General features: G+C 70.2%; 107 protein-coding genes, 2 tRNA genes and 11 pseudogenes (1 of these 120 running past the window's edge). 59 read left to right on the top strand and 61 right to left on the bottom strand.

Annotation, left to right across the window (positions count from 1 at the left end; translation table 11 throughout):
* Window positions 1–70, top strand: partial view of a hypothetical protein gene (locus AB0D48_RS00600; protein WP_362389400.1) — the 3' portion only. Its footprint begins 734 nt before the window's first position; the window shows 70 of its 804 coding nt (coding positions 735–804); its start codon lies beyond the left edge, outside the window; its stop codon occupies window positions 68–70.
* Between the two features lie 28 nt (window positions 71–98).
* A complete protein-coding gene (locus AB0D48_RS00595) occupies window positions 99–626 on the top strand; it encodes a DUF4240 domain-containing protein (protein WP_362389399.1) in 528 nt (175 codons plus the stop codon).
* On the opposite strand, the gene AB0D48_RS00590 is transcribed toward AB0D48_RS00595, so the two are convergent.
* Entirely contained in the window at window positions 617–1282 is a 666-nt protein-coding gene (locus AB0D48_RS00590; protein ID WP_362389398.1) for an MSMEG_1061 family FMN-dependent PPOX-type flavoprotein, read from the bottom strand. The two genes, AB0D48_RS00595 and AB0D48_RS00590, sit on opposite strands and share 10 nt — an antisense overlap.
* Window positions 1283–1311: 29 nt before the next feature.
* A pseudogene (locus AB0D48_RS00585) lies at window positions 1312–1881 on the bottom strand (Uma2 family endonuclease).
* Between the two features lie 102 nt (window positions 1882–1983).
* Here AB0D48_RS00585 and AB0D48_RS00580 point away from each other — a divergent pair.
* Window positions 1984–3822: an NHL domain-containing thioredoxin family protein gene (locus tag AB0D48_RS00580; protein WP_362389397.1), complete on the top strand. Its 1839-nt coding sequence runs from the start codon at window positions 1984–1986 to the stop codon at window positions 3820–3822.
* 66 nt (window positions 3823–3888) lie between these two features.
* Here AB0D48_RS00580 and AB0D48_RS00575 read toward each other — a convergent pair whose 3' ends face one another.
* The 7 genes from AB0D48_RS00575 to AB0D48_RS00545 form a co-directional block, all read right to left on the bottom strand.
* Window positions 3889–6141 (bottom strand): hypothetical protein, encoded by a 2253-nt coding sequence (locus tag AB0D48_RS00575; protein ID WP_362389396.1) that lies wholly within the window; start codon window positions 6139–6141, stop codon window positions 3889–3891.
* Between the two features lie 87 nt (window positions 6142–6228).
* A complete protein-coding gene (locus tag AB0D48_RS00570) occupies window positions 6229–6975 on the bottom strand; it encodes a hypothetical protein (RefSeq protein WP_362389395.1) in 747 nt (248 codons plus the stop codon).
* Window positions 6976–7140: 165 nt separating this feature from the next.
* Complete coding sequence (locus AB0D48_RS00565; RefSeq protein ID WP_362389394.1) at window positions 7141–7482, bottom strand: hypothetical protein; 342 nt, start codon at window positions 7480–7482, stop codon at window positions 7141–7143.
* A gap of 137 nt (window positions 7483–7619) precedes the next feature.
* Entirely contained in the window at window positions 7620–8912 is a 1293-nt protein-coding gene (locus tag AB0D48_RS00560) for a M18 family aminopeptidase (RefSeq protein WP_362389393.1), read from the bottom strand.
* 100 nt (window positions 8913–9012) lie between these two features.
* Window positions 9013–9741 carry a hypothetical protein gene (locus AB0D48_RS00555; protein ID WP_362389392.1) on the bottom strand — a complete coding sequence of 243 codons (729 nt, stop codon included), beginning with the start codon at window positions 9739–9741 and terminating at the stop codon, window positions 9013–9015.
* Window positions 9742–9871: 130 nt separating this feature from the next.
* Window positions 9872–11698, bottom strand: coding sequence for an acyl-CoA dehydrogenase (locus AB0D48_RS00550; protein WP_362389391.1), 1827 nt, complete (start codon window positions 11696–11698; stop codon window positions 9872–9874).
* Between the two features lie 365 nt (window positions 11699–12063).
* Window positions 12064–12708, bottom strand: coding sequence for an NAD(P)-binding domain-containing protein (locus AB0D48_RS00545; RefSeq protein WP_362389390.1), 645 nt, complete (start codon window positions 12706–12708; stop codon window positions 12064–12066).
* A gap of 105 nt (window positions 12709–12813) precedes the next feature.
* Here AB0D48_RS00545 and AB0D48_RS00540 point away from each other — a divergent pair, with 105 nt between their 5' ends.
* Entirely contained in the window at window positions 12814–13200 is a 387-nt protein-coding gene (locus tag AB0D48_RS00540; RefSeq protein ID WP_362389389.1) for a helix-turn-helix domain-containing protein, read from the top strand.
* Window positions 13201–13664: 464 nt separating this feature from the next.
* Window positions 13665–14132 (top strand): SseB family protein, encoded by a 468-nt coding sequence (locus AB0D48_RS00535; RefSeq protein WP_362389388.1) that lies wholly within the window; start codon window positions 13665–13667, stop codon window positions 14130–14132.
* A gap of 65 nt (window positions 14133–14197) precedes the next feature.
* Here AB0D48_RS00535 and AB0D48_RS00530 read toward each other — a convergent pair whose 3' ends face one another.
* Entirely contained in the window at window positions 14198–14404 is a 207-nt protein-coding gene (locus AB0D48_RS00530) for a hypothetical protein (protein WP_362389387.1), read from the bottom strand.
* A gap of 222 nt (window positions 14405–14626) precedes the next feature.
* Between AB0D48_RS00530 and AB0D48_RS00525 the strand changes: the two genes are divergently transcribed.
* On the top strand, window positions 14627–15622 hold the full coding sequence (locus AB0D48_RS00525; RefSeq protein ID WP_362389386.1) for a pirin family protein: 996 nt from the start codon (window positions 14627–14629) through the stop codon (window positions 15620–15622).
* Window positions 15623–15684: 62 nt separating this feature from the next.
* Here AB0D48_RS00525 and AB0D48_RS00520 read toward each other — a convergent pair whose 3' ends face one another.
* Entirely contained in the window at window positions 15685–16776 is a 1092-nt protein-coding gene (locus AB0D48_RS00520; RefSeq protein ID WP_362389385.1) for an AI-2E family transporter, read from the bottom strand.
* A 39-nt stretch (window positions 16777–16815) separates the two neighbouring features.
* A complete protein-coding gene (locus AB0D48_RS00515; RefSeq protein WP_362389384.1) occupies window positions 16816–19011 on the bottom strand; it encodes a SpoIIE family protein phosphatase in 2196 nt (731 codons plus the stop codon).
* A 159-nt stretch (window positions 19012–19170) separates the two neighbouring features.
* On the opposite strand from AB0D48_RS00515, the gene aspS reads away from it, so the two are divergent.
* The gene (gene aspS / locus AB0D48_RS00510) at window positions 19171–20988 is read left to right on the top strand and encodes an aspartate--tRNA ligase (RefSeq protein WP_362389383.1); all 1818 of its coding nucleotides are present in this window, start codon (window positions 19171–19173) and stop codon (window positions 20986–20988) included.
* Window positions 20989–21090: 102 nt separating this feature from the next.
* Here aspS and AB0D48_RS00505 read toward each other — a convergent pair whose 3' ends face one another.
* The gene (locus AB0D48_RS00505; protein WP_362389382.1) at window positions 21091–22653 is read right to left on the bottom strand and encodes a VWA domain-containing protein; all 1563 of its coding nucleotides are present in this window, start codon (window positions 22651–22653) and stop codon (window positions 21091–21093) included.
* 294 nt (window positions 22654–22947) lie between these two features.
* Here AB0D48_RS00505 and AB0D48_RS00500 point away from each other — a divergent pair, with 294 nt between their 5' ends.
* The gene (locus tag AB0D48_RS00500) at window positions 22948–25035 is read left to right on the top strand and encodes a PhoX family phosphatase (protein ID WP_362389381.1); all 2088 of its coding nucleotides are present in this window, start codon (window positions 22948–22950) and stop codon (window positions 25033–25035) included.
* Window positions 25036–25106: 71 nt separating this feature from the next.
* On the opposite strand, the gene AB0D48_RS00495 is transcribed toward AB0D48_RS00500, so the two are convergent.
* The 4 genes from AB0D48_RS00495 to AB0D48_RS00480 all read right to left on the bottom strand — a co-directional run bounded on the left by AB0D48_RS00495 (window position 25107) and on the right by AB0D48_RS00480 (window position 30078).
* On the bottom strand, window positions 25107–26390 hold the full coding sequence (locus tag AB0D48_RS00495) for a HAMP domain-containing sensor histidine kinase (protein WP_362389380.1): 1284 nt from the start codon (window positions 26388–26390) through the stop codon (window positions 25107–25109).
* The gene (locus tag AB0D48_RS00490; protein WP_362389379.1) at window positions 26378–27094 is read right to left on the bottom strand and encodes a hypothetical protein; all 717 of its coding nucleotides are present in this window, start codon (window positions 27092–27094) and stop codon (window positions 26378–26380) included. Before AB0D48_RS00490 ends, AB0D48_RS00495 begins: the two co-directional genes overlap by 13 nt.
* A 95-nt stretch (window positions 27095–27189) precedes the next feature.
* Window positions 27190–29169, bottom strand: a complete 1980-nt coding sequence (locus tag AB0D48_RS00485) for an FUSC family protein (RefSeq protein WP_362389378.1) — start codon at window positions 29167–29169, stop codon at window positions 27190–27192.
* A gap of 81 nt (window positions 29170–29250) precedes the next feature.
* Complete coding sequence (locus AB0D48_RS00480) at window positions 29251–30078, bottom strand: hypothetical protein (RefSeq protein ID WP_362389377.1); 828 nt, start codon at window positions 30076–30078, stop codon at window positions 29251–29253.
* Between the two features lie 112 nt (window positions 30079–30190).
* Between AB0D48_RS00480 and AB0D48_RS00475 the strand changes: the two genes are divergently transcribed.
* The 3 genes from AB0D48_RS00475 to AB0D48_RS00465 all read left to right on the top strand — a co-directional run bounded on the left by AB0D48_RS00475 (window position 30191) and on the right by AB0D48_RS00465 (window position 31590).
* Entirely contained in the window at window positions 30191–30673 is a 483-nt protein-coding gene (locus AB0D48_RS00475) for an Rrf2 family transcriptional regulator (protein WP_362389748.1), read from the top strand.
* 38 nt (window positions 30674–30711) lie between these two features.
* Window positions 30712–31110 (top strand): RidA family protein, encoded by a 399-nt coding sequence (locus tag AB0D48_RS00470; RefSeq protein WP_362389376.1) that lies wholly within the window; start codon window positions 30712–30714, stop codon window positions 31108–31110.
* A gap of 69 nt (window positions 31111–31179) precedes the next feature.
* The gene (locus AB0D48_RS00465) at window positions 31180–31590 is read left to right on the top strand and encodes a hypothetical protein (protein ID WP_362389375.1); all 411 of its coding nucleotides are present in this window, start codon (window positions 31180–31182) and stop codon (window positions 31588–31590) included.
* Between the two features lie 138 nt (window positions 31591–31728).
* Here the strand turns inward: AB0D48_RS00465 and AB0D48_RS00460 are convergent, their stop codons facing one another.
* From AB0D48_RS00460 to AB0D48_RS00435, 6 genes are all read right to left on the bottom strand, one after another.
* Window positions 31729–31908: a hypothetical protein gene (locus tag AB0D48_RS00460; protein ID WP_362389374.1), complete on the bottom strand. Its 180-nt coding sequence runs from the start codon at window positions 31906–31908 to the stop codon at window positions 31729–31731.
* 95 nt (window positions 31909–32003) lie between these two features.
* Window positions 32004–32360, bottom strand: coding sequence for a hypothetical protein (locus AB0D48_RS00455; RefSeq protein WP_362389373.1), 357 nt, complete (start codon window positions 32358–32360; stop codon window positions 32004–32006).
* 106 nt (window positions 32361–32466) lie between these two features.
* A complete protein-coding gene (locus AB0D48_RS00450) occupies window positions 32467–33093 on the bottom strand; it encodes a class F sortase (RefSeq protein ID WP_362389372.1) in 627 nt (208 codons plus the stop codon).
* 346 nt (window positions 33094–33439) lie between these two features.
* A complete protein-coding gene (locus tag AB0D48_RS00445; RefSeq protein ID WP_362389371.1) occupies window positions 33440–33697 on the bottom strand; it encodes a hypothetical protein in 258 nt (85 codons plus the stop codon).
* A 21-nt stretch (window positions 33698–33718) separates the two neighbouring features.
* The gene (locus AB0D48_RS00440; RefSeq protein WP_362389370.1) at window positions 33719–34480 is read right to left on the bottom strand and encodes a CbtA family protein; all 762 of its coding nucleotides are present in this window, start codon (window positions 34478–34480) and stop codon (window positions 33719–33721) included.
* Between the two features lie 60 nt (window positions 34481–34540).
* Window positions 34541–34756: a CbtB-domain containing protein gene (locus AB0D48_RS00435; protein ID WP_362389369.1), complete on the bottom strand. Its 216-nt coding sequence runs from the start codon at window positions 34754–34756 to the stop codon at window positions 34541–34543.
* A 189-nt stretch (window positions 34757–34945) separates the two neighbouring features.
* Between AB0D48_RS00435 and AB0D48_RS00430 the strand changes: the two genes are divergently transcribed.
* A complete protein-coding gene (locus tag AB0D48_RS00430; protein ID WP_362389368.1) occupies window positions 34946–35383 on the top strand; it encodes a histidine phosphatase family protein in 438 nt (145 codons plus the stop codon).
* A 56-nt stretch (window positions 35384–35439) separates the two neighbouring features.
* On the opposite strand, the gene pucL is transcribed toward AB0D48_RS00430, so the two are convergent.
* Window positions 35440–36357: a factor-independent urate hydroxylase gene (pucL, locus tag AB0D48_RS00425; protein WP_362389367.1), complete on the bottom strand. Its 918-nt coding sequence runs from the start codon at window positions 36355–36357 to the stop codon at window positions 35440–35442.
* Window positions 36358–36586: 229 nt separating this feature from the next.
* Window positions 36587–37948 carry an aspartate aminotransferase family protein gene (locus tag AB0D48_RS00420; protein WP_362389366.1) on the bottom strand — a complete coding sequence of 454 codons (1362 nt, stop codon included), beginning with the start codon at window positions 37946–37948 and terminating at the stop codon, window positions 36587–36589.
* Between the two features lie 360 nt (window positions 37949–38308).
* Here AB0D48_RS00420 and AB0D48_RS00415 point away from each other — a divergent pair, with 360 nt between their 5' ends.
* Window positions 38309–38731, top strand: coding sequence for an ATP-binding protein (locus AB0D48_RS00415; protein ID WP_362389365.1), 423 nt, complete (start codon window positions 38309–38311; stop codon window positions 38729–38731).
* Between the two features lie 61 nt (window positions 38732–38792).
* On the opposite strand, the gene AB0D48_RS00410 is transcribed toward AB0D48_RS00415, so the two are convergent.
* The 6 genes from AB0D48_RS00410 to AB0D48_RS00385 form a co-directional block, all read right to left on the bottom strand.
* Window positions 38793–39644, bottom strand: a complete 852-nt coding sequence (locus AB0D48_RS00410) for a SigB/SigF/SigG family RNA polymerase sigma factor (RefSeq protein ID WP_362389364.1) — start codon at window positions 39642–39644, stop codon at window positions 38793–38795.
* 316 nt (window positions 39645–39960) lie between these two features.
* Window positions 39961–40338, bottom strand: a complete 378-nt coding sequence (locus tag AB0D48_RS00405; protein ID WP_362389363.1) for a hypothetical protein — start codon at window positions 40336–40338, stop codon at window positions 39961–39963.
* 22 nt (window positions 40339–40360) lie between these two features.
* Window positions 40361–40669 (bottom strand): SCO5918 family protein, encoded by a 309-nt coding sequence (locus AB0D48_RS00400; protein WP_362389362.1) that lies wholly within the window; start codon window positions 40667–40669, stop codon window positions 40361–40363.
* Between the two features lie 76 nt (window positions 40670–40745).
* Window positions 40746–42230: a DEAD/DEAH box helicase gene (locus tag AB0D48_RS00395; protein WP_362389361.1), complete on the bottom strand. Its 1485-nt coding sequence runs from the start codon at window positions 42228–42230 to the stop codon at window positions 40746–40748.
* A gap of 370 nt (window positions 42231–42600) precedes the next feature.
* Complete coding sequence (locus AB0D48_RS00390; protein WP_030011983.1) at window positions 42601–42804, bottom strand: cold-shock protein; 204 nt, start codon at window positions 42802–42804, stop codon at window positions 42601–42603.
* A gap of 314 nt (window positions 42805–43118) precedes the next feature.
* Window positions 43119–43382 carry a MerR family transcriptional regulator gene (locus AB0D48_RS00385; RefSeq protein ID WP_362389746.1) on the bottom strand — a complete coding sequence of 88 codons (264 nt, stop codon included), beginning with the start codon at window positions 43380–43382 and terminating at the stop codon, window positions 43119–43121.
* 472 nt (window positions 43383–43854) lie between these two features.
* Here AB0D48_RS00385 and AB0D48_RS00380 point away from each other — a divergent pair, with 472 nt between their 5' ends.
* A complete protein-coding gene (locus AB0D48_RS00380) occupies window positions 43855–45549 on the top strand; it encodes a hypothetical protein (protein ID WP_362389360.1) in 1695 nt (564 codons plus the stop codon).
* 72 nt (window positions 45550–45621) lie between these two features.
* Here AB0D48_RS00380 and AB0D48_RS00375 read toward each other — a convergent pair whose 3' ends face one another.
* A complete protein-coding gene (locus AB0D48_RS00375; RefSeq protein ID WP_362389359.1) occupies window positions 45622–48639 on the bottom strand; it encodes a serine protease in 3018 nt (1005 codons plus the stop codon).
* Between the two features lie 99 nt (window positions 48640–48738).
* Window positions 48739–49050 (bottom strand): trypco2 family protein, encoded by a 312-nt coding sequence (locus tag AB0D48_RS00370; protein WP_362389358.1) that lies wholly within the window; start codon window positions 49048–49050, stop codon window positions 48739–48741.
* Window positions 49051–49283: 233 nt separating this feature from the next.
* Here AB0D48_RS00370 and AB0D48_RS00365 point away from each other — a divergent pair, with 233 nt between their 5' ends.
* A complete protein-coding gene (locus AB0D48_RS00365; RefSeq protein WP_362389357.1) occupies window positions 49284–49712 on the top strand; it encodes a hypothetical protein in 429 nt (142 codons plus the stop codon).
* 15 nt (window positions 49713–49727) lie between these two features.
* Here AB0D48_RS00365 and AB0D48_RS00360 read toward each other — a convergent pair whose 3' ends face one another.
* The 3 genes from AB0D48_RS00360 to AB0D48_RS00350 are packed head-to-tail and all read right to left on the bottom strand — an operon-like array spanning window position 49728 to window position 52415.
* On the bottom strand, window positions 49728–51065 hold the full coding sequence (locus tag AB0D48_RS00360; RefSeq protein WP_362389356.1) for a chloride channel protein: 1338 nt from the start codon (window positions 51063–51065) through the stop codon (window positions 49728–49730).
* Entirely contained in the window at window positions 51062–51682 is a 621-nt protein-coding gene (locus AB0D48_RS00355; RefSeq protein WP_362389355.1) for a potassium channel family protein, read from the bottom strand. The genes AB0D48_RS00360 and AB0D48_RS00355 overlap by 4 nt, the downstream gene beginning before the upstream one ends.
* A gap of 58 nt (window positions 51683–51740) precedes the next feature.
* Window positions 51741–52415: a GAP family protein gene (locus tag AB0D48_RS00350; RefSeq protein ID WP_362389354.1), complete on the bottom strand. Its 675-nt coding sequence runs from the start codon at window positions 52413–52415 to the stop codon at window positions 51741–51743.
* Window positions 52416–52530: 115 nt separating this feature from the next.
* On the opposite strand from AB0D48_RS00350, the gene AB0D48_RS00345 reads away from it, so the two are divergent.
* Window positions 52531–52920: an SHOCT domain-containing protein gene (locus AB0D48_RS00345; protein WP_362389353.1), complete on the top strand. Its 390-nt coding sequence runs from the start codon at window positions 52531–52533 to the stop codon at window positions 52918–52920.
* Between the two features lie 66 nt (window positions 52921–52986).
* On the opposite strand, the gene AB0D48_RS00340 is transcribed toward AB0D48_RS00345, so the two are convergent.
* The 4 genes from AB0D48_RS00340 to AB0D48_RS00325 all read right to left on the bottom strand — a co-directional run bounded on the left by AB0D48_RS00340 (window position 52987) and on the right by AB0D48_RS00325 (window position 54410).
* Window positions 52987–53256 (bottom strand): hypothetical protein, encoded by a 270-nt coding sequence (locus AB0D48_RS00340; RefSeq protein WP_362389352.1) that lies wholly within the window; start codon window positions 53254–53256, stop codon window positions 52987–52989.
* Between the two features lie 14 nt (window positions 53257–53270).
* Window positions 53271–53537: a hypothetical protein gene (locus tag AB0D48_RS00335; protein WP_362389351.1), complete on the bottom strand. Its 267-nt coding sequence runs from the start codon at window positions 53535–53537 to the stop codon at window positions 53271–53273.
* A 105-nt stretch (window positions 53538–53642) separates the two neighbouring features.
* Entirely contained in the window at window positions 53643–53831 is a 189-nt protein-coding gene (locus tag AB0D48_RS00330; protein WP_362389350.1) for a hypothetical protein, read from the bottom strand.
* Between the two features lie 3 nt (window positions 53832–53834).
* Window positions 53835–54410: a DUF5994 family protein gene (locus AB0D48_RS00325; protein WP_362389349.1), complete on the bottom strand. Its 576-nt coding sequence runs from the start codon at window positions 54408–54410 to the stop codon at window positions 53835–53837.
* 776 nt (window positions 54411–55186) lie between these two features.
* On the opposite strand from AB0D48_RS00325, the gene AB0D48_RS00320 reads away from it, so the two are divergent.
* Window positions 55187–56089, top strand: a complete 903-nt coding sequence (locus AB0D48_RS00320) for a helix-turn-helix transcriptional regulator (RefSeq protein ID WP_362389348.1) — start codon at window positions 55187–55189, stop codon at window positions 56087–56089.
* A gap of 128 nt (window positions 56090–56217) precedes the next feature.
* Here the strand turns inward: AB0D48_RS00320 and AB0D48_RS00315 are convergent, their stop codons facing one another.
* Both AB0D48_RS00315 and AB0D48_RS00310 read right to left on the bottom strand, forming a co-directional pair.
* Complete coding sequence (locus AB0D48_RS00315) at window positions 56218–57918, bottom strand: ice-binding family protein (protein ID WP_362389347.1); 1701 nt, start codon at window positions 57916–57918, stop codon at window positions 56218–56220.
* Between the two features lie 305 nt (window positions 57919–58223).
* A complete protein-coding gene (locus AB0D48_RS00310) occupies window positions 58224–58964 on the bottom strand; it encodes a PP2C family serine/threonine-protein phosphatase (protein WP_362389744.1) in 741 nt (246 codons plus the stop codon).
* A gap of 136 nt (window positions 58965–59100) precedes the next feature.
* Between AB0D48_RS00310 and AB0D48_RS00305 the strand changes: the two genes are divergently transcribed.
* The gene (locus AB0D48_RS00305) at window positions 59101–59400 is read left to right on the top strand and encodes a hypothetical protein (RefSeq protein WP_362389346.1); all 300 of its coding nucleotides are present in this window, start codon (window positions 59101–59103) and stop codon (window positions 59398–59400) included.
* Window positions 59401–59430: 30 nt separating this feature from the next.
* Here AB0D48_RS00305 and AB0D48_RS00300 read toward each other — a convergent pair whose 3' ends face one another.
* Window positions 59431–60033: a TetR/AcrR family transcriptional regulator gene (locus AB0D48_RS00300; protein ID WP_362389345.1), complete on the bottom strand. Its 603-nt coding sequence runs from the start codon at window positions 60031–60033 to the stop codon at window positions 59431–59433.
* Window positions 60034–60112: 79 nt separating this feature from the next.
* Between AB0D48_RS00300 and AB0D48_RS00295 the strand changes: the two genes are divergently transcribed.
* The 5 genes and pseudogenes from AB0D48_RS00295 to AB0D48_RS00275 form a co-directional block, all read left to right on the top strand.
* Window positions 60113–60958, top strand: a complete 846-nt coding sequence (locus AB0D48_RS00295) for an NAD(P)H-binding protein (protein WP_362389344.1) — start codon at window positions 60113–60115, stop codon at window positions 60956–60958.
* A gap of 71 nt (window positions 60959–61029) precedes the next feature.
* Window positions 61030–61440, top strand: coding sequence for a VOC family protein (locus AB0D48_RS00290; protein WP_362389343.1), 411 nt, complete (start codon window positions 61030–61032; stop codon window positions 61438–61440).
* A gap of 57 nt (window positions 61441–61497) precedes the next feature.
* On the top strand, window positions 61498–61962 hold the full coding sequence (locus AB0D48_RS00285; protein WP_362389342.1) for a helix-turn-helix transcriptional regulator: 465 nt from the start codon (window positions 61498–61500) through the stop codon (window positions 61960–61962).
* Window positions 61963–62029: 67 nt separating this feature from the next.
* A complete protein-coding gene (locus AB0D48_RS00280) occupies window positions 62030–62482 on the top strand; it encodes a pyridoxamine 5'-phosphate oxidase family protein (protein WP_362389341.1) in 453 nt (150 codons plus the stop codon).
* Between the two features lie 23 nt (window positions 62483–62505).
* A pseudogene (locus AB0D48_RS00275) lies at window positions 62506–62790 on the top strand (hypothetical protein); the annotation flags it as partial.
* Window positions 62791–62895: 105 nt separating this feature from the next.
* Here AB0D48_RS00275 and AB0D48_RS00270 read toward each other — a convergent pair.
* Window positions 62896–62962 (bottom strand) — tRNA-Glu (locus tag AB0D48_RS00270).
* Here AB0D48_RS00270 and AB0D48_RS00265 point away from each other — a divergent pair.
* The 8 genes and pseudogenes from AB0D48_RS00265 (at window position 62944) to AB0D48_RS00230 (ending at window position 71256) form a co-directional block, all read left to right on the top strand.
* Entirely contained in the window at window positions 62944–63963 is a 1020-nt protein-coding gene (locus tag AB0D48_RS00265; protein ID WP_362389340.1) for a hypothetical protein, read from the top strand. The two genes, AB0D48_RS00270 and AB0D48_RS00265, sit on opposite strands and share 19 nt — an antisense overlap.
* A gap of 89 nt (window positions 63964–64052) precedes the next feature.
* On the top strand, window positions 64053–65000 hold the full coding sequence (locus AB0D48_RS00260) for a hypothetical protein (protein WP_362389339.1): 948 nt from the start codon (window positions 64053–64055) through the stop codon (window positions 64998–65000).
* Window positions 65001–65297: 297 nt separating this feature from the next.
* Window positions 65298–66344, top strand: a complete 1047-nt coding sequence (locus tag AB0D48_RS00255; RefSeq protein WP_362389338.1) for an FAD-dependent oxidoreductase — start codon at window positions 65298–65300, stop codon at window positions 66342–66344.
* Window positions 66345–66399: 55 nt separating this feature from the next.
* Window positions 66400–68181, top strand: coding sequence for a carbamoyltransferase C-terminal domain-containing protein (locus AB0D48_RS00250; protein ID WP_362389337.1), 1782 nt, complete (start codon window positions 66400–66402; stop codon window positions 68179–68181).
* 156 nt (window positions 68182–68337) lie between these two features.
* Window positions 68338–68817 (top strand): SRPBCC family protein, encoded by a 480-nt coding sequence (locus AB0D48_RS00245; RefSeq protein ID WP_362389336.1) that lies wholly within the window; start codon window positions 68338–68340, stop codon window positions 68815–68817.
* Window positions 68818–68828: 11 nt separating this feature from the next.
* Window positions 68829–69440: pseudogene (locus AB0D48_RS00240) on the top strand (histidine phosphatase family protein); the annotation flags it as partial.
* Between the two features lie 294 nt (window positions 69441–69734).
* Window positions 69735–70204 (top strand): annotated as a pseudogene (locus tag AB0D48_RS00235) (hypothetical protein); the annotation flags it as partial.
* A 266-nt stretch (window positions 70205–70470) separates the two neighbouring features.
* Complete coding sequence (locus AB0D48_RS00230) at window positions 70471–71256, top strand: hemolysin III family protein (protein ID WP_362389335.1); 786 nt, start codon at window positions 70471–70473, stop codon at window positions 71254–71256.
* A 211-nt stretch (window positions 71257–71467) separates the two neighbouring features.
* Here AB0D48_RS00230 and AB0D48_RS00225 read toward each other — a convergent pair whose 3' ends face one another.
* Window positions 71468–71806, bottom strand: coding sequence for a MerR family transcriptional regulator (locus AB0D48_RS00225; RefSeq protein WP_362389334.1), 339 nt, complete (start codon window positions 71804–71806; stop codon window positions 71468–71470).
* A 1005-nt stretch (window positions 71807–72811) separates the two neighbouring features.
* Here AB0D48_RS00225 and AB0D48_RS00220 point away from each other — a divergent pair.
* Together AB0D48_RS00220 and AB0D48_RS00215 are read left to right on the top strand one after the other, a co-directional pair.
* Window positions 72812–73203, top strand: a pseudogene (locus AB0D48_RS00220) (ATP-binding protein).
* 48 nt (window positions 73204–73251) lie between these two features.
* The gene (locus AB0D48_RS00215; RefSeq protein WP_053687739.1) at window positions 73252–73611 is read left to right on the top strand and encodes a hypothetical protein; all 360 of its coding nucleotides are present in this window, start codon (window positions 73252–73254) and stop codon (window positions 73609–73611) included.
* Between the two features lie 107 nt (window positions 73612–73718).
* On the opposite strand, the gene AB0D48_RS00210 is transcribed toward AB0D48_RS00215, so the two are convergent.
* From AB0D48_RS00210 to AB0D48_RS00190, 5 genes are all read right to left on the bottom strand, one after another.
* A complete protein-coding gene (locus AB0D48_RS00210; protein WP_362389333.1) occupies window positions 73719–74030 on the bottom strand; it encodes an SCO5918 family protein in 312 nt (103 codons plus the stop codon).
* Between the two features lie 47 nt (window positions 74031–74077).
* Window positions 74078–74482 carry a CBS domain-containing protein gene (locus tag AB0D48_RS00205; protein ID WP_362389332.1) on the bottom strand — a complete coding sequence of 135 codons (405 nt, stop codon included), beginning with the start codon at window positions 74480–74482 and terminating at the stop codon, window positions 74078–74080.
* A 46-nt stretch (window positions 74483–74528) separates the two neighbouring features.
* The gene (locus AB0D48_RS00200; protein WP_362389331.1) at window positions 74529–76043 is read right to left on the bottom strand and encodes a DEAD/DEAH box helicase; all 1515 of its coding nucleotides are present in this window, start codon (window positions 76041–76043) and stop codon (window positions 74529–74531) included.
* Between the two features lie 310 nt (window positions 76044–76353).
* Window positions 76354–76557: a cold-shock protein gene (locus tag AB0D48_RS00195; RefSeq protein WP_361312641.1), complete on the bottom strand. Its 204-nt coding sequence runs from the start codon at window positions 76555–76557 to the stop codon at window positions 76354–76356.
* A 698-nt stretch (window positions 76558–77255) separates the two neighbouring features.
* A complete protein-coding gene (locus AB0D48_RS00190) occupies window positions 77256–78194 on the bottom strand; it encodes an alpha/beta hydrolase (RefSeq protein WP_362389330.1) in 939 nt (312 codons plus the stop codon).
* 127 nt (window positions 78195–78321) lie between these two features.
* Here AB0D48_RS00190 and AB0D48_RS00185 point away from each other — a divergent pair, with 127 nt between their 5' ends.
* From AB0D48_RS00185 to AB0D48_RS00170, 4 genes are all read left to right on the top strand, one after another.
* Window positions 78322–78957: a TetR/AcrR family transcriptional regulator gene (locus AB0D48_RS00185; protein WP_362389329.1), complete on the top strand. Its 636-nt coding sequence runs from the start codon at window positions 78322–78324 to the stop codon at window positions 78955–78957.
* 708 nt (window positions 78958–79665) lie between these two features.
* Window positions 79666–80142 (top strand): cupin domain-containing protein, encoded by a 477-nt coding sequence (locus tag AB0D48_RS00180; RefSeq protein WP_362389328.1) that lies wholly within the window; start codon window positions 79666–79668, stop codon window positions 80140–80142.
* Between the two features lie 272 nt (window positions 80143–80414).
* Complete coding sequence (locus AB0D48_RS00175) at window positions 80415–80828, top strand: hypothetical protein (RefSeq protein ID WP_362389327.1); 414 nt, start codon at window positions 80415–80417, stop codon at window positions 80826–80828.
* A 458-nt stretch (window positions 80829–81286) separates the two neighbouring features.
* Window positions 81287–81736: a hypothetical protein gene (locus AB0D48_RS00170; RefSeq protein ID WP_362389326.1), complete on the top strand. Its 450-nt coding sequence runs from the start codon at window positions 81287–81289 to the stop codon at window positions 81734–81736.
* Window positions 81737–82318: 582 nt separating this feature from the next.
* Here the strand turns inward: AB0D48_RS00170 and AB0D48_RS00165 are convergent.
* The gene (locus AB0D48_RS00165) at window positions 82319–82711 is read right to left on the bottom strand and encodes a DUF6188 family protein (RefSeq protein ID WP_362389325.1); all 393 of its coding nucleotides are present in this window, start codon (window positions 82709–82711) and stop codon (window positions 82319–82321) included.
* Entirely contained in the window at window positions 82708–83217 is a 510-nt protein-coding gene (locus tag AB0D48_RS00160; protein WP_362389324.1) for a hypothetical protein, read from the bottom strand. Before AB0D48_RS00160 ends, AB0D48_RS00165 begins: the two co-directional genes overlap by 4 nt.
* A 1811-nt stretch (window positions 83218–85028) precedes the next feature.
* On the opposite strand from AB0D48_RS00160, the gene AB0D48_RS00155 reads away from it, so the two are divergent.
* Together AB0D48_RS00155 and AB0D48_RS00150 are read left to right on the top strand one after the other, a co-directional pair.
* Window positions 85029–85442, top strand: a complete 414-nt coding sequence (locus tag AB0D48_RS00155; RefSeq protein WP_362389323.1) for a response regulator — start codon at window positions 85029–85031, stop codon at window positions 85440–85442.
* A 402-nt stretch (window positions 85443–85844) separates the two neighbouring features.
* On the top strand, window positions 85845–86291 hold the full coding sequence (locus AB0D48_RS00150; protein WP_362389322.1) for a hypothetical protein: 447 nt from the start codon (window positions 85845–85847) through the stop codon (window positions 86289–86291).
* A gap of 200 nt (window positions 86292–86491) precedes the next feature.
* Here the strand turns inward: AB0D48_RS00150 and AB0D48_RS00145 are convergent.
* Window positions 86492–86572 (bottom strand): annotated as a pseudogene (locus AB0D48_RS00145) (DNA-binding response regulator); the annotation flags it as partial.
* 57 nt (window positions 86573–86629) lie between these two features.
* Between AB0D48_RS00145 and AB0D48_RS00140 the strand changes: the two are divergent.
* Window positions 86630–87228, top strand: a pseudogene (locus AB0D48_RS00140) (IS5 family transposase); the annotation flags it as partial.
* A 20-nt stretch (window positions 87229–87248) separates the two neighbouring features.
* Here the strand turns inward: AB0D48_RS00140 and AB0D48_RS00135 are convergent.
* Window positions 87249–87689: pseudogene (locus AB0D48_RS00135) on the bottom strand (transposase); the annotation flags it as partial.
* Between the two features lie 372 nt (window positions 87690–88061).
* Here AB0D48_RS00135 and AB0D48_RS00130 point away from each other — a divergent pair.
* Window positions 88062–88341, top strand: a pseudogene (locus tag AB0D48_RS00130) (transposase); the annotation flags it as partial.
* A 15-nt stretch (window positions 88342–88356) separates the two neighbouring features.
* On the opposite strand, the gene AB0D48_RS00125 reads toward AB0D48_RS00130, so the two are convergent.
* The 3 genes and pseudogenes from AB0D48_RS00125 to AB0D48_RS00115 form a co-directional block, all read right to left on the bottom strand.
* On the bottom strand, window positions 88357–88707 hold the full coding sequence (locus AB0D48_RS00125; protein ID WP_136215304.1) for a hypothetical protein: 351 nt from the start codon (window positions 88705–88707) through the stop codon (window positions 88357–88359).
* Window positions 88708–88758: 51 nt separating this feature from the next.
* Window positions 88759–88827: pseudogene (locus tag AB0D48_RS00120) on the bottom strand (DNA-binding response regulator); the annotation flags it as partial.
* 438 nt (window positions 88828–89265) lie between these two features.
* A complete protein-coding gene (locus AB0D48_RS00115; RefSeq protein WP_362389321.1) occupies window positions 89266–90471 on the bottom strand; it encodes a histidine kinase in 1206 nt (401 codons plus the stop codon).
* A 530-nt stretch (window positions 90472–91001) separates the two neighbouring features.
* Here AB0D48_RS00115 and AB0D48_RS00110 point away from each other — a divergent pair.
* The 12 genes and pseudogenes from AB0D48_RS00110 to AB0D48_RS00055 all read left to right on the top strand — a co-directional run bounded on the left by AB0D48_RS00110 (window position 91002) and on the right by AB0D48_RS00055 (window position 105168).
* Window positions 91002–91795: pseudogene (locus AB0D48_RS00110) on the top strand (IS5 family transposase).
* A gap of 754 nt (window positions 91796–92549) precedes the next feature.
* Window positions 92550–93278, top strand: a complete 729-nt coding sequence (locus AB0D48_RS00105; protein WP_362389320.1) for a hypothetical protein — start codon at window positions 92550–92552, stop codon at window positions 93276–93278.
* Window positions 93275–93958, top strand: coding sequence for a response regulator transcription factor (locus AB0D48_RS00100; protein ID WP_362389319.1), 684 nt, complete (start codon window positions 93275–93277; stop codon window positions 93956–93958). Before AB0D48_RS00105 ends, AB0D48_RS00100 begins: the two co-directional genes overlap by 4 nt.
* A gap of 556 nt (window positions 93959–94514) precedes the next feature.
* Window positions 94515–95570, top strand: coding sequence for a class V lanthionine synthetase subunit LxmK (lxmK, locus tag AB0D48_RS00095; RefSeq protein WP_362389318.1), 1056 nt, complete (start codon window positions 94515–94517; stop codon window positions 95568–95570).
* A complete protein-coding gene (locus AB0D48_RS00090) occupies window positions 95567–96529 on the top strand; it encodes a T3SS effector HopA1 family protein (protein WP_362389317.1) in 963 nt (320 codons plus the stop codon). The genes lxmK and AB0D48_RS00090 overlap by 4 nt, the downstream gene beginning before the upstream one ends.
* An 84-nt stretch (window positions 96530–96613) precedes the next feature.
* A complete protein-coding gene (locus tag AB0D48_RS00085; protein WP_362389316.1) occupies window positions 96614–96829 on the top strand; it encodes an LxmA leader domain family RiPP in 216 nt (71 codons plus the stop codon).
* Between the two features lie 85 nt (window positions 96830–96914).
* Window positions 96915–97100 (top strand): LxmA leader domain family RiPP, encoded by a 186-nt coding sequence (locus AB0D48_RS00080; RefSeq protein ID WP_362389315.1) that lies wholly within the window; start codon window positions 96915–96917, stop codon window positions 97098–97100.
* A gap of 125 nt (window positions 97101–97225) precedes the next feature.
* On the top strand, window positions 97226–98233 hold the full coding sequence (locus AB0D48_RS00075; RefSeq protein ID WP_362389314.1) for a methyltransferase: 1008 nt from the start codon (window positions 97226–97228) through the stop codon (window positions 98231–98233).
* Between the two features lie 12 nt (window positions 98234–98245).
* A complete protein-coding gene (locus AB0D48_RS00070) occupies window positions 98246–100042 on the top strand; it encodes an ABC transporter ATP-binding protein (protein WP_362389313.1) in 1797 nt (598 codons plus the stop codon).
* The gene (locus tag AB0D48_RS00065; RefSeq protein ID WP_362389312.1) at window positions 100039–101001 is read left to right on the top strand and encodes an LLM class flavin-dependent oxidoreductase; all 963 of its coding nucleotides are present in this window, start codon (window positions 100039–100041) and stop codon (window positions 100999–101001) included. The genes AB0D48_RS00070 and AB0D48_RS00065 overlap by 4 nt, the downstream gene beginning before the upstream one ends.
* Window positions 100998–102545: a flavoprotein gene (locus AB0D48_RS00060; protein WP_362389311.1), complete on the top strand. Its 1548-nt coding sequence runs from the start codon at window positions 100998–101000 to the stop codon at window positions 102543–102545. The genes AB0D48_RS00065 and AB0D48_RS00060 overlap by 4 nt, the downstream gene beginning before the upstream one ends.
* Window positions 102526–105168 (top strand): insulinase family protein, encoded by a 2643-nt coding sequence (locus AB0D48_RS00055; RefSeq protein WP_362389310.1) that lies wholly within the window; start codon window positions 102526–102528, stop codon window positions 105166–105168. The genes AB0D48_RS00060 and AB0D48_RS00055 overlap by 20 nt, the downstream gene beginning before the upstream one ends.
* Before the next feature lie 87 nt (window positions 105169–105255).
* Here AB0D48_RS00055 and AB0D48_RS00050 read toward each other — a convergent pair whose 3' ends face one another.
* Both AB0D48_RS00050 and AB0D48_RS00045 read right to left on the bottom strand, forming a co-directional pair.
* Complete coding sequence (locus tag AB0D48_RS00050; protein WP_362389309.1) at window positions 105256–105582, bottom strand: transcriptional regulator; 327 nt, start codon at window positions 105580–105582, stop codon at window positions 105256–105258.
* Window positions 105579–106049 carry a hypothetical protein gene (locus AB0D48_RS00045; RefSeq protein ID WP_362389308.1) on the bottom strand — a complete coding sequence of 157 codons (471 nt, stop codon included), beginning with the start codon at window positions 106047–106049 and terminating at the stop codon, window positions 105579–105581. The genes AB0D48_RS00050 and AB0D48_RS00045 overlap by 4 nt, the downstream gene beginning before the upstream one ends.
* 842 nt (window positions 106050–106891) lie before the next feature.
* Here AB0D48_RS00045 and AB0D48_RS00040 point away from each other — a divergent pair.
* The 3 genes from AB0D48_RS00040 to AB0D48_RS00030 all read left to right on the top strand — a co-directional run bounded on the left by AB0D48_RS00040 (window position 106892) and on the right by AB0D48_RS00030 (window position 108298).
* On the top strand, window positions 106892–107176 hold the full coding sequence (locus tag AB0D48_RS00040) for an SDR family oxidoreductase (RefSeq protein ID WP_362389307.1): 285 nt from the start codon (window positions 106892–106894) through the stop codon (window positions 107174–107176).
* A 30-nt stretch (window positions 107177–107206) separates the two neighbouring features.
* Window positions 107207–107644, top strand: a complete 438-nt coding sequence (locus AB0D48_RS00035; RefSeq protein WP_362389306.1) for an NUDIX domain-containing protein — start codon at window positions 107207–107209, stop codon at window positions 107642–107644.
* Between the two features lie 192 nt (window positions 107645–107836).
* Window positions 107837–108298, top strand: coding sequence for a hypothetical protein (locus AB0D48_RS00030; RefSeq protein WP_362389305.1), 462 nt, complete (start codon window positions 107837–107839; stop codon window positions 108296–108298).
* Window positions 108299–108848: 550 nt separating this feature from the next.
* Here the strand turns inward: AB0D48_RS00030 and AB0D48_RS00025 are convergent.
* Window positions 108849–110159: a relaxase/mobilization nuclease domain-containing protein gene (locus tag AB0D48_RS00025; RefSeq protein ID WP_362389304.1), complete on the bottom strand. Its 1311-nt coding sequence runs from the start codon at window positions 110157–110159 to the stop codon at window positions 108849–108851.
* Between the two features lie 419 nt (window positions 110160–110578).
* Window positions 110579–110649 (bottom strand) — tRNA-Gly (locus AB0D48_RS00020).
* A gap of 178 nt (window positions 110650–110827) precedes the next feature.
* Here AB0D48_RS00020 and AB0D48_RS00015 point away from each other — a divergent pair.
* The 3 genes from AB0D48_RS00015 to AB0D48_RS00005 all read left to right on the top strand — a co-directional run bounded on the left by AB0D48_RS00015 (window position 110828) and on the right by AB0D48_RS00005 (window position 112191).
* On the top strand, window positions 110828–111040 hold the full coding sequence (locus tag AB0D48_RS00015) for a hypothetical protein (RefSeq protein ID WP_362389303.1): 213 nt from the start codon (window positions 110828–110830) through the stop codon (window positions 111038–111040).
* A 66-nt stretch (window positions 111041–111106) separates the two neighbouring features.
* The gene (dcd, locus tag AB0D48_RS00010) at window positions 111107–111694 is read left to right on the top strand and encodes a dCTP deaminase (RefSeq protein ID WP_362389302.1); all 588 of its coding nucleotides are present in this window, start codon (window positions 111107–111109) and stop codon (window positions 111692–111694) included.
* A complete protein-coding gene (locus AB0D48_RS00005; protein WP_356873565.1) occupies window positions 111691–112191 on the top strand; it encodes a phosphoribosyltransferase in 501 nt (166 codons plus the stop codon). Before dcd ends, AB0D48_RS00005 begins: the two co-directional genes overlap by 4 nt.
* Window positions 112192–112301: the final 110 nt, after the last annotated feature.

Raw genomic sequence — 112301 nt, 5'->3', positions numbered from 1 at the left:
GGTCCCTTCCGAGGTCCAGGACACCTTCATCACATCGCTCACGGGATCTCTCCACTCCTTCCTCACCTGATGTCAGAGCCGGGTGCGAGGCTCTGTCCATGGACAAGCAGACCTTCTGGAAGCTGATCGAGACGGCCCGCGCGGAGACGGCGGACGACCAGGTGGCGGAGCACGCGGCGGCGCTGCTCGCCCGCCTCCCGGAGGCCGAGATAGCCGCTGCCCAGCAGGTGCTGTGGGACCTGCTGGCGGAGTCCTACCGCAGCCCGCTCTGGGCCGCGGCCTACGTGATCAACGGCGGCTGCTCGGACGACGGCTTCGACTACTTCCGGGGCTGGCTGCTGACCCAGGGGGAGGCGGCCTTCGAGGCGGCCCTGGCCGATCCGGACTCCCTCGCCGTCCACCCCGCGGTCCTGGAGGCCGCGCTGGAAGGCCTGGAACTGTGGGACGAGGAGGCCCTGTCGATCGCCTGGAGCGCCTACGAGACCGCCACGGGCCGCGAACTCCCGGCGGACTCCTTCACGATCAGCTACCCGCCGCTGGACCCCGCCTGGGACTTCGACTTCGGCGACACCGAGGAAACCACCGCCCGCCTGCCCCGCCTGAGCGCCCTCTTCGACTACTCGTAGCGGTACTGCAGCGATTCGCGCTCCTGCTGCCGGATGTCCTCGATGGTCAGACCGGGCAGGTTCAGGTGGGAGAGGGTGACCTCGGCGGAGCTGGGGACGGCGTCCTCGGCGAGCCACTGCCCGGGCTTCCACGCGTTGCCGCGCAGGAACGCCTTCGGGCAGTGCTGGTAGGCCTCCTCGACATCCACCACGATCGCGCTGCGCGGCGGCTTGCCGACGGAGGTCAGCTGCTCCAGCAGACGCGGGTCGGCGGAGACGCACGCGCGTCCGTTCACGCGCAGGGTGGTGGCCCGGCCGGGAATGACGAAGACCAGCCCGGCCCGGCCCGTCTCCACGATGTTGTGGGCGGTGTCGAGCCGCTTGTTGCCGGTGGCGTCGGGCACGGCGAGGGTGAACTCGTCCAGAACGGCGACGAAGCCCGGCGGCCCGCCCCGGGGAGTCACGTCGCAGCTCCCGTCGGCGCCCGCGCTGGCGACGAACACCAACGACGACCGCCCGATGACCGCGCGCGCGGCGTCGTGGATCCGGTCCACGGCCTTGCGGCGGGCCATCTCACCGGGCTGTTCGTAGAGCTCGCGCAACTGGGCCGTGCTCCGGACGGCGGTGGCGTTCACGGCATCGAATATGCGCCCGCTCGGCGGCGTGGTGGCTGTCACGTCCAGGCACGCTACCGGGTTACCGCGATCTAGAGCCCGCTGGTGTCGAGGTCGATCCCGAACGGCTCCGGCAGCCGAACCGTCGTCCCGAAGGAGTGCGGCCCGTCGACCTTCGCGTAACCGAGCCGCCCGGGCTGCGCGAAGAGCGTGACGGTCTTGTCCAGTCGGTCGACGAGAAGGTACAGCGGTGCGCCGTACTCGGCGTACCGCTTCCGCTTGACGACGCGGTCGGTCTCGGCGTTGGACTCCGAGGTCACCTCGACGACGAGCCGGGTCTGGCCGGGCTCCAGTGTGTCGCCGCCCTTGGCAAGATCCGCGGGAACGACGGCGATGTCCGGAACGTATCAGTTCGCGGACCGGGGAAGATCCAGGTTGCCGGACCCGGTGGCGCACCCGAGCTCCCGGACTCGGCGGTAGATCTGATACCGGACCTGCTCCGCGGCATGCTCGTGGTCCCATGTCGGTGTCACGGCGTCCCCGCGCCCCTGGATCACGCCTTCGACGATCTCGACACGGTCACCCTGCATGTACTGGATGGCGTATTTCAACGCACGCTCGGGGTCGATGCCCTCGCCGTAGTCGCGCGCTGTGTTCGTCATGTCTGACGCCTCCTCCGCTGCCTTCCGCCAGACTCCCACGGGCCTCCGGGGCCTGTCGTCACCCCAGCGGGTGCACATGTCCGAGGGTGGCACCCTTGTCCCATGAACGATGCCGCCCCGGCGCCCACCCCCGCGCCCGCGCCCCGCCGTGCCCGTGTCCGTGCCCCCGAGCTGATCGGCAAGGGCGGCTGGCTCAACACCGGGGGCAAAGAGCTCACCCTCGCCGACCTGCGAGGTAAGTGCGTTGTTGTCGATTTTTGGACGTTTTGTTGCATCAACTGCCTGCACGTCCTCGACGAGCTGCGGGAGCTGGAGGAGAAGCACCGCGACACCGTCGTGATCATCGGCGTGCACTCGCCGAAGTTCGCGCACGAGGCCGAGCACGCCGCCGTCGTCGACGCCGTCGAGCGGTACGAGGTGCACCACCCCGTGCTGGACGACCCGGAGCTCGCGACCTGGAAGCAGTACGCCGTGCGCGCCTGGCCCACGCTCGTCGTGATCGACCCCGAGGGGTACATCGTCGCGCAGCACGCCGGTGAGGGGCACGCGCACGCCATCGAGCGGCTCGTCGAGGAGCTCGAGGCCGCGCACGAGGCCAAGGGGACCCTGCGGCGCGGCGACGGCCCGTACGTGGCGCCCGAGCCGGTGGCGACCGACCTGCGGTTCCCCGGGAAGGCGCTGCTGCTGCCCTCCGGGAACTTCCTCGTGTCGGACTCGACGCGGCACCAGCTCGTGGAACTGGCCGCCGACGGGGAGAGCGTCGTACGGCGCGTCGGCAGCGGGAAGCGCGGCTTCACCGCCGACAGCTTCAGCGAGCCGCAGGGGCTGGCGCTGCTGCCCGACGGGACCGTCGTCGTCGCCGACACCGTCAACCACGCGCTGCGCCGCTTCGACCCGGCCACCGGGGCCGTCGAGACGGTCGCCGGTACCGGCCGGCAGTGGTGGCAGGGCTCGCCCACCTCCGGGCCCGCGCTGGAGGTGGACCTGTCCTCGCCGTGGGACGTGGCCTGGTGGCAGGGCCGGGTGTGGATCGCCATGGCCGGCGTCCACCAGCTGTGGACCTGGGACCCGGAGACCGGGACGGTCGAGGTCGCGGCCGGGACGACCAACGAGGGCCTGCTGGACGGGCCGGCATCCGAAGCCTGGTTCGCCCAGCCCTCCGGGCTCGCGGCCGCCGGAGACCGGCTGTGGATCGCCGACTCCGAGACCAGCGCGCTCAGGTACGTCCACCCCACCGACGCCGGCTACGCCGTCACGTCCGCCGTCGGCACCGGGCTCTTCGACTTCGGGCACCGGGACGGCGACGCGGGCCAGGCCCTGCTCCAGCACCCGCTCGGCGTGACCGCCCTGCCCGACGGCTCGGTCGCGGTGTGCGACACGTACAACCACGCGCTGCGCCGGTACGACCCCGCCACCGGCGAGGTCTCGACGCTCGCGACCGATCTGCGGGAGCCGAGCGACGCCGTGCTGGTCGGCGGCGACATCGTGGTCGTCGAGTCCGCCCGGCACCGGCTGACCCGGCTGCGGCTCCCGGAGGAGGCGGTACGGGTGGACGCGGTCGCCCACCGCACACAGCGCGCCGCCACCGAGGTGGCCCCCGGTACGCTCCGCCTCGACGTGGTCTTCCAGGCCCCGAGCGGACAGAAGCTCGACACCCGCTACGGGCCCTCGACGCGCCTGCTGGTCTCCTCGACCCCGCCCGAGTTCCTCGTCGGCGGCGATGGCGCCGGGACGGACCTGTTCCGGGAGCTCGCGCTGAACCCGGAGGTCTCCGAGGGCGTGCTGCACGTCTCGGCGATGGCGGCGTCCTGCGACGACGACCCCGCCAACGAGTACCCGGCCTGCCACGTCCACCAGCAGGACTGGGGGGTCCCGGTCGTGGTCACCGCCGCGGGCGCCGCCCGCCTTCCCCTCGTCCTCGCGGGGATGGACGCCGAATAGCGCGGATGCGAGCGGGGCCCGTACCGGCGTGCGCCGGTGCGGGCCCCGCTGTTCCTCAGTACCGGGTCACCGGAGGTCCTCGTCCTCCAGGCCGGCTTCCTCGACCGGTGTGAACTTCCGGCGCAGGTTCTCGATGTCCGTCTGGAGGCCGATCAGCGACTTGAGCAGGTCGTCGAGGACGTCGTGCGGGACGATGGGGGTGTGGCCGCCCACCTCCGGTTCGAGCAGGTGGAGCCGGTCCAGGGCGTCGCGGGCGGTGGCAACGCCCTGACGCAGGACGTACCTCTGCTCGGCGGCCTTCTGGCTGGCGGGCCGTGCATCCGCCGACCCGTCGGCGTCGGCGCCGCCGGTGTCCGTGTCGGTGTCGAGCAGGCCGGTTCCGGGCTCGCCTTCCTGCTGACCCCCAGGCTCGCTCCCGGACGGGTCGGACGGCCCGGGCAGCGGATCCGGGTGGGCCTTGCGGGCCCGCTCCGGGTTGGAAGCCCAGACCACGTCCCATTGGAGCAGGGGCTCCGGCACTCCGTCCGCGTCGCGAGCGACCTTGTCGGCCTGTCCGAGGTCGGTTCGGAAGTGGATGTAGGCGTCACCGGTGCCGCCGGGGGACTTCTCCTTCTGGATGAGCTGGCGCATGGTCACCGCGTTGGTGGGCAGCGCGTCGCTGCGGAAACCGTTCGCGACGAGCGCGAGGGTCCACAGGCCGAGTTCGTTGTCCTGCTGCGACAGGTCCTCGATGACCTGGTTGACGTCGGCGCGGAAGGGGACGCCGCCGTTCGCCTTGGCGGCCATCAGTGCCGAACCGACGTTCCGCGTCAGCAGCTTGTCGGCGATGAGCGCGACACCGCCCGCGACGGCCAGCGTGCAGCGGGCATTCTTGTCACCGGCCAGCGCGGGCGCGACGAGGGTGGTGAAGTCGTCCGTGGGAACGGGGTCCCAGTCCTTGGTGACATCCGCGGTGAGCACACCGCCGTTGTTCCAGGCGTTGCGGGCCTGCGTCGTCACCAGCTTCTTGTGGCTGCGCCAGGGCACGTCGATGAGCGGGCCCAGGAGTTCGGCGAACCCCTTCAGCCCCATGCGCTTGCCTCCCTTGATGGCCTTGGCCTGGTCCTTCAGCCGCTCCAGCAGCTCGGGCCGGGTCAGGGCGTGTACCAGGTAGACGCTGCGCCACAGCGCGGTGCCGGGGGGTGTGCCGGGAAAGATGGCGGTGATGTCCTCTGCCGCTATCCGGCCCACGGCCAGCCCGTAGACGGCCTGGAGATCGTCCTGCGACACGAGGGAATCGCCCTGCTGGATCACCCGCTTGAGCGCACGGGTGGCGACTTCCATGTTCTGGGCGGCCGCGTCCCACTGCTTGAACTCGACGTGCACGGAGGCCAGGACCGACCGGATCGCGTCGTCGAAGATGTCCTCGGCGGCCAGCAGCCGGCCGGGGTGGCCTTCCACACCGACCGCGATCTGCGCGGGCACCACGTAGGTCTGGGCGATCTGGGCCGCGCGGGGCCCCGGCTCCATCGCGGCCATCTCCCGGGCGAATTCATCCCGGAGCGACAGGCGCCACCGCTCCCGGGCCGTGGCGAGCCGGTCCCCCAGCGAACCGCCGGGCGCCGTGGCCGGCACCTTGGCGAACAGCGCGTCCACCGCGGTGGACGCCGCCTTGGCGGCGTCGGCCTCGGGACCGGCGAGTACGGCCCACGCGCTGGCCAGCCGGGTGATGCCGTCGCGCACGACGACGGTGTGGAAGGACTCGGTGCCGTCCTCGAAGGTGATCTCGACCGGGTGCGTGATCAGGTTGCGCGTGACCTTGCGGGCCAGGATGGAGGGTGAGTAGCTGTTGAGCGACAGCGTGCCGTGGATCGTCTGCCACACGTGGTTGCGTAGGTGGGCGAGGTCCCGGTACCGGTAGCGCACCATCGAGCAGGGGCGGCCTCCGTCCGTGATCCCCTGCACCAGGGGGTCGGGGATCTCCATCACCTCCATTCCGGTCCTGGGCTGGATGCCGGGCAGCAGCTCGCTCAGGTGGACCCGGGTGACGACCGACCGCAGGGTCGCGCCTTCGACGTTCTCCTCCATCAGCAGCCCGGCGGACTTCTGCGTGTTCGTCTGGAGTTGCACGGCGAGGCTGTCGGGCCCGGTGGTCGTGCGCGCCACCGCTTCCCAGGCAGCTTCGGGCAGCAGGGTCGCCGGGTTGGCGGTCCCGGCCGCGACGGCCCTGGCGTGGTCGGCTTCCTCGGCCTGCCCGGGAAGGTCGTGCTCGATGTTGGAGACGAGGACGGTGTCGGACCCCCAGCGGACCGTGAGGGTCCGGGGTGAGTGCAGGGGCATGGGCGAAGACCTCCGTGGTGAGGGCGGGCAAGAGGTGCGGCCCAGCCGGGCCGGGCCCGGAGGCCCGGCCCGGCTGGTGTGTGCGTGTCAGAGCGCGACGGGGGGAACGGCCTCCGGGAGGTGGCGCGAGAGCAGGACGGAGGCGTTGCGGTGCTGCTTCTCGTGCAGGAACGCGGCGTACGCGGGGAACTGGGTGGCCTCCAGGAGGAGTCCGACGGGGGAGGCGTCCGGGAACAGCGCCGCCATGAGGGCGGAGTCCTCCTCCACGCGCGCGGCGTTGGCTTTGGACCACGAGGGCCGTACGACCTTGGCGGGCACGACCACGACGGCGGGGGTGCCGGCCTGGGCGTGCGCGGCGACGAGGCGGTCGAGGTACAGCTCGGTCATCTGGGCCGACGGGGTGTTGCGGCGGAAAGCGGTACGGGGCGTGGTGCCGGGCATCGTGGCGACGGCGTCGAGCCCGCGGCGGAACACGCCCCGGTACGCGCGCTTCTCGGACCGGGAGAGGCAGCGACGCGTCGTGAGGCGCGGCCGCCCGCGCCCGCTCGCCCGCTTGCTGGCGTCGAGCAGGTCGGTGGGCAGGAAGCTCACGGTCGGATCCGCGCACAGCTCGCGCCGGAACTCCAGCCAGGTGTCGGCGGCCTCTGCTACGTGGTCGGACTCCATGGCCAGGGACCCGACGGTGCCGATGGTGCCGTCTCCCGAAGGGACCACGAAACGGGTTGTCTCGGGCGGGAGGCCGAGGGGACCGAGACGGAGAAGGGCGAAGCGGGTGTCGCCGAAGGGGAGCTCGCCGCCGGCGGCGAGGGCATGAGGGGGCGTCGACGTGGACATTTCACTCCAGTTAGCGATGTGAACGTACTGGAGCCTCGCCTGTGGTAGCTCGGGCCGCGGGTCACGGCTCGAACGCCCTTCCCTGCCAGGCCTACGCTAAACCCAACTGGGCGGTCGTACAAGTGGATTGATCACGTCAGCTGACGAACTGTCAGTCTGCGCAGGTCAGGGGATGTAGTCCCCCATGGCGGGATAGTTGTCGGGGCCGAGGGCGGGGAAGGGGTTTACGCCCATCTTTTCCAGTTGGGCAACGGATGAGGAAATGGATACGGCTTGTCCGATTGAACTGTTTTTCTCGATGACGAAGACGAACTTGTCCTCCGAAGTCGGCAGGCGCCTCGGCAGCGTGATAAGTCCCCGCTCCGCCAGCGCCGCCGTGATCTGCTCGCACAGCTCGCTGCTCAAGCGGGCCCGATCCGGTGCGGCGTATTTCTTGATGAAGCGCATCGACAGCCGTTTGATTCCGTGGTCTACCTCGACGGCGTGCGCGATAACGGTGAAGTCCATATCTAAGTACATTACTCAGTTAACTGCCCAGCTATCAAGGCAAATTGTTCGTGCCTACCCCTGACCTGCGGCTATATGCGAAAACCCCGCTCCGGACAGCAAGTCCGGAGCGGGGTGCGGGATGCGCGTGCGGGGCTTCAGCCCTCCAGGAAGGCCAGCAGGGCGTTCGCCAGAAGGAACGGGTCGTCCGCGCCGCACAGTTCGCGAGCGCTGTGCATCGACAGGATCGCGACGCCGATGTCGACGGTCTGGATGCCGTGGCGGGCGGCCGTGATCGGGCCGATCGTCGTGCCGCACGGCATCGAGTTGTTGGAGACGAACGTCTGCCACGGCACCCCGGCCCGCTCGCAGGCGCTCGCGAACACCGCGCGCCCGCTGCCGTCCGTCGCGTACCGCTGGTTGACGTTGACCTTCAGGATCGGTCCGCCGTTGGCCCGCGGGTGGTGCGAGGGGTCGTGCCGCTCCGCGTAGTTGGGGTGGACGGCGTGGCCGGTGTCGGAGGACAGGCAGATGGTGCCCGCGAAGGCACGTGCCCGGTCCTCGTACGAGCCGCCGCGCGCGAAGACTGAACGTTCCAGCACGTTCCCCAGCAGCGGCCCGTCCGCGCCGGTGTCCGACTGGGAGCCGTTCTCCTCGTGGTCGAACGCGGCCAGCACCGGGATGTGGTCGAGCTTCCCGGCGGTGGACGCGGCCGCCAGCGCCGCCACGCCCGCGTGCACCGACAGCAGGTTGTCCATCCGGGGACCGGCGAGCAGTTCGCGGTCGCGGCCGAGGTACGCGGGGGGCTCGATCGAGTGGACCATCAGGTCCCAGCCGGCCACCGAGCCCTGTTCCAGACCCTCTTCCTCCTCCAGGAACGCGATCAGGTCGCCCTCCTGGACCTCGCCCAGACCCCAGATGGGCTGCATGTGCCGCTGCTTGTCGAGCTTGAGCCCGTCCGTGTTCACCGACCGGTCCAGGTGCACGGCCAGCTGGGGCACGCGCAGCAGTGCGCGGTCCACGTTCACCAGGCGTTCGGAGCCGTCCCGCAGGGTCAGCCGTCCGGCCAGGCCCAGGTCGCGGTCCAGCCAGGTGTTGAGCAGCGTCCCGCCGTAGATCTCGACGGCGATCTGCCGCCAGCCCTGTGAGCCCGTGTCAGGCAGCGGCTTGACCCGCAGGTTGGGCGAGTCGGTGTGGGCGCCGACGATCCGGAACGGGGTGTGCGCGGCCGCGCCCTCCGGGACGAACCAGGCGATGAGCGCGCCGCCGCGGAGCACGAACTTGCCCCCGGTGCCCGCATCCCAGGCGTCCGTTTCCGACAACTGCCTGAAGCCTGCCTTTTCCAGCCGCTCGGCCGCATTGGCCACGGCGTGGTACGGCGACGGACTGGCCGTCAGGAAGGTCATCAGATCGTCGGTGTGGCCGCGGTCGAAGCGGGCGGGAGAGCTCATGTGGTTCACCTTAACGACGGTCGTGTTCGCCAGGGCCGGACTGCGGCGGTTAGCCGAGAGGTCGGAACCGCGGGGTGTGTGATCTGCGGTCCGTCGATGCTCAGCCCGGCGGGCGCTCGAATCTGCGGTGCAGTTGTCTGCGCTCGCCCCGGCGGATGCGCGGGAGCATCTCCGGGGTCTGCGCGGAGCGCTGCGCGCGTCTCTTGCGTCCGGCGCAGAAGATACAGGCCTCGCCGGGCGGCGCGTCGGGATCGATGGGAGCGCCGGGGTGCTCGGAGCAGCCCGAGGCGTTGCGCGGCCGGGACAGTTCGCGGGCGACGATGAAGGCGCGGTGCAGGTCGTCGGCGATGCGGACGAAGTCCTCGGCGGGCGAGGCCAGGCTCAGGTGGAAGCGCTGGTCCTCGACCGTACGCAGGCACGCGCGCAGCGCCTGGAGCGTGTACGGGCCCTCCGGCACGGGGTAGCCGAGGCGCCGCTGCTCCCCGGCGGGGCCGGCGGCCCGGCCGCCCTGCAGCCGCCGCCCGAGGCGCCGGCGGTCGTTGCAGATGAGGCAGCGGCCCCAGCCTTCGGGCGCTTCGGGGTCGAGGGCGCCGTTGGGGTGTTCGGGGCAGCCGGTGTAGCTCTTGGCGGGTGCCAGCCCGGCGGCGGTCTGGAAGGCCACGTAGAGGGCGTCGGCGATCCCGTCGTACTCGGCGGGGTGCGAGCCGTCGTACAGCTCGCGCAGGTGGTCGCCGAGGCTGCCCAGGCTCGCCTGCAGCTCCTTGAGGGCGTACGGCCGCCCGGTGGGGACGGAGTACCCCCTGCTGCCGTGCTGATCCTGTGGACTCATGCGTACGAGCGTCCCATGAACGACCGACAACGGGGAAAGCCGCAGGACACAGGCCTGTGGCTGGGTACGGCAGCGGCCGGGCCCCCGTGCGGGAGGGCCCGGCCGCTGGACGTTCAGCGCGCGCTGAGGCCTAGAACGCGGCCTCGTCGAGCTCCATGAGGGAGTTGTCGACGACCTCGGCCAGCTGGCGCTGGACCGAGACGCCCGGGAGGACCTCCGCGGCGAAGAACTTCGCGGCGGCGATCTTGCCGGTGTAGAACGGCACGTCCTTGGGGGAGGCGGTGGCGAGCTTCTCGGCGGCCACGGCCGCGCCCTTGAGCAGCAGGTATCCGACGACCACGTCGCCGGAGGCCATCAGCAGGCGGGTGGTGTTCTGGCCGACCTTGTAGATGTTCTTGACGTCCTCGCCGGTGGCGGTGAGGTCGACGATCATCTGACCGACGATGGCCTCCAGGTCCACGGCGGCCTTGGCGAGCGCGTCGCGGGCGCCGGCCAGCTCCTCGCCGCCGACGGCCTCGGCCAGGAACTTCTTGATCGTCTCGGAGAGGACGTTCAGGGAGGCGCCCTGGTCACGGACGATCTTCCGGAAGAAGAAGTCCTGGCCCTGGATGGCCGTGGTGCCCTCGTAGAGGGTGTCGATCTTGGCGTCGCGGATGTACTGCTCGATCGGGTACTCCTGCAGGTAACCGGAGCCACCGAAGGTCTGCAGGGACTGCGCGAGCTGCTCGTACGACTTCTCCGAGCCGTAGCCCTTCACGATCGGCAGGAGCAGGTCGTTCAGACCGACGAGGGAGGAGGCGTCCTCGCCCGCGGCCTGCTTGAGCTGGATCTCGTCCTGGACGGAGGCGGTGTACAGGACGAGGGCGCGCATGCCCTCGGCGTACGCCTTCTGCGTCATGAGCGAGCGGCGCACGTCGGGGTGGTGCGTGATGGTGACCTTGGGCGCGGTCTTGTCCATGAAGTTCGCCAGGTCCGGGCCCTGCACGCGCTCCTTGGCGTACTCCAGCGCGTTGAGGTAGCCGGTGGAGAGGGTGGCGATGGCCTTCGTGCCGACCATCATCCGGGCGAACTCGATGATCATGAACATCTGGCGGATGCCGTCGTGCTTGTCACCGATCAGCCAGCCCTTGGCGGGGTGCTGGTCGCCGAAGGTCATCTCGCACGTGTTGGAGGCCTTGAGGCCCATCTTGTGCTCGACGTTCGTCGCGTAGACGCCGTTGCGCTCGCCCAGCTCGCCGGTCTCCCAGTCGAAGTGGAACTTCGGGACGAGGAAGAGGGACAGGCCCTTGGTGCCCGGGCCGTGGCCCTCGGGACGGGCGAGGACGTAGTGGAGGATGTTCTCCTCCATGTCGTGCTCACCGGAGGTGATGAAGCGCTTCACGCCCTCGATGTGCCAGGAGCCGTCGGCCTGCTGGATCGCCTTGGTGCGGCCGGCGCCGACGTCCGAGCCGGCATCCGGCTCGGTGAGGACCATGGTGGAGCCCCAGCGCTTCTCGACGGCGATCTGGGCGATCTTCTTCTGCGCCTCGTTGCCCTCTTCGAAGAGGACGCCGGCGAACGCCGGGCCGGAGGAGTACATCCAGACGGCCGGGTTCGAGCCGAGCAGCAGCTCCGCGTAGGCCCAGATGAGGGAACGGGGCGAGGTGGTGCCGCCGATCTCCTCGGGCAGGCCCAGGCGCCAGTACTCCGAGTCCATGAAGGCTTCGTAGCTCTTCTTGAAGGAGGCCGGGACCGGCGCGGTGTTGGTGGCCGGGTCGAAGACCGGCGGGTTGCGGTCGGCGTCCGCGAAGGACTCGGCCAGCTCGTTCTCGGCGAGGCGGGTGAGCTCGGAGAGGACGCTCTTGGCGGTGTCGGTGTCCATCTCCTCGAACGCACCGGTGCCGTACAGCTTGTCGCGTCCGAGCACCTCGAAGAGGTTGAACTCGATGTCGCGGAGATTCGACTTGTAGTGCCCCATGGCGACGGCTCCGTTAAGGCTCGGGGAGACAGGTTCCTCGTACATACCAATCGGTAACGTAATGATGCTACCCACCGGTAATAAGACGCAACCCCTGGCGCGCGACTGTGACGGGTGTCAAGTCCCGGCGGCCGGAGCGAGCGCGGCGGGGCGACCTGGCCAGAGCGACCGCGAGCGGCAGGGAGTCCGCCCCGCACCGGCCGGGAGCCCGCCCCGGCCGGGAGCCCGCCCCGCACCGGCCGGGGCTCCCCAGCCCGGCCGGGACGGAAGTCCGCCCCGCGCGGGCTCCGCGCGCTTCAGGCGGCGGCCCGCGCGCGGTTCCGGCCGCCGCCTCCGCGCGGTTCAGGCGGACGTCTGCGCGCGGTTCAGGCGGACGGGTGCGCGGGCTCCGGGAAGGCCAGGCGCGGCGAGCCGCCCGCCCACCACACGCCGATCACGAACGCGGCCGTGGCCTCCACGTACACCGCCCGGTCCAGTCCGCCGGCCGGCATCGGGCTCCAGCCCATCGCGGTGATCAAGCCCGCGACGCGCTCGGCCGCATGCGCGTCGTCGGCGCAGAACGGCACCGCCGGAGGGGTCTCGCCGAACGCCCCGGCCGGCAGGTCCCACACGCTCGCGTGGACCAGGTTGAAGGCCTTCACCACGTGCGCGCCGGGCGCCGCCGCCTGGATCCGGCCGGCCACGCTCTCCCCGGCTCGGGTCGTCAGCATCACCCCGTCCGGGCCCGGGGCCAGCGGGTTCGTGCAGTCCACGACCGTCCGCCCGGCCAGCGCCGCCGCGTGTTCCTCCGCCAGCGCCGGAGCCGCCCCGGCCGGTACGGCGAGCAGCGCCACCTCCCCGTACTCCGCCGCCCGCGCCGGGGTTCCGTGCCCGGCCCCCCCGATCCGCCGTGCGAGCGCCTCGGCCGCCGCCCCGTCGCGCCCGCCGACGAACACCTCGTGCCCGGCCCGCGCCCAGGCGCCACCCAGGGCCGCCGCCATGCCTCCCGTACCCAGTACACCGATCCGCATCGTTGCCCGCCCCTCTCGTTCCGCTCGTCCGGTCAGTTCGGTGGCTGACGCTACGAACGCCGACGCACACCGTCCGGTGTCCATCGGCGGGGGCAGGATGGCGGCATGGAGAAGCTGTCCGATCCGGCTGCGGGCCTGCCGGAGCTCACGTACACGGCGGACTGCCGGGCGCGCGTCGCCTTCGAAGTGCTGGCGAACCGCTGGGACAGCGTCGTGGTCTTCACGCTCGGCGTGACGGGTCCGATGCGGCCGCGGGCGCTGGTCGCGCGGATCGGGGGGATCAGCCCGAAGGTCCTGAACGAGGCGCTGCGGCGGCTGGAGTACAACGGCCTGGTCGAGCGCCGCCCGTACGCGGAGGCGCCGCCGCGCGTCGACTACGCCCTGACCGAGGCCGGTACGGCACTGCTCACGCCTATGCGGGCGATGGGCGCCTGGGCCACCCGGTACGCGGACGCCGTGCTCGACGCGCAGGACCGGTACGAGGCGCGCTGAGCCGGCCGCCCATGGGTGCGGCGGTCGGTCGTGCGCGTGACGGCGAGGGTCACGGGGGCCCCCTCGCCGACGTGCACGAGCGATCACGTCGGCGATGAGTCCACGGATGCAGAGCCGGAGATCGGGACGGGGCCGGTCCCGTGCGCCCGTACGGCCCGCCGCAGCGCGCGGACGGAAATGGCAAGCACCCCCTTTGACTTGGCCTCCGCATGCCCGCGGGAGGGCAGTTGCGGCAAGGGCAGCGGCGGTGATCGCCCCGGGCCGGCCGACGGGTACGCCGGAGGCGTACCCGTCCCCGTCCGGGCCGAGCGGGCCGACGGTCCCGCCCGCGCCGTCGCGGGCAGCGGATGGGGCTCTGTTCCTACGCGCCCTGAAGGCCGGTGAGCCGGCCGGCTGATGCCCCTCCGGGCAGCGGTGGCCGGTACCGGCCGGTACGGCCGCAGTCGCTCGGTAGTCTGTGCCGCATGTACGGCTACGACCAGACTCCGGGCGCCCAGCAGCAGTACGCTCCGCCGCAGCCCCCGCCGCAGCAGGGCTACGCGCAGCAGCAGCCGCCGCTGTACCCCGAGCCGTCGCCGCCGTCGCTCGCGGACGCGGTGCGCGCCTTCACGACCGGTCAGCTCGCCGCCGAGGACTTCCAGCAGATCTTCGCCGGCTCGAAGGTCTACTGCCCCCGCGGCGAGACCCCGGGCTTTCTGGCGCTGCACAACACGCAGCAGCCGGTCATCCCGATGTTCACCACGCTCAAGGAGCTGCGCCGGTACGCCGGCAAGGAGTCCAAGTACTTCGTGATCACCGGCGCGGAGGTGATCGACCTGCTGCCCACCGGGTACGGCTTCGTCCTCGACATGGAGGGCGACCACCGGATGGTCTTCGACGCGAAGGCCGTCGAGCAGATGGTCGACTTCGCGATGCGCCGCATGTACGGCTGACGCCTTCCCGGAGGCGGCCGTCACGGCGGCGGCCTTCCCGGAGGCGGCCGTTACCGCCTCGGCTGTTACGGCGTCGGGGCCGGCAGCGCCGTGACCCCGACCATCCCGTCGGCCCCGACCGGCGACGTCGTGTCGTCGAGGTGCCGTACGCCCGTCACGTGCCGGGGGGCCGGGAGGCGGCCCGTGCCGGCAGGGGCCCACACGACGGCCGGCTCGGTGCCGTCGCGGTCGAACCGGCACTGCCGGACCCCGTCCGGCAGCCCCGCGGCCACGCCGTTCCCGCAGGAGTGGATCCGGGGGCGTGACGTGCGGTCACGGCGCACACCACGGCGAATCAACGAGGAAGACACGGTGGTCGTCGAGCCGTAACCGGCCGAAGGTCCGTACGGCCTCTCGCACCCGCCCGGGAATGACCCGGGCGGGTGCTCTGTTCTGTCGGGTGTGGCAGAAAGTTCGAGTTTCAACTAAACTCGACGCAGAAGGAGGTTCCGACCATGCCTGCAGTGACTGTGGAGAACCCGTTGACGCTCCCCCGTGTCGCGGAGCCCGCCCCGGAGACCGCCGCCCGCAAGGTGCTGGCCGTCACGACCGCCCCGGGCGGCTTCGAGGGTGAGGGATTCCCGGTGCGCCGCGCGTTCGCGGGGATCAACTACCAGTACCTCGACCCGTTCATCATGATGGACCAGATGGGTGAGGTGGAGTACGCGCCGGGCGAGCCCAAGGGCACCCCGTGGCACCCGCACCGCGGCTTCGAGACCGTCACCTACCTGATCGACGGAACCTTCGTCCACCAGGACAGCAACGGTGGCGGCGGCGTCATCAACGGCGGCGACACGCAGTGGATGACCGCCGGATCGGGCCTGCTGCACATCGAGGCCCCGCCGGAGTCCCTCGTCGTGTCCGGCGGGCTCTTCCACGGCCTGCAGCTGTGGGTGAACCTCCCCGCCAGCGACAAGATGATGCCCCCGCGCTACCAGGACATCGGCGGAGGCCAGGTGCAGCTGCTGTCCACCCCGGACGGCGGCGCGCTGCTCCGCGTGATCGCCGGTGAGATCGGCGGCCACCAGGGCCCCGGCATCACCCACACCCCGATCACGATGATCCACGCGACCGTCACCCCGGGCGCGCAGATCACCCTGCCGTGGCGCGAGGACTTCAACGCCCTGGCGTACGTCCTGGGCGGGCGCGGGTCGGTCGGCGAGGACCGCAGGCCGGTCCACACCGGGCAGACGGCCGTCTTCGGCGAGGGCGGCTCGCTCACGGTGCGGGCGGACGAGTCGCAGGATTCCAACGCCCCGGACCTGGAGGTCGTCCTCCTCGGCGGCCGTCCGATCCGGGAGCCGATGGCGCACTACGGTCCGTTCGTCATGAACAACAAGCACGAACTCCAGCAGGCCTTCGACGACTTCCAGGCCGGCCGGCTGGGGCGCATCCCCACCACCGCGCGCACGGGCCTCGGCCACCGCGGCGCCGGCGAGGCGGACGACTGACAGGGCCGCGGGACTGAACGCCGTACACAGCGGAACGGGCTCCCGGGCGGGAGCCCGTTCCGCTATGCGGGGCCGGCAGGCCCGGCCTCCGTACCGGAGCCGGCAGTCCCGGGCGCCGTGCCGGCGCCGTACCGCGTGCGCAGCTCCGAGACCACCCCGAAGGCGGCCGCGGTCAGCGGCACGGCGAGGAGCATCCCGAGGATCCCGGCGACGCTCGCCCCGGCCGTGATGGCCAGCATGACCACGGCCGGGTGCATCTGCACCGTGCGGCTCTGCACCACGGGCTGGAGCACGTACCCCTCGATCATCTGGACCACCAGCACCAGGCCGAGCGCCCACAGGCCGATGGCCCAGCCCCGGTCGACGAGGGCGACGAGGACCGCCACGGCGCCCGAGAGGAACGCGCCGAGGTAGGGGATGTAGGCGGTGACGAACACCAGGGCGGCCAGGCCCAGCGCGCCCGGCACCCGCAGCACCAGCAGACCCGCCCCGATCAGCACGGCGTCGACGAGCGCGACGAAGCTGGTCCCGCGCATGAAGCCCTCGACGGCCTCGAAGGCGCGCCGCCCCATCGCCTCCATGAGGTCCCCCGAACGGCTGGGCACCAGTGCGCGCAGCGTTCCCGCCGCCCGGTCGGAGTCGCGGAGGAAGAAGAAGATCAGCACCAGCGCCAGCAGGGCCGTCGCGATCACCGTCCCCACCACGCTGAGTCCGGCCACCACGCCGGAGGCGGCCGTCCCGCCGAACTTCGCGAGCAGGTCCTTGGAGTTCTTCGCGACGTCCTCCAGCGAGGTGCCGAGCGCCCCGAAGTGCTCAGCGAGGACCTCGCCGGCCCGCCGGAGCGAGTCGACGATCTGGTCGCCGGTCTCGATGAGCGCGAGGACGACGATGTACGACGCCCCGCCGACGACGGCGACCACGGCGAGGCAGGTGAGGGCCGCGGCCAGCGAGCGGTTGACCTTCATGCGGACCAGCCGCCGGTGCATCGGCCCGAGCAGGGCCGTGCCCAGAACGGCGAGCAGCACGGGCGTCACGACCGTCCGGAAGACGGCGCACAGCCAGACGACGACGGCGAGCACGGCGGTGACGAGGAGGGCGACGGCGCACCAGGCGGCGAGTCGCCTCACGGGCTCGGGCAGCAGGGGAGTCGGCACGGCTGTATCCAAACACGGCCGCTGTCCGCCGTCCGGGGGTCAGTCCAGCGGGTCGGAATCGGGTTTCGACTGCTCGTGGACCTCGAACCAGATGGACTTGCCCTCGCCGCGCGGGTCCACCCCCCAGGCATCGGCCAGCATCTCCATCAGCAGTACGCCGCGGCCGCTGGAGGCCATCTCGCCGGGGTGCCGCTTGTGCGGGAGCTCGTCGCTGGAGTCCGCAACCTCGACGCGCAGCCGGCGTCCGCCCAGCTCGCCCACCGCCTCCGCGACCAGGAGCGCGTCGCCGTCGGTGTGCACCAGTACGTTCGTCACCATCTCGGAGACCATCAGCACCGCCGAGTCCACCTGCTCGGGGTCGGCCCAGTCGTGCAGCAGCTCGCGGATCTGGCGGCGGGCGCCCGCGATCCGCTCCGGTTCGGCCTGGGCCACGGTGAGTATCGTGCGGCGGGCCGGGCGGCCGGGGTGCAGCTGCGGGGAACCGCAGCCGCAGCCGCCGCCCTCGCGGCAGAGCAGCACCACGGCTATGTCGTCCTCGCGGCGGTCGGCCAGCGGGCCGGTGGTGTGGTGCGAGGAGGGCCCGTGGACGGCTTGGACCAGCAGGTCGGCCAGCCTTTCGAGGTGCCCGTCGAGGTGTCCGCCGTCGGCGGGCGTCTCGGCCTCCAGGATCGCGCGCAGCCGGGCCCAGCCGGTGTCCAGGTCGTGGCCGCCGGTCTCGATGAGCCCGTCGGTGCACAGCATCATCGTCTCGCCGGGTTCCAGGGTGAACCGGGTGGTGGGGTAGTCGGTGTCCGGGACGATCCCGAGGGGGAGGCCGCCGGCTGTGGGGCGCATCAGGACGGTGCCGTCCGTCATCCGGATCGCGGGGTCGGGGTGGCCGGCGCGGGCCACCTCCAGCAGCCCGGTCCGCGGGTCGCACTCCACGTACAGGCAGGTTGCGAAGCGCGGGCTCTGGAAGTCCGGGTCGGCGTCGCGGCCGGAGTCCGGGTCCTCGGGGGAGTCGGACTCCTGCGAGGAGCACAGCCCGGCCAGGAAGCGGGAGGCGCGGGAGAGCACCGCGTCCGGGCGGTGGCCCTCCGACGCGTACGCCCGCACCGCGATCCGCAGCTGGCCCATCAGCCCGGCCGCGCGCACGTCGTGGCCCTGCACGTCACCGATGACCAGCGCGAACCGTCCCGAGGGCAGCGGGATCATGTCGTACCAGTCCCCGCCGACCTGGAGCCCGCCGCCGGTCGGGACGTACCGGGCGGCGATCTGCATGCCGGGGATCTCGGGGCCGAGCTGCGGCATCATCGACCGCTGCAGGCCCGTGGTGAGTTCCCGTTCGGATTCGGCCACCCCGGCGCGCTGGAGGGCCTGCGCGAGCATCCGGGCCACGGTGGTCAGCACGGACCGCTCGTCGGGCGAGAAGGACACCGGGTGCTTGAAGGCGGCCATCCAGGCGCCCATGGTCCGTCCGGCCACGATCAGCGGCAGGAAGGCCCAGGAGACCCGGCCGAAGCGCTGGGCGAGCGGCCACGTGGCCGGGAAGCGCCGTTTGTAGTCCTCAGGACTGGGCAGGTAGATCGCCCGGCCGGTACGGACGACCTCCGCGGCCGGGTAGTCCGTCTCCAGGGTCATGTCCGCGAAGGGGCCTTCGTCCCCCTGGCCGTGCCCGTGGTGCCCGATGATCGACAGCCTGTCCCCGGCCACGCCGAAGACGGCCAGGCCGTCCGGACTGAAACCGGGCATGGACAGCGAGGCCGCGACCCGCAGCACCTCCGCCGTGGAGCGGGCCTCCGCCAGCGCCCGGCCCGCGTCCAGCAGGAAGGCCTCGCGGGAGCGCCGCCAGTCTCCGGTGATCGGCGTGTGGATGGCGGTGGTGCCGGGCTGCGGCTCGGCGATCTCCTGGATGGTGCCGATCAGCTCGTAGTCGACGCTGCCGTCGGGGCCGCGGTTCTCCAGCGGCTTGGAGCGGCTGCGTACGGTCCGCAGGACCCGTCCGTCCTCGTCCATGATCCGCAGCCTGGCCTCGGCGAGCGTGCCCTCGGCGACGGCCAGGTTCACGATGCCGTTGATCTCGTTCCAGTCCACCGGGTGGAAGCGCGACCGTACGGCGACCTCCGGCAGCACCACGGGCTCGGCGGGCAGCCCGAGGAGCCGGGCGGCCTCGGTGTCGAGGGTGACCGTCCCGGAGGCGTTGTCCCATCTCCACAGACCGGTCGCGATGGCGGCCAGGACGTCCTCGGTGCGCACCCGGTCATCTTTACAGGTCGTCGCACTCACGTGCCTGTTCTCCGGCCCCGGCGGGCACGTTCGGGCAGGCCCGGCGGGCGTGCCCGACCCGCCCCCCGCCCGGACGGTAACCTTGTGAGGGTTGAATCCACCCTGGTATCGCGAAGAACTGGATGACTGATGCATCGGTACAGGTCCCACACCTGCGGCGAGCTCCGCGCCTCTGACGTCAACGCCGACGTCCGGCTGAGCGGCTGGCTGCACAACCGTCGAGACCTGGGCGGCATCCTCTTCATCGATCTGCGTGACCACTACGGCATCACGCAGCTCGTGGCCCGTCCCGGCACCGCTGCCGCCGCCGTCCTGGACAAGCTCTCCAAGGAGACCGTGGTCCGGGTCGACGGCAAGGTGGTCTCGCGCGGCGCCGAGAACATCAACCCCGAGCTGCCGACCGGCGAGATCGAGATCGAGGCCGCCGAGGTCGAGGTGCTCGGCGCGGCCGCCCCGCTGCCCTTCACGATCAACACCGACGACGGTGTGAACGAGGAGCGGCGCCTGGAGTACCGCTTCCTCGACCTGCGCCGCGAGCGCATGCACCGCAACATCATGCTGCGCTCGGCCGTCATCGCGGCCATCCGGCACAAGATGGTCGCCCTCGGCTTCAACGAGATGGCGACCCCGATCCTCACCGCGACCTCCCCCGAGGGCGCCCGTGACTTCGTGGTGCCGTCCCGCCTGAACCCGGGCAAGTTCTACGCCCTGCCGCAGGCCCCGCAGCAGTTCAAGCAGCTGCTGATGATCTCCGGCTTCGACCGGTACTTCCAGATCGCGCCCTGCTTCCGCGACGAGGACGCCCGCGCCGACCGCTCGCCGGGCGAGTTCTACCAGCTCGACGTGGAGATGTCCTTCGTCGAGCAGGAGGACGTCTTCCAGCCGATCGAGCGCCTGATGACCGAGCTCTTCACCGAGTTCGGCAACGGTCGCGAGGTCACCTCCCCCTTCCCGCGGATCCCGTTCCGCGAGTCGATGCTGAAGTACGGCAACGACAAGCCCGACCTGCGCGCCAAGCTGGAGCTCGTCGACATCACCGACGTGTTCGAGGCCTCGGAGTTCAAGGCCTTCGCCGGGAAGCACGTGCGCGCCCTGGCCGTCCCGGACACCGCCGGGCAGCCGCGCAAGTTCTTCGACGGCCTCGGCGAGTACGCGATCTCGCTGGGCGCCAAGGGCCTCGCCTGGGTCCGCGTCGGCGAGGACGGTGCCCTGACCGGCCCGATCGCCAAGTTCCTCACCGAGGAGAACGTCAAGGTCCTCACCGAGCGCCTGGGTCTGGTCCCCGGCCACGCCGTGTTCTTCGGCGCGGGTGACTTCGACGAGGTCTCCAAGATCATGTCCGGCGTTCGCGTCGAGGCGGCCAAGCGCGCGGGCCAGTTCGAGGAGAACGTCTTCCGCTTCTGCTGGATCGTCGACTTCCCGATGTACGAGAAGGACGAGGAGACCGGCAAGATCGACTTCTCCCACAACCCCTTCTCCATGCCGCAGGGCGGGATGAAGGACCTGGAGGAGAAGGACCCCCTCGACATCCTGGCGTGGCAGTACGACATCGTCTGCAACGGCATCGAGCTGTCCTCCGGCGCCATCCGCAACCACGAGCCCGAGGTCATGCTGAAGGCCTTCGAGATCGCGGGCTACGAGGCCGAGACCGTCGAGCGCGAGTTCGCCGGCATGCTGCGCGCCTTCCGCCTCGGCGCCCCGCCGCACGGCGGCATCGCCCCGGGCGTGGACCGCATCGTGATGCTGCTGGCCGACGAGCCGAACATCCGCGAGACCATCGCCTTCCCGCTGAACGGCAACGCGCAGGACCTGATGATGGGTGCGCCCACCGTCCTGGAGGAGTCCCGCCTGCGCGAGCTGAACATCGCGCTGCGCAAGCCGGTGGAGACGAAGCCGGCGGACGCCAAGCCGATCGCCGAGGCCGTCCACCCGGACGCCGCGCGGTAACTCGTACGAGGTGTGACGAAGGGCCCGGGATCCAAGGATCCCGGGCCCTTCGTCGTGTCGTGTCCGGACGAGATTCCTGTCGGGACGAGATTCGTGTCCGGACTAGAACCGCTCGAGGACGCCCTTGAGGAGGGCGGCGGAGGTCAGTTCACGGGGGGCCGGACCGGCGTGGAAGAAGCCGGCGTTCTCGGCGTCCAGCTTGCGCAGGAAGTCGAAGGCCTTGGCGTCGTGGTCGCCGAAGGCGACGAACTGCCAGTGGATGCCGGGAGCGGTGGTGGCCGCGTCGGCCAGGGCCGCCTTGGCGGGCTGCCGGTTGTCGGGGGCGCCGTCGGTCTGGAAGACGACCAGGGCCGGGCCATCGCCGCCGTCCTTCTGGTAGTGCTCGACGACGGCCTCGACGGCGACGTGGTAGCTGGTGCGGCCCATCCGGCCGAGTTCGGCGTGGCGGGCCTCCACCCAGGCCTCGTCGTGGCTGTCGAGGGACAGGTCGGCGGTGCCGTCCAGCTCCGTGGAGAAGAACACCGTGTGGACGGTGGCCTCGTCGTCCAGGTGGGCGGCGAGGGCGAGGGCGTGGTCGGCGAGGTACTGGGCGCTGCCGTCCTTGTAGAACCCGCGCATCGATCCGGACCGGTCCAGGACGAGGTACACCTTGGCGCGCGCTCCGGCCTTGTCCTTGCCCTTGAGCACCTGCCCGGCGGCCTTGTAGGCCCCGGCCACCCCGGGCGCCCGCCGCCGCACCGCGGCCGCGGCGTTGGCGGGCCCTTCCGCCCCGGCCTCGGCGGCCGGCGGCTCCGCCTCCGGTACGGTCTCGGGCTCGGCGTCCGCGGCCGGCTCCGCCTCGGCGGTGACCGGCTCGGCGTCCCGTGCGGTCTCGGGCTCGGCCTCGTCGGCCGACGGCTCGGCCTCCGGTACGGTCTCGGGCTCGGCCTCGGCGGCCGGCGGCTCGGCCTCGGCCTCGGGGTTCGCCGTGGCGTCGGCCTCGGCCTTGGCGTCCGGCTCGGCCTCGGCCTCGGCGGCCGGCCGCTCGGCCTCCGGCTCCGGTACGTCGGCCTCGGCCGCAGCCGGCTCCGCCTCGTGCGTGGTTTCAGGCTCGGCTTCGGGCTCCGCCGCGGGGGCGGCCGCCTCCGGCTCGGCGGCCGGCGACTCGGCTACCGGTACGGTCTCGGGCTCGGTGACCGGCTCGGCCTCCGCGGCCGGCTCCGCCACTGCCTCGGCCTCGTCGGCCGACGGCTCGGCCTCGGCCTCGGGGTTCGCCGTGGCGTCGACCTCTGCCTTGGCGTCCGGCTCGGCCTCGGCGTCGGCCTCGGGGTCCGGCTCCGGCGCCGCGGCCTTCGCTGCGGGTGTCACGGGCCCGGTGGGGTCCTGCTGAACCGCCGGAGGCGAGGGGCGGCGGGCTTCCGGGACCGTGGGGTCCGACGGCGGGGCCGCCGCCGGAGACGGGTCCGGGGCCGGGGCCGTGAGGACCGTGCCCGGTTCGCGGTCCCGCGGTGCGGACTGCGGGGGGACGGTGGGGTTGTCGAAGGACGCGGCCACCATTTCGGCCGCAACGTCCAGGGGGGTGCGTTCCGTCTGGCTCGGGAGGTTCGCCGAGGGGGCGTCCGAAGTCTCCGGAACGGGTTCCGCCGACCGTCCGAACACCTTGCGCAACAAGCTCCGAATACCCATGGGCCAGGCCTTTCGCATGAGTGCGTGCGTCATTTGTCCGTGCTGCGCGGATGATCCCTGCCCAGAGTGGACACGTAAGGTTATCGGCCGCCCGGCTGGATCTTCGGGAGGGGCACCTTTCGTGGCGTCCGGCTTCCGGACGCGCTCACCCCCTTCCCGAACTCCCGCTCCGACGCGCCGGGTTCACCGACCGTTCATCCCCGCGCCGCCGCTTCGGCGCAACTCCCGCCTAGCGTCACCGCTGGATTGTTCCGACACGTTGTCGGCGCCCACGCAGCTACTCGGAGGACACTCGTGCGCAAGCTCCTGCCGCTCATCGGCAACCCGCATGGGAGCGGTCGTTCCGCTCTCACCTGCCGCTACCGCTGCGGCGACGCCTGCTTCCACGAGGTGCCGAACACCAGCGACAACGAATACGCCGGCGATGTCATAGCCCGCGCGTACTCCCGCCGCTCGATGCTGCGTACCGCCGCCGTCGTGACCGTCGCCACCGCCGCCGGCACCGCCGTCGCCCTCGGCGGTCCCGGCCAGACCGCCAACGCCACCCCCGCCGGCGAGGCCGAGGGCGCCGGCGCCTCCAAGAGCGGTGAGGCCGCCCGCGGTCTGCGCTTCAAGGCCGTCGCGCCGAACACCGACGACAAGGTCACGGTCCCCGAGGGCCACGACCAGAACGTGGTCATCCGCTGGGGCGACCCGATGGTCAAGGGTGCCCCGGGCTTCAACGCCGACAAGCAGACCGCCGCCGCGCAGGCCGGTCAGTTCGGCTACAACAACGACTTCTTGAGCCTTCTCCCGCTCGGCGGCGACTACGAGCGCCAGCAGCTGCTCGTGGCCAACCACGAGTACACCGACGAGAACCTCATGTTCAAGGGGTACGACCCGGCCAACCCGACCCGCGAACAGGTCGAGATCGCCTGGGCCGCGCACGGCCTGTCCGTGGTCGTCGTCCAGGAGGACCACCGCAGCGGCAAGCTGACCGCCGTCACCCGCCACCAGCTCAACCGCCGCCTGACGGCCACCAGCGAGTTCAAGCTGACCGGCCCGGCCGCGGGCAGCGCCCTGCTGAAGACCTCGGTCGACGCGACCGGCACCAAGGTGCTCGGCACGCTCAACAACTGCGCCGGCGGCACCACCCCGTGGGGCACCACCCTCCACGGCGAGGAGAACTTCAACCAGTACTTCGGCAATGCCGGCCAGGTCACCGACCCCACCCAGGCCGCCCGCCTGAAGCGCTACGGCGTGACCGCCGGTGCCACCGAGCGCAAGTGGGAGCGGTTCGACAAGCGCTTCGACGTCGTGCAGGAGCCCAACGAGTCGCACCGCTTCGGCTGGGTCGTCGAGCTCGACCCGTACGACCCGAACTCCACCCCGCGCAAGCGCACCGCGCTCGGCCGTTTCAAGCACGAGGCCGCGCAGCCCCGCCTGACCGAGGACGGCCGTCCCGTCGTCTACATGGGCGACGACGAGCGTTTCGACTACTTCTACAAGTTCGTCTCGTCGAAGCAGATGAAGAAGGGCAACTCGCGCGCGGCGAAGGAGCACAACCTCACGCTGCTCGACGAGGGCACCCTCTACGTCGCCAAGCTGACCGGCGACTCCCCGGCCGCCGCCATCGACGGCTCCGGCACGCTCCCCGCCGACGGCGAGTTCGACGGCTCGGGCGTCTGGATCAAGCTCGCCAGCGGTAACGTCTCGCATGTCGAGGGCATGACCGCCGAGGAGGTCTACGTCTTCACGCGGCAGGCCGCCGACAAGGTGGGCGCGACCAAGATGGACCGTCCCGAGGACGTCGAGCCGTCCCCGCGCACCGGTCGCGTCTACATCGCGCTGACCAACAATACCGACCGGGGCAAGCCCGGCAAGGCGGGTGCGGACGAGGCCAACCCGCGCAACCTGAACAAGCACGGCCAGATCCTGGAGCTCGCCGAGAACTTCGACGACCCGGTCGGCGACGGCTTCGCCTGGCGGCTCTTCCTCGTCGCCGGTGACCCGAACGACCCGGCGACCTACTTCGCGGGCTTCCCGAAGGACAAGGTCAGCCCGATCTCCTGCCCGGACAACGTGGCCTTCGACCCGCACGGCAACCTGTGGATCTCCACGGACGGCAACCAGCTCGGCTCCCACGACGGCCTGTTCGGTGTCGCTACCGCCGGTGACCGCCGCGGTGAGCTGAAGCAGTTCCTGACCGTCCCGCGCGGCGCCGAGACCTGTGGCCCGCTCGTGCAGGACAAGCGCGTCCTGGTGTCCGTGCAGCACCCGGGTGAGATCGACGGCGCGTCCGTCGAGAAGCCGCAGTCCGTGTGGCCCGACGGCCCCGGCAAGATCGTCCGCCCGGCGGTCGTCTCCGTCTGGCGCAAGGACGGCAAGAACATCGGCGTCTGATCCAGCGGATGAGCACGCCCAGTTGAACCGGGCCGAGGGGATGTTTCACGTGAAACATCCCCTCGCGCCGGTCAACTTCCTTCCGTCAGGCGCCCGACGGGCAGCCGGAGGGTGGTCACCGCGCCCCCGTCCGGGGCGTTGGCGAAGTGGAGCGTGATCTCCAGGACCGTCGCCTGCCCGGCCACGATCGTCAGCCCCAGCCCGTGGCCCCGCCCGCGCCCCGGGTCCCCGGTGCGGAACCGCTGCGGGCCGTGCTCGATCAGCGCGGGCGGATAACCGGGCCCGTGGTCGCGGACCACCACCACCGGCCCCTCCACGGTCACCTCGACCGGCGGCGCGCCGTGCCTGTGCGAGTTGACCAGCAGGTTGGCCAGGATCCGGTCCAGGCGGCGCCGGTCGGTGAGCACCACCGTGTCGCGGAGGACCCGCACGGAGGCGTCCAGTCCGGTGGCGGCGACGGCCCGCCGCACCGCCCGGCCGAGCTCCACCCGGGCGAGCTCGGCCTGTTCGACGCCGGAGTCCAGCCGGGAGATCTCCAGCAGGTCCTCGGTGAGCAGGTGCAGGGCCTTGAGCCGGTCGTTGATCATCTCCTTGGGGCGGCCCTCCGGCAGCAGCGCCGCCGCGGCCAGTGAGCCCGTGAGCGGGGTGCGCAGCTCGTGCGCGACGTCCGCCGTGAAGCGCTTCTCCGCCTCCAGCCGGTCCTGGAGCGAACCGGCCATCGAGTCCAGCGCGTGTGCCACGTCCCGTACCTCGTCCCGGGAGCGGGCCGGCCGCGGATCGTCTTCGCCGGCGCTCGCGCGGGTGTCCCCGTCGGCGGGGAAGTCCACCCGGGCGTCCAGGTCCCCGGCGCTGATCCGGCGGGCCACGGCGGCCGTGGTCGTGAGCCGACGGCTGATCCGGTCGGCGAGGAACAGGCCGGCCAGCGCGACCACTCCGGCGGCGAGCACCGAGGAGGCGAGGATCGCCGCGTCGATGTCCCGCAGCCGGTCACGGGTTTCCTCGTACGGGATCCAGACGGCGAGGGCGTGCTCGTCGGCCGGTGCGGCGGCCCACATGACGGGCTTGCCCTCGTGCCGGCCGACCATGCTGCCGGTGTCCCCGCGTGCGACCAGCTGGCGCAGTTGCTCCGGCAGGCCGGGCGGGTCCAGGGCGGCGTTCACGTCGCCGTGCGCGGTGCCGTACTCGTAGTGGCCGAGGGCGTGGTCCAGGTCCCCGTCCGCCTCCTTGCGTACCTCCCCGACGATCTGCCGGGCGACCACGTTGTGCACCAGGATCCCCAGGGCGGCGGCGACCATGCAGCAGACCATGGTGGTGGTCAGGGCGATCTTCCAGCGCAGGCTGCTCAGCGCGCGCATCGGGACCCGTCCCCGCTCAGCGGGACGTCCCTGAGCGCGGGGCACTCGTCGAGGGTGAGCTGCGACAGGTTCATGCTCCGGGCCTTGGGGTCCCACACGTAGTCGGAGACGGAGACGTACTTCGGGTTCGAGGTGGGCTCGCGTACCGCCAGGTGCGCGGCGGCCACCTCCACGCCCTCCAGCACCCCGCGCCGGGCCAGGACCCGGGCGATGGCGCCGTCGTCGCGGACGGCGTAGACGCGCAGCTCACTGACACGGCCGTCGACGTCCAGGGCGGTGATCAGCTCCTCCTTGCCGTCGCCCGTCAGGTCGTGCAGGACGCCGGGGCGCACCGGGCAGTCGGGGCCGCCGTCCACAGCCTGTGTGCAGAGCGCGAGCCGCTGGACGGCCCGGGGGTCCACGAGCCGCCCGGTCCCGCCGTCGCCGGCGGTGGCAGAGGTGATGTCGGCCCGTACGACGTCCAACGCGTTCACGCCGCGCATGCTCGGGCCCGTCGCCTTGGGCAGACCCCGGACCACGGCGGCCGCCCCCGGCTGCTGGCCATCGCCGGGCGGGGCGGGGCGGATGCTCTTCCACAGGCTCTGCGGGGCGTGCACGGTGCCGAGGTCCCCCTCGCTCTCGAGCCCCTCCACATCGGCGCACCCGGCCGTGGCCGCCAGGAGGGCTGCGATGGCCGTGCCGGCCAGGACGCGGGGGCTGCGCATGTACCGATGCTCCCCCGCCGGCGGGCACCCGGCCCGGCCGTGGGGCCGTTCGGGGGCCCCGCCGAGCACCGGTTCACGGCCGCGCCCGGGACCGGTCAGCTTCTTGTACGGGCGATGGCCCGGGCCGCCGCGAGCTCCTGGTGGACCGGGGCAAGGACGCTGGAGCCGTCGGGCTCCGTCTCCACCTCGGCCGGCGCCGGGGTGTTGCTCGTGCGGACCGCCTCGGCCAGGGAGCGCAGCCGGCGGATGATCGCGTCGACCTCGGCGGGCTCCGGGGGGCGGGCGCCGTGGTTGACGCGGACGCGGGCGGCGGTGGTCGCGTCCACGATGCGTTCGACGGCGACGACCAGGGGCCACCACGCGGCGGCCCGCGCGCCCGTCGGGGGCGGTTCGGTCAGTGCCCGCTGGAACTCGCTGCGGACGCCCGACAGATCGCGGTAGATCCGGCGCCGGGCCTGGAGACGGGCCGTGCGGGCCGCCTCCGTCTGCGGATGGGGGCCGAACGCCCGCTCCACGTACCGGGCCGCGTCGTCCACGGTGTCGGCGAGCCGGTCGCCGATGCGGGTGTGCCAGCTCTCGGGCCACAGCAGGTAGCCCGCGACCAGGGCGATGGCGCAGCCGATCAGGCTGTCCAGCAGCCGGGGGCGGATCAGGTCGAAGCCCTGGTGGTTGAGCAGGTCCGAGAGGAGGAGGATGACCGGGGTGATCGCCGCGGTTTGGAAGGCGTATCCCTTGGCGGAGAAGACGGGGATCAGGGCGGCCAGGACCATCATCACCGGTACGTCCCACCAGCCGCGCGGCACCTCGGCCAGCACGGCCGCCGCGATGACCAGCCCGGCCGCGGTGCCCAGCGCGCGCAGCACGGCCCGGGAGAACACCGAGCCGAAGTCGGGCTTGAGGACGAAGGTGACGGTCAGCGCGACCCAGTAGGACCGTTCGACCTCGATGAGCGAGACGAGGGACTGCGCGAGTCCGATGCACAGTGCGAGCCGCAGGCCGTACCGCCAGGAGGCTCCGGACAGCATCATGTCGCGCACCGCGCGTCGGGCCCGGACCCGCAGGGCGGCGGGCCGCCCGAGCCGGTCGTCGACGTTGAGCAGGTCCGGTTCGGCGAGGTACACCGTGGTCGCCGCGTGCCGCAGGGCCGAGTCGACGGCCCGCTCGGCGGGGGTGTGGGGGGCGGGCAGTTCCAGTACGGGGGTCCCCGTGCGGCCCTCCTCGACGGCGGTTGCCAGGTCCCGCACGGCCGCGGGGATCTCGGGCGGCAGCGGCCGGCCGCGCAGGTGCGCGGCGGGCGCGGCCTCCACCAGCGGGATCACCACATTGAGCTGGGCCAGCATCCGCACAAGCGAGGGGCTGCGCCCGTGGACCCGGGCCCGTCTGCCCAGCACCAGGTCGTAGGCCTGGTTCAGTGCCTGGGTGACCTGCTGGCGGCGCTCCGAGTAGTCCGGTCCGCCGGCGGCTTGCAGGGCGTCGGCCAGGGCCCGGTAGGTGGCGGCGACGGCGGCGCGTTCCGGTTGACGGCCGCGCAGCGGCCAGCCCAGCAGGGTCAGTACGAGGACGAACAGGCCGCCCGCGCACAGCAGCAGGGGCGCCGTCCACCAGGGCTGCGGCAACGGCAGACCGGCGCCGATCACGGCGTTGAGCAGGAGCAGCAGCCCGGATACGGAGGCGACCGTGCCGATCGAGGAGATCATCCCGGAGACCAGGGCGACGAGGGTGAGGACGCCGACGGCCAGCCAGCCGTGTCCGAAGACCAGGGTGCCCAGTGACACGCCCACGGCGCCGAAGAGCTGCGGTACGGCGATGTTCAGGACCCGCATCCGGTAGGCGTCGGCGGTGTCGCCGATGACCCCGGAGAGGGCGCCCATCGAGACGAGCGCGCCGTACTCGGGCTCGTCCAGGGCGAAACCCACGGCGAGCGGGACGGACATCGCGACGGCCGCCCGCGCTGCGGCGGCCCAGGGGATCGGTGCGGTGCTCGGGCGCAGCCCGCCCAGCAGCCAGGCGGGCGGAGCCAGCGAATGGTGCCGGTCTCGCCCGGACGGTATGTGTTCGGTGCGTTCGGTGCTCATTCCAGCTTCCGTGCCGCCGCTCGCGAATCGGTTCTTCTGGGCTCTTCTGAGTCGTTCTGCATACGTTGGTACCTTCCGAGCTTATGGGGTGCGGCGCAGTCGGCCCATCAGCCAGGCGCCCAGCGCGGCGGCGAGCCCGATGGCCAGCACGACCCAGGCGGTGGTGCGCAGGAACGCGGTGAGCGCGTCGTACACCGCCCCGGCCGCCCCCCGGTCGATGTCGGCCGGCAGGTCGTCGAGGGTGAGCCGGCGGCACAGGTCCACCGCGATCCACAGGATTGCGGCGCCGACCGCGAGCCCCAGTCCGGTGGCGATGACGGCGCGTCGGCGGTGGACGGCGACCGCGATGGCCGTCGCGGCCAGGACGAGGGTCAGTACGGGAAGCCAGATGCCGGCGATCTGGAGCATGCGGAAGCCCTCCCGGAGTGCGGCGAGGTTGTCGTACTCCATGACCTTCACGGAGACGTGGGTCACCGGGATGCGGTCGGCGAAGGGCACGCCGTCGGCGACGAGTTCCTGCTTGACCTGCGCGATGACGGGCGCGAGATCGATGGTGAGGGCGTCGCCGTGACCGGTGGTGAGTGCCTTCAGGAAGGCGGCGTGGGCGGCGCGGTTGGCCGCGTCCCAGGCTGTGCGGTAGGCCGGGGTGTCGGCGAAGGAGCCCAGGGCCTCACCGAGCAGGGCGTCCAGGTCGCCCTGGAAGGGGCCCGCGTCGATCTGACCGGAGAGGGCGCGGGTGGCCTGGGTGACGACGACGCCCTGTACGGCGGGGTTCGCGGCGAGCGGGGACATGGCGGCGGTGTAGCGGTCGGCGTCACCCAGTTCGCGGTCGGCCCAGTACGCGACGGCGCTCGCGGGCACGAGGAGGGCCGCGAGCACGATGAGGACCGCCGACAGGATGCTGCGCACGTCACCAGGGGATGCCGGGGCGGGGCGCCGTCGCGAGCGGTGTTGCTGCGGGCGGGTGCGGGTGTCACCCTTGCGGGTCCTAATCTGGATATCTAATATCCAGGTTATGAAGATGAGCGAGGGCGTCGAGTGGGCGCTGCACAGCTGCGTCAACCTGGCGTGGAGCGGCCCGGAGCGCGCCGTGTCGGCGGCGCGGCTGGCCGCGTGGCACGACCTGCCCGCGGCGTACCTGAACAAGCAGCTCCAGGCGCTGGCCCGGGCGGGCATCCTCACCTCCGCCCCCGGCCCCCGCGGGGGTTTCCGGCTGGCCCGCCCGCTGGCCGCCATCTCGCTCATGGACGTGGTCGCCGCCGTCGAGGGGTCCGAAGAAGCCTTCCGGTGCGCGGAGATCCGGCAGCAGGGCCCGGGCGCCGGACCGGCGGCCGGCCGGGACGCGGAAGCCGCGGAGTGCGCCATCGCGCACGCCATGACCCGGGCCGAACTGGCCTGGCGCAGGGCCCTGGCCGCGCAGGACCTCGACGAGATCCGGCAGCGGGCCGAACGGCAGGCCCCCGAGGCCCCGGAGCGGCTCCGCGCCTGGCTCGCCGCGCAGTAGTCGCACCACACCCACGGAACGGAACCAGGGAGTTCGCCATGACGCGCAGCATCACCAACCCGGCAGGTCTCCACACCCCGACCGACTACGGCTACAGCCACATCGTCTCCGCCCCCGGAGAGCAGGTCTTCATAGCCGGCCAGTACGGCTCCGACGGGAGCGGCCACGTCGTCTCCGAGGAGTTCGCCGACCAGGTCGCGCAGGCCTTCGCCAACCTCCGGACCGCCCTGGCCGCCGTCGGGCTCGGCCCGGCCGACGTCGTCCGCATCGGCACCTACATCGTCGGCCACGACCAGGAGAAGCTGCAGGTCCTGCTCGAGGAGCTGCACACCACCTGGGGCACCGAACTGCCCGCGCAGACCCTGATCGGGGTGGCCGCCCTCGCTCTGCCCGGCATGCTCTTCGAGGTCGACGCCGTGGCGGTGCGCCCCTCCTGAAACCCCGTGATCCACTTGCCGGCCGGGGGTGGCGGGTGTGCCCTGGAGGATGGGAGAGAGGAGCCCGTCATGGCACATGCGGCACCCACCGCCCACCGGCGGCACCCCTACCGCCAGACGGCGGTCATGGACCACTCCGGCAGGAACGCCCTCATCCGCGCCCTGCTCCTCGGACTCGTCTACGGAGTCTGGGCCGCCTTCATCCAGCGCCAGATGGGCCCGGTGGACGCGGGCAACGTCTTCTACGGGATCCTGTGCGGCGCGCTCTTCGCCGCCTGCATGTTCGGCCTCAACCGCGTCGGTCCCCGCCTCAAGAGAGAGGTCCACGCCACCGCCTACGGAGTCTTCGCGGCCATCGCCGTGGGCTACCTGCACAGCCTCACCGGCGCCAGCGTGCTCAGCTCCACCGTCATCGGCCTCTTCTCCGGCCTGGGCGTCGGCGGAATGGCCTTCTACCGCTACTACGTGCGGGAACCCTAGGTCGTGTCGTCAAGGTCCCGTCTGGCCGGCGGGGCCTGAAGGTGGCGTCGGTTCCCGTGCCCGTGGTCCAACCGCACATGACCACGCTTCGTTGCCGAGGGCACGGGAACCGGCGCACTTCCCTGTCTGCGGCGGCTCCTACGCAGCCGAGTCGGCCGCGGCCGTGCGCTGCGGTTCGCTCTCGCTCTCGCCGGGGGACTCGGCGGCAGTGGCGGTCTTCGCTGCCGCGGCCGGATCGGCCTGGCGTACCGGCGGGGTGAAGCGGGTGGCTTCGGCGCGGATCATGGCGTTCAGGGCGGCGTACGGGTCGATGGGCATGGCGGAACCTCACGGTGCTCAAGGGGGTGTGGGGGACTGCGCTGCTGCCGGCCGGGGCCGGTCGATTCGGACCGGGCCCCGGTGCCGGGGCCCGCTCAGCAGCGCAGGACCGGACTCCGCACCGTCGGCGGGGCCAGCGCCGGCTCGGTCCTTCCCAGACCCGGCGCGGACGCGCCCGCACACCGGTCCTCGTGTTTCACGTGAAACACGGGCAGAGGTGCCCGCCGTACGCCCGGCAATCCGCGCGGCAGCCACCGTACGGCGGCCCGTACCTCGGGGTCCGCGGCCGGATCCGACTGTCCCTCGGTGGGCTCGGCGGGCGCGGTGGAGGAGGGCCGCGACTCGGCGACGGTCGCGGCGGCCGGACCGGCACCGAACACGCACAGCAGCACGACACAGGCCGCCGTCAGGGCCCGGGTCAGTGCCGCACGCGCGCGTTGTCTCCCGCTCATGCGGGGGGTGTGCCCCGCCACGCCGGGCGGCTCCCGGACGGGTCCGCAGAAGCCCCCGACCGGAGGACGAAGACGCCCCTCACGGATGACGGGCCGCCGGGGCGGGTCAGCGGCCGCGCCGCTGCCCCGTCAACCGGGCAAGTACGGCGGTTTCGCCGCCGATCAGGCGCAGTTGGGCCCGCCCGGCCCGGTCCTCGTGGCCGGTGGCCTCGCCGGGTGAGATCCGGATGACGGTGAACACGGCCGTACGGCCGTCCGCGCGGGAGATTTCGACGGTCCGGCCGCGCTGAAGGCCGACGAGGTCCAGGCCGGGCCCCGTGATCACCGCGGTGCCGCCCGAGCCCGGCGCCGGACCGGCGGTGTCCCAGGAGGCATCGTCGCGCCCCGCGCGCCCTTCGTGTCCCTCGCGCCCGGCGGCCAGCGGCACGTCGATGCCGATGCTCGGGACGCGCAACCGAACCGGGCGGGCCGGCCGCAAGGGGCCCGCGACCGGCCGCAGCGGGCCGGGGGCCGTCCTCGGCGAGCGCGCGCCCTGGCCGGGGGTGTGCTCGCCGTAGTGTTCCCGCTGCCGGGCGAGACGCCGGTGGTCGGACAGCCCCAGTGCCCGCGAGGGCAGCGCGTCGTCGGTGGTCGTGGCCGAGGGGGTGGCACCCTCGGTGCGCTGCAGAACGCTGATGCCGGTGGACAGCAGAACCACCGTCAGTGCGGCGACGACCCACTTCGCGCGGCGCATGGGAATCCCTCCTGTCCGGCTCGGGCGGCCGGGTCACGTGTGCAGTGGACACCTCCTCTGCCCGCCCGCACGTGGTGAAACACGGGAGACTGACGGAACGTCACGGGCGTGGCGCCTCGGATTTCCGGCATCTTCGCAGCTGACGCCGGGTTCGGCGGCTCCCGCCGGGGGAGGAAGGACCATACGCCCGAACGGGTGAGTTCCCGGGCCCGGCCGCCCCGGCCCCCAGGAACCCCCTCCAGCTCGTCACCCGACGATCAGTTCGGCCGTCACGGCAGCCGGTGCGGGGGAAGCGGGGGATCGCGGACGAGGCGGGTGTGGACGGTGAAACTCATCGCGTGCGTCGTCAGCACACCGCGACCAGCGTTGCCGTCGTGGCGCCCATCAGGATGGCGGCGAGGTGGACGGCCGGGTGGCCGTAGTCGCCGGACCACAGGTGGCGGGCCAGGCCGCCCAGCGCGGCCAGGGCCGCGATCACACCGATCTGGCCGAACAGGGTGACGGCCGTGAAGGGGGCCAGGAGCAGCAGTAACGAGTTCAGCCAGAACGGGGCGGCGCCCGTCCAGCCTCGCCACTGCCTTATCGCCGTCGGCACGTACGGCATGTACTACCGGCCCCCTCATGGTCAACTCGTCGGCTGCACAGCCTCCTTGGGTGCGGCGCCCGGCACAAGGGCACGTTCGGCTAGAAAACCGAAGGCGAGGCCGAAAGTCGTCCACAGCGCGGCCTGGATGGCCAGGGACGCGAGGCGGAAGTCCCAGATCAGCGAGGCCGGGAAGTCGGCCGGAACCTCGTTGATGCCGGGCAGGACCGCGTACGAGATCCCGACGGCGAGGACGAAGAACGCGCCTGCCGCGGCCGACGCGTTCCAGTTGCCGAGAGCCGGGGCGAGCCGTCGGCCCAGGATCAGCGCGCCCGCTGCCAGCAGCGCGCTCAGCGCGATCATCAGGAGGTAGAGGGCGGTTCGCCGCGCCGCCGTGTCGGGGTCGCCGACGGCCGGCGGATTGGCGGGGTACTTGAAGAACGGCACCAGGGTGACGGTGACGAACAGCGCGCCGGTGACCAGCGCGGCCGTGGCCCGCGGGCCGAAGCGGCCGATGCGGCCCAGCGCGAAGCAGTAGACGAGCGCGGCGATTCCGCCGAGCGCGACCCCGTACAGCAGGACGCCGGTGCCGAGACCGGCCGTGGCCTGGAGGGCCCGGCTGACCGGGGCCTCCTCGGCGCCGTGGTCGTGACCGGCCGCGAGGTGGCCGGCCTCCTCGATGGCGATGGCCGCGTCCACCTTGGACTCACCGAGGAGGTACGCGACGAGGAAGGCGGCGACGCCGGCCAGCAGGCCGGCGAGCATGCCTCTGACGAGAAGGATGCGGGGGGAGACAGGGTTCATCGGTGCGGGTTCCCTTGCGAGGCGGGGATCAGACGATCAGACGATCGGCCGATCGCGAGATCAGTGGCAGGGGAAGCCGAGCAGGTGGCGGCCGTCGTGCAGCCATTCATGGACGGTCTCGCCCTCGAAGACCGCGGTGGCGCCCTGTTCGACGCCGATGAAGTACAGCAGGACGAGCATGAGGACGGCGACGAAGGCCGCCCAGGGAGCGAGCGCGGAGAGCGAAATCGGGGCGACGGCGGGAGCCGTCGTCGGCACGGCGGTGTGAGTGGCCATGGCAGGTACCTCCAGAGGGAACACGCGTCCCGGTCAGTGGTGCTCGCGACGACGGCGGCGGGTCTGACTCGCCTCCCCTGCGGGGAGGATTCACAGTGGCGCGACCGTGCCGGATTTTCACCGTGCTTCCGTCGTACCGTCGTCATGTAGTTATGTCGTCCGAGACCGTACCGCGCTTACGCTCCCTTTATGAACCCCTCTTCGGTACGAGTTCACCTGGTCACCCCCGCTCTCGACGGCGCGATGAGGCAGCACCGCTTCGGCCACGGCGGGCCGTACGCCCTGGACGCCGGGCTGTGGGCCGGGCGGACCATGGACGAGGTGGCGGCCGAGGACCCGGACGCGGTGCGGAGCTGGCTCACGGACCCCGCGTACGCCCCGCCCGGCGGCGAGTCCGTCGAGGCGCTCGTCGCCCGCGCCGGGAGCTGGCTGACCGGATTGGAGCCCGGCACCCACCGGGTGACCGCTGATCAGGCGTTCGTCCGGGCGGCCGTCGTGCACGCGCTGGAGCTGCCGCCGCACGCGTTCTGGCGGCTGGACGCACGACCCCGCACGCTCACCGAACTCAGCGGGCGCGCGGGGCGGTGGAACCTGCGCATCGGGAACCCGTACCCCGGGGAGGCCTAGAGCGGCCCGGCCAGGACTGCAGAGGCCCGTCGCGGGACCACGGGGGCCCGTGGGGACTAGGCGACGATCCAGTCGGAGGTCGCGATGACCGGCTGCACGCCGTCGCGGTGGACCGTGCCCTCGATCAGGCCGTACATCCGGTCCGCAGCGAAGTAGACCTCGTTGTCGTTCTTGAGGCCGAAGGGCTCCAGGTCCACGAGGAAGTGGTGCTTGTTGGGGAGGTTCAGGCGCACCTCGTTGACCTTGGCGCAGTTGTCGAGCACGCGTTCCGCCATCTGGTTCAGGGTCTGCTGCAGCGAGTACGAGTACGTCTCGGCGAAGGCTTCCAGCATGTTCTTGCGGACCTTCTTGTACGACTGGTCCCAGTCGTACCCGGCGTCGTCGGCGGCCAGCGCCGAGTGCGCCCAGCGTGCGGTGACCTTGGTCGCCAGGATGCGGTCGTACGCCTCCCGCAGGGTCGTGTACTTGTCCTTGATGTAGCCGTGGAACTCGGAGTTCGTCGAGTTCATCACCGTCAGGTCCTTCAGACCCGAGATGACCTGCAGGCCGGTCGTCTCGCTGTACGTGATCTGCGCGGTGCGCACCTCCTGGCCCTTGCGGACGAAGGAGTGCTGTTCCTTGCGCGTCGGGACCGGGATGCGGTCCCACACGTACTCCTCGATGCGGATCTGCGCCTCGCGGATCGGCTGCTGCGAGGAGACGAAGTGCTTGGCGAGCAGAATGCCGAAGGCCTCGGGGGAGTCGATGCCGTGCTCCTTGCCGAAGGCGTACACCGTGTTCTTGGTGGTGTCGGTCGGCAGGCAGTTGGCGTTGTCGCCGGTCAGGTGGACGTCGCGGAACTCACCGCGGAGCGCGACCGAGACGTTGAGGTCGCGGATCTCGTGCCAGGAACCGTCGTTGCCCTTGCGGGTGACCTTGACGATGCGGTTCTCGGCCTTGCCGTACTGGTTCTGGGCCAGGACGTGCTTGCTCATGGGTGACTTCCTTCGGGTACACGGAGTCCGGCGGACTGGATCCCGTACGCCCGGCGTCCAGCGGTCCCCCGCTCCCCGCCGTTCGGCCCCGTGGGACCGCCCCGGGACTGACGTGCATCCCGGTCCGTAGGTGCTCTGTCGGATTTCAGCACGTTCACGTGTTGTTCGGAATGACGCGGATCCTCCGAGAGCGGCACCCACGGATTGGGCGACCGTACGTGTGTGCAGGTCAGGCCGTGTGCGCGTCGGCGACCGACAGGGCCTCGTCGAGGATCGCCAGGCCCTTGGCCACGTCCTCGGGCGAGATGTTGCACGGCGGCGCGACGTGGATGCGGTTCCCGGCGAGCAGGGGCCACAGGCCGCCCTTCTTCAGGGCCGCCCCGAACTCGGCCATCGGCGCGTTGTCGGCGCCCGAGGCGTTGTAGGGGACCAGCGGCTCCCGCGTCGCAGCGTCCCGTACGAGTTCCAGGGCCCAGAAGGTGCCAAGCCCCCGGACCTCCCCGACCGAGGGGTGCCGCTCGGCGAGCACGCGCAGCCCGGGGCCGAGCAGCTCGGCGCCGGTGCGTGCGGACTGCTCGACGATGCCCTCCTCCTCCATGACGTTGATCGTGGCGACGGCGGCCGCACAGGCCAGCACGTGCCCGGAGTACGTCAGCCCGCCCGGGTAGGGCTTGCGGGCGAAGGTCTCCGCGATGGCGGCCGAGATGGCGACCCCGCCGAGCGGCACGTAGCCGCTGGTCACACCCTTGGCGAAGCAGAGCAGGTCGGGGGTGACGTCCCAGTGCTCGGAGGCGAACCACTTACCGGTGCGCCCGAAGCCGACCATGATCTCGTCGAGGACGAAGACGATGCCGTAGCGGTCGCAGAGCGCGCGCACGCCGGGCAGGTAGCCGGCCGGGTGCACGAGCACGCCCGGGGCGCCGCCGACGGTCTCCAGGATGATCGCGGCGATCGACTGCGGACCCTCGAAGACGATGGTGTCCTCGAGGTGGCGCAGGGCGCGCTCGCACTCCTCGGCCTCGGTGGTCGCGTAGAAGGGCGAGCGGTAGGCGAAGGGGCTCCAGAAGTGCACGACACCGGCGGTGGCGGTGTCGTTGCCGAAGCGCCGCGCGTCACCGGTCAGGTTGATCGCGGTGGAGGTGGCGCCGTGGTACGAGCGGTACGCGGAGAGCACCTTGGGCCGGCCGGTGTGCAGCCGGGCCATGCGGACGGCGTTCTCGACGGCCTCGGCCCCCGCGTTGGTGAAGAAGATCTTGTCGAGGTCGCCGGGCGTGCGCTCGGCGATCAGCCGGGCCGCCTCGGAGCGGACGTCGACGGCGAAGCCGGGCGCGACGGTGCACAGCTTGGCCGCCTGATCCTGGATGGCCGCGGCGATCTTGGGGTGCTGGTAGCCGATGTTCGTGTAGACGAGGGCGCTGGAGAAATCGAGGTAGCGGTTGCCCTGGTAGTCCCAGAAGTACGAGCCCTCGGCCCCGGCGACGGCGAGCGGGTCGATGAGCTCTTGCGCCGACCACGAATGGAAGACGTGCTTCCGGTCAGCGTCTTTCACTGCGTCTTGCGCGGCGGCGAGGGCGTCGGCTTCTGCGTTCATAAAACGAGAGTAGTAGTCCACGATGCGGAATGGCGGCCGTGTCCGGTGGGCGAACGGGCTCGGGGGCGGGCTCCGACGATGTGGCGGCCACCGTCGACGGTGGGAACGTCCCCTGTGGTGCCGGACGAGGAGCCGGTGATCAGGGCGACGCGGCTTTCGGTCATCGCTTTCGCCCTGGGTGCGTCGAGCGGGTGTGGAGCCGGGTGGGGAGCGGAGTGGATCTTAATTTACCGTATTGCGGAATTCACTTTCCGAGATGTGAAAACAAGGAGGAAGGGTGACGGTCGTCGCCCTAGGATTGGCGGCCCGGGGTAGGGGTAGGTGCGGCGCTGAGCGGCGCGCGCGGAGACGGGAGGCCCTGTGGCCGAGCAGACGCGGAGGCTGGTCCTGGGAGGCGCCACGACCGGTGTTGTGGGGCGGTGCCGGGATTTCACCCGCCGGGCGCTGGCCGACTGGCAGTGGCCGGCGGAGACCGAGGCCGTCGAGGACGTGCTGCTGCTTGTCTCCGAGGTGATCACGAATGCCTGCCTCCACGGCGGCGGCCCGCGTGAACTGGTCCTGCGGCACACCCGCGAGCGGCTGCGCGTCGAGGTCAGCGACGACAGCCCGGACCCGCCGCGGCGGCGGCCGCCCGGCGACCGCGCGCTGCCGGGAGGGCACGGGCTGATCGTGCTGGAGCGGCTCTCGAGCGGCTGGGGCTGGGAGCCGGCGGGCGACGGACGGCCGGGAAAGACCGTCTGGCTGGAGGTGTCCGGCCAGGACGCCCGTAGGTCCTGTCCGTAGGTTCTGTCCAGCGGGAAGCCCTGCCCGGGCGAGTCTGTCGGGAGGCCTGTCCCGGCGAGTCCTATCGGGCCGCCGGCTCGGTGGCCGTGACGCCGCCCGCCTCCGCGGCTTCCGCGGCCTCGTCCGTGAGCAGCCCGGTGCGCAGTCGCTCCAGGGTGCGGGCCAGCAGGCGGGACACGTGCATCTGGGACAGCCCCAGCCGGTCGCCGATCTCGGACTGCGTCAGTTCCTGTCCGAACCGCAGGGAGAGCAGGACGCGCTCGCGCTCGGGCAGACCGGCCAGCATCGGTTTGAGGGACTCCAGGCACTCGATCCGGTCGTACGCGCCCTCCTCCTCGCCCAGGGAGGGCCGGTCGGGGCCGCCGTCGCGGTCGCCGTCCTCCTGGACCGGAGCGTCCAGGGAGCGCGCGGAGTACGCGGACGCCGCCTTGCGCCCCTCGACCAGCTCCTCGGCCGTGACGTGCAGGTGCCCGGCGAGCTCGGTGTCCGTGGGCTCCCGGCCGAGTTCCTGCTCCAGGGCGTCGTGCGCCTTGGCCGAGTCGATGCGCAGCTCCTGGAGCCGCCGCGGGACCTTGACGGCCCAGCTGGTGTCCCGGAAGAACCGCTTGATCTCGCCGGTGATCGTCGGCATCGCGAACGAGGTGAATTCCACCCCGCGCTCCGGGTCGAACCGGTTGATGGCCTTGATCAGGCCGATCGTGCCGACCTGGATGATGTCCTCCATCGGCTCGCTCCGCCCGCGGAACCGGCGGGCCGCGTACTTCACGAGGCTCAGGTTCAGCTCGACGAGGGTGTTGCGGACGTACGAGTACTCCGCACCGCCTTCCTCCAGCTGGGCCAGTCTCCGGAACAGGGACACGGACAGGGCCCGGGCCTCGTGGGTCGAGACGTCTGTGAGGTCTGTACGGTGCATGTCGCTGCGCTCCTCCGACGGGGTGGCCCCCCGGGAGGTGCCCGGGGATACGTCGTCGCGCTGTCCCAGGGGATATACCCGTAGGAACCACCCCGTACCCCCCACTCGCCTGCTCAGCCCAAGGCTCCGCCTACGGCCGGATCAGCCCGCCCGCCGCGCCCGCCCGTCAGGCCCCGCGCCGGCCCCGTCCTCGCCCCGCGCCTCAAGGGCCCCCAGCATCGAAAGGCGCAGACGCCGTTCTGCGGGAGGCCCTGAGGCCCTGAGGCCCGGAAACGCGGTGGACGGCGGGAGTCGGCCGCGCAGGCGGGGGAGGGGGCTATTTGTCCGAGTAGCTGAAGTCCCCGACGGTCCAGGCACTGACGTCCTTGAGGGCGATCCGGTACATCCCGCCGGTTTCGGGGATGCCCAGGGTGCCCTGGAGGATGCGCGCCACGTGGAAGTGCAGGTGCGAGGGCGCCCCGGCGGCCGGACCGGAGCTCCCGGCCCGTCCGGAGGCTCTGAAGACCTCGGCGAACGGGGCCAGCTGGTCGGAGTCCTGGAGGACCTCGGCGACGCGCTGACGCCAGACGCTCTCGGGGGCGAGGCGGCCGGTGATGACGGCGCCGTGGACCACGACGGTGAGGGACATCTGATTGGTTTGCTCCGACTCGACCATGGCTGCGAGATCGATGAGCAGGTCATCAGGGATCGACATGGGCACGGACTCTAGCAAGCGGTCAGGCTCCGGCCGGGGTTCCGAGAAGTGCCGAGGCCGCCTGCATCGGGGTGAGGGCGGGCGCCGGCACGGGCGCCGAAACGTCGCGGCAGGTGAATCCGAGGCGGGTCAGCGCCCGGGTGACCTCGGCGGCCGTGAAGTCGCGGCGATCCTGCCGGGTGATGACCTCGCCGACCTGCTTGACGGGGTACGTGCGACGGCTGATGATCACGGACGCTCCCGTGACGGGCTCGGCCTTGACGCCCTTCATCTTCTCCTCCACCTCGCTCTTCTCGAGGTCGAAGGGGTACCGGGCGATGACGAAGCGCATGATGCCTCACAGACGGGAAGGGGTACGCGGGAACGCGCGGGACGGGCGGGACGGGCCGGGAACCGGGACCCGGGGGTCAGGCGGCCATGCCCATGGTGCGGCGGCGCTCCTGGGCGGGGCGGCTGCGCCGGCCGCGGGAGGAGCGCGCGCTGCGCTCCGGCCGGTCCGGCTTGGGCGCGGTGATGGTGACGGGGATGCCGGAGGGCGCCTGGGCGCCGGTGATCCGGCTCAGCGCCTCCTCGCCCGAACGGACCTGGGTGGTCTGCGGGGTGATGCCGGCGGCCGCCATCAGGCGGGTCATGTCGCGGCGCTGGTTCGGCGTGACCAGCGTGACGACGCTGCCGGACTCGCCGGCACGCGCGGTGCGGCCGCCCCGGTGCAGGTAGTCCTTGGGGTCGGTGGGCGGGTCCACGTTCACGACGAGGTCGAGGTTGTCGACGTGGATCCCGCGCGCCGCCACGTTGGTCGCCACCAGCACGGTCACGTGCCCGGTCTTGAACTGCGTCAGGGTGCGGGTGCGCTGCGGCTGCGACTTCCCGCCGTGCAGCGCGGCGGCCCGTACACCGCTGTTCAGCAGGTGCTCGGTCAGCCGGTCGACGGCGTGCTTGGTGTCCAGGAACATGATCACCCGGCCGTCGCGGGCCGCGATCTCGGTGGTGGCTGCGTTCTTGTCGGCGCCGTGGACGTGCAGCACGTGGTGCTCCATCGTCGTGACCGCGCCGGCCGACGGGTCGACGGAGTGCACGACGGGATCGCTGAGGTAGCGGCGTACGAGCAGGTCGACGTTGCGGTCGAGGGTGGCCGAGAACAGCATCCGCTGGCCCTCGGGGCGCACCTGGTCGAGCAGGGCGGTGACCTGCGGCATGAAGCCCATGTCGGCCATCTGGTCGGCCTCGTCCAGCACGGTGATGGCGACCTGGTTCAGGCGGCAGTCGCCGCGTTCGATGAGGTCCTTGAGCCGTCCGGGCGTGGCCACGACGACCTCGGCGCCGCCGCGCAGCGCGCCGGCCTGGCGGCCGATGGGCATGCCGCCCACGACGGTGGCCGTACGCAGCTTCAGCGCGCGGGCGTAGGGGGTGAGGGCATCGGTGACCTGCTGGGCCAGCTCGCGCGTGGGTACGAGGACCAGGGCCAGGGGCTGGCGCGGCTCGGCGCGCAGGCCGGCCGTACGGGCCAGCATCGCGAGGCCGAAGGCGAGGGTCTTGCCGGAGCCGGTACGCCCGCGGCCCAGTACGTCGCGGCCCGCCAGAGAGTTCGGCAGGGTCGCGGCCTGGATCGGGAAGGGCACGCTCACGCCCTCGGAGCCGAGCGCGGCGAGCAGCTGCGCGGGCATGTCGAGATCGGCGAAGGCCTCGACCGCGGGGAGCGCCGGGGTGACGGTCACGGGGAGGGCGAATTCCCGCTGGGCCACGGGGCCGCGGCCGCCGCCGCCGTAACCCGACCGGGCGGGGGAGCCGCCGGAGCGGGCGGGGAAGCGGGAACGGCTGCTGCCGCCCTGGCCGGAGCCGCCGCCCGTACGGGTACGGGAGTGGCGGTCGTTCGTGCGAGTGGTGCGGTTCATGCAGAACCTTCCTCGATGCGGCGCGTATCGAGGAATTCCCGGCAGGGGGATTCGCGAGAACGTGCCGAAGAAAAGACGGGGCAGAGCGTGCCGGAAAGAACAGGCAGGCCTGCTGGGGAATGAGGGCCGCGCTGTGCGTCGGAAAGCCGGATGAACGGCGCACTGTGGACGGCAGACGGGCCAGGGGGCGAGGCGGCGCGTCGGTGGAACCGCGTCCGCCCGGCCGGACTGTGAGGCGGGCCGGCGCGGGGCGCCGCCACCCGCCGCTCACGCGGGACCGTCGGCAGCCGACGGGGCGTGGGCAGGGGAAAAGCAACGAGCTGGGGCCCGCACCCCAAGGTGCGGGCCCCAGCTGCGTATACGTCAGCGCTTAGGCGGGAACGATGTTCTCGGCCTGCGGGCCCTTCTGGCCCTGCGTGACGTCGAAGGTAACCTTCTGGCCTTCCTGAAGCTCACGGAAGCCAGAGGAGGCGATGTTCGAGTAGTGGGCGAACACGTCAGCGCCGCCACCCTCCTGCTCGATGAAGCCAAAACCCTTTTCCGCGTTGAACCACTTCACGGTGCCAGATGCCATATTGAATCTCCTTTGGGGCAATGCCCGGGATCGCACTGTGCGAGCTCCGGAGTCGCCGCGATGATTGCCCCGTCCGGAAACTGCACCGGAAATAAAAAATGCGCCCGCCGAAAAAATTCGGTGAGAGCACTTGTAAGTTTTTGGGAACCACAACTGCAACTGACATCACCGTAGCACAGGGCGAAGGTCAGGGCGTGGAAATTTCCGCCAAACGGGGACGGCGCGGTTTTAAACCTCCTGGCGCATACTCGTAATTCTGCACTGGCAGTAACAGATATCCGGGTGCGGAAGTCATATAAACGCTGCCGGAGGCTTCAGGAATTTTGGCGCCCGCGGCGCATCTCCTCGTTCAGGCGGAGGGCTTCCTCGAGCTGGTCCTCCAGCGCGACGATCCGGCAGGCCGCCTCCACGGGCGTACCGGCGTCGACGAGCTCCCGGGCACGGGCGGCGATGCGCAACTGGTAGCGGGAGTAGCGTCGGTGTCCGCCGGCGGAGCGCAGCGGGGTGATGAGGCGGGCCTCGCCGATGGCGCGGAGGAAGGCGGGAGTGGCACCGAGCATCTCCGCGGCCCGGCCCATCGTGTAGGCGGGGTAGTCCTCGTCGTCGAGGCTGCCGGCGAGCGGGGACTTCTCAGGGGTCACGCAAGAGACGCTAGCCCCCGATGCCAGGCCATGTCTACTTTGACCAGGGCAGATTTCCTCCAGGATTTGCCCGAGGAGTTCTGCTCCCTGCGAGGGATATTTCTCCGGCCGCGAGAACAGTGGCCCTCGCCCACCCCGTGAGGGAGTCACGGCTGCGGCGCGTGTGGGCCGTGGGTGGGGAATGGATCCGCGGTTGCTTGTGCCTGATGCCGAACCACCCGCCCCGCACGGGATGGTCGCCGTGGCCACGACGTACGGACGCGCCTTGGCGGCACGGCGGCGCTCCCGCGCTCCTCCGACCAGCTGGAACGCTGAACGGGCACCCGCCCGAAGGGCCGCCGGGGGGCTCTGTACGCTGAGCGGGATTTTGTTCCTGAGCGTGTTCAAAAACGGTACATAAGGGGGTCCGGTGCGCAACCGCCGACTCGTTCTCTCCGCCGCCTTCCTCGCGGCCGGCGTCGGTCTCATACCGGGCATGGCCCAGGCCGGCCCCACCGCGACCGGTGCGTCCGGTACCTCCGGTGCGCCCGGGGTGGCGGCGCCCGACGTCGACCTGGACAACGCCGCGGCGGCCAACTTCAAGACGTACACCAGCCCCGCCGACCGTACGGTCCGCAAGACCCTGCCCACCGCCAGGAACAAGGCGGCCGCGGCCCCCCTGGCGGAGGGCGCCGTCGCGGGCAACCCGGACCTCGCGGTCGCCCTGAGCGCCAAGAGCACCAGCGCGCACGGGCTGGAGCTGAAGACCACCGTCACGAGCGCGCCCGCCTCGCTCGACGTCACCATCGCCTGGGGCGACGGGACCACGGACACGGCCACCGCCGGCGGCTCCACCGTGCTGACCCGTCCGCACACCTACGCCGAGGTCGGCGAGTACGCGATCAAGGTCATCGTGACCGACGCCGCGAACAACGTCACCGCCGAGAACGATCTCTACATCACCACGCCGGGCTCCGACTTCACGCCGTACGCCCCGACCCGCCTCCTGGACACCCGGTCGGGCGTCGGCGCGCCGAAGGGCAAGGTGCCCGCGTACGGCACGACCCGCGTCAAGGTCGAGGGCAACGGCACGATCCCGGACAACGTCACCGCCGTGGTCCTCAACGTCACCGTCACCAACACGACGAGCGGCGGGCACATCACCGCCTACGCCAAGGGCGACGACCGGCCGACCTCGTCGAACGTCAACTTCTCGGCCGGCCAGACCGTCCCGAACCTGGTGATCGTGCCGGTCAGCCTGGACGGCTACGTGGAGCTGTACAACGCCGGCTGGGAGTCGGTGGACCTGCTCGCGGACGTCACCGGCTACTTCACCCGGACCGCGTCCAGCGGCTACACCCCGATGGCCCCGGCCCGTTTCGTCGACACCCGCGAGGGCCTCGGCGCCGCGAAGGGGCAGCTCGCCGCCCAGGCGACCTTCGGCACGCAGATCAGCGGCCTGCGCGGCGTCCCCCAGGGCGCCAAGGCCGTCGCGCTCAACGTGACCGTCACCAACCCGAAGGAGGCCGGTCACCTGACCGTGTTCCCGAGCGGTCAGGCGGCGCCGTCCACGTCCAGCGTGAACTTCACGGCCGGTCAGACGATCGCCAACTCGGTGATCGTGCCGGTCGGCGCCGACGGCAGGATCAACGTCCGCAACGGTGCGTGGGCCGGGACCGACGTCATCGTCGACGTCGTCGGCTTCTACAGCCTCGAGAGCAAGGGCGCCTACCTGCCGCTGTCGCCGGAGCGCGTGCTCGACACCCGTGACCCCAACGGAGACGTGTACGGGCCGCTGGAGGGCCAGAGCTACGTCTACGTGCCGTTCGGCTACAAGGAGCCCAGCCTCTCGGGCTTCGTGCTGAACACGACGGTCACCAACACGAACGGGGACGGGTACCTCACGGTCTCGCCGGACCCGAACACGCTCGACCTGTACATGAACGACACGGCGGGCTGGCCGACGCCGCCCAACTCCTCCAACCTGAACTGGACGAAGGGCCGGACCGTCCCGAACCTGGTCCAGGCGAGCACCGGTGCCAACGGCATCATCGACTTCTGGAACCGGGGCTGGGACGACATCGACCTGATCGTCGACCTCTTCGGCTTCTACGACACCAAGTAACCGGCGGTCGGGCGCCCCGGGACCGGCCCTGACGGCCGCTCCCGGGGCGCTGTGACGTCATGTCAGGGCGCGTCAGGCTTCGGCGCGCAGCCGCGCCGCCTCCTCGGTGAGCCAGGCCGGCCGGACCATCTCGACGTTGCGTCCGGTGCCCTCGGCGGCCCGGACCAGCGCGTCGGCGGCCGCCCGGGGGCCGGGCACCGCCCGGGCGCGGGCCGCCTCGGCGAGGGCGCCGGCGGCCGCGGCCTCCGCGGCCCCGGCGAGCTGCAGCGAGGCGGCCGCGCGTTCGGCCGCCTCGGCTGCCCGTGCGTACCGGCCGTCGGTCCAGTACGCCCACGCCGTGTTGTAGAGGCAGACGCCCTCGGTGCGCGGGTTCTCCATCGCCGACGCCGCGGCGAGCGCCGCCTCCAGCGCCGCCAGGGATTCCGTGACCCGGCCCAGCGCGAGGAGCGCCACGCCCTTGGCGTTCAGCGCGTAGTCCGTCGCCTCCTGGATGCCGGCGTCGCGGTAGGCGGCGACGGCCCTGTCGCCCGCCGCGATGGTCTCCTCCCAGCGGCCCAGGGTCAGCAGGGCCGTGAAACGCGCGTTCCACGAACGGGCCTCGGTGAGCGGGTCCCCCGACGTACGGGCGAGTTCGCCCAGCCGGTCGGCGCCGGCCAGCGCCGCCTGCCCGTCGCCCAGGGTGCTGTGGGCGAGGCTGAGGCCCAGGAGGGCGTGCACCTCGGCTTCGGCGTCGCCGTTCTCGTGCGCCAGGTCGCCGGCCCGGGCCAGCGGGCCCATCGCGGCGTCGAGGCGGCCCAGCTGGCGGTGGGTGTCGCCCAGGCCGAACATGGCGTTCTGCAGTGCCTTGCGGTCGTCGAGGCGCTCGGCCAGGTCGGCTGCCTCGGTGAACAGTTCGGCCGCGTGCGCCAGCGGGCCTCCGCTCAACCGGGCGTGCCCGAAGCTGATGAGATGGGCAAGACGTGCCCGGTCGTCGGTCAACTGTCCCTCCAGTGTCAGATGCATCGAGATGGCCGCGAGCACCGATCCGTGCCGGACCATCCACGGGCTGATCGCGCCGAGGACCAGCGCGGCGTCGTCCAGGTCACCGGCGCGCACCCGGTGGTCGAATTCCCGCCGGTACGCCTGTATGTCGTCCAGGCCGCGCCACGCCGGGCGGGGCGGGGCGATGCTCGCGTACCAGTCGGCGGCCCGCCGCTCCAGGGACCGCCGTCCCAGGGCGCCCTCCTGGGCCATGGCGCCGTACGCGAGGTCGGCGTCCATCGGGTGCAGGGCGAGGGTGCGGGTGGCCCGGTCCACCGAGAGCATGCGCATGCGCAGCAGGTCGGACAGGACCGGTGCGACGGCGGGGAGGGGACCCGGGCCGGTTCCGAGGCCGGTGGCGGTGCCGGCGTCGTGGCCGGTGCCGGAGCCTGCACCGAGGCCGCCCACGATCCACTCGACCGCCTCGCGCGGTACGGGCGTGCGCAGCACCGCGAGGACGTTCAGCACGCCGCGGCCTTCGGGGCCGAGCCGCTGGTACCGGTCCTGGGCGAGGCCGGCCACCACGTCGCCCCGCAGGGTGAAGTCCTCCAGGACCTCCTGAAGCGTCGGCAGGGCGAGGGTGTCGTCGGCCATGGCGCCCACCAGCAGTTCCAGCGCGCGCGGCACCCCGTGGACGTGGACCGCGGCCCGCAGCAGCTGCTCGTCGGACAGCTGCGCCACACCGAGGCTGCCGTCCTGGTCGAGTTCGCGCAGCAGCGCGACGGACTCGCCGGGCGGCAGGCCGTCGGACAGGTCGACCTCCGCGGCGAAGCGGCGCAGCTCGGGGGCGAGGCGTAACGGTATCTGCGAGGTGACCAGCAGCCGGGGCGTGGACCTCGCCCGGAAGAGGCAGTCGAAGAAGACCGCGAGTTCCTCGTCGGCCTCGTCGAGGGTGCCGTCGTCCTGGAGCCGGTCCTCCAGGTTGTCCATCAGGATGACGAAGAGCCGGTCCCCCATCACGGTGAACAGCTCGCCGATCTTGTCCTGTGCGGGGCGGTCCGTGGCCCAGACGTCCCGCAGCCGTGCCTCGTCTTCGGAGCCGAGCGCGCGGGCGCAGTCGAAGTAGAGGCGCTCCAGGGAGATGCCCGACGTACGGGTGCTCAGGTTGACCAGCCCCGCCGGGGCGGGCGCCCTGGAGTGGCCCGGCCACTCGCCCCGCTCCAGCAGCTCCATGACCTTGGCCGCGACGGCGCTCTTGCCCATGCCCCGGCGGCCGGTGACGGTCACCATGCGGATGGCGGGGTCCGAGAGGTGGCGGCCGATCGCCTCGCGGGCCTCGGTCCGGTCCTTGAACAGCTCCAGCCCGTGCGTGACCGGCAGCCCGATGACCTTGGAACCCGCCTGGCGGGGGTGTGGATCCGCGGATTCCGGCCCGGGAACCACGTCCGGCAGGCCCTGTGGGTCGCCGATCGCCAGCAGCTCTGCCAGCTCGGCCCGGCGCTGCTCGCCGACCCGGTGGAGGGTGTGGTCGATGCGGGCCGCCGCCAGCCGGCCGAGCCCTTCCCAGCGGTGGTGTTCGGCGACGACCCCGACGATGCGGGACCCCGCCCATACGGCGGCGCCCGACATCCCCGACCACGGTGACACCTTGGGATCGGGGTCGGCGGCGGCCACCGGGACGGTGATCTCCAGGGTCCCGGTCCGCAGGTTGGACAGCGTCGCCACGGTCCCGTCCGCCTGGTGCAGTTCCCGGAACTGCCGTCCGTCGGGCGTGCGTCGCCGCTTCCACAGCGGGAATCCCGCGGCGTGCACGCCGATGACGGCGTGCCGGTCGTCCCCGACGCGCCCGAAGCGGGCGGGCGGGACGGGCGCGTCGCCCGGGCGGGGGGCGAAAGCCAGTACGGCGACATCGGTGCCGGCGTCCGACCAGGCCACCGTCGCCTCGGCGGCCCACTGCCCCGGCCGGCCGGCGTCGAACCGCACCTGTACGCCGACGGCGCCGGCCACCACGTGGTACGCGGTCAGCACCACCGTGTCGCCGACCCGGTACCCGGAGCCGCGCCGCCCGCCGCCGGCGGTGGTGTTGACGATGACCTCCGCGATGCGGTGCGGGTCCAGTCCGCCGCTCACGTCCGAACCGTCAGTCCTCACCGTCGGCCCTCACCCCGTGGGGCCGTCACCCCATGGGCCGTCACGCCGTGGCCCCTCGCTCCGCCGGCCCTCACTCCGTCAGTCCTCACCGAGCAGCTCGTCTCCGGAGATCAGCGCCATCTGGTCCGGCGCGTCCGCCCGTACCGGCTGCAAGGTCAGCGTGAGCTTCTGCGTGACCGTGGAGGACCGCTTGGCCGTGGCGCCCGCGTCGAACACCCAGAACCTGACCTTCACCCCCGGCTCGTTCGTCCGCTCCACCCCGACGGTCAGCTCCAGCTCCACCCGCTCCGCCTTGAACCGCAGGTCGGAATCCTCGCCGGCCGACATCGCCCGGCTCAGCTCCTGGCGCAGCTGCGCGATCATGTCCGCCAACTCGACCGCATCATTCACAAGCAGGGCCCCCAACCGGCTCTTCTGAGCAACTGCCCACTCGGGCAAGGCACATCATCACGCATCGGGCCCCCGTCCCGTCCACTCCGGGTCGGTGGAGCGTGGGGGTGGGGGGCGCGCGTTACTGACGGTGCGTGAAGGTAAGAATGCGAAACGTAGCTGGCTGTGCATATTGTGCTATGTGTGGCGGAAGATCCCCTACGCCCGTTCTGTCTCGTCGAGGAAGGTCTCCCATGAAGCGTTTCCCGGTGATCGGTGTGCTCTGCGTCAGCGCGGTGTTCGGTCTCGCCGCGTGCTCCGACGACAGCTCGCCCTCCGAAGATGCCACCAAGGCCGCGGCCGACCTCTGCACCGACCTGACCTCGCTCAAGGCCGACAACGCCAAGCTGAAGGCCCTGAATCCCGCCACTGCGACCAAGGACCAGGTCAAGGACGCCTACGACGCCGTCCGGGAGGACTGGGACAACGTCAAGGAGAACGCCAACCAGCTGAAGGAGGCGGAGCGGGCCGCGGTTCAGGACGCCGCCGACAACCTCAAGAAGGCCTACGACGGCCTGCCGGGAGACACGACCGGCAAGGACGCACGTACCCAGCTGCAGCCGCAGATCGACCAGCTGGACCAGGCCACGACGAATGCCACCACCGGTCTCCGGTGCGGCTGAACCGCCTGAACCGGCCTATGGCGGGGCCGTGTCCCCGGGAGGCAGCAGTTCGGTGACGACGAAGGCGACCACGGCCGCCAGGATCACCACCGGCATCATCGCGGAGCTGCCGAGCAGCAGGATCACGAGCACCGCGCTGCTCACCGGCAGCCGCAGGGTGCTGGCCGCGGTCGCCGCCATGCCCGCCGCCATCGCGGGTACGAACCCCAGGCCCGGCAGGGGCGCGAGCAGGACGCCCACCGCCGCTCCGAGGAAGAGGGCGGGGAACACGGGGCCGCCGCGCAGGCTGCCGAGACAGAGTGCGTAGGCGGCACCCTTGAACAGCAGTACGGCGAGCAGGACGCCGACCCCCCAGGCATGCGGGTCGGCGGCCAGCGCGGCGAGGGTCGCCTGGCCGGACGAGGCGACCTCGCCGGGTGACCGGCCGGTGATCAGCGCGTAGAGGCAGGCGCAGACCGCGGCGCCCAGGGCGCACTGGACGGTCCGTACGAGGTGCCGCGCCGACTTGACGTACGCGGCGATCCGCCGGGCCACGGCCAGCAGGGGATGGACCGCGGCGGCGAGGGCCACGGCGATGACCAGCGTCCACGCCACGTCCGCCAGGTCCAGGCGGGGGGCCTGGGCGTACAGCTTCAGGGTCAGGTCCCCCGTCTCCAGTCCTGTCCAGCGTCCGAGTCCCGTGAACACGAGGGCCCCGATTCCGGTGGACAGCATGGCGGGCAGCATGACCGCGAACAGCTGAGGGCCGCCCACGCCCGCCACCTCGATCAGCAGCACCGCAGCGACCAGCGGGTTGCCGAAGATGGCGGAGACGGCCGCGGCGGCGCCGGCCGCGCCCAGCAGTGCGTTGCTCTGCGGGGTCGCGGGCGCCTGCGCGAGGTTCCGGAACAGCAGGGCCAGCCCGCTGCCCAGCGCGATCAGCGGGGCTTCCGGGCCCAGCACGGCGCCGAACGGCAGGCTGGCGACCGCCGCGAACACGACCCCGGGCAGTGCGGTCGGCGAGGCGCCTTCCGTGTGGAGTCCGGACGCGGGCACGTGGCCCCCCGCACCGGGCAGGTGCGTGGCGATCAGGCCCACCGCGGTTCCGGCGAAGAGCAGCAGGGGCAGCGGCCACCACCAGGGCGGGGTGTCCCGGCCCATCGCCTCCGGGAGGTCCGTCCACAGCACGTGCTCCAGTTCGTGCAGCGCGGCGAGGAACCAGAAGGCGGCGAGGGACACCAGGATGCCGACGAGGGCGGAGAAGGCCAGCGCCTTCAGGTATCCGGCGCTGCGGAGCATGTGGCGCAGGACGTCGGCCTCTTGCGGCTGGGTGCCGCTGACGGGCGGGGCGGATCGAGGTCGCGGATCCGTCATGGGTCACTTCCTTTACCCCTCGATGGTCCATCTGGCCCGCGGCCTTCGCCGCCCGAGGCCGCGCTCGCCGTGTCCCGCCGCCGGATTCCGATCTGAACCGCGCCGAAGAGGACCTTGGCGACCACCCCCACCACGATCAGGTCGGCGACCATCTGCGCGGTGGTCAGCACGCGGCAGGGCGTGGTGGTGGGCGCGATGTCCCCGAAGCCGACGGTGGCGAACACCGTGACCGTGAAGTACAGCGCGTCCGTCCGGCTCAGCGGCTCCGTGAACGAGTGCGGTACCTCCTTCGCGAGCAGGAAGTACGACGCGGAGAAGAGCACCAGGAACAGCGGCACGCCGGTCGCCAGCGCCTCGACCGCGCGCAACCGCGGATACTCCGAACGGGTGACGGCGGCGATCTGCCAGGCGAGCAGACCCCCGAAGAGCGCCAGTCCCAGCGCGAGCGAGACCGCGATGGAGACATTGGACCCGTCGTCCAGGGGGGCCAGGTAGTACAGGGCCGTGAGCAGCACGGCCGACACGACCGAGCGGATCAGGTGACCTGCGAGCGCGCGGCGGCGCCGCCGGAGCGCCGGACCGGCGTGAACTCCTCCCCCGGGTGCGTTGCGTTCCATGGCTTCAGGAGAAGGGGGCCGGGCGCATCGCGCGACCGGAGCGGTCCGGGCCGCCGCGTCAGCTGGTGAGCTCGTACAGGCTCCTGCCCACCAGCCACAGGCCGAGGACGAGGCAAGTGACCACGATGGCAGGGTCCTTGTGGTCGGACAGCCACGTGCGCAGGCCGGTCAGCGCCCGCCCGGCCCGCCCGGGAGCGAACACCATGTACAGCTCCATGGCCAGGAGGCTGGAGGTGGCGAGGAGGCAGAACGCCAGGAGCGCCAGGAACGACTGGGGATGGCTGAGGTCCGCGTCCACGACGGTCGCGGCTCCCGCGCCGACCATGCCCCAGGGCTGGAGGAGTACGGCGAGCCCTGCCGCCGACCACACGGAGGCCTGGTCCATCCGGGAGTTGAGCGAGGGCTGGGAGGGGGCGGCTGCGGCTGCGGAGTCGGGTACCTCGGTACGTCGCCGACGACGGCGTCTGTGCCCGCCGTAGAGGACCAGCCCGACGCCGATGGCCAGTTTTGCCGCCAGCGCGGCGGTGGAAGGCGGCGATTTGGGTGCGGGCGGCTCACCCCCGGTGAGGAGGAGGACGAGGGCGATCACGGCGACGAGGCAGGCGAGCCAGGCGAGGATGAAGGCGAGACCCTTCCACACGCCCCTGTGCGCGGACAGCACCAGCACGAAGGCCATGACGGGCAGCGGGTAGAGCGTGATGACGAGGCCGATGACGAGCAGGTCAAGCAGCATGGTCCATCGTTGCCCCGGCTCGCAGCCGGGTGCAAAAGATGCGGGATGCGCTCCGAGTGCGGACGGTGAGTAGCGGCTGTATCAATGAAGTACCGCATGGATGATCGGAGCGAGCATGGACGACTATCCGCTTCTCAACCTCTTCTGGACGATGCTGTTGATCTTCCTGTGGGTGATGTGGTTCTTCCTCCTCTTCAAGGTCGTCTCGGACATCTTCCGGGACCACAGCCTCAGTGGCTGGGGGAAGGCGGGATGGCTCGTCTTCGTGATCCTGCTGCCGTACCTCGGCGTACTCGTCTACCTCATCGCCCGCGGCCGCAGCATGGGCGAACGGGACGCGAAGCAGGCCAAGGAGCATGAAGAGGCCTTCCGCAGCTACGTGCAGAAGACGGCGGCGGCCGGGGGCGGCTCGGTGGAGGAGCTGAGCAGACTCTCCGCGCTCAAGGACAAGGGCGACATCACCCAGGAGGAGTTCGACCGCGCGAAGGCCAGGATCCTGGTCTGACCCGTCGTCGGCGTCGAGCGGGAGCGCCTTCTGGTCGATCCGGTCCAGCCCCCAGGAGCGCGGAATTCAGCCGCGCTCCTCCTCGGCTTCCATGCGCCGGATTCCCTCGTGGGTGAGTGTCACCATCGCGGGGGTGTTGCCCGGCTCCCAGTCGACGGTGATCAACCCTTCGCCCGCCAGGTAGGTGCAGGCGGCGGCCAGATCCTGTTCGGGCACGTGGAGGTCGCGCCGCAGCTGCGCTCCGGTGACCCCGAGGAGGCGGTTGCCCTCGACGGCTTCGTACAGGACCCGGAGTACCTGTTCGCGGTAGGTCTTGCGTTCGCCGAGGGTGGCCATGACCGCGCCCTCTCTCAGGTCTCGTCGGAGTGGGCGCCGGCGCCGGCGGGGGTCCTGCTGGCGGTGAGCCAGGACCGGGCGGGGCCGGCCCGTGTCGCGGTATCCACTGTGAGGTGGAGGCGGGTGCCGCCGTCGAGGGCGGGGTAACTGCGCTGTTCCGTGCCGGCGAAACAGCGGCGGAGGACTTCCGCGACCGCCCGGGCGGCTTCGGGCGTGCCCGCGATGATCCGGACCTCGGCATGTCCGGACGACGGCGTTGGCCGGGTCTCGCTGTGCTTCACGTTGCGCGTTCCCTTCGAGTGGCTTGAGAAGCCGAAAGTCGGAAGCCGCCGGGCGGGGCGCCGTGGCACCCCGCCCGTGCCCCCGGTCAGGAGGAGGCCTGTTCCTCACCGGCCGGCACCCGTGCGGTGGGCTCGACGACTGGTGTCGTCCGGCTGACCGGGAGGCCTCGGCAGGGGGTCGCTGAAGTGGTAGGCCGCGATCCGCGCGTCGTGCTGCGCGTTGAGCAGGTGGATCAGGCGCATGCCGATGCCCGTCATGAGGATGATCACCGCGGTGAGGACGATGGTTTCCATGGCTCACCTCCGGGTGCTTTCGGGCAGAGGGAGGACACGTCGGTCCATCGCGTCCCCGAAGGGGGACATGCAGGCCCCGCCTTCGCTCTCCCAGGTGGCTTCCCGGCGTCGGGTGTCCTGGATGACACGCCCGATGACGGTTTCGTTGGCCATCAGGACACCGGCGGCGAGGACGCTGCCCGGGATCGCGGCGCCGGCCATCAGCCGGGCCGCGGCCGCGGGCTCGGTCTCGGGCGGGATCACCAGCAGGTCCCAGCGGCCGACGGTGTAGGAGAGCAGGATCAGCTTGTCGGGGTCCTGCTCGGTGAACCAGCCCACGTGCACCGTGTGCCCGTCCACGGCAACCGTGCGCGGGATGACGGGCCAACGGGTGGGGTTCACGGAGACCCGGGTGACGCGCCCCCAGGGATCGTCCAGGGCGGCGACGAGGGCCGGAAGCTCGGCTTCGAGGTCACGGGAGCGGGGCCACCAGGCACCATCCAGCTGGCCTGCGAGAGCGGTCTGCGGCGTGAGGGAGAGGCGCGCCGGGAGCGGCGGGGCGACGACGCGGGTCGCAGCGTGTTCAAGGATCGTGGTCATGTCGCGGACCCGTCCCCGGGCGTTCGCGAACGGCCCGGTGCAAATGATCGCCGGAAATGACGTCCGCGTGGGAGCGGGTGTGCGAAATACTCCCGGTGCCTCCACGGTACTCCGGTTCGCGGTCCGGAAGCCGGTTCTGACCAGGCATTTTTCTGACGGTTCCGGTGAGACCTCACCGCAGGGGCGGGAGGGGTACCGTGAAACGACGGCGGCCTTCCGGCGTCGGGTCGCCGCACTGCGAAACGGGCGAACCCCCATTGCCGCATCCGACACCCCCATCCCCCGAGGCTCCTCCCGGACGAGATCCACCGCGCGGTCAGGCCGGCACTGCCCTGCTCGGGCTGGAGACGACGCGCTCCCGCGAACCGGCCGGCGGCGGGGTGGCACAACAACGACCCCGGCACATTCACACGCCGGGGCCGCCCTTCCGGGCCGCCGCACGTGAGAGTGCAATGACCCACTTGTCATGGTATGCCCCTCACCCGTCTGAGGCATCAGGGGTGCCGCGCGGAAGCCGTCGCCCTCGGGTGGCCGTATCTCCGGGACCGGCATATTGCCGCGGAAACTTGCACAGGCGTGCGGTTTATCCGCAGTGGAAAATATGGTCAGTGTGAACTCCTTCAGGAAAGGAAGGCGCGAAGTATTACGAAGCCCAGGGCGCTCTTCGCGGCGGTGCGCTTCACTGTGCGCGACACGGTGAAAAGGCGGATCCAACTGGCCCCGGCCGTGACAATCTGCTGGCCACGCAAGGTCGTTTGAGCGGAGGTGCACGGCCCGTGGGTGTCCATGCCAATCCCACCGTCAGCAGGCGCCGGCTGGGATCGGAGCTCCGTCGGCTCCGGGAGATCAGGGGCATGACGACGCCGCAAGTGGCGAAGAGCCTGCTGATCTCCCAGCCCAAGATCAGTCTCATGGAGAACGGCCGCCGCCTCATCAAGCCGCGCGACGTGCGCGACCTTTGCGGGCTGTACGGAGTTCAGGACCGCCGGCTCGTCGACCATCTGATGCAGCTGGCCAGGGAATCGGGGCAGCAGGGCTGGTGGAACGCCTACGGGGACATCCCGTACGGCGCCTACATCGGCCTGGAGGCCGAGGCCGTGGCGGTCCGGTGCTACGAGCCCCTGGTGATCCCCCGCCTGCTGCAGACCCCCTCCTACGCCCGGGCGGTCATTGCAGGAACGATCCCTCAGGCCGCCGCCGAACAGGCCGCCACACGCCTCCAGGTGCGACTGCGGCGTCAGCGCCGCTTGGACGCCCCGGTCAACCCGCTGCGCTTATGGGCCGTACTGGACGAATCGGCCCTGCGGCGCGTCGTGGGCAGCCGCGAGGTCATGCGCGAGCAACTGGAGCATCTGACCCACCTCGGAGCCCAGCCGTACATCACCGTGCAGGTCCTCCCCCACGACATGGGGGCGCACCCTGGTGTCTCGGGACAGTTCGCGCTGCTCGAGTTCGCCGACGCCGCCGACGCGAGCGTGGTGTATTTGGAAAGGTTCACCAGCGATCTCTATCTGGAGAAACGATCCGACGTCAGGATCTACAGCGATATGTATGCGCACCTGCAGGCCCAGGCGCTCAGCCCGGACAGTACCCGGCATTTCATCAACGACGTCATCAAGGCGTACGTCGGCACGGAATTCGGGCCGGACGCCCGCACGCCGTCTCCGCCGGACCCGTGAGCGCCGTGGGGTACGCATCATGACATCGAGGACCGAGCCCCTGGACGACGTGTCCAGGGGCTCGGCTTCGGGCCCTGTCGAGACCGATCGGTCAGAGGCGTGAGGCTGTCACGCCTGCCATGTGCCGGCTAGTCCTGTCGAGTCGCCGTACCCCGGCGGGTCCTCTTCATCGCGAAGAGAGCCGAGCCTCCGACGAAGACCAGCGCGGCCGCGGATGCGGCCATGATGCCGGTGCCGCTGCTCGCGCCGGTAGCGGCCAGATCGTGCGACGGCCCCTTCGGCTGCTGGGCGGTGGCGGCGCTCACGTGGGCGAAGTTGACGCTCTTGGCCGTTTGGCCGGGAAGGGCGTGGCCCAGAGCATCGTCGAGGCCGCCCGGCAGGAAGTCGGCCCACGGGGGCTTGCCCTGGTCGTGGTTGTCGTCACCTTGGCCGGGCATGCCCTGGTCGTGGTCGTCGTGACCGTGACCCTGTTCGCCCTCGCCCTCGTCGCCGCGACCGTGATCGTGCTGGCCCTCGTCGCCCCCGTCGCCATCGTGGTGGCCGTGGTGGCCGTGGTCGTGGCCAGAATCACCCTTGTCGCCGCGAGGGCCCTTGGGTCCTGCGGGTCCGGCCGGTCCTGCGGGTCCTGCGGGTCCTGCGGGTCCTGCGGGTCCTGCGGGTCCGGCGGGTCCTACAGGTCCGGCAGAACCGGTGGGTCCGGCGGGTCCGGCGGGTCCGGCAGAACCAGTGGGCCCGGGTGCGCCGGTCGGTCCGGGGGCTCCGGGGCTGCCGTCAGGGCCGGGTGCGCCGGGGCTGCCGGCAGGGCCGGGTGCGCCGGTCGGTCCGGGGGCTCCAGGGCTGCCGTCAGGGCCAGGTGCGCCGGGGCTGCCGTCAGGGCCGGGTGCGCCGGGGCTGCCGTCAGGGCCGGGTGCGCCGGTCGGTCCGGGTGCGCCGGTCGGTCCGGGGGCTCCGGGGCTGCCGTCAGGGCCGGGTGCACCGGTCGGGCCGGGTGCACCGGTCGGGCCGGGCGAACCCGTCGGCCCGGGCGAACCCGTCGGCCCGGGAGGTCCGCTCGGTCCGGGAGGCCCGGGCGGGCCAACGGCGCAGGCCGCCCTCGTGATGGTGTTGGTGTCCAGCGTGACCGCGCCGTTGCGCGCCAGGGCGCGGCCTTCGAGCACCGCGCCGGTGTTCAGCGTGATGGACGTCAGGGCCATGATCGTGCCCTTGAACTGGGTGTTCGTGTCGAGCGTGGCGGAGCTGCCCACCTGCCAGAACACGTTGCAGGCGTTCGCTCCGTTGATCAGGGCCACGACGCTCGCCGGAGCCGTGATCAGGGTCGAGGGGATCTGGAAGATGAAGACGGCTTCGGGGTTGTTCTGGCCGTCGAGAGTGACCGTTCCGGTGAGGTTCAGTGTTGACGATGCCGTGTAGACACCGGGCGCCAGCGTCAGTCCGCCGATATCGGGCGGAGTGGCGGTGCCGGGTCCCCGGCTCGCCGCGTCGTTGTAGGCGACGACGAGGTCGGACTTCGCCTGAGCGGCGGCGGCGTCGGTGATGTGCTGCGTTCCGTTGACGATGCCGGGCGGGAAACCGGTCACCGATGTGCCCGGGTGGAGCCCCAGATCGCCGTTGATGACGGTGGGGCCCGTGTTGGTGACCGTCGAACCGGCCAGGACCGCGTAATTGGTGGCGGTCCCCAGGTTCACGGGGGCTTCGAGGGCGTGAGCGAGGTTCGGGACCAGGGTGGCTGCCAGGAGCGCTGCCGGGAGCAGGGCGAGGGCTCCCCGTTTGAACAGATTGCGCCGAGGCTTTCTGTCGGGTGGAGCCGACCGGATGGCATCCAATGCCATGAGCAGGGCCTTTCTTGTTGCTGGTCAGGGCCGCCGGCCCGCTGCCTGCGCCGACACGCAGGCTCACCTGGGCAAGGGACGCAGGTCTGTTCCCGGCCGAAGATGATGACGGGTCGTCAGCCGGGAGCATTCCCGCATATTTCACAGTGATAGACCGCAAATCAGAAAAAGCGTCTGCAAGAGTGATGCAACGTCAGGTACGCACATGCCTCGCACGTCTGTGCCCATGCGTTGCGCCGCAGCGGGGAGCACCCGCCTAGGCGCCTGCCGTCGCCGCGGCGGCCCGCCATTCCGTGGCGGATCCCTCAGGCGCCGATGCGTACCAGCGCGAGCGTGATGTTGTCCGGACCCCCGGCTTCGATGGCGGCCTTCCACAGCTCGAAGGCGGCCTTGCCGTCGTCGTGGACGCGCAGGAGGTCGTCGATCACGTCGTCGGGCAAGGGGTCGGTCAGCCCGTCGCTGCACACCAGGTAGCGGTCGCCCGTGGACAGCGGGAGGGTTGCCACGTGGGGAGTGATGGGGCTGGGCCCCGGGCTGCCGCCGAGCGTCTGTGTGACGGCCGACGTGGTGCGGTGACCGGGCGGGGGCGGCGGGCTGTCGTCCACGCTGACCTGGAGCAGGCCGTCCTCGGTCGCCTGGAACACTTTGCTGTCACCGACGTTGAACGCCAGCAGCGACTCCTCCAGTACGAGGGCCCCGGCGATCGTGGTCCCCATGGCGGTCAGGTCCGGACGGCCGTCGGTGGCCGAGTACACCGCGTCGTTGCAGCGGTTCAGCGCGTCACTGATGGCTTCCGCGCTGTCCAGGGCGGGGCCGAGCGCAGCGAGCTGGCGGACGACCAGCTCGCTGGCGACCTCGCCGGCGGGCTGCCCGCCCAGCCCGTCGGCGACCGCGACGACGAGCGGTCTGCCGAGGGGGAACAGCAGTGTCTGGGGGCTCAGGGTCACGGTCCCGCACAGCGTCCACGGCCCGACGGCGAGGCTGTCCTCGTTGTGCTCGCGAATCAGCCCCACATGGCTCAGGGCGGTCACAGCTATGTACGCCACCACGACGACCAGCCTCTCCGCAACGGCAGACCCGTCACTCCCATCCCATTGTCACGCCTTGTCACGCCGCTCGGCATGCGGCGTGCGACCTGCCGGAGCACGCTGGTCCTGGGGCCCGAGGAAAGGACTGCGGGAGATGTTCGCGAGGCTGAGCACCTACCAGGGATCACCGGTTCCCGCGGCGGGAGACGTGAGCGCGAGCTCGGAGGCGGTCGTCCAGCAGGTCCAGGACGTTCCCGGCTTCCGGGGCGTGTACTACCTCGTCGACCGGGCCTCGGGCACGGCCAAGTCGCTGACCTTGTGGGAGGACGAGGAGACCATGAGGGCGAGCGAGGGCCAGGCCGCCCGGATCCGCGAGGAGACGGCCCGGCGGGAGGGCCAGCAGATCGTCTCGGTCGAGCACTTCGAGGTGGGCTTCAGCCGTCTGCAGCCGTAGCGGCGGTGGCCTCGGACGGGCAGGGAGCCCTCAGGGAGCCGAGCCGGGCTTCAGGGTGTCGAGCCAGCGGACGAGACGGGCTCCCTCGCGGCTCATGATGTCCGGGTCGCGCAGGGCGTTGGCCAGTAGTGACATGCCCTGGTAGGCGGAGACGAGGGTGAGGGCGAGGCCGTCCGGGTCGGGCAGGCCCAGGCTGCGGAACTGCTGTCCGGCCCAGTCGAGCAGCCGTCGGATCACCGCGCCGGCCTCCGCGTCGAGGGTCCCCTCCGCCCGCTTGTCGAGTTCGACGGCGAGGGTGCCGGTGGGACAGCCGTACCGGGCGGCGGTGCCCCGCTGACCGACCCAGGCTTCGACCAGCGCCTTGAGGCGGTCGAGCGGGTCGGGGAGCCGGTCCAGCCGACCCGTGAGCCCGTCCAGGTGGGCGCTGTGCTCGGACAGCGCCGCCTGGACCAGTTCGTCCTTGGTCTTGAAGTAGTAGTAGACGTTCCCTACGGGGACCTCGGCCACGCGCGCGATGTCGGCGAGGGTGGTCCGCTCGACCCCCTGCTCGTGCAGGACCCGGGCCGCCGCGGCCGTGAGCCGTCGGCGCTTGTCGGCCGCCCGCGCCGCTCGGGGTTTCACTGAGTCAGTCACCCAACCCACTATAGACAGGGCCTCGGGCCCCCATTAGAGTCCAAACAAGTCAGCCAACTAACTAATTCGGGAGAACGTGATGATCGTGGTGACGGGTGCGACCGGCAACATCGGGCGGGCGCTGGTGCCGCTGCTGACCGAGGCGGGCGAGGAGGTCGTGGCCGTCTCGCGGCAGCAGCGGCCCCACGGGCTTCCGGCCGGCGTCCGGCACGCGCGGGCCGACGTCGGCAGCGCCGCGAGCATGCGGCCGGTCCTCGACGGCGCCGACGCCTTCTTCGTCCTGCTCGGCGGCGAGCTCAACGGCCACGGCGAGAGCCCGAAGGCCCTGCTGGACGCGGCTGAGGCCGCCGGGGTCCAGCGGGTCGTCCTGCTCTCCTCCCAGATCAACTCCACTCGTCCGCAAGCCGTTTCGCACGCCCGTCTGCGTGAGTTCGAGGCCGCGGTGCGCGCGGCTGGACCGGACTTCACCGTTCTGCGCCCCGGCGGTTTCGCCTCCAACGCCTTCGCCTGGGCCGAGTCGGTCCGTACGAAGCGCACGGTCCTCGCCCCGTTCGGTGAGGTGGCGCTGCCCGTCATCGACCCGGCGGACATCGCGGAGGTGGCCGCCGCCGCGCTGCGCGAGGACGGTCACGCGGGCCGTACGTACGAGCTGACCGGCCCCGAGCCGATCAGCCCGCGCCGGCAGGCCGCGGTGATCTCCGGGGCCCTGGGTGAGGAGGTGGCCTTCGTGGAACTGTCCCGCGAGGACGCCCACGCCCACATGGCGCGGTTCATGCCCGAGGAGGCCATCGGCGGGACCCTGGACATCCTCGGCGTCCCGCTGCCGGCCGAGCAGGAGATCAGCCCCGACCTGGAGAGCGTCCTCCACCGTCCGGCCCGGCCCTTCGGCGAGTGGATCGCGCGCAACCTGCCGGCCTTCCGGTAGGACCGGACGCAGAGCGGATCGATCAGGAATCGAGAAGCGCCGGCCGCCGGGCCGCGGCTAGCGTGACGGCCATGGACATCAGCATTCACACGAGCTTCCTCCCGCACGACGACCCGGACGCATCCCTGGCCTTCTACCGGGACACCCTCGGCTTCGAGGTCCGCAGCGACGTCGGACAGGGCAAGATGCGCTGGATCACGGTCGGCCCCGTCGACCAGCCCGGCACGTCCATCCTCCTGGCGCCGCCGGCCGCCGACCCCGGCATCACCGACGACGAGCGCCGCACCATCGTCGAGATGATGGCCAAGGGCACCTACGGCTGGATCTTGCTGGCCACCCGGGACCTCGACGGCACCTTCGAGAAGCTCCAGGCCGGCGACGCCGAGGTCGTCCAGGAACCGACCGAGCAGCCGTACGGCATCCGCGACTGCGCCTTCCGCGATCCCGCGGGCAACCTGATCCGCATCCAGGAACTCCGCTGAGCGCCTGTCGGCAGAGAACCCGTGGTGTTCGCGGAGACCGATGAAGGGAGTCCTCTCATGTGCCATCCCTCGTGGGGGCGCGCACTCACCGCGGCGCAGCGCCTGAGCGACCTCGCACGCCTGCGCCGCGTCCGTGACCGGATCGACCGCGAATACGCGCAGCCGCTCAACGTCGAGGCGCTCGCCCGCGGCGCGGACATGTCGGCCGGGCACCTCAGCCGCCAGTTCCGGCTCGCCTACGGCGAGTCGCCGTACGCCTATCTGATGACGCGTCGCATCGAGCGCGCGATGGCGCTGCTGCGGCGTGGCGACCTCAGCGTCACCGAGGTCCGCTTCGCGGTCGGCTGCTCCTCGCCGGGCACCTTCAGCAGCCGCTTCGCCGAGCTGGTCGGCATGCCGCCCAGCGCCTACCGGCAGCGCGCGGCGGACGCCGCGGCGGGGATGCCGTCGTGCGTGGCGAAGCAGGTGACCAGACCGGTCAGGGACCACCGGGCGCGGACCACCGAGCCGCAGCCGGCATGACCGTCACGACTTGACCGACGGAGCCCCCTCCGGAGGAAGGGCTCTCCACGATGTGACTGGAGGAAGCATGACAGGCGCGCCGCCGCGCGGGCTCGAGGAGAGGCTGCGGGACACCCGGGCGAGGCTGGAGGCCGACATCGACCTCTGGGTCGCGACGCCGGGCTCATCGGGCGTCCACCTCATCCCGCTCTCGTACCTCTGGGACGGCACCGCGTTCCTCGTGTCGACGCCGCGCGCCTCGGTCACCGGCCGCAACCTGCTGGCGGACGGGCGGGTGCGGCTCGGCCTCGGGCCGACCCGCGACGTCGTCGTCGTGGACGGCACCGCCGAGCCGGTGGACACCGACGGCCTCGCCCCGGAGACGGGCGACGCGTTCGCGGCCAAGACCGGTTTCGACCCCCGCGGTCTCGACGAGCCCTATCAGTACTTCCTGATCCGGCCACGGCGCATCCAGGCGTGGCGGGAGGCGAACGAGCTGGAGGGACGCACCCTCATGCGCGACGGCCGCTGGCTCGGCTGAGGGCCGGCAGCCACCCGGGGCCGGAGGCGGACCGCGTCCTCGCCGAGCGGATCGCCATCGTCAAGGCCGGCGCGCCGGCCCTCTCGCCGAAGCTCTGGTACGGGATGCCCGCGTACGCCAAGGACGGCAAGGTCGTCTGCTTCTTCCAGAGCGCGCAGAAGTTCAAGACGCGGTAAGCCACGCTCGGCTTCAGCGACCTGGCCCACCTCGACGAAGGCGCCATGTGGCCGACCGCGTACGCCCTGACGGGGTTGACCCCCGCCGACGAGGAGCGCATCGGCGCACTCATCGGGAAAGCGGTGGGCTGAGCACCGTCCTCCGAGGAACTGAGGCCGCGGATCGGGGAGTTGGCTGCACCGGGCAAGTTGGACTACGGGGAGGGCCCGGGTCGCTGACCCGGGCCTTCCCGCACGAGCGGCCGACGGGAATCGAACCCGCCCGACACGCGTGAGAAGCGCGCGGTGCTCGATGCCCCGGCGCAGGCCGTCCTGGAGAGCAGTGGCGCGTTGCCGGTCCTCTCCTCCCTGGATCCCCCCGGGCATGCGCGGTACCGCCGCCAGATGACCACCGTCTTCCCCGCCACCGACCGTCGTGCGAACGACCTGGACATCCTGCTGCGGGAGGAGACCGCCCGCGCGGCACACGGACTGGCCGCGCGCGCCGACCGTACCGGTGACCTCGTCGAGGACTGGGCCCGCCCCCTCGCGACCGCCGTCCTCGGCCGCCTCGCCGCCATCCCGGCCGAGGACCAGCCCGCCGTCCTGGACCGGGCCGCTGCCCTCTCCCACCTGGTCTGGGGGCACCTCGACGACGCCGCGCAGGTTGCCGCCGCGCACGCGCTGGGCGACCTCTTCGCCTACTGCCTCACCCTGGCCGAGCAACGCTCCCGTACCGCCGGCGGGGACGACCTGATCTCCGGCTGGCTCACCCACCAGGACGCCGGCGGAAAGCCCTTCACCACCCGCGAGGTTGCCTTCACCCTGATGGAAGTGCTGATCACCAACGCGGAGATCACTCCGCGCCTGCTGGCCAACACCCTCTACCGCCTGCTGACCACCGGCACGTTCGAGGAAGTCCACCGCACCGGCCGCTGGCCCGAAGCCGTGGCGGAGACCCTCCGCCATGACCCGCCCCTGGCCGGCTGGCTACGCAGCACCACCCGCGAAGTCCGCCTGTCCGGAACGCCGATCCCGGCAGGAGCGCGCCTGCTGCTCCTGCTCGCTTCCGCGGGCCGCGGCGAATGCCAACCTCGCCCACCACGCACTGACGGCAGTCGCGAACGCCTGCCCCGGCCTCACCCTCACCCACCCGGACCACTGCCACCCCGACACCTGGCCGCGCAACACCGCCCTGCGCGCTCCCGGCCGGCTCCACGCCAGCTGGTAGCCACTGAGCGTCCGGGGGAACCAGGAAGCCGCCGCACACCAGACCACCTGAGCTGCGGTTTCGTAGAAACACACGAAGTGCGGATCTCAGGCTGATCAAGGTTTCATGGTTTCAACTCCTGGCTGAAACAAGCCTGTTGGCGATGTACTCCTCGGACAAGCCGAACCAACGAACGGGGAAAGCCTTGTCCGAGAAGCAGCCTGGCCGTCAGATCGAAATCTCGTGGGCCGACTTAGGCATCACCGTCACCGCCGACCTTGACGACCGCAACCCGGCACTCGCCGACGCACTGTGGGAGTCCCTGCCCTACCAGAGCCTCCAGGGACACGCCCTCATCGCGGGCGAACACCTCTACCACGTAGCGCCGATACCCACCCTGCTGCACACTCCCCACGCCACGCGTATACCCGACCGGCGCGAGGCCCCCAACGGCACCGTGTTCTGCTCCGGCTTGCAGCACCTCGGCATCAAGTACGGCGCCCTGACGGAGCCGATGCCCGCCACCCCCGTTGGCCAGATCCGTGAGGCGGACATGCCCGCCCTGCTGGAAGCCGGGGCCGCGATCTGGGACGCCGTCTACTCCACGAAGAAGCAGATCCGCGCCGAAGTCCGCCGCGCGGGCGAGCCGGGCGGCCACCGCATCCCGATGCTCCACGCCGCCAACACGGACGCCAGCCGCCTGATCGCCGACATCGTCGCCGAGACCGAGAAGGTCTGGCTCGAACCGCCGGCCGAGCTGGAAGAGCTCCACCAGGGCATCATCCCCTCCCAGGCAGGCAACTTCGGCACCGTCCTTCCCACGCTGCTGTTCGTCAACGGCGAGACGCGGCCCCTGGGTTACGCGGCCTACGGCGGACTCGTCCGCGCCGCCGTCCAGGACATGTCCATGGACTCCCTCGTCCACATGGCCCGCCTCCTGGTCGGCGTCCCCGCCGAGTTCCTGGGCTACTGTGGCCTGGAGAAGCTGTGGGCGTTCACCCAGCGCTTCCTCGAGGTCCTCGACCGCCTCGACCGTGACGACTTCTACGCCGTCACCAGCCAGATGGCCCTCTACGTCAACTGCCTCGGCGGCTGGAACCTCCAGCTGTACCCGTGGGATACCGGAGACCACCTGCGCCAGCAGGGCGCCTAGGTCGTGTCGTCGAAGTCCCGTCCGGCCGGCGGGGCCTGGCACGCACGCTCGCGCGTTGTCGTCGGTCAGCGACGTCCCCCAGCTACCGCTGGGCGATGTCCCCGCCGCGTCGATTCCCTCCTCCGCCTTGCGATCGTACGCACCAGGCCCCGCCGGCCCCGCCCTCCGGGCGGCCGACGCTGCTTTGACGACACTCCCCAGGAAGGCGCGTGGCCATGCCCGCGGCGGAGTTCGCCGAGGAGATGGCGACACCGGCACTCAGCCCCGCCACCTGAACCCACACCAGAGGAGAAGACCTTGAGCGCCCTGCCTGCCCGCGCTGACGCCGTCGTCATCGGCGGGGGAGTGATCGGAACCTCCGCCGCCTACCACCTCGCCGAAGCCGGCGTGAACACCGTGCTGCTGGAACGCGGAGGCCTCGGCGGCGGGGCATCCGCGCACACCGCGGGCATGGTCCGCACCTACTTCCCCGGCAACCCCGACACCGGGCAAATGGCCGTGCGCAGCCTGAACGCCTACCACGACTTCGCCCGCCACACCGCAACCCCCCTCGCCCTGAGGCGGCTCGGGTTCATGGTGCTGTTCACCGACGAACAGCAGATCGCCGAATTCGAGGCCGGCCAGCAAGCCCAGCAGGCCTCCGGCGTCCAAGTCGGCCTGATCAGTGCCCGCGAAGCGTCCGAACTCAACCCGCTGATCAACGAGCGCGCCGTCCTGGCCGCCGCCTGGTCTCCTGAGGCCTACCACGTAGAGGGTCTCGACATCGTCCGCGGCTATGCCGCCGGCGCCCGCAATCACGGCGCCCGCCTGTTCACCCACACACCCGTCACACGCATCGACGACGACAACACCATCCACACCCCGCGGGGCAGCATCAAGGCGGACAGCATCGTGTGCACGGCCGGGCCCTGGTCCGGCGAGGTGGCATCCATGGCATCGGTCGACCTGCCGATGACACCCCGCGCGATGGAGATGCTGTTCACCGACGTCCCGCCCTCGCCGCACCGCGAGATGCCCATGACGATGCACGCCACGTCCGGCCTGCGGATCCGTTCATGGAAGGACCGCATCCTCCTCGCCATGGGCGCACCCAAGGCCGGGGAAACACGCGAAGCCTGGCTCGGCCGCATCGCCGGCCATCTCGGCACCCTGTTCCCCGCCTTGGACGGCATCGGCTTGCACCGCGCGTGGAGCGGCGACTTCGACGCCGGCCCCGACAACACCGCCGTTATCGGGGAACACCCCGCCCGCCGATTCCTGTACGCGGCCGGATTCACCGGTGCGGGCCTGTGCCAGGCACCCGCGGCCGGGGAGAAGCTCCGCGACCTGCTGATCGTCAAGTAGCCCCATAACAGGAAAGAATGCCGTGATTGTTCTTGGATGTAATGGTTTCAGCCGGGTGTCGGAGTTCTTCTCCGAACGCTTCGGTGCGACCGGCATCAACAAGCATTACCTCTTGGGCCACGACGCCGCCGCCGCACTCCTGATCGACGGCCGCCTGGTCGCCGCGGTAGAGGAAGAACGCCTCAACCGGGAGAAGAAGACCACCGACTTCCCCACGAACGCGATCGACTGGTGCCTGAAGGAAGCCGGGATCACGTTCGATGACGTCGACCTGTTCGCCTTCCCCTGGAACTGGTCCACCCAGGTGCTGGACGAGATCCTGGACGGCATCCGCACCTCGCCGGGGCCGGAGGCCACGAAGACCAGCCTCATGGGCAGCATGACCGACCTGTTCGAGCAGGTCGTCAGCCACGAGGCGATCCTCGCGGACTTCGAAGCCCGCACCGGACACCGCCCCGACCCCGCCAAGGTCCGCTTCGTCCCTCACCACCTGGCCCACGCCACGACCGGCTACTACCTCGCCGGCATGAAGGACTCCGCGTTCCTCGTCAGCGACGGCCGCGCCGAACGCTTCTCGACCTTGACGGGCGAGATCCGCGACGGCCGGATCACCGTCTTCGACGACACCGTCACCGGCGCCCAGTACTCCATCGGCACCCTGTTCTCCTCCATCACCCGCTTCCTCGGTTTCGTCCCCAACAACGACGAGTACAAGGTGATGGGCCTGGCCGGATACGCCGAACCCCCGACTCCGAACCCGTTCGTCGACAACCTTCTGAGGCTGCACGACGACGGCCGCTACACCTTCACCAAGCCCCTTCGGACCGACGACCTCCACAGTCACGACGCCCTGTTCGAGGAGTACTTCGGACCCTTCGAGGACACCCTCGAATACACGTCCCGCGTCGCCGCCGCCGCGCAGCAGATGCTGAACGTCGCCACCGCCCACCAGGTCCGCCACCTGGAGAAGAGGACGGATCTCGACCGGCTGTTGTTCGAGGGCGGCGTCGCCCTGAACTGCCTGAACAACACCCCGATGTTCGAGGGCTCCCGCTTCGAGGACATGCAGGTCAGCTTCGGCGCCTCCGACACCGGCATCACCATCGGAGCCGCAGCCCACGCCTGGCTGGGCCACCCCCGCACCGGCCCCGCCGACATCCGCGCCGCCGCCGCACCCGTCACCCCCTATCTGGGCCCGGCCTACGACGAGGCCGCGATCGAGGAGGCCCTCGAGGGTTTCACCGGCCGCGTCGTCGTCTCACGCCTGGAGGACGACGAGGTCATCGAGCACGTGGCGAAGCTGCTGACGGAGAAGGTCGTCATCGGCTGGTTCGAAGGCCGCATCGAGCACGGGCCGCGCGCGCTGGGGCATCGCAGCATCCTCGCCAACCCCGGCTTCAGCGACATCAAGGACATCATCAATACCCGGGTCAAGCACCGCGAGCCCTTCCGCCCGTTCGCTCCGCTTGTCCTGGAGGAGCAGGCGCCGGAAATCTTCGCCATGGGGCGTAAGACCAGTTCCCCGTACATGACATTCGTCTTCCCCGTCCGCGACGAATACAAGGACCGCATCCCCGGCGCCGTCCACGTGGACGGCACCTCCCGCATCCAGACCCTGACGGACGAGGGCACCCCACGGCTTACGGCGCTGCTGCGGAAGTTCATCGAACTCACCGGCACCCCCTGCCTGATCAACACCTCGTTCAACGTCGCCGGCGAACCCATCGTCTGCACCCCCACCGACGCCCTGAACTGCTTCATGGGCACCGAGATCGACTATCTGATCCTCGGTAACCACCTCATCGCCAAGAGCGAGTCCCCGGAGTCCACGCGATAACCACGTGGGCGCGCGGCGACCGGCACATCTCGGCCGCCGACCGCGAGGGCGCCGCGGTGGCCGGTCGGACAGCTCGGCCTCCACAACCGCACTCCACCGTTCGACGCGTGGGTCGCCAAGACCGGCCGCGTCATTCACCAGAAGAAGGAGCACCCCGTGCCGATCCAGCGCAAGCACACCATGTACCACTCCACCATCCTCGAGGCCGACCCGGACACCGTGTGGGCGACCGTCCGCGACGCCATGCAGATCCTGGAGATCGTGTCCCCGGGCGACCTGGACATCCACACCGACGTCACCTGGACGGAAGGAGGCTCGGTCGACACGGTCCCGGCCCGCTACGACTTCAAGCTCACGCTCAACGGCGGCCTCGTCCAGCAGGAGATCGCCGCCCGCAACGAAATCGAGAAGTCCCAGTCCTACCGGGCCATCGCCCCCACCAGCGGGGTCGAGAGCTACGAGGCCACCATCCGCGTACGCCACATCACCAACGACCCGGCCCGCAGCTTCTTCGAGTGGTCACGGATCCTGGAGATCGCCGAGGACGCCGACCTGAACGTGGTCGAGGCCATCATCGACGTGATGGAGAAGCAGACCGACGCCGTACGCGACCACTTCGCGCAGACCGCGAAGTGAGTGACGTGACGACGCTCGTACTGCTGCGGCACGGCGAAACCCTGCTCACCCCGCATCGGCGGCTCTCCGGCAGCGGAGGATCCAACCCGGGACTCTCACCGGTGGGACGCCGCCAAGCCCAGGCGACAGCGGACGCCCTCGCCCACCGCGGCGACATCGAGGCGGTCGTCACGTCACCGATGCGGCGCTGCCGGGAGACCGCTCATTCCGTGGCCGGGCGCCTTGGCCTGAGCGTCCAGGTCGACCGGGACCTGCGCGAAGCGGACTTCGGCGCCTGGGAGGGCCTGACCTTCAGCGAGGTCCGCGAACGCTACCCGGACGACCTGCGCGCATGGTGCGCCTCGCCCGAGAGTCCCCCCTCGGGTGAAGGCGAGACCATGCAACAGGTCACCCGCCGGGTCGCCGCCGTACGGGACGGCCTCATGGCCCAGTACGCCGGCGCCACGGTTCTGGTCGTCTCTCACGTCGGACCACTCAGGACCCTGCTCCGCCTCGCACTCGAGGCCCCACCACACAGTTTGTTCCGCATGGAAGTCGCAGCAGCCTCCCTGTCGACGGTGACGTACGACGAGGACGGCACCGCCACGGTCCAGGCCCTCAACGACACCCATCACTTGAACTGAACTGCGCGCCAAGGGGCCCGGCCCACGTCACGTGTGCCGGGCCCCTTGGCGTGTTCGTTTCAGGCGGCTCCTGTTCCGTCACGACGGCCCCGGGTCGTTGACCCGGGGCTTTGTCGTGGAGCGGATGACGGGAATCGAACGGCTGCAACACCGCAGCGGGCGAAGCCGAGGAGATGACGTCAACTGTGACGTCGTCTAGCAGGAGACCCGTGTGGCCCTGAGCTGGGTCTGGGCGCTCGACACGGCTATCGGCGACCGGCCGACCATCACCATTCAGGACGAGATCCGCCGGATGAGGTCAAGCGGCACCTGGACTGGTTCGCGGAGGGAGCCCGACGGGCTGGTGTTCATAGGGGAGAAGGGGGCGCCGTTCCGGCGCACGACCTTCGGCCGGAAGTGGGCCAAGGCCCGCGCCAAGGTCGGCCTGCCGGAGGACTTCCGCTTCTACGAGCTACGCCACACCGGCCACACCCTGTCGACGCAGTCGGGGGCCGCTGAAGGACACGATGGTCCGCGCCGGCCAGTCCTCGGAGAAGGTGGCGACGAATTACCAGCACTCCGACGACGAACGTCAGCGGGAGGTCGCCGGGGGCATTGACGCCCGAGGGCGCGCTGCACGCGACAAGGGATCGGTGAGGAGGTGCGCGGTGGCCGCGTATCCGTCGGAGTGGGCCGATGCGACGACGGCGATGTCCGCGACGCGCTCCACATCGATGCGGCCGGCTTCGAGGCGTGGGTCCAGTCCCAGTCGCTGTTCCAGCTGATGGGACAGGGGGACGGATGCGTGGGAGCGGAACTCGGGAAGCATCGGCGATCCTTGAACGTAGGAGAGCGGAGAGACCCGTTCGGGAGCCCTGATCGTTCCCATGGCCCGTCGAATTACACGACTTCCACGGCCCCAGTTGGTGACAGACCGCCAGGACCGGAACCATGAGGCGGCTGAACCGGCCACGTCAGGCGAAGCCGGTCTGGCAGTCTGTCGGCAGACCTCCGGGTTTGCCGGCTCCGGGCAGGCTCCTAGCATGAACACATGGTTGCCAGTGATGCCCAGCAGTCCGAGTCAGGACGGGAAGCAGTGTCCCGAGACGAAGCCGAAGCCGGTCGTGTTCATTCCGCCCCAACGGTTGGAGGGCGCGAGGACTCCCACCTCGTTGCCGACATGGTCGAGCGAGCGGCCGATCTGGTGGAGCCGATCAAGCCGAAGCTACGAGGCTGGCTTCACGCCGGAATGGTCCCCGCATCGCTGGCGGCGGGCATCGTCCTCATCTGCCTGGCAGGGACACCGCAGGCCGCTCTGGCCTGCAGCGTGTACTCCGTCACCGCCTGGCTGCTGTTCGGGACGAGTGCCGTCTACCACCTCGGCACCTGGGGGCCACTGGGCGAGGCCGTTCTGCGCCGCCTCGACCACGCCAACATCTTCCTGATCATCGCAGGCACCTGCACCCCGCTGGCCGTGCTCCTTCTCACCCCTGACCAGCGGTCCGTCCTCCTGTGGATCGTGTGGCCGGGCGCGCTGGCGGGCATCGCCTTCCGCGTCCTGTGGGTCGGAGCTCCCCGCTGGCTGTACACCCCCTGCTACCTGGCGCTGGGCTGGGCACCGGTGCGTTACCTGTCCGACTTCCTGCACAGTGGCGGGGCGGCCGTACTCGCCTTGATCGTGACCGGCGGCCTCCTCTACAGCGCTGGCGCGGTTGTCTACGCCCTCCAGCGCCCCGACCCCTCACCCCGCTGGTTCGGCTACCACGAGGTGTTCCACGCCTTGACCGTGGCAGCCTTCACCGCGCACTACATCGCCATCTTCCTCGTCGCCTATTGACTACGGTGATGACGACCGAAGCGTTGCGTGGTGCGCTCGTCGCCCCTCAGCTTGTGCAGGGTAGGCACGCCGCTGGCAGCTGGTTCTGGCTCACGGTGCTGGAGGGTGGCGGCGGAGGGAGAAGCCGCAAATGCGGTACACCTGCACGCCCCGTCACGGCAGCAAACGATCCATGGGCACTGGCCCGCCGATACCGACGGGCACACTCACCTCAGGCCGAGGCCGACGGGTCGGAGGGTCCGGCGGCGCGGCGGTATTCGGCGTTGATGCGCTGGGCTTCTTCGAGCTGGTCTTCGAGGATGACGATGCGGCAGGCGGCCTCGATGGGGGTGCCCTGGTCGACGAGTTCGCGGGCGCGGGCTGCGATGCGCAGCTGGTAGCGGGAGTAGCGGCGGTGTCCGCCCGCGGAGCGGAGCGGGGTGATGAGGCGGGCTTCGCCGATGGCGCGGAGGAAGCCTTGGGTGGTGCCGAGCATCTCGGCGGCCCGGCCCATCGTGTACGCGGGATAGTCGTCGTCGTCGAGACGGCCGTACGAGTCGTCTGCTGTCATTGCACCTCTCTCATGGAACGCGTGGAGGGGCCCTGGTGCCATATGGCACCAGGGCCCCGAAGGAACTACTACACCATCTGCCGGCCCCAGTCCTGCGCCGGCCTTCTGTGTCCGCCGACCCGGCCAAGATGCTGCCGGGAGTGCGGGGATCGCGGTTGCTTGACCGGAGACCACCTCACTATCGATGTCCTGCGGTACCCGGGCTCAGACTTCTGCCCGGGCGATCCTGATGGTGCTCGGCTCCTCCGTTCTTCCCTCTGGATCAATCACTTGCCAAACGGGAACTGCGTACTGCTGATACAGCGAACTGCTTGTACTTCTGGTGGCCTCACCCAGCGCCACTCTTCGGCAGCCAGCCCCGTCGCCCATCCTGCATCTGCTCTGGCTTAGAACCCCACTGCCGAACTTCCCGGTGCGCGCGCCCGCAGCCGACGCCTTCACCGAGGTGCTGCTCACTGACTTCACTGCTGGTACTGCGAACTGCGCTTACTACGAGTACTGCCACTGCGTTAACCGCGGTACTGCTTGTGGCGGCCCCTGATCACTGCGGGCCACCCGGTCCGGTCGTCAGTCCCGTCGCCGTCCTGCAACCGCTCTGGCTTCGGAACTCCACCACCGCACCGTCCTGCGCACTGCAACTGCGGGTACTGCTGCCCGGCAGTTCGTCTCTGCCAGGCCCTGCTGTCTCTCCGGGCTACGAGAGAAACCATAACCACGCCACAGCTCAATGTCTACTCCGGCCGACACAGATTTTCCGGCGCGCTGAGGACAGCTAGACGTTCGCGTCAGCCCAGCATGCCCTGAGGAGCCTGCATTGCAGGTCAGGCGCTCGGGAGGGCCGCAGCCGAGCGCGTGACGGATCCGGGCCTCGCCGATTGGCGTCGTACTCTGACGCCTCTTCGACCCGCTCTTGGAGACCTGAGCCGGGTTGGCGCGCGGAGGGTCGGGGCACAGGGATCAGGTAGGCAAGGTCGGGCGCGCACGATCCAGACCAGGGTGACCCTGATGAACACGATGGCTGAGAGCGTCGCAATGAATCGTTCCGCGGCGGTTGTTGCAGATGCACGCGATGCGGCGCGAGCCTTCCTGGATCGTCTGCGGCAACCGGCGAGGCCGCAGAAGCCGCGGACACCGTGGTCTTGGTCGTGTCCGAGCTCGTCACGAACGCCCTGCGCCATGGCGGAGGTACCTGCACCTTGGAACTGACGGCCCACGCGGAGGGCATTGAGGTGGCCGTCCACGACCCCAGCCCACACGCGCCGCGCATGCGCAGCCCTGACATGGACGGCGGCACGGGGGGTTCGGCTGGCCCATGGTCAGCAGACTCGCCCGAGCGACCGCGGTCACTCCGTCGGGCCTCCGGCGGGAAGACGGTGAGTGCCCTTCTCGCCTGGTAGCGCGACCGCTGGAGCGGGCGGAAAGGCCGGTGAATAGAATCGGCTCTCATGTCGAAGCCTGACCAGCTGCTCGTTGATGTCGCCACCCTGGTGGAGTCCGGGCAGAGCAACCAGATGTCCCTGACCGTGGTCACCAGCGGTGCTGTCATCACCGGTCGGCTGGCTCCCGAAGCCGTGTGGAGGCAGCGGGTGTCAGAGGTCCTGACGGACTCGGCCCGCCTGGCCGAGTTCTCCGCCATCTTCACCGCCACGACCCGCCGGGACGGGCCGCCCACCCATCTGCACTTCCATGTGGCCCGCATCCTCCAGGGCACGGTGGGGATCCCGGAGACGGGTGGGATGTATCGAGTCTCGATCGCGGATGTCAGTGCCTGGACCGTGGGCGACTTCAGCTACTCCGACCACTGACCCAGCGCCGCGTAGAGAAACCCGTCGGTACGCAGGAGGGCCCGACCGGCACGTGCCGGTCGGGCCCTCCTAGCTGTTCGGGTGTCCGCTCGCGCCGGTCCCGCCGGTCAGACGGTAACGGGGTGCCCGAGCATTGCGGCTGCCTTCTGGAGCGGGCTGAGGACGCGCGTGGGGGCTGCGGCCTTGGAGAGGCCGCGGCAGGTGAACCCGAGCTGGGTCATGGCCCGCAGGACTTCACCGGCGCTGAAGTCACGGCGGTCCTGGCGGGTGATGACCTGGCCGACCTGCTTGACGGGGTAGGTACGGCGCCCGATGATCACGGACTCGCCGACGACCTGCTCGGGCTTGATGCCCTTCATCGATTCCAGGACGCCGCTCTTGGTCAGGTCGAACGGGAAGCGGGCGATGACACAGCGCATGTTGCCTCACAGGGAAGAAGGGGACGGTCGTGCCGCGGTGAGGCGGTTCAGCGGGCAAGGGCGAGGACGCCCAGAGCGCTGCCTTGCTCATCGACGACGGGCAGGGCGTCGAGCCGGCGGTAGCGCATCGCGTGCTCGGCTTCGGCCATCGTGGTCAAGGGCGAGGTGACCGGCCCGCGGTCGCCGAGAACGTCACGCAGCCGGACCCGGTCCGTGTACGCGTCACTGTCGCGGACGGCGGCGAGCCGGGCCTGGGTGACCAGTCCGGTGCACAGGCCGTCCTCGTCGCGGACGAGCAGATGTCCGGCGCGGGCACTGGCCATGACGGACAGGGCCACCTCGACCGTCATGTCGTCACAGACCTGTGGCCCGGCCGCCTCCATGGCGTTGTCCACGTTCTGGGCCACAGGGTTGGCACTCACCGAGCGGGGCTGCGTCTGGACCAGCGTCAAAACGTACCTCCTGCAGAGATGGGTCAGTTTTCTGATCACGTGGTTGTCAGGCCGCCGCGTCGAAGGCGGACTGCCGCACGCTGACGCGCCGGGCAGCCGATACGGGGCTGCGTCGACCGCGGGAGGCCGTGCCGCGCTTGGGCCGCTCGGACACCGGAGCCGTGATGGTGACGGGGATGCCGGAGGGTGCCTGGGCTCCAGTGATCCGGTTCAGTGCTTCCTCGCCGGAGCGGACCTGGGTGGTCTGGGGGACGATCCCTGCGGCGGCCATGAGGCGGGTCATGTCGCGGCGCTGGTTGGCGGTGACCAGGGTGACGACGCTGCCGGACTCGCCCGCGCGGGCGGTGCGCCCGCCGCGGTGGAGGTAGTCCTTGTGGTCGGTCGGCGGGTCCACGTTGACGACGAGGTCGAGGTTGTCGACATGGATGCCGCGGGCGGCGACGTTGGTGGCGACCAGCACGGTGACGTGTCCGGTTTTGAACTGGGCCAGCGTACGGGTGCGCTGGGGCTGGGACTTACCTCCGTGGAGGGCGACGGCACGGACCCCACTGTTGAGGAGGTCCTGGGTGAGGCGGTCCACTGCGTGCTTGGTGTCCAGGAACATCATCACCCGGCCTTCGCGCGCCGCGATCTCCGTCGTCATCCGCTGCTTGTCGGCGCCGTGGATGTGCAGGATGTGGTGCTCCATCGTCGTCACCGCACCGGCCGACGGGTCCACCGAGTGCACGACCGGGTCGGTCAGGTAGCGACGCACCAGCAGGTCGACGTTGCGGTCCAGGGTCGCGGAGAACAGCATCCGCTGACCCTCGGGGCGCACCTGGTCCAGGAGGGCGGTGACCTGGGGCATGAAGCCCATGTCGGCCATCTGGTCGGCTTCGTCGAGGACGGTGATCGCGACCTGGTTCAGCCGGCATTCACCCCGGTCGATGAGGTCCTTCAAACGGCCCGGCGTGGCCACGACGACCTCCGCGCCGCCGCGCAGCGCGCCGGCCTGCTTGCCGATCGACATGCCGCCGACGACCGTGGTCAGGCGCAGTTTCACGGCGCGGGCGTACGGGGTGAGGGCGTCGGTCACCTGCTGCGCCAGCTCACGCGTCGGGACCAGGATCAGGGCGAGGGGCTGGCGGGGCTCGGCGCGCTGCCCGGCGGTGCGGGCCAGCAGCGCGAGACCGAACGCCAGGGTCTTGCCGGAGCCCGTGCGTCCACGGCCCAGGACGTCACGGCCCGCGAGGGTGTTGGGCAGGGTGGCGCCCTGGATGGGGAAGGGCACGCTCACGCCCTGCGCGCCGAGGGCGGCCAGCAGCTCCCCGGGCATGTCGAGATCGGCGAAGGCCTCGACGGCGGGCAGCGCGGGAGTGATGGTCTTCGGCAGGGCGAACTCGCCCTGGACCGCAGCGGGCCGTCGGCCGAAGCCGCCCGAGCGGTTCGGGCTTCCGGAACGGCTCGGGGTGGACGAGCCGAAGCGGCTTCCCCGACCCGAACCAGCGCCAGTGGCGAAAGCGGGGCCACCGGTGCGGCTGCGGGTGCGAGCGGAACGGTCGTTCGTACGTGTGGGGTTCATTCAGAACCTTCCTTGATACGGCACGTATCAAGGAATTCCCGCAGCGAAAACGCGGCGCAGGGAATCACAAGAACGGGCCGAATGGAATGCGAAAGCGAATCTGGCCTGCAGGAAATCTGCAGGGGCACAGGCGCTGAGATGGGGTGGCGTCATACGGACGCAAATCCAGAGAAACCAATTTGGGTGCAACTCTGCGGAGGCTGCAACCCTGAATATTTCCTCCCGCAGGTGACACCACTGCGGGAAATGCTTGCAGCTGGGGCCCGCACCCCGAGGGATGCGGGCCCCAGCTACGAAATGCGCGTCAGCGTCAGGCGGGAACGATGTTCTCGGCCGTCGGGCCCTTCTGGCCCTGCGCGATGTCGAAGGTGACCTTCTGGCCCTCCAGCAGCTCGCGGAAGCCCTGGGCGGCAATGTTCGAGAAGTGGGCGAACACGTCAGCGCCGCCACCGTCCTGCTCGATGAAGCCGAAACCCTTTGCCGCGTTGAACCACTTCACGGTGCCAGCAGCCATGTCATATCTCCTTTGGGGCAGTACACCAGCATCCGCACCATGCGGATACCGTGTCGCCGCGATGATGCCCCGCCGGAAAATAGCCCGGAAATATAAAGCGCTCGAATGCGGCGCGGAGGCCGACTGGAGGCGCTTGAAGTTTTTGGGTACCAAAACTGCAACCGAGATCGACAGTAGCACGCCTCAGTGGCTTGTGTGCGTTAAATATCCCCACCGTATTCGATGCGGCAAAAACTCTCCCCGTGGGGCCCAATGAACTCTCAGACCGCGGGCACAGATATTGATTCACCCCGAGTGCAGCGTTTCGGCAACAAGGGCGTTCACCAGCTACGACGTGGGCCGTCAGCCGGAATGTGAGCCCTGCGGGCGGGTTCGGAGAGCCCGCGCAATGTGGGCGGCAGCTCGGCGAGGCACGCGAAGGGCACGGAAGGGCCTGAGAGGTCCAGACAACGAAGAAGGCCCAGGTCGCTGACCTGGGCCTTCTCTCAAGAGCGGATGACGGGAATCGAACCCGCGCTACAAGCTTGGGAATCGCTCGGCACTTGGGCGTGCATATGCCCCCTGACCTGCGGGAATGTTGGGTAGCGGATCTGTCCCGGCTGCTTCTGCGGACCCGTGTTGACCGCTGTTCACCGCCCCTACCGGCACGTTGTGGCACGGAGCGGGACCCGCCGGAGCTGTTTCTCCCTGCCGTAGCCCTATGCGTCGACCGCAGCAGGGTCGAGGGAGTCAACGTCCTCCATGAAGGAGAGCATCCGGGCGTTGACCACTTCCGGGTGATCGATCTGCGGGCCGTGCCCGGTCGCGGAGATGATCTCGGCGCGGGCACCCGGTACCAACCTCGGTACGCGCTCCAGCTGCCGATTGGGGTGCACGAGCAGGCTGTGCTTGCCCATGATCAAGTACAGCGGAGTCCGAATGGACCGCAGCGCGTCCTCGGCCAACGGAAGGGGTGCGGGGCGGCGGATCCGGTACGCGCGGGCGCCGAGCTGGATCCACTTGCGCATCTCGGGGACGGCGATGACCGGCTGATCCAGCCACTTGGCGAGCCGGGGGCGCAGTGCCTTTGGGGCGAGGGTGGCGAACAGGCTCACGAAGACCCAGGCGAAGAAGCGCAGGCCGACCTTCTCCAGGCCGCCGGGGTCGAGGGCGGTGACCGAGGCGAGCCGTCCGGGCCGCCGGTGGGCCTGGTTGAGGACGAGCCAGCCGCCGTAGGAGGAGCCGACGAGGTGGACCCTGTCGAGGCCGAGCGCGTCGAGGGCCTCGTCCATCCACTGGGCGGCGCGCTCGGGCTGCCACATGGGCTCGCGGTGGATACTGCGGTTCGCGTCGCCCGGGGTGTCGAGGGCGTAGACGGGGCGGTCGAGGCTGAGCCCGGGGGTGTTGGGGTACCACATCGCCGAGCTGTAGCCGGCGCCGTGGATCAGGACGATCGGCGTACGGGACTCGGCCGCGGGGCCCGTGGGGCCGTACCGGTAGACGTGCGTGGTGCCGAAGCTGGTCTCGACGTCCGTCTCGGAGCGGATGGGCGCCCCCATCGCGTAGAGGACATCGGCGGCGGCGAAGTATCGGTCGCGCAGGGTGTCGTTGACGTAGCGGCCGACATCGCGGCGTACGCGGGTGGTGTTCTCGGGCACGGCGGCACCTCCTGTGAAGATCCGTTCTTCGTGGTACGACCGTATCACCAGTGTGGTACATCGGTATCATGAAGGGGTTCGGGCAGCGGAGCGCGAACCCACCATCAACGGGCGGAGATGCGGGAACATGCCGAAGCGCGTGGATCACGAGGAGCGGCGCGCCCAGATCGCCGAGGCGCTCATCCAGGTCGCGGGGCGGCGGGGGCTGCATGCCGTCGGCATGCGCGACGTGGCCGCAGAGGCCGGTGTGTCGCTCCGGCTCGTGCAGTACTACTTCGAGACCAAAGAGAGGCTGCTCTTCTACGGCCTCCGGCACCTGACCGACCGCTTCACCGCGAGGGTGGGTGCCCGCTTGGCCGCCGCCGGCCCGGACCCGGGCCCGCGCGCCACGGTGGAGGCGCTGCTGTTGGCCTCGCTTCCGACCGACGAGGAGAGCCGTACCTTCCACCTGCTGTACAGCTCCTACGCGATCCTGTCCGTGACCGACGGGGCGCTGGCTGCTCAGCCCTTCATCGACAACCCCGACGCCGCGGAGAACGCCCTGACCGAACTCCTCGAGCAGGCGCAGGGGGCCGGCCTGGCCGACCCGGACGCCGACGCGCGCACGGAGGCGATCAGCCTCCTCGCGATGGCAGCGACCATGGGTACCAGCATCCTCGTGGGCCAGCGGAGTCCGGAGTCGGCGATCGCGGTGCTCCGCCATCACCTGGACCGGATCTTCACGACTGCCGAGATGTCCGAGAGGGGAGCGGGATCAACCTGATGTGTCGCGAAGCGCTCGCACGCGGCGCCGAGTGTGGTGTCGATCTGGACCGGCCCGACGGACGTGGAGTCGGGCGCGGTGTCGAATCACCTGGTCATCACGGCACGAGGCGGTTCGGGAACACTCCACGGTCTGGTCCGGACGATCTCCGACGACGAACACACGCCCCCCATGATGGTGGCCCAGATCGGCGGCCGACGCCCCCGCAACTCAGCGGCTCACGGCGGTATCGCGGCAACCGTCCGCCCGCCCCGAGCGCGTCGACTGCCGCGGAATCCAACCAAGCCCTACCAGTGACCTGGGTCTGAGGTTTGGCGTTAGGTCGGCAGGAGTCGTCCTGGTCCGAAGATTCCGCCAATGTCGGTAACCGATGCCCAGCGGGCTGTGCTGGAGGGCTGGGTGCGTCGTCGTACAACGGCCCAGGCTCTGGCTCAGCGGTCGCGGATCGTGCTGGAGTGCGGGGACGGGCACTCGATCATGGAGGTGTCCGTCGGCGCCTGGCCGGCAAGGCTGTCATCGACTGCATGAACCCGGTCGACTACACGACCGGACGCACGGCGGAATGTGGCAACGGGGCGCGGCCGTTTGTGCGGTGGCGGCTCGCGTGCTTGTGGCCAGAAAAGCATAGGGCTCTGAGAATGCTGACGTGGGCTGGCGCAAGACCGCGACCGTGTACCGCGTACCGCCTTCGTTGACCGGGAGAGAAGTATGACCATCAAGGACATCGGGCCGGAACCTCAAAGCTTCGACCTTGAGAAGGCGACGCTCGAGAACACGAACTATCGCGCGGTCGCCTGGTCTGGGAAGTACCTTCAGTTGACCCTCATGTCGATCCCGGTGGGTGGGGACATCGGCTTGGAGGCGAACCCGGAGACTGACCAGTTCCTACGACTCGACGCAGGCCGGGGCCGCGTCCAGATGGGCCGCACGAAGGATCGACTCGACTTCGACCGGGAGGTCGAGGATGGCTGGGCAATCTTCGTGCCCGCCGGCACTTGGCACAACGTCACCAACATCGGTGACGAGACCCTGCAGCTCTACGCCGTATACGCGCCGGTCCATCACGCGTCGGGCAAGATCCATGCAACAGCCGCCGACGCGGAGCGCGACGAGGACGCAGGCAACGACGAGCCGCCAAGCGGGTCGGTCCAGCCTGCCCAGCAGCCATCGGACGAGCACGCCTGACCAGCGAGGGCTTATCGCGGCAGTAGTTCTTGGCCCCGAGGCGAGCCGAGAGAATCACGATCGGCGAACGTCGCGTCGGTCTCGGGCTGACCATCGACCCTGTTTCCAGTCAGAGGGTCGCGGCCGGGCCGGCGCTCAAGACATTGGGCGCCGGCAAGGCCGGTGAGGGCCGAGCGAAGCGCGCTGGGCTTGGCGGCCGTGCGCTCGCTGACGGGCTTCTTCATCTGCTCGGGGATGATCTCTTGGAGCGCCTTCAGGGCAGCCTGCGGGTCGTGGGATTGCTGACAGAAGGCGAGCGGCCCGACGGCACCGTGGCCGAGACCGTCTACGACGACCGCGGCCTGCCGTTGGAGACGTGCGAGCCTGGCGGCGCGGTGTGGCGCCACACTTACGACGCCCGTGGGTCCCACACGTCCACCACCGACCCCAGCGGCGCCGTCACGCACTACGGCTACAACAGTTCGGGCCACCTCACCTCCGTCACGGACGCTCTGGGGCACACCACCCGGATCACCACGGACGCGGCCGGTCTCCCGGTAGAGACGGCCGACCCCCTGGGCCGCACCAGTCGCATGCGCCGTGGCCCCCATGGCCAGGTCACCGCCGTCACCGACGCCCTGGGCCGGACTACGCGTCACGGCGAGGGGCCGGACGGTGCCCGCGCACACCGGACCCGCTCGGGTTGATTCCAGCGCCCAACGCAGTGGCGTATGTTCGTAACCATAACCCCCATAGTGGGCTGACCACCTGGGGCTTGCCGGGGAGCCAGAATGGCCAATCCCGACGAAATAAACTTCTCCCAACGCGCCGTATCCCCGAACGAGTCCGTGGAGAATATGCGCTCCGGGGAGTGGGATTGGCGACTCCCTGGTACAGCGTTGAAGGCCATGGAAGTAGACGGCCAACTGGTGTCATACGACAACCGTCGGCTGGATGCAGCGCGCGAAGTGGGGAGGCCGGTAATCATTGAGCGAGTCGATCCGAACGCGGTTCACCCTGACTCGACAACCGGGCGAACATGGGCGGAGCAATTCAGGAGGTGTATGAATTCCGGGCGGAATAGAAATGAACTAGGCGAGCCGGTCCCTCCAACGGGACTGCAGGAGAGGCCGCAGCACATACGCAACGGGAAGTGTAAGCCAAAATGACCACGATCGAACGCCTATGGGAAGATTTTCAGCTTCCCATCAGAGATGCCCTGCATTTTGCAGATGGGAGGTCCTGTGATGTTGACCTCGACTCCGACGTGCCGAGCGGTTTGAAGGTGCTCGCCCCGTTCGATCTTGATGAAATGCTGGAGAGCGATCCCTCTTGGGTTTCTTCGGTTGATGGGCTGGTCTCAGTAGACGTGGGGAGTAAGGGGCTGCTGTGGAGCGGCGAGGGGTCGTACGGGTCGGAGGGGTTCATTGCGCGGTTGACTGTTGACCGTGCGCTCATCTGGGCAATTTTCTTCACGGAATCCAATCCATTTGATCGGACCCAGCTGTCCGGAAACGTGGCCACCTTTAGCTCAACCTCGGGGATCGAGATCACAGTTGACATCGACGATCCAGGAACTTTGGCCTCTGGGCAGCTTGGTTCCAGGAACGGGTGACGAGGGACGTCGACGAAGGGGTCGACCCACCGCGCGAGAGCGGCGTGCGATGTGGGGCTGGCCACTGAACGAACCGGTCCGGCCTCGACGATGCCCGACGCCCCTTCACTTTGGGACATGTCGCAAGCAGGAACCCGGCCGCGTGATCTTCCTCGTGAGAGGCGCGCCTGCGCGCGTGTGGCGCAAGTGGTCCGCGGAGAGCCCTCCGGCCGAGGCGTACCGCGAGTTGGGTACGAGGAGGGCGCGGTGAGGGCTGAGAGGTCTGGCAACGAAGAAGGCCAGGTCGCTGACCTGGGCCTTCTTCGAAGAGCGGATGACGGGAATCGAACCCCCGCCATAACCTTGGGAATCACCCGGCACTTGACCATGTCTATGGCTGCTGACCGGCGAATACACGTATTGGCGGGGCCTTCGCGGATGCCTCGTCCGGCCCCTTGTTGAGGGCCTCGATGTCGGCGACGGTGGAGTCGTACGGCTCTCCTGCCAGTTTCAGTGCGTACCGGCGGAAGACTGCAGCGGTGGCGCGGCGGGCGCCTCGGTTGTGGGCGTCGGCTTTGTCCCACCGACCAAGAAGTATCGCTCCTAGTCCTCCGCCCCGAGAGTCTCCATGGCGCTGACCCCCTGACGGCACGACCAGCAGAACACTCCGGGCTTCTGCAGAGACGCCTCCGTCCCGGGTTCCGCGCCCCGGACGTTCAGGTGGTGGCCCGTACTGAACACCAGGCGCAGGGAGCCGGACTTGAAGACGATCGCCGACAGGACGGTGGCACCGACGAGTCGGCCCCACTCTTCACCGGCAACCGCTACGGCTCCCGGAGCGGTTGCCGGCCCGTCCGTCAGGAGTACGGGGCCGGCGACCGCGAGCACCACCTCGTCGGCGAACGTCACCGCGAGGGCCGCCTCCGTACGGGAGACGGCCAGCACCGGGGTGCCCCGCAGTCCGATGCGCCAGCGGTCGCCGAGGTCCTCGATCACGGCAGGCCCGGCAGGTGGTCGAAGATGTTGCCGATGCTGTCGCCCGGCGAGCCATCGGGCATCTGGGGGTGCACCTCTCCGGTCTTGGGGTCGATGAGCATGTCCGGGTTCATGTTGCCGCCGATCCCGCGCCACGCTCCCTGGGCCTTCACCTTGTGGATCGCATCATTGATCTGCTTCACCGAATAGCCGGTCGCCTTCGCGATGGCGGCCGGCCTGCTGCACAGTCCATTGGAATTGTGGACCAGGACCGGCGTGGCGCCGGCGAGCACGTAGTACGTGTGCAGGTCGTTGACCGTCAGGTTGTACGCGCCCTGGAGTTCCTTCCAGTGCGTGATCTCTGACGCGCGCCGCCAGCTCCAGCTTGGTGCGCAGCGAATCCACGGCCGGCTTGGCCGCCTTGAACGTCTTGACGAACTGCTCCAGCGCCTCCCGCCGCTTCTTCGGGTCCGTCTCCGCCGTGGGGTGGAGCAGGATTTCCGGCTGCAGCTTCTGGAGGGCGCCACCTCCTTCGTGATCTCCGCGAAGGCCGGCCGCTCTTCGCGCCCCCACCGTCAGGCACATGACGGTGAGGAGTATGACGATCTTCTGTTTGACGATCCTGGGGCAATGTTCCCCGCCGAGGACCCCCGCATGATCGAGGCCACCATGCCCCGCGAGCACTGGGCGGAGTTCCGGCCCGGCCACCCCTTTCCCTCCTGGATCGTGGAGGCCGCGGAGCAGGAGCTCCAGGCCCTTGCGGAAACACTGGAGAGCCTGGCCTATGTGGTGTACCGGCCGTGTCGCGTTCCCTGGTCGGGCCTGGGTGGCTACTGCGCCGCCATGCCACCCGACTCGCTGTTCGTCATGGCAACCGTGTCGTCGAGGCACCGATGGCCTGGCGCAGCCGCCGCCACGAACTGCTCGCCTACGGGCCGCTCCTTCAACAATTCCGCCAATCGGGAGTGCACTGGCTGCCGTCGGCGGTGGACCTGGCCGTCGACACCCCGTCACCAGTGGCCCGTCCCGCTCGAGCCAATGAGTTATTGGGGAGGCCCGGCCAGCCTGGGACGCCGCCGATTTCATTCGCCTGGGCCCTCGCACCGTCGTGGGCCAGCTCAGTCACGTCAGCAATCGCTCGGGCATCGCGCACCTGCGCACCCAGCTCGGCCCCGACATCCGCGTCCATCTGGTCCAACCGGATGACCCGCACGCCATGCACATCGACGCGACGCTGTGCCCGCTGCGTGAGGGGCTGGCCCTGTACAACCGGGAGAGGCTGGATCCCGCCCAGCTTGCCGGCTCTCCGCTGGAGGGATGGGAGCTGGTCCCTGCCCCTCTCCCCGAACCGTGTGACAGCCCCCCGCTCTACATGACCAGCCCCTGGGTCAGCATGAACCTGCTGGTGGTCGACCACCAGCAGGTTCCTCACCGAGGCCCGGGACGAAAAGCTCCAGGAGGTGCTCGTCTCCTACGGCATGACTCCGCTGGCCTTGCCCTTTCGCAATGTCCAGGCGCTGGGAGGCTCCTTCCACTGCGCCACCCTCGACCTACGCAGGGACCGCCGCCCCACTGAATCCCGCGGGTAGTCGCGCGAGGCCCAAGGTGTCTACGGCGTGTGGCACGGGCTGCCCGCCGGCCGGGGCTCAGCCGGCGAACCAGTACTTCAGGGTGGGGGCCTGACCGCTGAGCGTCGGGATCTGGTAACTGCTTCGCACTTTCCCTGTGGCGTCCTGGAGGTCCACGGCAAGGGCGCCATCCGACGGCCGTCCTGGTCCTCGATCCGGGCGCGTGCGGGGATGCTGAGGACCTTCGCCCGAAACGAAGGAGTGCTGAGGGGTGCGGGGGATCGTTGTGGACACCGAGGTTGATTGGAAGATCGAGGACCAGCCGTGTGAGGCGAGCTGCGCGAGGTTATCGCGCGGCTCGCACGCACCACTGACGTCCGGTGATCGCTCACCGCCTATCCACGGTGGCCGGCGCACCCGGGATGCTCGTCCTGGAGAACGGCCAGGTGCGGTCCGCCGGCACGCGCGCCGAACTCCTCCGGAAGGGCAGGCTGTACGCGCGGCCTGCCGCGACCCAGATGTTCGGCACCGCCCAGGCGGAAGCGGGCCGACCACCGACTGATCAGCTTCGCGAAGACCTCACGAACCGCAGCCCCTTTTGATGACAAACGTCAATATGGGCCGTGAGGACCCGATGTAACGCTGGCTGCTATGCACTTCAAATACCCATTGATCACCGTGGCATGTGCCGCCCCAGCACCATCGGTGCTGCCGTTCGTACCGGAGCGGGTGGCCGGATGAGCGGGCAACCGAGGCATCGGGTCATCCGCGTGCTGCTCGCGGTCGACGGACACGTAATCCGTCGAACCCTGAGTGATCTGCTGGGCCTTGAGGGCGATCTGCGGGTAGTTGCAGAGGCGGAATCCGGTCCGGAGACACTGTCGATGGCGGAGGCCCACCGCCCGGATGTGGCAGTTCTTGATGTGGACGAACCGGGGTCGGGCGGGGTCGAAGCGGCCATGACCCTCCGGGAAAGGCTGCCGGATTGCCGCATAGTGATCATCACGGGGGACAGCCGGTCAGGGCGGCTCAATCAGGCGCTCTCCGTGGGGGCGCGGGGCGTCGCATGGAAGTCCGCGTCAGCAGAACAGCTGCCAGCGGCGATCCGCATCGTGCATTCCGGGGGGCGGTACGTGCATCCGGAACTGGTCGCGGAAGCCATCACCTACGGCGGCGCGACGTGATGGGCCGCGACGGTCGTCCAGTGCGGGCAGGCCCGCCGGGCAGTGGACCTGCTTGACATCCTCGCCGCCGAGACCGAACCGCAGGACACCGACGCGCCCCACCGCCTGGGGGGCAGCGCGCCGTATCTGCGGTGGCTGCAGGCCTCCCGTTTGAGAACCCGCCGCATGCTCTGCACCGGCCGCGCTGTCCGGGGCCACCCCCGGAGAGCGCATGCTCCTTGCCCACGCCCTGCGGATGTCCACGGGGGCCGGGAGCGTGGAGGAGGCGGCCAATTGTGCCGAACGGGCGCTACGCGCCTTTGACGCCGGGCGTGGGACGCTCTGGGCGGCCACGCTGGCGATCGGGACACTCCGTCCTCGCGGTAGTGACCGCCGCGGTCGCCGCACGCCGGCCGTCTCGAATTGGCAGGCCAATGGGCAGAAGCGATCGTCGGCTTCGGCCTCAAGGGCCAGCCGTTCCTCATGCGGGCGGTGCCGCACCCCGAACTCGCCGATATCCGCTTTCACGTGGGCGATCTGCCCACAGCCCTGGCCGCGGGTGAGGCAGCGCTGGGACTGCTGCCCAACCCGCACCCCTACTCACCGTTCGTGGCGGCCGCCGCGATTGCTCCCCTGATCGAGAACGGCCAACTGGCCGCGGCGCACGGAATCGCCGACGATCGTCGCTTCCGTAACTCGCCCGAGAGTGGTTGCGCCCCTACTTCCTGGCGGCACGGGCCGAACTCCGCGCCGCTGAGGACCAGGTCCAGTCAGCGTTGCACGATCTGGAGAAGTGCGGCCGCCTCCTGGCTCAGTACGGTGGCGACGATCCCGGACACATTGACTGGCGGTCCCGGGCCGCCATGCTGAACAGGCAGCAAGGGCAGAGCGACGAAGCACGGCGGCTCAGTGACGAGGAACCTCGTCCTGGCGCGCCGGTGGGGCCCCGTCACTCCGGCGAAGGGCCTCCGAAGCGCCGCGCTCGCAGGCCCGAGGGCCGACTGTCTGAGCCTGTGAGAAGAGTCAGTCGCCCTCCTGGAGGGCACACTCCAACGCCTCCTCGAACTCGTGACGGGAATCTGGATGTCCAGCAGGACTACGTCGACGCTGTGGGCGCGGACCAGTTCGAGCGCCTCACGGCCGTTGGACGCCTAGGGCCTGTCCGGCGGATCATGTGACTCCCTCAGGCTTGAGTCGTTGGCATGTTCATGGAGCGGGGAGATCTCATGGACGAGGAGTGGGTGCGGCTGCAGCCGCACCTGCCGAAATCCGGGCAGCGGGGCGGGCGCTGGGAGAGTCATCGCAGGGTGATCAACGGTATTTTCGTCCGGCTGCGCACCGGGGTGCCGTGGCGGATCTGCCTAACGCGGTTCGGCAAGTGGAAGACCGTGTATGAGCGGCACAGACGCTGGTCGGCGGACGGCACGTGGGACAAGATCTTTGCAGCCGTACTGGCCGGCGCCGACGCGGAAGGCCGCATCGACTGGTCCATGGTGTCTGTGGACTCCACCACCTGCCGGGCCCACCAGCACGCCGCCGGAGCTCGTAGGAGGTCCCCGCGGGTGCCGGGAAAAGGCGCACGCCCCGGCAGCACCGCCCTGACGAGGGACTCGGACGCTCCCGGGGCGGCCTCACCTGCAAGATCCATCTGGCTGGGGAAGGCGGGCGCCGCCCCTTGGCCCTGCTGATCACTCCGGGCCAGTGGGGCGACGCCCCGCAGCTCATCCCTGTCATGGAACGTATCCGCGTCGGCCGCCTCGGCGGCGGGCGTCCCCGCACCCGGCCGGACCATCTCGGCGGTGACAAGACATCCCACGCGGATAAGCGTCAAGCCGCTGCGGTCGTTGGCCCGCTTGCGGGGTGTGGGAAGGCGATGGCTTCGTCGTAGGTGTGGCCGTTCTGGAGGCAGTGGAACAGCATGCCCATGAAGCGGTTGAAGAGGTTCCGCTGTGCGGCGACGTGACGGTCGCCAGCTGCTCGTCGGCGGTCGTAGTGGGCTCTGGCGCCTGGTGACCGGGTGAGAGAGACGAAGGCCCAAACGTAGCCGACGGCAGCGAGTCGCTGGTTCTTGACCTTCCGGCTCATGACCTTGCAGCTCTTGCCGCTGGCCCTGGTGACCGGGGCGCTTCCCGCGTAGGCCTTTAGGGATCCGGCGTTGGAGAACCGTGTCCGGTCGTCGCCGATCTCCGCCAGAACCCGGGCGCCGGTCAGTGCGGCGAGACCCGGAAAGCTGCGGATGACCGGCGCGTCCGGATGCTCCTCGAAGGCCTGCGTAGCGGCTTCCTCGAGCTGGACGGCGTTGTCGCAGGACACCAGCCGTTCGCAACCCCAGCGAGTCACACGGCCCTCGGTCCGCGTCAGAGCTGAAAGCTCAAGGCAGAACTGAGAGGTGATCCGCACAACCGGCTCGGACAACGAACAGCAAACCGTCCGGAAGGCGCAGACGGACCGTCCCGCAGTAACAGGACCGCTTCGAGGCCCATGCAGACAGAACCGCACCTGATTCCGAACACTCATGCCCAGACTGCTGGACGCGAGCCGGCCTCGTCTTGTCAACAAGGCTCTCAGGCCCGGGCATACTCAAAGGCTCGGCTCGCGCCCCCAGAACGTCAGCTCCCGCCGGCCTTCACTCCCCATTAGGCGTACTCCTCGCGCCGCAACCGCCGCTACCTGCGCAGACGGCAGATCAAGCACACCATCCCCGAGCCGAACAACCAGCGGCCAACCGCAAGCGCCGCGGCAGCCAAGGCGGGCGGCCCGCCGGCTTCGACAAGATGGTCTACAGGCGCAGGAACGAAGTGGAGCGGACGATCAACCCCCTGAAAAACTTCCGGACATGGCCACGAGGTTCGACAAGCGCGCCTACGTCTTCCAGGGCACCATTACCGCTGCCGCGATCCGACTGTGGCTCAGGACGTGATCCGGCAGCCGGGATTCAGAGCCATCGCTGTGCCGCCTCGACGCTGTCCCCGCCACTGGTGTTGAACGCAATCGCGGCCTGGGGCGCATGGCGCCGGACCAGGTTCACGATCTGTTCGAAGAGCGGAAGCAGCGGCTCGGTCTTGCGGATCCCGGCGCCGACGACCACGACATCCCACGGCTGCTTGGTCAACGATGCGACGAGGGTGGACTCGGCCGATTCGTCGAACACGACCAGCGTCATGGCCGCGTCGATGCCGTGCTCACCGAACCGGGCGAGCTCCGCGTCGAGCGCCGCACGAAGAGCCTCTCCGTCAACGCCAGGTATCGCTTGCGGGTCGTAACCAACAACAAGTGCAGAAGACATGCAGCCAACCTAACCGAGCCCTGCTGAACATGATCCGTCGGACAGGACCTAGGCGACCACATCGATGTCGTCGGCCGAGGACAGGATCATCCTTATCCCGGCCCGGCTGAGCGGCTCCATGCCGTGCCGTCATACCTTCGCACGGTAGTGCTGCTTGTCGATCAGCTTGCCGTCCTGGAAGCAGAACCGGGCGGCGTACTGGGAGCTGAAGTTGTCGCTCTGGCCGCTGGACATGAAGTACAGGCAGGACGAGCCGGACGGCGGGGTCGGTCCGGTGCCGTGGTAGCCCTGGTATGGAGGTCGCTTCCCATCGGTAGCTCAGACCGGACGTCCGCCTTGGGGCGCCGACCTTGATCGACTCATGCACCCGCTTGTCCACTGTGGCGTGGTCGACCGATGGGAAGAGGCTGACCACGCCACAGGCCAGCAGGCCCAGGAGGGTCGGCACCACGACGACGGCGCCGGCCGCGCAGCCTTGAGTCGTGGCTCCGCCGGGGCGCCCGCTCCGGCGGGCGCCTGGTCAAGATCGCCGGGCCAGCCGTCGACGCCGCCCCCGCCTCAGGTGGAGCCCGCGCCGTCGTACGGCAGGACGGCTGCCAGGCGGAAGCCACCGTCGGCGGATGGCCCGGCGTGCACCATGCCGCCGGCCAGGCGGGCCCGTTCATGCAGCCCGATCAGGCCCTGGCCGCCGCTCACGATGGTGGTGTGGTGGGGATTGGCCTGCTCCGGGGCTGGACCGTTGGCGACCTCGACGACAAGCGCGTCCGGCTCGTAGCGCAGGGCGACGGAGATCGGCGTGCCCGGTGCGTGCTTGTGGGCGTTGGTCAGGGCCTCCTGGACGATCCGGTACGCGGCGTGGTCGGCGGCCGCCGCGAGGGGCCGGTTCTCGCCGGCGCGGCTCAGCCTGATGGTCGTGCCGGCGGCCCGGGAAGTCTCGGTGAGCCGGTCGATTCCGCCAACACCGCCGATGCCGGTGGCGGTTCCGATGGTTGCGGCCGCGGAGTCCTCGTTCAGCACCCCGATCACCTCGCGTAGTTCGCGCATGGCTGCCCCAGTGGCCTGCCGCAGCACGCCGACGGCCTCGCGCTGGGGGCCGGTGAGTGAGCGGTCCACCTCCAGAGCGCCGGAGTGGACGGAAATCAGGGCGAGCTGGTGCCCGAGACTGTCGTGCATGTCATGGGCGATGCGTTGGCGTTCACGCAGCCGGGCCTGGTGGGCGATCATGGTGCGCTCGCGGAGCAGCTGGACGTCGCGCTCCTGACGGGCGGTGAGCAGGGCGCGGCGCTGGGCCCGGTAGCGGCCCGCCAGCGCGGGCAGGACGGTGAGCAGCAGAAGGAAGGCCAGGAGGAGGCCGACCTGCGCCTTCGGGGGAGCGGGGTCACCGATCCAGAAGGAGACCAACGTCGTCAGGGCGAAGGCGAGTGCCATCGAGCCGATCAGCGGCAGGAGGCGGGCGATGCGGTAGCCGGCCGACCACGCCGTGACGATCAGCACGGGAGTGATGCCGGTCAGTGTGCCGGAGCTGGCCGCCGCGAGCACGAGGGCCGTCCCCGGCAGCCCGCGCCGCAGGACGTACAGCACAGCTGAGGCCGACGCCGTGAGCGCCAGCTGCGGGGCGCCCGCGTGACCGGGCAGTTCCATGAGCGCCGCCAGCCCGGCGAGGGCGAGCGCGACGAGGCTTTCCCGGAATACCAGCTGGGTTGGCCATGGTCCAGGGAGCACCTTGCGGACTGTCCTCGACCAGGTCTTCGTTATCGGTTTCACCCGGCGAGGGTAACCAGGGCGCCGGGCCGGGCACCGTCGCTGTTCGTCTCAGGGTCCCGCGACGAAAGTCGCGCGTCGCCCGACACCGGGCTGATCCAGTTTCCGCGGCGACCGCGCGCCGCCGGCCTTCGCGGCGGCCACGGGCCCGAGGACATGGCCACCTTGCGCAACCTGGCGATCAATGCGCTCCGGCAGGACGGATACCGCAACATCGCCGCTGGCCTCTGCCACGTCTCCTGCGACTCCTTCAACCGCGCTGGCCCTGCTCAACATCCCCTGACCAGGCCGTCTACATGACCACCGCGACTTTGAAAGGTCCCTGGGGGAGGGGCGCACCGCCCGGCAGGCGCGGTGCCCGCGGCCGCTCGACCGACTCGATCAACCGGAGCAGGTCCGTCAGTCGGCGGTGGCGTCAACTACGCGTCATCCAGTGCTACTTTCGGGGGCCGTGCGTCCATCAACTGATCATTTCAGAAGGAAATCGGCGTGTCGGCTGGTGTCTGACGCTGCATCTGGGCAGGGTCTGGCAGGTGTCTGCTGATCTTGTTCCCGATGACCTCTGGGAGCGCATATCCCCGCTGCTTCCGGAGCGGCCGCCCCGCCGTCATCGTCATCCCGGACGGCAGCCAGTGCCAGACCGAATTGCGCTGGCGGGCATCGTGTACGTGCTGCGCAAGGGAGTGGCCTGGTGCGACGTCCCGGCCCAGATCGTGGGCTGCTCGGGGGTGACCGCCTGGCGCCGCCGTCGAGACTGGACCGAGGCCGGCGTCTGGCCCCGCCTGCACGAGGCACTCCTCTCGGAGCTGCGGCCAAAGCCCTTGCATGATCGAGCTCGAACCGCCTGCACGCCGGATTAGGGGGACTCACGTCGGCCCCTCGCCCGTCGACCGCGGTCGGCCCGGGTCCAAGCACCATGTGGTCGTCGACCGCCACGGCACGCCCCTAGCCGTCTCGCTGTCCGGCGGGAACCGGCACGACGTCACGCAGTTGATCCCCCTGCTTGATGCGGTACCGCGCATCAAGGGACTGCGAGGGCGCCCGCGCAACCGGTCCAGGCGTCGGTTCGCCGACCGGGGCTACGGCTACGGCAAGTACCGCCGCCTGCTGTGGAAACGCGGCAGCAAGCCGCTCATCGCCCGCCGCGGTGTCGCCCACGGCTCCGGCCTCGGGAAGACCCGTTGGGTCGTGGAGCGGACCTTCGTTCTAGCTTCAGCAATTCACACGACTGCGCATCCGCTACGAACGCCGAGCCGACCTCCACCAAAGCCTGCTCGAACTTGCCTGCTGCATCACCTGCCTCCGACGGCTCCGCAAGTCATTCTGAAATGAGCAGTAAGCCGCAGAATGGAATTATTTTAGTTTTGAATGAAAGACCGGTGGCGCCCCCTGGTGGCCGAGGTGATGTGCCAGCCGCTTCCCCGTCAACCGGGAGCTTCGTCCGCCCTGTCGCAGGAACCTTCCCTGCCAGGATTGCCTGATCGGTGGCTGTCTGAGGATTACTTGAGGAAGCCCAGTGGCCGCCACTGCCCCGAAAAGGGCCGTGCAAGTGAACACGCGCGACTTGCATGAGTGACCTGCGTGTCACCATGAGTGAACTTGCTTGTGTTGATCTTGGCATATAGGCTTTCCCTATCGGGTGGAACCAGCCAAATGATCGACCTAATGGCGGTTCTGCCCCACGGGGAAGAGTTCGTGAGTTTCGGGAGGTAGGGGTACCTCTCGTCTCGCGCGCTATGGACATGGCAAAAGGTGTGTGAATTTCCAGCCGCAGACGATGCTCTCACGTGCGGCGGCGTAAGCTCCATGCGCCCGTGGTATTTGCATTTCTGACGGCGAAGACATGGCTCATCCTATTTTGGCGACCAGGGTACGCGCACTGCTGCGCTAGCGGGAACGCGCACTCCTTCGCCGTTTCCATATGAGACGCCAGGGAATCGTGCTGGTTCCAGTGATATGAGGATCCCTTCGAGAGGGCCTTTCCGGACGCCCACCGACTCCTCGCCGCCAGCTGTTCTGTGAGGCGGACCTCCGCGTCCACTGGTCCTCGAGGTTTGACAGCGTGATATAGGAGTTCCCGCTTGACCACCGAGACTCGGCACATTCGGATCAACAAACCCCGCCCCCTCGACAAGTCATGGCTTCCATGGGGCGGTTCTCCCTCGGCGAGGGATCTTGTCTGCTGGTACAGCATATGGCTGGTATTCGCCTATTCCTTCGCGATGTGGCCGCTCAAGCCCTGGCTGATCGGAACCCATCCGGTACTACTGGAGGTGCTGACCGGCGATCAGAGCACGATGACCGTCGCGGGTGCGTTCGCCCGCGTAGGCGAGACCCCGTTCGTACTGGCGCTCATCGCCGGAGTCGTGGGGATGATGAAGTTCGCCTGGGTCTTCTGGCTGGCGGGCCGGCTGTGGGGCGCGGGCCTGGTGCGGCTCCTGGCCGGCCCCCCGGACGAGCGGACAAAGAAGCGGAGCCGCGGCCTGCTCGCCCGCGACACTCCGGCGAACCGGCGGGTCATCGCGGCGGCAGTCGTGCTCGCCCCTCTGCCGCTGATTCCCTCGGCGCCCGCGTTCGCGTCGGCGGGGTGGGTGGGCATGAGTCTGACGACTTTCCTCACGCTCAACCTGATCGGTTCGGCTGCCTGGGCTGGGCTGTTCACCGGACTTGGCTTCGCCATCGGGTCTCCCGCGGTGCAGATAGCCGAGAAGGTGACCGACTACGCCATATGGGTCTCGCTGGCCATCGTCGCCGCGATGCTGCTGCTGCGTCTGGCCTCGAGCCTCCGAGCAGCCAGGAAGTCATCGTGACCCTCACTCTGATCGTCAACGATGACCCTCTGCTGCGCGCAGGCCTCCAAATGATCATCGAATCGGCGGACCGGCTCAGCGCCCGGGGCACGGGCGGCGCCCAAGCGGTGGCCGAGGCCAGGCACTGTCGGCCGGATGTCGTGCTGCTCGACATCCAGATGCGGTCCACCGATGGTTTCAACGTATTGAAGGCGCTGCTGGACCTGCCTGATCCGCCTCGGGTGGCAGTGCTTTCCACGCCCGCTGCCGACAGCTTCGTCGTGGCGGCGCTCCGCATGGGAGCGGCGGGCTGCCTCCTGAAGGACACCGGGCCGGATGAGCTGGTGGCATCGGTGCGCACCCTCGCCGTCGGCAATATCGTCCTGTCCGGCCTGGCTGGCTCCCAGCTGCTGTCCGAGCTGAGCGAGGACGCTCAGAGCTCCACCGCCGTGGAGGACGCGCGCCAGCTCACGGCATCGCTGAGCGAGCGCGAGCACGAAGTGTTGGCGATGGTGTCCGAGGGGCTGTCCAACGCCGATATCAGCCGCAGGCTTCTGATGGGTGTCGGCACGGTCAAGGATTACGTCAGCGGAATCTTCGGAAAGCTCGGCGTTGTCAACCGCGTACAGGCGGCTGTCATCGCCGACCGGGCGCGACAGCCGCACTGCATGCGCCCGCGCACGGAACGTGCGGCCAGCTGACGGGTACTCGCGCGAATCGATGAGCTCCGGCCTGTTGTCACAGGCCGGAGCTCATAATGTTTCCGCCCGCCGCGTATCCAAAGGTAGGGCGCGTTCCGTCCAAGTGGGGGGTATCCGGTACGCCCGGTCCAGCCACTTGGCTGGCCGCTACCAACGAATGGCGGGTGGTGTGTTCGACGCCGCCAGATAGACTTGTTTCAGGCCAGGAAGAAACGTCCAGGTCGTTCGAATGGCGTTGCTCCTCACAGGAATTGACGGAATTCGAAGGAAGTGGATCGGAGTCGCGGCAGAAATTTCTGCCAAGGATGTCATGTCGTAGCTCTTCGGAATGTTCGTGCGCGTGATATCGAGTCGTGTTCACTCGTTCCGATAATAATTCTGGCATCTCGCTGGAACAGCTACCCACCTCCCTTCATGGCGGAATCACTGTATCGGGGGAGTTATGCTCAGGGTCCGGCCGCAACGTGCCAATGAACAGACCGAAGATCTCGAAAAGAGCGCAGCGCTCAAAACCCAGCCCACTTTCCGTCCGGTCGACCTTGACGCGTTCCCCGAAGTGGACGCGCTGCTGATCCGGCTCGGCCTGGGCGCTCTCATCCGCGATTCGGTGTCGGCGCCGGTCGGCCGCAACCACGCCTGGGCAGGAAACACCACGAGCGGGCGCAGGGTTTTCGTCAAGCGTTTGGTCGGCCCCGAGGCGGACGTACGGGCCCGGATGAAGCGGCTGTTGTCTTTCGAGGAATTCGTCGGGGACGTCGACGGACTCGCCGGATACGTACCGTCGCTGCTGGGCTTCGACGAGGCCGCCCGGCTGGTGGTGTTCGCCCACATCGAGGCGAAGAGCGGCGCGGAGCTAATGGTCGACCAGGCGTTCGGCGGCGACCTCGCCTTCGCGGTGGGCCGGGCGATCGGTGCACTCCATGCCGCCGTCCCCGACGGTGAATTGGACCAGACGCTGCCGTCGTTGCCGGACGCCGGGCTGCTGCGCGGAATGTCGCTGGCCATGTACAACGAGCTCAGCTTCGCCGAGCTCGAGGCGTGGCGGCTCATGCAGCAGGACGCGGCATTGATCAAGGCCCTGGAAGACCTCCAGGAATGGGAGAGCCGGGCCCCGCGCGTCCCCTCCCACTGCGACTTCCGGGTGGACCAGTTGCTGGTCGCCGGCGACGGAGTGCCCATCCTCACGGACTGGGAGGAGTTCCGGCTCTCGGATCCGGCCCGGGACGTGGGCTCGTTCGCTGGAGAGTGGCTCTACCGGTCGGTGCTCGACATCGTCACCAACCGAGGCGACGCGGGGTCGTCGGCCTTCGACGACCTCGAATTCACCCATGACCAGGTTCTGGCCAGGGGCGCGGAGAAGATGGAGCGGCTGCTCCCTCTGGTACACCGCTTCTGGAGCGGCTACCGGAAGGTCCGCAACCACCTCGACCCGGAGTTCACCGTACGCGCTACGGCATTCGCCGGCTGGCACCTGCTGGACCGGCTGATCGCGGGCGCCGCGCAGAGCCAGCGGCTGTCCGGCATCGAGCGGGCAGCCGCAGGAATCGGGCGCGGGGCGCTCCTCACGCCGCACAAGTTCGCACCTCTTCTCGGATTTGAGGGAACGTCATGACCGGCAGCCACGTCTCGCCCACGCTGCTCGAAGCCGCCCGCGAGATCACGGTGGCGCTGGACCGGTCCAGTGCCACCGTGGGTACCAAGCTCATCGAGGCCGACACGACCAGGGAACTGCGCCGACTGCTCTCCAACGCGCTCTACGAGGGGCTCCACGCGGGGCTGGACCTGGAGGACACCGACCTTCCGTTCCGGCTGCGGGACGCCGAGTTTGAGCGGACTCTCGCAGCGGCCGTGCCGCACTCCGAGACGGTCCTGCGTGGCCTGGTCCACGCGGCCGAGGAGTCCACGTACCTGGTCGAGCTCGGCGGGCTGCGCGTCTGGGTGCCGGGCGACCGGATCCGCGCGGAGGGCGAGATAACCCCCGGCACCACGGTCGGGGTGGCCAACACCTCGTGCAGGCCCGCGCTGTCGCCCGGCTTCTTCCTGGTCGAGGGCACGACGCCGCACCGGTCCGCCGACCTACTGCGCGTCTACGTCCACATCACCGAGTGGATCGCGGCGCCCGAGATCTGGCGGACGGCGCTGGAGCACCTCGAGGAGCACGCGGTGACCTACCGCGCGAAGATCATCTCCAGTAAGCACCTGTACCCGCGACGCGATGCCCTGGTGGTCTACCTCGACAGCCGGAGCCGGCATGCCGCGCAGGCGCTCGCCGACGCCCTCGGCGGCCTTCCCGGCGTGGGCGCCGACACCTCGGTGTTCACCCGCCGACTGCGCCCGGGTGTGGCGACGGCCTGGGAGCCCAGGGACTCCGCGGCCGGAATGGACGGCCTGAGCTTCGGCCAGCACCGGGCCAGCGTGCTGGCGCAGGCGCTGATCGAGACGGCCGAGGACCCCGGCACGTTGGCCGGGATCCTCCACGACCGTCTGGCCGAGGCCAACATCGACCCGGCCGATCCCTCCCGCAACCTCGATTCCGTCGATCTGCGGGAACCCGAACTTGCCCGGAGCTGAACTGAATCCAGGAGGCGTATGCGCGCCTCCTGGATTCAGTTCAGAACTGAATCAAGAAATCAATGATCACGAATGAGGATACCAATGAACAACAAGACCATGGCCATCACCGACCTCATCGCCGGCTACAGCGCGTACACCGAGGCTGAGGAGCTGAACGTCAGCGCCGCCGCAGGCGCCCCGGCCACCACCTGGGTCTGTGTCTCCGTCGCGTCTCGCGCCTCCTCCGTCAAGTGCGCGGGCTGGGCCTCGGCCGGCGCCTCCGCCGTCAGCGGTGCGACCTACGAAATCACCTGCTGAACAGCTCCCCAAGGGCTGCTTCCTCACGACTCGTCACGCCGACCGGCGTGATGTCCGTCGAGTGGGGAAAGGGGGTGAATCAACAATGAAGAGCACCTCGATCATGGAGCTCGTGGCGGGCTACGACGCCTACACGAACTCCGACGAGCTGCAGGTCGGCGCGACCGTCAACGCTCCGGCGAGCACACCGCTGTGCATCGCCGCAGCGGGCGCGGGAGTCTCCTGGATGGCCGGCCAGTTCTCTGCCCGCACCGTCTCCGGCGGCTGCTGATCCACCCGTGCCGGGGCACTCCACCGTGAGTGTCCCGGCACGAGCCCGGGCGGGGGCAGCGACCCCCGTCTGCCCGCGCCCGGGCTCATTCGTCAACGCCACCACACCCACCTGGAGCATCAGACATGGACGACCTGGCTCACGCCGAGCAACTCGTGGACTCGGCCGACCTGTTGCGCCCCGCTGCCATCCGAGCGGCGGCGACGCTCGGAGTGGCGGACCACATCGCTGCCGGGGTGACCGGCGTCGAGGAGCTGGCGCGCATCTGTGGAACGCGCACGGATCTGCTCGGGAGCCTCCTGGGCTATCTGGTGACCCTCAAGCTGCTGCGGGGCAACAGGGACGAGGGGTACACGTTGGAGCCGTCCGGGCTGCCGCTACGGACGGACCACCCGTTCTCCGTACGCGAGAACCTCCGTGAGGACGGCATGGCCGGCCGGTCGGACATCGCGCTCGTGGGACTGGTCCACACGATCCGCACCGGTGAGCCCGCCCATGTGGGGTTGTTCGGCCGGGGCTACTGGGAGAGCCTCAACGACGGCCCCGCCTTCGTCGAGGCTCTGGAGCGCCTGGCCCCCGACCAGTTGGTGTGCGACGCGGAACTGATCGTCGAGGACTACGACTGGACGGGTGTGCGCGACGTCGTCGACGTGGGCGGCAACAGCGGTGCGGTCCTGATCAACCTGCTGCGTCGGCACCCGCATCTGCGCGGCACCGTGGTCGACCTGGAGAATTCGGTGGCGCTTGCCACCAAGAACATCGTGAACGCCGGTCTCGAGGACCGGGGTAGTGCCGTGGTCGGCAGCTTCTTCGAGCCGCTGCCGACCGGCCGGGACGTCTACCTGCTCTCCGCGATCCTGGCCGACTGGGACGACGAGAACGCGGTCGCGATCCTGCGCCGTTGCGCGGAGGCCTCGGCCGGGACCGGGAAGGTACTGCTCGCCGACGTCAGCCTGGACGCGCGCGTGGCGGGCCCGGAGACCGACCGGACGGAGCTCTGGCTGCGCGCCATGATGCCCACGCCCGTGCGGACCGTCACGGAGCTGAAGGCGCTCGGCCACGCGGCGGGCCTGCGGGTGACATGGGAGGGACCGGCCACTGCGGTCAGGTCATTGATTGAGTTCTCGGTCTAGGAGATCACCGGTATGAGCACGGCGAGTACGAGCGGGGACGTGCCCCAGGAGCGGTTGCTCATCCTGAGGGAGATATTCCGCGGCAGGTACCTGCTGCTGGCCGGCGTCATGGTCCTTGCCCTGGCCGCCACGTCGGCGACGCTGGTCCTGCCGTGGACCGTGGGCAAACTGCTGGTCGCCATCCAGGAGGAGCAGGGTTTCACCCGGTGGACCTGGATCATGGTCGGAGTCGGCCTGGGGGCTGCTGCCACCAACGCCCTGGCCACCTATCTGCTGTCCCGGATGGGCCACCGGCTCATCTGCGACCTGCGGGTCCGCAGCATGCACCACTCGCTCGGCCTGGGCCTGCACGCCGCCCGCGCCGAGGGCACGGGAAACCTGGCGACCCGTCTCACCGCCGATGCCGCCGCGGTGAAGAGCATCGTCGACATCGGCCCGATCCAACTGCCGATGTCGCTGATCACCCTGATCGGGACGCTCGTGATCATGGGACTGCTGGACTGGACGCTGCTCCTCATCACTCTCGGTGCGTTCCTCGCGGCCCTGGCCGTCATCGCCGTGGTGGTGGTCGCGTTGCGCCGCAAGTACGTCGCCATCCAAGACGAGGTCGGCTCCCTCACCGAACACTTCGTCGCGATGATGGAGTCGCTGACGGTCATCAAGGCCTACCGCGCCGAGCGTGTCGTCTCCGACAAACTCACCGTCCGCGCACGGCAGGTCGCCACCTTCGAGACCGAGGCCTCCGCGATGGAGGCCCTGATGGTCCCCGTCATCAACCTGGGCCAGCAGATCGCCCTGGTGGCCATCGTCCTCGGCGGCGGCGCGCGCATGGTGAGCGGTGACCTCGACCTGGGAACGTTCGTGTCGTTCCTGCTGTACCTGTTCCAGCTCGCCGCGCCGATGATCATGGCGATGTCGGGAATCACCACGATCCAGGCAGGCCTGGTCTCCCGTAAGCGCTTCGACGACCTGTTCGCGCTCCCGTCCGAGAAGCTGACGGCGAACACGGCCCCCGGCGCCTCGCTGCTGCCCGTCACCGGAGCCCCCGCCGTCCGCTTCGACCAGGTCGAATTCGCCTACGGCCAGGAGCCCGTGCTGCGGCAGGTGGATCTCACCGTCCCCGCCACCGGGCTGACCGCGATGGTCGGGCTCTCCGGTTCGGGCAAGTCCACCGTCCTCGGGCTGGTCGAGCGGTTCATGGATCCCGACCAGGGCCGGGTCGAAGTATTCGGCAGGGCTGCCGCCGAGTGGCCGCTGGAAGAGCTGCGCAGCCAACTCGCCTACGTGGACCAGGCGTCCACGCTGCTGCGGGACACCGTGCGTCACAACCTCACCCTCGGCCAGGAGACCCCGGTGGGCGACGAGACCCTGTTGCGCGCCCTGCGGGACGTCGGCCTGGAAGAAGAGATCACCCGCCTTCCCGACGGGCTGGACACGGTCCTGGGCGGCGCCCACGATCTCTCCGGCGGCCAGCGGCAACGCCTCGCCCTGGCCCGGGCAAGCCTGTCGCACGCACCGCTGATCCTGCTCGACGAGCCGTCCTCACACCTGGACAGCATCAACGAGGTGCGGCTTCGCCGCCTGATCGACCAGATCAGCCAGGACCGCGCGGTACTCGTGGTCGCCCACCGGATCTCCACCGTGCGGCACGCCGACCACGTGATCGTGATGGACGGCGGCCGGGTAACGGCCCAGGGCCGCCACGACGACCTGATGCTGACCAGCCCCATGTACGCGGAGCTGGTGCACGGGCAGGAACTCGGACTCTCCGAGGAGCCGGCCGACATTCTGACGGGAGCCGACCAGTGACCACTTTTTCCTTCATCGCCCCGTTCGCCCCGTACCGCCCGGAACAGCTGCTGCCGTACGCCGCCCTCGCGCAGTGGAGCGACGCGCACCGGCTGTGGCAGGGCCAGGCCGTGCTGAACGACCCGTTCCAGGACTTTGCCCACGCCGCGGCGAGCGGCTTCCGGGTGCCGACCGGCACCGGCGTCACCCTGATGCCGCAGCGTCACCCTTACCAGGCCGCGCTACAGGCCCACGCGCTGGCGGTGTCCAGCGGCCACTCGGTGGTGGCCGGGTTCGGGCCCGGTGCGGTCTCCTTCCAGCGCAGCCTGCTGGGAGCGCCGTACCGCAGCCAGCTCGGTGCGGTACGCGAATACGTCTCCGTCATGCGCGGACTGCTGGAGAAGGGCGAGATCAGCCAGGACGGCGAGTACTTCACCTGCCACTCGGAGTTCCCGCTGATGCCCCGCCCGCAAGTGGAGCTCGGTCTGGGCGTGCTGCGCCCGGCCATGGCTCGGCTGGCCGGGGAGATCGCCGACGTCGCGATCACGTGGCTGACCCCGGCGCCGTACGTGCGTGATGTCGTGGTGCCTGCGCTCCGCGCCGGGGCCGAGGCCGCTGGGCGCCCCGTGCCCCGGGTAGCGGTGATGGTCCCGCTGGCACTGGCCGCGGCGGACCGGGACCCGGTCGAGCTGGCGGCCGTGAGCAACACCGGCCACACGCTGCTCCCGCACTACATCGACATGCTGGCCCGGTCGGGGATCACGGTGAACCCGGGCAACCCGCGGGGCAACGCCGAGGCGTTGCTCGCCGGCGGCGCCTTCCTCTACGGCGGACCGGCCGAACTGGCCGCGCGTCTGCGGGAGTACACCGACGCCGGAGCAGACGAGATCGTCCTCAACGTCACCGGCGTTCACATGCGGTACGGCCAGAAGGCATCGCTGTCGGAGCTGGAGACGCTCCTGGAAAAGGTCACATCGTGATCGACGAGACACCAGCCGGATCCCCCGCCGACTTGGGCCTGAGCCGGATGCTCGTGGTGATCACGGGTTCCGCCTACGCCTGGTCCACCCCGTACTGGCTGGAACACCTACGGCTGTCCTGCCCGGGGCTGGAGGTCCGCGTCGTGTTGACCCGCAGCGCGGAGCGCTTCGTGACCAGGCAGGCGGTCGGCTCCCGGGTCAGCGGTGGCGTGTCGACCGACACCTGGCCCGACGAGGACGACACGGCACGGCACGTCGAGTGGGCCGAGTGGGCCGAGGCGATCGTCGTCTACCCTGCGACCGTGCACTTCATGGCGCGCCTGGCGCTGGGCCTGGCGGACAGCCCCGTCCTGCTGGCCGCCCAGTGCACCCGGGCGCCGGTCGTCGTCGCTCCCGCGCTGCCGCCGGGCGCCCTGGAGGGTGACGCGTTCCGGGGCCACTGGGCGACGCTCGCGGCCCGGCCGAACATCGTGCTGGTCCCGCCGGTTCCGGGGCGCAGCCTGACGACAGGTCGCGAGGACGCCTGGGTTCCGCCGCCGATGCCCCAGGTGCTCCAGCTGATAGCCGAGCGCCGGGCCGAGCTCGATGCCGCGCGGGACCGCTCCGCGGTGCCGGGGCTGTCCGGCTCCGGGGCGTTCGAGTCCGGGACGGAGTTCGGCACCGGGCTGCTACGCACGTCGGTCCATACCCTGCCGGCGGGCGGGACGCGCTGGCGAAGGTCACCAGGACCGCTCGCACCCGCACCGTTCCAGCCCGTCGATGAAACGGTCCGCGCAGTGCTGGCCAAGGCCGGGGACATCGACGAGGCGCGGCTGGTACCGGGGAACGCCGAGGGCCCCGCCCGGGTCTACGACGTGCGCGGCGCGGTTTCCGCCGCGCACCTGCTCCTGCACCAGGGCCCCAACGCCGAACTGCGTCAGCCCCTGCACGACTTGGGCCGCCTGCTGCGTGCCGTCCATAACCTGGATCTTCCCGCGGACCTGTCGGCCCGACCGGCGCGCGGGCTGGCGCGGCTGGGTGACTGGCTGGCGGGCCGGGCGGCGAGCCCCCGCGCGGCGTGCGTCCAGGGACAGTTGCGCCGAAGCCTGGGCGAGGAGCGGTGGAGTCAGGTAGCCGCCTGGTACCGGCTGACCGTCGCTGACCCCGGGACGGTGCTCGCGCACGGCGCTGCCGGTCTCGGGTCGTTCGTCGTCGACCCCGGCTCCGGACGCTCCGACCTGCTCGTCGGCGAGGACGTGTGCGCGGCGCCGTGGTACCTCGACCTCGGCTGGGTCGTCGGCGAGCTGGTCGAGTTGCAATGGCAGTTGGGCGGCGACAAGGAATCGTGGCAGGCCCTCACCAGCGCGTTGTTCGAGGGATACGGCCGCGAGCTGGGACAGGAGTGGAAGCGGATGGCAGCGCTGCGCATCCTGCTCCACGTCCATGACATCGCCGCCTACGTCGACGACTTCGACCGCGGCTTCGACCACTACTGCGACTTCCTGAGGTTTCTCGTCGACCTCTCGCAGAACGAGGATTCCAAGGATGACGGACAAGGTCAGTAGGGCAACCCTCGACAACGGTCTGCGGGTCGTCGTCGAGAGGCAGCCAGGAGCGTCGCGCACGGCGGTCTGCGTCCACTACGGGGTCGGCTACCGGTCGGAGCGGCCCGATCGGGAAGGGTTCGCCCATCTCTTCGAGCACTTGATGTTCCGGGGTAGCGCGAGCCTTCCCGAAGGTCGTTTCTATGACCACGTCCTCTCGCTGGGCGGCCAGGCGAACGGCACCACCCACCAGGACTACACCGACTACCACCAGGTGGTCCCGGCCGCGGCCCTGGAACAGGCGCTGTTCAGCGAGGCCGACCGGATGCGGGCGCCCCGGTTCACCGAGCAGTCGCTGGCCGGTCAGCTGGACGGCATCGAGGTGGAGATACACGAGGCGGTGGAAGCCCGGCCTTACGGAGGATTCCCCTGGCCGCTGCTGCCCGGTGTGGTCTTCGAGAACTTCGCCAACGCCCATGACGGATACGGCCGTCTGGAGCAGCTCCGTACGGCGACGATCGCCGAGTGCGAGGAGTTCTTCGAGGCCCATTACGCTCCGGGCAACGCGGTGCTGACCGTGGTTGGTGATCACGACCCCGAGGAACTGCTGGCCCTGGCCGAGCGGTATTTCGGCGGCATACCGTCGCGCCCGTCCGCCCCATCACCCGATCTGCGGGAGCCGGACCTGACCGAGGACCAGTGGGCGACCTGCACGGAGCCCGCGGTTCCCGCAGCGGCCGTGGCCGTCGGCTACCGGCTGCCCGATCCCCGCGCGGACATGGCGGGCTATCTGGCGCATGCCGTATTGGCCGAAATGATCAGCCAGCAGGGACTGGAGGGCGTCCAGGCGGCGTCGGCCGGATGCGGCGTGTTCGGTCCGCTGGATGCCAGAGACCCCGACCTCCTGGTCCTCACCGCTCTGGTGCCCCCGGCGGTCTCGACGCGGCAGGCGGTGGAGGCGATGACCGGGCGGTGGTCCTCCTGGGCCGGCGACCCCCAGCTGGAGCGGGCCCAGGCCCAGGCGGTCCAGCGCATGATCACCGAACACCACCGGCAGCACGTCGACGTGTACGCCCGCAGCCGCGCCCTGGGCCGCCTGGAACTTCTGTTCGGGCGGGCCGAGCTGCTCGACGAGCTCCCCGCCCGGCTCGGTGAGATCGGTCCCGGTGATGTCGTCGCCGCCGCTCGCGGCCTCCACGGGGCGACCAAGGGGGTTCTGGTGATGGCCCCTGGCGCTGCCAGGACCCGTCCGGCCCCGGCCCGCGATACGGGTCCCGTGCCCGTTGCCGCGCAGACCCCCGGCGCGCCCGGTCCGGTGGCGGGGGCGGCGGCCGTCCTGGCGCCAGCCCGGCCGGTCCCGCCGCTGGGCGTGCAGCCCACGCCGTACTACGGCCCGCGGCGTGATGTCACGCTCGTCAGCGGTACGCGCGTCGTGGCGGTCAGGGACGGACGCATCCCGTTGGTGGAGCTGCGGATGCGGCTGCCGCTGGGTGCGTCAGGGTGGCAGCGGCCGGAGGATGTCGACGCGCTGGTCCATGTGCTGGCCGGGCGCACTGGAGTAACAGGCCGTGCGGAGGAGCGGGGCGGCTCGTTCCACCTGTCCACCGACGGCCAGTGGCTCGACATCAACGGTTTCACGCCCCCGGACGGGGTCACGCACTGGCTGGGGCTCCTTGGCGAGCTCGCGGCCCCGGTGGGCGCTGTCGTGCCGCTGCGTACACCGTCGCGCCGCCGTGACCCCGGGGCGGTGGCCGATACCGCGTTGCGCGGGCATTGGCTCGCCCACTCCGCCTCGTCGCGCGAACGGGCCGGGGAACGCCCTGGCCTCGAGGCAGTGCACCACGACATTCTGCGCCGGGGCGGGGGCTGGCTGGTGGCCGTCGGCGACATCGATCCCGACCGGTTCGCCGCAGACGCGGAACGGGCCCTGTCCGGCTGGAAGGCCGACGCCCCCGGGGAAGGAGCCTCGTACGGGGCGGCGGCCGCGTTGCTGGGAACCGACACGCTGGCGCTCCATCACGACGCCATGGAGGACGTGCACCTGACGCTGAGCGCACCAGAGCCGACGGGGGACACCGCTTCGGCGGCACGGTATCTGGCCACCGCGGTGGCCGGTGCCCACTATCAGTCCCGGCTGGCCGCCCACAGCCTTCGCGCGGGTCTTGAACATACGGTGTACTCCGCGCGCGACATCTGCCTCGGCACTTCCCGGGCCTACGTCAGGGCGACGTTGCCCGAGCGTCACGCGGCCGGCGGCGTGGCGGGCATCGCGGAGGTGTTGGGCGCGCTCCGGACCGTCCCCGTCACTGCGGCCGAACTCGAGCCGATCCGCACCTTCTGTGCCGCCCAACTGCTGGGGGTCTTCGACTCCCCGGCGGCCAAGGCCGACCTGCTCCGCGACACGGTCTCGGCGGGCAGGCGGCCCGACTGGGCGGAACGGCTGCCGGAACTTCTGCGGCAGGCGACCCCGGCCGAGGTCGGCAAGGGGTGCGCCGACCTCTTCTCCACGGACCGTATGACCCTGGTCGTGCTGGGCAGGCCAGGACCGGCCTCTGAGGCGGCCGACCGGTGGACCACGCTGCTGGAAGGCAACGGCACACATCCGGCTCCGGTCCCTCGCCTGCACGCAGGCCCCCTGGCGTGACCTTCCGCTGCCGCGCGCCTGCCCGCCCGGACTTCGATCCGGGCGGGCAGGCGGCGCTTCAGGTGGTCACCCCGGGCGGGACCAGGGTCACTCACCGGGCGGTACCGGATCCCGTCGGGCCGGGGCCCCCAGTTCGACGATGCGGCGGAGTTCGGCGATGTGTCCGGAGTAGGCCTGCAGGCCCTCCCCGGTCAGGGCGATCCAGGTACGGGGGTAGGAGGCACCCCGGGCCTTCGTGACCTCCAGGTAACCGGCCGCTTGCAGGATCTTGACGTGCTTGCTCAGTACCGAGTCGCTGACGTCGATGGCATCGCGGAGCGTGGAGAAGGCCATGCTTTCGACGGCGGCGAGCATGGCGCAGATCTGTAGGCGGTTGGGCGCGTGGATCACTTCGTCGAAGCGGGGCCCGGTCACCGCCCCGCCCGGAGGTCTCGCCGCGCGGCTGCGTCGATGCGGAAGCCCATGCCCGTGGTGAGGGCGCCGATCAGGACCCCGGCGCCCGCGATGGCCCACCGTACGTCTGCGCCCCACTCCAGGTACATGCCGGTAGCGGCCAGTGCGGCCAACGCCACGACGTAGGCCATGGACAGCTGACTGGCACCAGGGGTGCTCAGGTAGCGGTCCATGGAAACGCCCGTCGATCGCTGGAGTGCCCAGCCGAGCCCGAACACCACGAGTATGAAGGGCCCGACGGCCCAGTTGGCCATCCGCAGGCTCATCGAGGCGAACGCCAGCGCGAACGCGAGGCCCAGCCCTCCGTGGTACCACCACGGACTGGTGATCCGGTCGGCCATCCGGGCACGGGACTCGGCCGCGGTGTCCAGGGCGGCGAGGGCGTGGGCGGCGTCGGGTGTGCTGGGGTCGGAGAAACTGTTTTCCATGTTGGAAAGTATATGTGGATCTCTGCCCCAGAGGAAAGCTGCGGGCTTGCAATTCACAGATCTGTCTTGCAGTTCAGTCCTCCGGGGCGGTGCGATCGTGATGCCGCGTTGTACGGCGGCGCGCCAGATGGCTCCGGTGACAGTGGCCTCGGCGGCGAGTTCCTCGTACTCGGCGAGCGCCGGGGCCTGGCGGTCGGTGCGGTTCGCGCGGTTGGGGGTGTTGGGGTGGCGGTCGCGCCAGTCCCGCAGCTGCCCGATGGCCTCGGCACTGGATGGCCGGCGAGGGACTGTTCGCCGAGTACGCCCAGCGCTGGATCGGCGAGCGCGACATCGCGGCCATCGCCGACGAGCTGTACCGCAGGCTCCTGTGCCTCCACCTGGGCCGACCTTCGTCGGGCAGCACGTCAAGGCCATCAGCCCTGCCAAGGTCAGGACTTGGCGTGCGGAACGGCCGAGCTGCGCCGAGCCGACACCGGCTCGGTCCGGGTGCGGCGTGCTGCGCCGGAGCTGAACACCGGCCGCAGGGCGCCGCGCGTAGTCGTATGGGGCCCTATCTGACGTTCCGATATGGCGGCTGTGGCACGCGAATGGCGTGCGGGCCCCGCGAGGTCTAGACAATAAACAAGCCCCAGGTCGCTGACCTGGGGCTTTGTCATCGAGCGGATGATGGGAATCGAACCCGCGCTATAAGCTTGGGAATCACCCGGCACGTGGACCGGTACACGGGACCCGACCTGCAGGAACGTGCGCTGATGACCTCGGCGCGACTGCTTTGCGGGCCCCCTTGTTGACCGCTGTTTACCCTCCCTACTGGCACGTTATGGCACGGACTCTCGTGTGAGGTGAGAGGTGACGCCGACGGGGAGGATGCCCAGGCATACGGGTGTCAGCTTGGTGTGTCCGGCCGGTGCGAGCTGCTCTTGCCCGGCGCCATCGAGGTGGAAGCCGAGACCGCAATCCCCGCCCACCACAGGGCCCGCCCGGAAGACCAGATCAACCGCCATTGCGTCCCGCGACGCGGACGCCCCGAAGATGTGGCAGCCCTGGTGGCGTTCCTCGTTGGCCCGTCCGCGTCGTTCATCACTGGGCAATCCGTCCACGTCGACGGTGGCTGGCTGCTGCACTGAGACCGTCAACAAGCAAGGAGACAGAGCGAAATGATCGAACGAGTCCGAGCCGTCCTCGTCACCGCGGACGCCACGATGCTGGTCATCCGCCGCACCAAGCCCGGAATCCCCGTGTACTGGGTGCTGCCCGGCGGCGGGGTCGAAGAGAGCGACGAGTCCCGGGAGGCCGCCCTCCACCGGGAGATCCACGAGGAGGTCGCGGGAAAGGCCGACATCATCCGCCTCCTGCACACGATGGAGTTCGACGACGAGCGTCAGCTCTTCTACCTCGCCCGCATCGCGAGGTGGTCCTTCGAGGACCGAACCGGCCCCGAGTTCAGCGCCGAGGGACGCGGCGAATACGCGCTGGAGGAAATCCCGCTGACCGTGGAGGGGCTCGACGGCATCGACCTCAAGCCCGAGGAGATCGCCCACGTCCTGCGGGGCGCCATCCGTGCCGGCGGACTCGGGGCTGGCGTCGTGGTCTAGTCGCGGAATCCTCCGGCGCCGCGTGCCGGACATGGGGGATACGTTGTGCGATGCCCCCGGTGTTCTTGCCGTGCACGGCTCTGACCAGGTACTCGGGGCCGAGCAGGATGAGTAGGCGTACTCAGGTGGCGACCCTCGGCAGCTTCGAGACTGGGCGCAGGTCGAACGAAGCGGAACGGAACGGGGAACGTCATGGTGCGGCGCTGGTCGAAGCCTGAGATGTGGGTGCCCGGCGCGTACTTGGCGCTGGTGGTCGCGATGCTGGTCTACGTCGCGGTCGGCAGTCGGACCGGGGACATCGGGTTCTTCGGGGTCTGGCCGATCCTGGCCACCGCGCCGGTCAGCCTCCTGCTGCTGAGCACCTTCGGACCCGCGGCGGACGCCCTGGAGGAGTCGGCCCCGGTCGTAGGGCCCATCTACGAAGGCGAGCAGCCGCCTCCCGAGCCGCTGCCCACGGAGTTCATGCCGGAGTCCGCCCCGCGCCCTTCGGACTGGGTGGCACCGGACACGTCCATCGACTCCAAGCTCGACATGTGGTCCGAATTCGGCTTCTACGGTGCGGTCCTGGTCGGCGCCCTGGTCAACGCCGCGGCGATCTGGGCCCTGCTCCGCTACGTGGCGCGGCGGCGCGACGCCAGGAGTGCGCAGGTCTAGCCGTACGACCATGCGGACGTGCCACTGGGGCCAACGCTGAAATGCGTTGGCCCCGGTGACATTGACGGGGTGTGCGCTGTTCCGTCGGGGAACAAGCGGAGCGCTCCTTCGGGGAACGCCTGCCCTCTTCCCTGAAGGAACACGGCGGCTCCCAGTGACCGTGGCGTCCTTCGAGCTACCGGCTGCTGCGGCGGGGCGGTTGCTGTTGCGAGGGACCGAGGACAGTCGCGTTCGAACCCAGACTGGTGGTGCTCGCGGAGTCGGGGCGATCAGGCCTTTCACCTGCCACGCCGATGAGGCGGTGCAGCCGCCAGACGAGGACGTCGCTGATCGAGGAGGCGGTGTCGAGTTCTCGTCGTCGGGTGGCTTCGGTGAGCAGGACCGCGGGGTCGTGGCCGGCCTTCTGGGTGTCGGTGAGGGTGGCGGCGAGGGCGGGCCAGCCGGGCGGGCTCGGTGAGGATCTGCTCGGCCAGGTCGGGTAGTGCTTGGCGGACGAGGGCGGCCTGCCGCTGCTGCACCGTGACGGTCAGGCGGAGGCCGCGCTGGTGGATCACGGCCAGGGGCTGGACGGCGGCGGCCTGGTAGGTGGCGTGCAGGTGTTCGGCTGCCCGGCGAGCGGCTTCGGCCTGCTGGTCGTGCTGGCGGGTGTGGTGCCACTGCTGGGCCGCGACGACGGCCAGGAGGAGGGCGTCGAGGAGGGTCGCGAGGAGGGCGCCGTCCTTGGGTGCGGGTTCCCGCAGGATCGCCTTGATGGCCCGGCGTGTGGCCTGGGCCTGGTGGTGGCGGGTGCGGATGCGGGAGCGGCTGGCCCGCTCGAAGGCCGCGGCTGCCTGGGCCAGCTGGGGCCTGTAGCTGGCGGGGGCGATGGGGGGAGGGCGTCGAGGGTTTCGGCGAGCACGGTGATGTGCGCCTGGCCTACGGCGTCGTCGGCCTCGTCGAGAACGTCAGGGATCCGGTCGGCGGCGTCGGTGACCTGCTGCCATGCCGTACGTCGACGGACAGAGTGCTGGCCGATGGGGTCGGGTTCGGTGGGTGCGAGACGTTCGCTGATTTTGGGGTAGGACAGGTCGGGACCGAGGGTGGAGCCTGAGAACCACACCGGCTCGCCCTTGGCGTTCGTGTCGCCGGGGAGGGCAACTTTGTAGCCGCGGATGTCGCCGGAGGGGAAGCGCTGGATGTCCACCAGCACGCCCGCGCTGCGGAGGATGGTGAAGAACTCTTCGGTGCCCGTGGCAGCCGCGACCGTCGTACGGACGGTGGTGCGCAGCCTCTCCCGGGGCGTGGCGGTGTGCCCGGCGCGCAGGGCCTTCTCCTGCTCGGCACGGGTGGGGCGTTTGGCGGCGGTGCGGTCGCCCCGCACGACCTGGCGCAGGCCGTACTCCTTCTCGATCGCGGCGCACTCCTTGTCGGCGCGCAGGTAGTCGTTCCAATGACGCGGTGGGGTGAGGTCGCCGCGGACCTTGGTAGCGACGATGTGGATGTGGTCCTCCGCGTAACGGACCGCGACCCAACGGCAGGCGTCCGGGTCGCCGGCGGGGGCGATGCCGGTGGCGTTCAGGATCCGGCGGGCGACCGTCGCCCACTGCTCGTCGGTGAGGACCGGGTCTTCGGGCGCGGTTCGTACCGAGCAGTGCCAGACGTGCTTGGCGGGTGCGCGGTCCCCGGCTTGCTTGACGCGCAGGTCGAGGACGGTGGCGAGCTGCGCGAGGGTGGCGTTCTCTTCGCGGCCGGGGTCGGGGGCGAAGCCGTCCCACGAGGCGACCAGGTGGGGGTCGGTGTGTTCGTTGGCGCGACCGGGCTCGTAGAAGTAGCGCAGGACGCCGTGGGTGTTGGCGCCCGCCTTGCCGATATTCGTGATCAATCAGGCCGCCGCCTTCGATGTGGCGGTCTTGCCCGCCGCCACATCGATCGATGTGGCGGCGTCACGGGCCACGCCGAGGACGCGTCGGGCTTCCGCGAGGAGGGCTGTGTCCCCAGCGTGTGGATGGCTTGCTGGTTGAGGCGGATCGCGTGGAGCACGGTGGCCCAGATGCTGGTGGCGGTGGCGAGTGCGACCAGCGAGGGCCACGTAGAGGCGGGCGCGCAGGGGTCCGGAGTGCAGGACCAGGAGCGCGCCGATGCCCAGGGCGATGAAGCCGTCGACGAGGAGGGGGAAGACGTAGGCTCAGGCCCCAACCTGATGCCCCGTTACGGCACTTATGGCACGCAAATGGCACGCGGGGTCTGAGAGGTCTAGACAACAAAGAAGGCCCAGGTCTATGACCTGGGCCTTCTTTCAAGAGCGGATGACGGGAATCGAACCCGCGCTATAAGCTTGGGAAGCTCATGTTCTACCATTAAACTACATCCGCACAGCGTTCCAGTTTCCTGGATCTGTATCGTCACCCACTCTACCCCATGATCGACCCCCGGTGAATCGGCCGCGGGGTCGTTGTCGTGTGTGGTGTGCACCGGGGCGTGTGGCGACGGGAGTTGGGGCGTACCGTGTGCAGCGGAGCGGCGGCTGGAGTGGGTCCCGATCATCCCCTAATGTGGCGATTCGTCGCAGTACGGCTCGTTGGGGAAAGGGACTCGATGGAGCACACCGTCGTCCGTTGTGCCGAAGGGCACGTTTTCAGTACCGCTTCCTTCCCGCTGCAGCACCTCGGTGCCGGCCGGATCGGGCCCGGGCGGCTGTTGCGGTGTCCGCGCTGCGCGCGGCTGCGTCAGGCCGTGCCCGTGGGGCCGGCGGTCAAGCGATAGCGGGCAGGCGCGCGGGCCGCCGCTCTCGATTGGGGGTGGCCCGTGCGCACTGCGTATCCTCGGGACGTGCTTCTCTCTGACAAAGACATCCGGGCCGAGATCGACAGCGGACGGGTTCGCATCGACCCGTTCGAGGAATCGATGGTGCAGCCCTCCAGCATCGATGTGCGTCTCGACCGGTTCTTCCGGGTGTTCGAGAATCACCGCTACGCGCACATCGATCCCGCCGTCGAGCAGACCGACCTGACCAGGATGGTCGAGCCGGAGGGCGACGAGGCGTTCATTCTGCACCCGGGTGAGTTCGTGCTCGCCTCGACGTACGAGGTCATCTCGTTGCCCGACGACATCGCCTCCAGACTGGAGGGGAAGTCCAGCCTGGGCCGCCTCGGTCTGGTGACGCATTCGACCGCCGGGTTCATCGACCCCGGGTTCTCGGGCCACGTGACCCTGGAGCTGTCGAACCTCGCCACCCTGCCGATCAAGCTCTGGCCGGGCATGAAGATCGGGCAGCTGTGCATGTTCCGGCTGAGCTCGCCCGCCGAGTTCCCGTACGGCAGTGAGCGCTACGGATCCAGGTACCAGGGGCAGCGCGGGCCGACCGCCTCGCGCTCCTTCCAGAATTTCCACCGCACCCAGGTGAGGCACGAGGCATGAGTGACGGAGTACGCGAGAACCTCGACTACGAGGGGTTCGGGCGCGCCGTGCGCGAGCTGGCGCAGACCATCGCCGACGACGGCTACGAGCCCGACATCATCCTGAGCATCGCCCGGGGCGGGGTGTTCGTCGCCGGCGGCCTGGCGTACGCGCTCGACTGCAAGAACATCCACCTGGTGAACGTCGAGTTCTACACCGGTGTCGGGACCACGCTGGAGATGCCGGTCATGCTGGCGCCCGTGCCCGAGGCGATCGACTTCACGAACAAGAAGGTCCTCATCGCCGATGACGTGGCCGACACCGGCAAGACGCTCAAGCTCGTCCACGACTTCTGCCTCGGGCACGTCGCCGAGGTGCGGTCCGCGGTCATCTACGAGAAGTCGCACTCCCTCGTGAAGTGCGAGTACGTGTGGAAGAAGACCGACGAGTGGATCAACTTCCCCTGGTCGGTCGAACCGCCCGTCGTGAAGCGTGAGGGCCAGGTCCTCGACGCGTAGCCGTAGACCGGGGCTCTCTTCTGGATGCGGGACTGCTCAAGGTTCCGTACATCGGGCTGGTCCATGCGGACAGCCACGTGCCCGTCGAGCGGTTCTGCACCCCGCGGGTG

Source organism: Streptomyces sp. NPDC048269 (genome assembly GCF_040652395.1).
Classification (GTDB): domain Bacteria; phylum Actinomycetota; class Actinomycetes; order Streptomycetales; family Streptomycetaceae; genus Streptomyces.
Note: the sequence above shows the minus strand (reverse complement) of the source record. Positions and strands in the feature narration are given on the sequence as shown.

Coding starts and splice junctions, on each gene's coding strand:
- AB0D48_RS00225 (WP_362389334.1), bottom strand. CDS start 71,806: ATGACAGCAGACGACTCGTACGGCCGTCTCGACGACGACGACTATCCC.
- AB0D48_RS00495 (WP_362389380.1), bottom strand. CDS start 26,390: ATGCGCGCGCTGAGCAGCCTGCGCTGGAAGATCGCCCTGACCACCACC.
- AB0D48_RS00545 (WP_362389390.1), bottom strand. CDS start 12,708: ATGCGGATCGGTGTACTGGGTACGGGAGGCATGGCGGCGGCCCTGGGT.
- AB0D48_RS00460 (WP_362389374.1), bottom strand. CDS start 31,908: ATGCCCATCGACCCGTACGCCGCCCTGAACGCCATGATCCGCGCCGAA.
- AB0D48_RS00360 (WP_362389356.1), bottom strand. CDS start 51,065: ATGACGGATCCGCGACCTCGATCCGCCCCGCCCGTCAGCGGCACCCAG.
- AB0D48_RS00465 (WP_362389375.1), top strand. CDS start 31,180: ATGGCACATGCGGCACCCACCGCCCACCGGCGGCACCCCTACCGCCAG.
- AB0D48_RS00475 (WP_362389748.1), top strand. CDS start 30,191: ATGAGCGAGGGCGTCGAGTGGGCGCTGCACAGCTGCGTCAACCTGGCG.
- AB0D48_RS00085 (WP_362389316.1), top strand. CDS start 96,614: ATGAACAACAAGACCATGGCCATCACCGACCTCATCGCCGGCTACAGC.
- AB0D48_RS00330 (WP_362389350.1), bottom strand. CDS start 53,831: ATGGAAACCATCGTCCTCACCGCGGTGATCATCCTCATGACGGGCATC.
- aspS (WP_362389383.1), top strand. CDS start 19,171: ATGCATCGGTACAGGTCCCACACCTGCGGCGAGCTCCGCGCCTCTGAC.
- AB0D48_RS00490 (WP_362389379.1), bottom strand. CDS start 27,094: ATGCGCAGCCCCCGCGTCCTGGCCGGCACGGCCATCGCAGCCCTCCTG.
- AB0D48_RS00170 (WP_362389326.1), top strand. CDS start 81,287: ATGACCACGATCGAACGCCTATGGGAAGATTTTCAGCTTCCCATCAGA.
- AB0D48_RS00385 (WP_362389746.1), bottom strand. CDS start 43,382: ATGGGCCGGGCCGCGGAGATGCTCGGTGCCACTCCCGCCTTCCTCCGC.
- AB0D48_RS00305 (WP_362389346.1), top strand. CDS start 59,101: ATGTTCGCGAGGCTGAGCACCTACCAGGGATCACCGGTTCCCGCGGCG.
- AB0D48_RS00485 (WP_362389378.1), bottom strand. CDS start 29,169: ATGAGCACCGAACGCACCGAACACATACCGTCCGGGCGAGACCGGCAC.
- AB0D48_RS00430 (WP_362389368.1), top strand. CDS start 34,946: ATGAACCCCTCTTCGGTACGAGTTCACCTGGTCACCCCCGCTCTCGAC.
- AB0D48_RS00445 (WP_362389371.1), bottom strand. CDS start 33,697: ATGCCGTACGTGCCGACGGCGATAAGGCAGTGGCGAGGCTGGACGGGC.
- AB0D48_RS00210 (WP_362389333.1), bottom strand. CDS start 74,030: ATGCGCTGTGTCATCGCCCGCTTCCCGTTCGACCTGACCAAGAGCGGC.
- AB0D48_RS00325 (WP_362389349.1), bottom strand. CDS start 54,410: ATGACCACGATCCTTGAACACGCTGCGACCCGCGTCGTCGCCCCGCCG.
- AB0D48_RS00570 (WP_362389395.1), bottom strand. CDS start 6,975: ATGTCCACGTCGACGCCCCCTCATGCCCTCGCCGCCGGCGGCGAGCTC.
- AB0D48_RS00315 (WP_362389347.1), bottom strand. CDS start 57,918: ATGGCATTGGATGCCATCCGGTCGGCTCCACCCGACAGAAAGCCTCGG.
- AB0D48_RS00230 (WP_362389335.1), top strand. CDS start 70,471: ATGGTTGCCAGTGATGCCCAGCAGTCCGAGTCAGGACGGGAAGCAGTG.
- AB0D48_RS00550 (WP_362389391.1), bottom strand. CDS start 11,698: ATGGGGCACTACAAGTCGAATCTCCGCGACATCGAGTTCAACCTCTTC.
- AB0D48_RS00525 (WP_362389386.1), top strand. CDS start 14,627: ATGCCTGCAGTGACTGTGGAGAACCCGTTGACGCTCCCCCGTGTCGCG.
- AB0D48_RS00560 (WP_362389393.1), bottom strand. CDS start 8,912: ATGAGCTCTCCCGCCCGCTTCGACCGCGGCCACACCGACGATCTGATG.
- AB0D48_RS00075 (WP_362389314.1), top strand. CDS start 97,226: ATGGACGACCTGGCTCACGCCGAGCAACTCGTGGACTCGGCCGACCTG.
- AB0D48_RS00420 (WP_362389366.1), bottom strand. CDS start 37,948: ATGAACGCAGAAGCCGACGCCCTCGCCGCCGCGCAAGACGCAGTGAAA.
- AB0D48_RS00350 (WP_362389354.1), bottom strand. CDS start 52,415: ATGCTGCTTGACCTGCTCGTCATCGGCCTCGTCATCACGCTCTACCCG.
- AB0D48_RS00345 (WP_362389353.1), top strand. CDS start 52,531: ATGGACGACTATCCGCTTCTCAACCTCTTCTGGACGATGCTGTTGATC.
- AB0D48_RS00580 (WP_362389397.1), top strand. CDS start 1,984: ATGAACGATGCCGCCCCGGCGCCCACCCCCGCGCCCGCGCCCCGCCGT.
- AB0D48_RS00200 (WP_362389331.1), bottom strand. CDS start 76,043: ATGAACCCCACACGTACGAACGACCGTTCCGCTCGCACCCGCAGCCGC.
- AB0D48_RS00355 (WP_362389355.1), bottom strand. CDS start 51,682: ATGGAACGCAACGCACCCGGGGGAGGAGTTCACGCCGGTCCGGCGCTC.
- AB0D48_RS00280 (WP_362389341.1), top strand. CDS start 62,030: ATGACAGGCGCGCCGCCGCGCGGGCTCGAGGAGAGGCTGCGGGACACC.
- AB0D48_RS00540 (WP_362389389.1), top strand. CDS start 12,814: ATGGAGAAGCTGTCCGATCCGGCTGCGGGCCTGCCGGAGCTCACGTAC.
- AB0D48_RS00080 (WP_362389315.1), top strand. CDS start 96,915: ATGAAGAGCACCTCGATCATGGAGCTCGTGGCGGGCTACGACGCCTAC.
- AB0D48_RS00505 (WP_362389382.1), bottom strand. CDS start 22,653: ATGGGTATTCGGAGCTTGTTGCGCAAGGTGTTCGGACGGTCGGCGGAA.
- AB0D48_RS00575 (WP_362389396.1), bottom strand. CDS start 6,141: ATGCCCCTGCACTCACCCCGGACCCTCACGGTCCGCTGGGGGTCCGAC.
- AB0D48_RS00365 (WP_362389357.1), top strand. CDS start 49,284: ATGAAGCGTTTCCCGGTGATCGGTGTGCTCTGCGTCAGCGCGGTGTTC.
- AB0D48_RS00055 (WP_362389310.1), top strand. CDS start 102,526: ATGACGGACAAGGTCAGTAGGGCAACCCTCGACAACGGTCTGCGGGTC.
- AB0D48_RS00400 (WP_362389362.1), bottom strand. CDS start 40,669: ATGCGCTTCGTCATCGCCCGGTACCCCTTCGACCTCGAGAAGAGCGAG.
- AB0D48_RS00390 (WP_030011983.1), bottom strand. CDS start 42,804: ATGGCATCTGGCACCGTGAAGTGGTTCAACGCGGAAAAGGGTTTTGGC.
- AB0D48_RS00195 (WP_361312641.1), bottom strand. CDS start 76,557: ATGGCTGCTGGCACCGTGAAGTGGTTCAACGCGGCAAAGGGTTTCGGC.
- AB0D48_RS00455 (WP_362389373.1), bottom strand. CDS start 32,360: ATGAGCGGGAGACAACGCGCGCGTGCGGCACTGACCCGGGCCCTGACG.
- AB0D48_RS00470 (WP_362389376.1), top strand. CDS start 30,712: ATGACGCGCAGCATCACCAACCCGGCAGGTCTCCACACCCCGACCGAC.
- AB0D48_RS00035 (WP_362389306.1), top strand. CDS start 107,207: ATGATCGAACGAGTCCGAGCCGTCCTCGTCACCGCGGACGCCACGATG.
- AB0D48_RS00595 (WP_362389399.1), top strand. CDS start 99: ATGGACAAGCAGACCTTCTGGAAGCTGATCGAGACGGCCCGCGCGGAG.
- AB0D48_RS00045 (WP_362389308.1), bottom strand. CDS start 106,049: ATGGAAAACAGTTTCTCCGACCCCAGCACACCCGACGCCGCCCACGCC.
- AB0D48_RS00565 (WP_362389394.1), bottom strand. CDS start 7,482: ATGGACTTCACCGTTATCGCGCACGCCGTCGAGGTAGACCACGGAATC.
- AB0D48_RS00450 (WP_362389372.1), bottom strand. CDS start 33,093: ATGCGCCGCGCGAAGTGGGTCGTCGCCGCACTGACGGTGGTTCTGCTG.
- AB0D48_RS00290 (WP_362389343.1), top strand. CDS start 61,030: ATGGACATCAGCATTCACACGAGCTTCCTCCCGCACGACGACCCGGAC.
- AB0D48_RS00215 (WP_053687739.1), top strand. CDS start 73,252: ATGTCGAAGCCTGACCAGCTGCTCGTTGATGTCGCCACCCTGGTGGAG.
- AB0D48_RS00435 (WP_362389369.1), bottom strand. CDS start 34,756: ATGGCCACTCACACCGCCGTGCCGACGACGGCTCCCGCCGTCGCCCCG.
- AB0D48_RS00535 (WP_362389388.1), top strand. CDS start 13,665: ATGTACGGCTACGACCAGACTCCGGGCGCCCAGCAGCAGTACGCTCCG.
- AB0D48_RS00005 (WP_356873565.1), top strand. CDS start 111,691: ATGAGTGACGGAGTACGCGAGAACCTCGACTACGAGGGGTTCGGGCGC.
- AB0D48_RS00285 (WP_362389342.1), top strand. CDS start 61,498: ATGTGCCATCCCTCGTGGGGGCGCGCACTCACCGCGGCGCAGCGCCTG.
- AB0D48_RS00070 (WP_362389313.1), top strand. CDS start 98,246: ATGAGCACGGCGAGTACGAGCGGGGACGTGCCCCAGGAGCGGTTGCTC.
- AB0D48_RS00405 (WP_362389363.1), bottom strand. CDS start 40,338: ATGTCGATCCCTGATGACCTGCTCATCGATCTCGCAGCCATGGTCGAG.
- pucL (WP_362389367.1), bottom strand. CDS start 36,357: ATGAGCAAGCACGTCCTGGCCCAGAACCAGTACGGCAAGGCCGAGAAC.
- AB0D48_RS00180 (WP_362389328.1), top strand. CDS start 79,666: ATGACCATCAAGGACATCGGGCCGGAACCTCAAAGCTTCGACCTTGAG.
- AB0D48_RS00395 (WP_362389361.1), bottom strand. CDS start 42,230: ATGAACCGCACCACTCGCACGAACGACCGCCACTCCCGTACCCGTACG.
- AB0D48_RS00440 (WP_362389370.1), bottom strand. CDS start 34,480: ATGAACCCTGTCTCCCCCCGCATCCTTCTCGTCAGAGGCATGCTCGCC.
- AB0D48_RS00030 (WP_362389305.1), top strand. CDS start 107,837: ATGGTGCGGCGCTGGTCGAAGCCTGAGATGTGGGTGCCCGGCGCGTAC.
- AB0D48_RS00090 (WP_362389317.1), top strand. CDS start 95,567: ATGACCGGCAGCCACGTCTCGCCCACGCTGCTCGAAGCCGCCCGCGAG.
- AB0D48_RS00340 (WP_362389352.1), bottom strand. CDS start 53,256: ATGGCCACCCTCGGCGAACGCAAGACCTACCGCGAACAGGTACTCCGG.
- AB0D48_RS00125 (WP_136215304.1), bottom strand. CDS start 88,707: ATGTCTTCTGCACTTGTTGTTGGTTACGACCCGCAAGCGATACCTGGC.
- AB0D48_RS00555 (WP_362389392.1), bottom strand. CDS start 9,741: ATGAGTCCACAGGATCAGCACGGCAGCAGGGGGTACTCCGTCCCCACC.
- AB0D48_RS00410 (WP_362389364.1), bottom strand. CDS start 39,644: ATGCACCGTACAGACCTCACAGACGTCTCGACCCACGAGGCCCGGGCC.
- AB0D48_RS00295 (WP_362389344.1), top strand. CDS start 60,113: ATGATCGTGGTGACGGGTGCGACCGGCAACATCGGGCGGGCGCTGGTG.
- AB0D48_RS00185 (WP_362389329.1), top strand. CDS start 78,322: ATGCCGAAGCGCGTGGATCACGAGGAGCGGCGCGCCCAGATCGCCGAG.
- AB0D48_RS00015 (WP_362389303.1), top strand. CDS start 110,828: ATGTGGCGATTCGTCGCAGTACGGCTCGTTGGGGAAAGGGACTCGATG.